Origin of the sequence: Allorhizobium borbori (assembly GCF_014196535.1) — a bacterium.
Classification (GTDB): Bacteria; Pseudomonadota; Alphaproteobacteria; order Rhizobiales; family Rhizobiaceae; genus Ectorhizobium; species Ectorhizobium borbori.
In genome coordinates, this window is sequence record NZ_JACIDU010000005.1 from 80,225 (window position 1) to 191,356 (window position 111,132).

At 59.2% G+C, this 111,132-nt stretch carries 109 protein-coding genes and 6 pseudogenes (1 of these 115 running past the window's edge); 48 read left to right on the forward strand and 67 right to left on the reverse strand.

Annotated elements, in window-relative coordinates; genetic code table 11:
• Nucleotides 1-456 precede the first annotated feature (456 nt).
• Together GGQ66_RS07685 and GGQ66_RS07690 are read left to right on the forward strand one after the other, a co-directional pair.
• The gene (locus GGQ66_RS07685; protein WP_183791116.1) at nucleotides 457-1,140 is read left to right on the forward strand and encodes a nucleotide-binding protein; all 684 of its coding nucleotides are present in this window, start codon (nucleotides 457-459) and stop codon (nucleotides 1,138-1,140) included.
• Nucleotides 1,137-1,487, forward strand: a complete 351-nt coding sequence (locus GGQ66_RS07690) for a hypothetical protein (RefSeq protein ID WP_183791118.1) — start codon at nucleotides 1,137-1,139, stop codon at nucleotides 1,485-1,487. The genes GGQ66_RS07685 and GGQ66_RS07690 overlap by 4 nt, the downstream gene beginning before the upstream one ends.
• A gap of 69 nt (nucleotides 1,488-1,556) precedes the next feature.
• On the opposite strand, the gene GGQ66_RS07695 is transcribed toward GGQ66_RS07690, so the two are convergent.
• The gene (locus GGQ66_RS07695) at nucleotides 1,557-2,393 is read right to left on the reverse strand and encodes a hypothetical protein (RefSeq protein ID WP_183791120.1); all 837 of its coding nucleotides are present in this window, start codon (nucleotides 2,391-2,393) and stop codon (nucleotides 1,557-1,559) included.
• Between the two features lie 603 nt (nucleotides 2,394-2,996).
• Here GGQ66_RS07695 and GGQ66_RS07700 point away from each other — a divergent pair.
• The gene (locus GGQ66_RS07700) at nucleotides 2,997-3,194 is read left to right on the forward strand and encodes a dehydrogenase (RefSeq protein ID WP_183791122.1); all 198 of its coding nucleotides are present in this window, start codon (nucleotides 2,997-2,999) and stop codon (nucleotides 3,192-3,194) included.
• A gap of 591 nt (nucleotides 3,195-3,785) precedes the next feature.
• Here the strand turns inward: GGQ66_RS07700 and GGQ66_RS07705 are convergent.
• The 12 genes from GGQ66_RS07705 to GGQ66_RS07755 form a co-directional block, all read right to left on the reverse strand.
• Complete coding sequence (locus GGQ66_RS07705) at nucleotides 3,786-4,952, reverse strand: SGNH/GDSL hydrolase family protein (RefSeq protein ID WP_183791124.1); 1,167 nt, start codon at nucleotides 4,950-4,952, stop codon at nucleotides 3,786-3,788.
• 152 nt (nucleotides 4,953-5,104) lie between these two features.
• On the reverse strand, nucleotides 5,105-5,374 hold the full coding sequence (locus GGQ66_RS07710) for a hypothetical protein (protein WP_183791126.1): 270 nt from the start codon (nucleotides 5,372-5,374) through the stop codon (nucleotides 5,105-5,107).
• Entirely contained in the window at nucleotides 5,361-5,699 is a 339-nt protein-coding gene (locus GGQ66_RS07715; RefSeq protein ID WP_183791128.1) for a phage holin family protein, read from the reverse strand. Before GGQ66_RS07715 ends, GGQ66_RS07710 begins: the two co-directional genes overlap by 14 nt.
• Nucleotides 5,699-5,938 carry a hypothetical protein gene (locus GGQ66_RS23050; RefSeq protein ID WP_237358817.1) on the reverse strand — a complete coding sequence of 80 codons (240 nt, stop codon included), beginning with the start codon at nucleotides 5,936-5,938 and terminating at the stop codon, nucleotides 5,699-5,701. The genes GGQ66_RS07715 and GGQ66_RS23050 overlap by 1 nt, the downstream gene beginning before the upstream one ends.
• Nucleotides 5,823-6,062 (reverse strand): hypothetical protein, encoded by a 240-nt coding sequence (locus GGQ66_RS07720; RefSeq protein WP_183791130.1) that lies wholly within the window; start codon nucleotides 6,060-6,062, stop codon nucleotides 5,823-5,825. Before GGQ66_RS07720 ends, GGQ66_RS23050 begins: the two co-directional genes overlap by 116 nt.
• Entirely contained in the window at nucleotides 6,059-6,910 is an 852-nt protein-coding gene (locus GGQ66_RS07725) for a glycoside hydrolase family 19 protein (RefSeq protein WP_183791132.1), read from the reverse strand. The genes GGQ66_RS07720 and GGQ66_RS07725 overlap by 4 nt, the downstream gene beginning before the upstream one ends.
• A 48-nt stretch (nucleotides 6,911-6,958) precedes the next feature.
• The gene (locus GGQ66_RS07730; protein ID WP_183791134.1) at nucleotides 6,959-9,475 is read right to left on the reverse strand and encodes an SGNH/GDSL hydrolase family protein; all 2,517 of its coding nucleotides are present in this window, start codon (nucleotides 9,473-9,475) and stop codon (nucleotides 6,959-6,961) included.
• 14 nt (nucleotides 9,476-9,489) lie between these two features.
• The gene (locus GGQ66_RS07735; protein WP_183791136.1) at nucleotides 9,490-11,610 is read right to left on the reverse strand and encodes a phage tail protein; all 2,121 of its coding nucleotides are present in this window, start codon (nucleotides 11,608-11,610) and stop codon (nucleotides 9,490-9,492) included.
• A complete protein-coding gene (locus GGQ66_RS07740; RefSeq protein ID WP_183791137.1) occupies nucleotides 11,607-12,017 on the reverse strand; it encodes a DUF6950 family protein in 411 nt (136 codons plus the stop codon). Before GGQ66_RS07740 ends, GGQ66_RS07735 begins: the two co-directional genes overlap by 4 nt.
• The gene (locus tag GGQ66_RS07745; RefSeq protein ID WP_183791139.1) at nucleotides 12,004-12,591 is read right to left on the reverse strand and encodes a hypothetical protein; all 588 of its coding nucleotides are present in this window, start codon (nucleotides 12,589-12,591) and stop codon (nucleotides 12,004-12,006) included. Before GGQ66_RS07745 ends, GGQ66_RS07740 begins: the two co-directional genes overlap by 14 nt.
• A complete protein-coding gene (locus GGQ66_RS07750; RefSeq protein ID WP_183791141.1) occupies nucleotides 12,591-13,304 on the reverse strand; it encodes a hypothetical protein in 714 nt (237 codons plus the stop codon). Before GGQ66_RS07750 ends, GGQ66_RS07745 begins: the two co-directional genes overlap by 1 nt.
• A complete protein-coding gene (locus tag GGQ66_RS07755; protein ID WP_183791143.1) occupies nucleotides 13,301-16,519 on the reverse strand; it encodes a tape measure protein in 3,219 nt (1,072 codons plus the stop codon). Before GGQ66_RS07755 ends, GGQ66_RS07750 begins: the two co-directional genes overlap by 4 nt.
• A gap of 50 nt (nucleotides 16,520-16,569) precedes the next feature.
• Here GGQ66_RS07755 and GGQ66_RS07760 point away from each other — a divergent pair, with 50 nt between their 5' ends.
• Complete coding sequence (locus GGQ66_RS07760) at nucleotides 16,570-17,154, forward strand: hypothetical protein (protein ID WP_183791145.1); 585 nt, start codon at nucleotides 16,570-16,572, stop codon at nucleotides 17,152-17,154.
• On the opposite strand, the gene GGQ66_RS07765 is transcribed toward GGQ66_RS07760, so the two are convergent.
• From GGQ66_RS07765 to GGQ66_RS07885, 25 genes are all read right to left on the reverse strand, one after another.
• Nucleotides 17,151-17,312, reverse strand: a complete 162-nt coding sequence (locus GGQ66_RS07765) for a hypothetical protein (protein WP_183791147.1) — start codon at nucleotides 17,310-17,312, stop codon at nucleotides 17,151-17,153. The genes GGQ66_RS07760 and GGQ66_RS07765 overlap by 4 nt on opposite strands.
• 32 nt (nucleotides 17,313-17,344) lie before the next feature.
• The gene (locus GGQ66_RS07770) at nucleotides 17,345-17,827 is read right to left on the reverse strand and encodes a gene transfer agent family protein (RefSeq protein ID WP_183791149.1); all 483 of its coding nucleotides are present in this window, start codon (nucleotides 17,825-17,827) and stop codon (nucleotides 17,345-17,347) included.
• Nucleotides 17,827-18,264, reverse strand: coding sequence for a phage tail tube protein (locus GGQ66_RS07775; RefSeq protein WP_183791152.1), 438 nt, complete (start codon nucleotides 18,262-18,264; stop codon nucleotides 17,827-17,829). Before GGQ66_RS07775 ends, GGQ66_RS07770 begins: the two co-directional genes overlap by 1 nt.
• 30 nt (nucleotides 18,265-18,294) lie before the next feature.
• Nucleotides 18,295-18,654, reverse strand: coding sequence for a DUF3168 domain-containing protein (locus tag GGQ66_RS07780; protein ID WP_183791154.1), 360 nt, complete (start codon nucleotides 18,652-18,654; stop codon nucleotides 18,295-18,297).
• Nucleotides 18,655-18,686: 32 nt separating this feature from the next.
• The gene (locus GGQ66_RS07785) at nucleotides 18,687-19,112 is read right to left on the reverse strand and encodes an HK97-gp10 family putative phage morphogenesis protein (protein ID WP_183791156.1); all 426 of its coding nucleotides are present in this window, start codon (nucleotides 19,110-19,112) and stop codon (nucleotides 18,687-18,689) included.
• Nucleotides 19,113-19,305: 193 nt separating this feature from the next.
• Nucleotides 19,306-19,659: a head-tail adaptor protein gene (locus GGQ66_RS07790; RefSeq protein WP_183791158.1), complete on the reverse strand. Its 354-nt coding sequence runs from the start codon at nucleotides 19,657-19,659 to the stop codon at nucleotides 19,306-19,308.
• Between the two features lies 1 nt (nucleotide 19,660).
• Entirely contained in the window at nucleotides 19,661-20,215 is a 555-nt protein-coding gene (locus GGQ66_RS07795; RefSeq protein ID WP_183791160.1) for a head-tail connector protein, read from the reverse strand.
• A complete protein-coding gene (locus GGQ66_RS07800) occupies nucleotides 20,215-20,682 on the reverse strand; it encodes a hypothetical protein (RefSeq protein ID WP_183791162.1) in 468 nt (155 codons plus the stop codon). Before GGQ66_RS07800 ends, GGQ66_RS07795 begins: the two co-directional genes overlap by 1 nt.
• Before the next feature lie 77 nt (nucleotides 20,683-20,759).
• A complete protein-coding gene (locus GGQ66_RS07805) occupies nucleotides 20,760-22,031 on the reverse strand; it encodes a phage major capsid protein (protein ID WP_183791164.1) in 1,272 nt (423 codons plus the stop codon).
• A gap of 38 nt (nucleotides 22,032-22,069) precedes the next feature.
• Nucleotides 22,070-22,660: an HK97 family phage prohead protease gene (locus GGQ66_RS07810; RefSeq protein ID WP_183791167.1), complete on the reverse strand. Its 591-nt coding sequence runs from the start codon at nucleotides 22,658-22,660 to the stop codon at nucleotides 22,070-22,072.
• The gene (locus tag GGQ66_RS07815; protein WP_183791169.1) at nucleotides 22,644-23,903 is read right to left on the reverse strand and encodes a phage portal protein; all 1,260 of its coding nucleotides are present in this window, start codon (nucleotides 23,901-23,903) and stop codon (nucleotides 22,644-22,646) included. The genes GGQ66_RS07810 and GGQ66_RS07815 overlap by 17 nt, the downstream gene beginning before the upstream one ends.
• Nucleotides 23,903-25,744 carry a terminase large subunit gene (locus GGQ66_RS07820; protein ID WP_237358819.1) on the reverse strand — a complete coding sequence of 614 codons (1,842 nt, stop codon included), beginning with the start codon at nucleotides 25,742-25,744 and terminating at the stop codon, nucleotides 23,903-23,905. The genes GGQ66_RS07815 and GGQ66_RS07820 overlap by 1 nt, the downstream gene beginning before the upstream one ends.
• Nucleotides 25,707-26,174, reverse strand: coding sequence for a P27 family phage terminase small subunit (locus tag GGQ66_RS07825; RefSeq protein WP_183791171.1), 468 nt, complete (start codon nucleotides 26,172-26,174; stop codon nucleotides 25,707-25,709). Before GGQ66_RS07825 ends, GGQ66_RS07820 begins: the two co-directional genes overlap by 38 nt.
• 146 nt (nucleotides 26,175-26,320) lie before the next feature.
• On the reverse strand, nucleotides 26,321-26,677 hold the full coding sequence (locus tag GGQ66_RS07830; RefSeq protein WP_183791173.1) for an HNH endonuclease: 357 nt from the start codon (nucleotides 26,675-26,677) through the stop codon (nucleotides 26,321-26,323).
• A gap of 176 nt (nucleotides 26,678-26,853) precedes the next feature.
• Entirely contained in the window at nucleotides 26,854-27,465 is a 612-nt protein-coding gene (gene nusG, locus GGQ66_RS07835) for a transcription termination/antitermination protein NusG (RefSeq protein ID WP_183791175.1), read from the reverse strand.
• Nucleotides 27,452-28,603, reverse strand: coding sequence for a helix-turn-helix domain-containing protein (locus tag GGQ66_RS07840; RefSeq protein ID WP_183791177.1), 1,152 nt, complete (start codon nucleotides 28,601-28,603; stop codon nucleotides 27,452-27,454). Before GGQ66_RS07840 ends, nusG begins: the two co-directional genes overlap by 14 nt.
• On the reverse strand, nucleotides 28,600-28,902 hold the full coding sequence (locus GGQ66_RS07845; protein ID WP_183791179.1) for a hypothetical protein: 303 nt from the start codon (nucleotides 28,900-28,902) through the stop codon (nucleotides 28,600-28,602). The genes GGQ66_RS07840 and GGQ66_RS07845 overlap by 4 nt, the downstream gene beginning before the upstream one ends.
• Nucleotides 28,899-30,803: a DNA cytosine methyltransferase gene (locus tag GGQ66_RS07850; RefSeq protein ID WP_183791181.1), complete on the reverse strand. Its 1,905-nt coding sequence runs from the start codon at nucleotides 30,801-30,803 to the stop codon at nucleotides 28,899-28,901. The genes GGQ66_RS07845 and GGQ66_RS07850 overlap by 4 nt, the downstream gene beginning before the upstream one ends.
• Nucleotides 30,803-31,054: a hypothetical protein gene (locus GGQ66_RS07855; RefSeq protein WP_183791183.1), complete on the reverse strand. Its 252-nt coding sequence runs from the start codon at nucleotides 31,052-31,054 to the stop codon at nucleotides 30,803-30,805. Before GGQ66_RS07855 ends, GGQ66_RS07850 begins: the two co-directional genes overlap by 1 nt.
• A complete protein-coding gene (locus GGQ66_RS07860; protein ID WP_237358820.1) occupies nucleotides 31,047-32,258 on the reverse strand; it encodes an MT-A70 family methyltransferase in 1,212 nt (403 codons plus the stop codon). Before GGQ66_RS07860 ends, GGQ66_RS07855 begins: the two co-directional genes overlap by 8 nt.
• Nucleotides 32,255-32,428 carry a hypothetical protein gene (locus GGQ66_RS07865; protein ID WP_183791185.1) on the reverse strand — a complete coding sequence of 58 codons (174 nt, stop codon included), beginning with the start codon at nucleotides 32,426-32,428 and terminating at the stop codon, nucleotides 32,255-32,257. Before GGQ66_RS07865 ends, GGQ66_RS07860 begins: the two co-directional genes overlap by 4 nt.
• Nucleotides 32,428-32,688 (reverse strand): hypothetical protein, encoded by a 261-nt coding sequence (locus GGQ66_RS07870; protein WP_183791187.1) that lies wholly within the window; start codon nucleotides 32,686-32,688, stop codon nucleotides 32,428-32,430. Before GGQ66_RS07870 ends, GGQ66_RS07865 begins: the two co-directional genes overlap by 1 nt.
• Nucleotides 32,688-33,185 carry a hypothetical protein gene (locus GGQ66_RS07875; protein ID WP_183791189.1) on the reverse strand — a complete coding sequence of 166 codons (498 nt, stop codon included), beginning with the start codon at nucleotides 33,183-33,185 and terminating at the stop codon, nucleotides 32,688-32,690. The genes GGQ66_RS07870 and GGQ66_RS07875 overlap by 1 nt, the downstream gene beginning before the upstream one ends.
• A gap of 248 nt (nucleotides 33,186-33,433) precedes the next feature.
• Nucleotides 33,434-33,580 carry a hypothetical protein gene (locus GGQ66_RS07880; protein WP_183791191.1) on the reverse strand — a complete coding sequence of 49 codons (147 nt, stop codon included), beginning with the start codon at nucleotides 33,578-33,580 and terminating at the stop codon, nucleotides 33,434-33,436.
• Complete coding sequence (locus tag GGQ66_RS07885) at nucleotides 33,577-33,870, reverse strand: hypothetical protein (RefSeq protein WP_237358821.1); 294 nt, start codon at nucleotides 33,868-33,870, stop codon at nucleotides 33,577-33,579. Before GGQ66_RS07885 ends, GGQ66_RS07880 begins: the two co-directional genes overlap by 4 nt.
• Here GGQ66_RS07885 and GGQ66_RS07890 point away from each other — a divergent pair.
• The 11 genes from GGQ66_RS07890 (at nucleotide 33,869) to GGQ66_RS07940 (ending at nucleotide 39,533) form a co-directional block, all read left to right on the forward strand.
• Entirely contained in the window at nucleotides 33,869-34,561 is a 693-nt protein-coding gene (locus tag GGQ66_RS07890) for a S24 family peptidase (protein WP_183791193.1), read from the forward strand. The genes GGQ66_RS07885 and GGQ66_RS07890 overlap by 2 nt on opposite strands.
• A 170-nt stretch (nucleotides 34,562-34,731) precedes the next feature.
• Complete coding sequence (locus GGQ66_RS07895; protein WP_183791195.1) at nucleotides 34,732-34,917, forward strand: hypothetical protein; 186 nt, start codon at nucleotides 34,732-34,734, stop codon at nucleotides 34,915-34,917.
• A 77-nt stretch (nucleotides 34,918-34,994) separates the two neighbouring features.
• Nucleotides 34,995-35,432, forward strand: coding sequence for a hypothetical protein (locus tag GGQ66_RS07900; protein WP_183791197.1), 438 nt, complete (start codon nucleotides 34,995-34,997; stop codon nucleotides 35,430-35,432).
• A 73-nt stretch (nucleotides 35,433-35,505) separates the two neighbouring features.
• Complete coding sequence (locus GGQ66_RS07905) at nucleotides 35,506-35,691, forward strand: hypothetical protein (protein ID WP_183791199.1); 186 nt, start codon at nucleotides 35,506-35,508, stop codon at nucleotides 35,689-35,691.
• A complete protein-coding gene (locus GGQ66_RS07910) occupies nucleotides 35,688-36,068 on the forward strand; it encodes a hypothetical protein (RefSeq protein WP_237358822.1) in 381 nt (126 codons plus the stop codon). The genes GGQ66_RS07905 and GGQ66_RS07910 overlap by 4 nt, the downstream gene beginning before the upstream one ends.
• Nucleotides 36,065-36,547, forward strand: a complete 483-nt coding sequence (locus GGQ66_RS07915) for a hypothetical protein (RefSeq protein WP_183791201.1) — start codon at nucleotides 36,065-36,067, stop codon at nucleotides 36,545-36,547. The genes GGQ66_RS07910 and GGQ66_RS07915 overlap by 4 nt, the downstream gene beginning before the upstream one ends.
• A 2-nt stretch (nucleotides 36,548-36,549) precedes the next feature.
• The gene (locus tag GGQ66_RS07920; protein ID WP_183791203.1) at nucleotides 36,550-36,876 is read left to right on the forward strand and encodes a hypothetical protein; all 327 of its coding nucleotides are present in this window, start codon (nucleotides 36,550-36,552) and stop codon (nucleotides 36,874-36,876) included.
• A complete protein-coding gene (locus GGQ66_RS07925; protein WP_183791205.1) occupies nucleotides 36,873-37,469 on the forward strand; it encodes a hypothetical protein in 597 nt (198 codons plus the stop codon). The genes GGQ66_RS07920 and GGQ66_RS07925 overlap by 4 nt, the downstream gene beginning before the upstream one ends.
• 2 nt (nucleotides 37,470-37,471) lie before the next feature.
• Nucleotides 37,472-38,233, forward strand: coding sequence for a hypothetical protein (locus GGQ66_RS23055; protein WP_210287205.1), 762 nt, complete (start codon nucleotides 37,472-37,474; stop codon nucleotides 38,231-38,233).
• A complete protein-coding gene (locus GGQ66_RS07935) occupies nucleotides 38,220-38,432 on the forward strand; it encodes a hypothetical protein (protein WP_183791207.1) in 213 nt (70 codons plus the stop codon). The genes GGQ66_RS23055 and GGQ66_RS07935 overlap by 14 nt, the downstream gene beginning before the upstream one ends.
• 369 nt (nucleotides 38,433-38,801) lie before the next feature.
• Nucleotides 38,802-39,533, forward strand: a complete 732-nt coding sequence (locus GGQ66_RS07940; RefSeq protein WP_183791209.1) for a helix-turn-helix domain-containing protein — start codon at nucleotides 38,802-38,804, stop codon at nucleotides 39,531-39,533.
• A gap of 96 nt (nucleotides 39,534-39,629) precedes the next feature.
• Here GGQ66_RS07940 and GGQ66_RS07945 read toward each other — a convergent pair whose 3' ends face one another.
• Both GGQ66_RS07945 and GGQ66_RS23415 read right to left on the reverse strand, forming a co-directional pair.
• Entirely contained in the window at nucleotides 39,630-42,605 is a 2,976-nt protein-coding gene (locus GGQ66_RS07945) for a Tn3 family transposase (protein ID WP_036588672.1), read from the reverse strand.
• Between the two features lie 183 nt (nucleotides 42,606-42,788).
• Nucleotides 42,789-43,495: pseudogene (locus tag GGQ66_RS23415) on the reverse strand (IS66 family transposase); the annotation flags it as partial.
• 14 nt (nucleotides 43,496-43,509) lie between these two features.
• On the opposite strand from GGQ66_RS23415, the gene GGQ66_RS07960 reads away from it, so the two are divergent.
• A complete protein-coding gene (locus tag GGQ66_RS07960; RefSeq protein WP_183791215.1) occupies nucleotides 43,510-44,655 on the forward strand; it encodes an RHE_PE00001 family protein in 1,146 nt (381 codons plus the stop codon).
• Between the two features lie 581 nt (nucleotides 44,656-45,236).
• Here GGQ66_RS07960 and GGQ66_RS07965 read toward each other — a convergent pair.
• Nucleotides 45,237-46,247, reverse strand: coding sequence for a LacI family DNA-binding transcriptional regulator (locus GGQ66_RS07965; RefSeq protein WP_183791217.1), 1,011 nt, complete (start codon nucleotides 46,245-46,247; stop codon nucleotides 45,237-45,239).
• A 405-nt stretch (nucleotides 46,248-46,652) separates the two neighbouring features.
• On the opposite strand from GGQ66_RS07965, the gene GGQ66_RS07970 reads away from it, so the two are divergent.
• The 12 genes from GGQ66_RS07970 to GGQ66_RS23060 all read left to right on the forward strand — a co-directional run bounded on the left by GGQ66_RS07970 (nucleotide 46,653) and on the right by GGQ66_RS23060 (nucleotide 59,088).
• Complete coding sequence (locus GGQ66_RS07970; RefSeq protein ID WP_183791433.1) at nucleotides 46,653-47,351, forward strand: 6-phosphogluconolactonase; 699 nt, start codon at nucleotides 46,653-46,655, stop codon at nucleotides 47,349-47,351.
• Nucleotides 47,344-48,123, forward strand: a complete 780-nt coding sequence (locus GGQ66_RS07975) for a sugar isomerase domain-containing protein (RefSeq protein ID WP_183791219.1) — start codon at nucleotides 47,344-47,346, stop codon at nucleotides 48,121-48,123. The genes GGQ66_RS07970 and GGQ66_RS07975 overlap by 8 nt, the downstream gene beginning before the upstream one ends.
• A gap of 41 nt (nucleotides 48,124-48,164) precedes the next feature.
• Entirely contained in the window at nucleotides 48,165-49,262 is a 1,098-nt protein-coding gene (locus tag GGQ66_RS07980; protein ID WP_237358823.1) for an N-acetylglucosamine-6-phosphate deacetylase, read from the forward strand.
• A complete protein-coding gene (locus GGQ66_RS07985; RefSeq protein ID WP_183791224.1) occupies nucleotides 49,259-50,521 on the forward strand; it encodes a neutral/alkaline non-lysosomal ceramidase N-terminal domain-containing protein in 1,263 nt (420 codons plus the stop codon). Before GGQ66_RS07980 ends, GGQ66_RS07985 begins: the two co-directional genes overlap by 4 nt.
• Before the next feature lie 82 nt (nucleotides 50,522-50,603).
• Nucleotides 50,604-51,905 carry an extracellular solute-binding protein gene (locus GGQ66_RS07990; protein ID WP_370686314.1) on the forward strand — a complete coding sequence of 434 codons (1,302 nt, stop codon included), beginning with the start codon at nucleotides 50,604-50,606 and terminating at the stop codon, nucleotides 51,903-51,905.
• Between the two features lie 67 nt (nucleotides 51,906-51,972).
• Nucleotides 51,973-52,860 carry a carbohydrate ABC transporter permease gene (locus GGQ66_RS07995; protein WP_183791228.1) on the forward strand — a complete coding sequence of 296 codons (888 nt, stop codon included), beginning with the start codon at nucleotides 51,973-51,975 and terminating at the stop codon, nucleotides 52,858-52,860.
• A complete protein-coding gene (locus tag GGQ66_RS08000; RefSeq protein ID WP_183791230.1) occupies nucleotides 52,860-53,741 on the forward strand; it encodes a carbohydrate ABC transporter permease in 882 nt (293 codons plus the stop codon). Before GGQ66_RS07995 ends, GGQ66_RS08000 begins: the two co-directional genes overlap by 1 nt.
• A gap of 3 nt (nucleotides 53,742-53,744) precedes the next feature.
• Entirely contained in the window at nucleotides 53,745-55,001 is a 1,257-nt protein-coding gene (locus GGQ66_RS08005; protein WP_183791232.1) for an AGE family epimerase/isomerase, read from the forward strand.
• Complete coding sequence (locus GGQ66_RS08010) at nucleotides 54,988-56,055, forward strand: ABC transporter ATP-binding protein (RefSeq protein ID WP_183791233.1); 1,068 nt, start codon at nucleotides 54,988-54,990, stop codon at nucleotides 56,053-56,055. The genes GGQ66_RS08005 and GGQ66_RS08010 overlap by 14 nt, the downstream gene beginning before the upstream one ends.
• Before the next feature lie 16 nt (nucleotides 56,056-56,071).
• Nucleotides 56,072-57,544 (forward strand): mannitol dehydrogenase family protein, encoded by a 1,473-nt coding sequence (locus GGQ66_RS08015; protein ID WP_183791235.1) that lies wholly within the window; start codon nucleotides 56,072-56,074, stop codon nucleotides 57,542-57,544.
• Entirely contained in the window at nucleotides 57,541-58,770 is a 1,230-nt protein-coding gene (uxuA, locus tag GGQ66_RS08020; RefSeq protein ID WP_183791237.1) for a mannonate dehydratase, read from the forward strand. Before GGQ66_RS08015 ends, uxuA begins: the two co-directional genes overlap by 4 nt.
• 12 nt (nucleotides 58,771-58,782) lie before the next feature.
• The gene (locus tag GGQ66_RS23060; protein WP_237358824.1) at nucleotides 58,783-59,088 is read left to right on the forward strand and encodes a hypothetical protein; all 306 of its coding nucleotides are present in this window, start codon (nucleotides 58,783-58,785) and stop codon (nucleotides 59,086-59,088) included.
• Nucleotides 59,089-59,296: 208 nt separating this feature from the next.
• Here GGQ66_RS23060 and GGQ66_RS08035 read toward each other — a convergent pair whose 3' ends face one another.
• Nucleotides 59,297-59,998: an IS6 family transposase gene (locus GGQ66_RS08035; protein WP_183791241.1), complete on the reverse strand. Its 702-nt coding sequence runs from the start codon at nucleotides 59,996-59,998 to the stop codon at nucleotides 59,297-59,299.
• A gap of 202 nt (nucleotides 59,999-60,200) precedes the next feature.
• Here GGQ66_RS08035 and GGQ66_RS08040 point away from each other — a divergent pair, with 202 nt between their 5' ends.
• A complete protein-coding gene (locus GGQ66_RS08040) occupies nucleotides 60,201-61,490 on the forward strand; it encodes a hypothetical protein (RefSeq protein WP_183791244.1) in 1,290 nt (429 codons plus the stop codon).
• 10 nt (nucleotides 61,491-61,500) lie between these two features.
• On the opposite strand, the pseudogene GGQ66_RS23420 reads toward GGQ66_RS08040, so the two are convergent.
• The 6 genes and pseudogenes from GGQ66_RS23420 to GGQ66_RS08065 form a co-directional block, all read right to left on the reverse strand.
• A pseudogene (locus GGQ66_RS23420) lies at nucleotides 61,501-61,653 on the reverse strand (AAA family ATPase); the annotation flags it as partial.
• 90 nt (nucleotides 61,654-61,743) lie between these two features.
• Nucleotides 61,744-62,445 (reverse strand): L,D-transpeptidase, encoded by a 702-nt coding sequence (locus GGQ66_RS08045; protein ID WP_183791246.1) that lies wholly within the window; start codon nucleotides 62,443-62,445, stop codon nucleotides 61,744-61,746.
• The gene (locus tag GGQ66_RS08050) at nucleotides 62,442-64,115 is read right to left on the reverse strand and encodes a phosphoethanolamine transferase (protein WP_370686311.1); all 1,674 of its coding nucleotides are present in this window, start codon (nucleotides 64,113-64,115) and stop codon (nucleotides 62,442-62,444) included. The genes GGQ66_RS08045 and GGQ66_RS08050 overlap by 4 nt, the downstream gene beginning before the upstream one ends.
• 73 nt (nucleotides 64,116-64,188) lie before the next feature.
• Nucleotides 64,189-65,187, reverse strand: coding sequence for a L,D-transpeptidase family protein (locus GGQ66_RS08055; RefSeq protein ID WP_237358838.1), 999 nt, complete (start codon nucleotides 65,185-65,187; stop codon nucleotides 64,189-64,191).
• Between the two features lie 90 nt (nucleotides 65,188-65,277).
• A complete protein-coding gene (locus tag GGQ66_RS08060) occupies nucleotides 65,278-66,144 on the reverse strand; it encodes a peptidyl-prolyl cis-trans isomerase (RefSeq protein WP_183791250.1) in 867 nt (288 codons plus the stop codon).
• On the reverse strand, nucleotides 66,141-66,776 hold the full coding sequence (locus GGQ66_RS08065) for a DsbA family protein (protein WP_183791252.1): 636 nt from the start codon (nucleotides 66,774-66,776) through the stop codon (nucleotides 66,141-66,143). Before GGQ66_RS08065 ends, GGQ66_RS08060 begins: the two co-directional genes overlap by 4 nt.
• 161 nt (nucleotides 66,777-66,937) lie before the next feature.
• On the opposite strand from GGQ66_RS08065, the gene GGQ66_RS08070 reads away from it, so the two are divergent.
• Nucleotides 66,938-67,144, forward strand: coding sequence for a hypothetical protein (locus GGQ66_RS08070; protein WP_183791254.1), 207 nt, complete (start codon nucleotides 66,938-66,940; stop codon nucleotides 67,142-67,144).
• Here the strand turns inward: GGQ66_RS08070 and GGQ66_RS08075 are convergent.
• Nucleotides 67,141-67,716 (reverse strand): hypothetical protein, encoded by a 576-nt coding sequence (locus tag GGQ66_RS08075; RefSeq protein ID WP_183791256.1) that lies wholly within the window; start codon nucleotides 67,714-67,716, stop codon nucleotides 67,141-67,143. The genes GGQ66_RS08070 and GGQ66_RS08075 overlap by 4 nt on opposite strands.
• A 738-nt stretch (nucleotides 67,717-68,454) precedes the next feature.
• Nucleotides 68,455-69,163, reverse strand: a pseudogene (locus GGQ66_RS23065) (peptidoglycan L,D-endopeptidase MepK); the annotation flags it as partial.
• Nucleotides 69,164-69,442: 279 nt separating this feature from the next.
• On the opposite strand from GGQ66_RS23065, the gene GGQ66_RS08085 reads away from it, so the two are divergent.
• From GGQ66_RS08085 to GGQ66_RS08100, 4 genes are all read left to right on the forward strand, one after another.
• Nucleotides 69,443-72,142 (forward strand): heavy metal translocating P-type ATPase, encoded by a 2,700-nt coding sequence (locus GGQ66_RS08085; protein ID WP_183791260.1) that lies wholly within the window; start codon nucleotides 69,443-69,445, stop codon nucleotides 72,140-72,142.
• Nucleotides 72,139-72,279 (forward strand): hypothetical protein, encoded by a 141-nt coding sequence (locus GGQ66_RS08090; protein WP_183791455.1) that lies wholly within the window; start codon nucleotides 72,139-72,141, stop codon nucleotides 72,277-72,279. Before GGQ66_RS08085 ends, GGQ66_RS08090 begins: the two co-directional genes overlap by 4 nt.
• Before the next feature lie 77 nt (nucleotides 72,280-72,356).
• Nucleotides 72,357-72,815, forward strand: a complete 459-nt coding sequence (gene lspA, locus GGQ66_RS08095) for a signal peptidase II (RefSeq protein WP_237358825.1) — start codon at nucleotides 72,357-72,359, stop codon at nucleotides 72,813-72,815.
• A gap of 67 nt (nucleotides 72,816-72,882) precedes the next feature.
• A protein-coding gene (locus GGQ66_RS08100; RefSeq protein WP_183791437.1) for an IS3 family transposase occupies nucleotides 72,883-74,233 on the forward strand; the annotation gives its coding sequence in 2 pieces (ribosomal slippage) (nucleotides 72,883-73,220 and nucleotides 73,219-74,233; 1,353 coding nt in all).
• A gap of 321 nt (nucleotides 74,234-74,554) precedes the next feature.
• Here the strand turns inward: GGQ66_RS08100 and GGQ66_RS08105 are convergent.
• From GGQ66_RS08105 to GGQ66_RS08165, 13 genes and pseudogenes are all read right to left on the reverse strand, one after another.
• Nucleotides 74,555-75,234, reverse strand: a pseudogene (locus GGQ66_RS08105) (IS6 family transposase).
• 79 nt (nucleotides 75,235-75,313) lie between these two features.
• On the reverse strand, nucleotides 75,314-76,108 hold the full coding sequence (locus GGQ66_RS08110; RefSeq protein ID WP_183791264.1) for an ABC transporter ATP-binding protein: 795 nt from the start codon (nucleotides 76,106-76,108) through the stop codon (nucleotides 75,314-75,316).
• Nucleotides 76,109-76,110: 2 nt separating this feature from the next.
• Complete coding sequence (locus GGQ66_RS08115; protein WP_183791266.1) at nucleotides 76,111-77,175, reverse strand: FecCD family ABC transporter permease; 1,065 nt, start codon at nucleotides 77,173-77,175, stop codon at nucleotides 76,111-76,113.
• Nucleotides 77,172-78,275, reverse strand: coding sequence for an ABC transporter substrate-binding protein (locus tag GGQ66_RS08120; RefSeq protein ID WP_183791268.1), 1,104 nt, complete (start codon nucleotides 78,273-78,275; stop codon nucleotides 77,172-77,174). Before GGQ66_RS08120 ends, GGQ66_RS08115 begins: the two co-directional genes overlap by 4 nt.
• A 211-nt stretch (nucleotides 78,276-78,486) precedes the next feature.
• Nucleotides 78,487-78,861, reverse strand: a complete 375-nt coding sequence (locus tag GGQ66_RS08125; RefSeq protein WP_370686312.1) for a hypothetical protein — start codon at nucleotides 78,859-78,861, stop codon at nucleotides 78,487-78,489.
• Between the two features lie 132 nt (nucleotides 78,862-78,993).
• A complete protein-coding gene (locus GGQ66_RS08130; protein ID WP_237358826.1) occupies nucleotides 78,994-79,692 on the reverse strand; it encodes a DJ-1/PfpI family protein in 699 nt (232 codons plus the stop codon).
• Nucleotides 79,693-79,910: 218 nt separating this feature from the next.
• Complete coding sequence (locus GGQ66_RS08135; RefSeq protein WP_183791274.1) at nucleotides 79,911-80,420, reverse strand: copper chaperone PCu(A)C; 510 nt, start codon at nucleotides 80,418-80,420, stop codon at nucleotides 79,911-79,913.
• A gap of 81 nt (nucleotides 80,421-80,501) precedes the next feature.
• Complete coding sequence (locus GGQ66_RS08140; RefSeq protein ID WP_183791277.1) at nucleotides 80,502-81,326, reverse strand: DJ-1/PfpI family protein; 825 nt, start codon at nucleotides 81,324-81,326, stop codon at nucleotides 80,502-80,504.
• 21 nt (nucleotides 81,327-81,347) lie between these two features.
• Complete coding sequence (locus GGQ66_RS08145; RefSeq protein ID WP_183791279.1) at nucleotides 81,348-83,516, reverse strand: TonB-dependent receptor; 2,169 nt, start codon at nucleotides 83,514-83,516, stop codon at nucleotides 81,348-81,350.
• Between the two features lie 38 nt (nucleotides 83,517-83,554).
• Nucleotides 83,555-83,935 carry a c-type cytochrome gene (locus tag GGQ66_RS08150; RefSeq protein WP_183791281.1) on the reverse strand — a complete coding sequence of 127 codons (381 nt, stop codon included), beginning with the start codon at nucleotides 83,933-83,935 and terminating at the stop codon, nucleotides 83,555-83,557.
• A gap of 43 nt (nucleotides 83,936-83,978) precedes the next feature.
• The gene (locus tag GGQ66_RS08155; protein WP_237358827.1) at nucleotides 83,979-84,581 is read right to left on the reverse strand and encodes an SCO family protein; all 603 of its coding nucleotides are present in this window, start codon (nucleotides 84,579-84,581) and stop codon (nucleotides 83,979-83,981) included.
• A 60-nt stretch (nucleotides 84,582-84,641) separates the two neighbouring features.
• A complete protein-coding gene (locus tag GGQ66_RS08160) occupies nucleotides 84,642-86,057 on the reverse strand; it encodes a PepSY-associated TM helix domain-containing protein (RefSeq protein ID WP_183791283.1) in 1,416 nt (471 codons plus the stop codon).
• Nucleotides 86,054-86,761 (reverse strand): helix-turn-helix domain-containing protein, encoded by a 708-nt coding sequence (locus GGQ66_RS08165; RefSeq protein ID WP_183791285.1) that lies wholly within the window; start codon nucleotides 86,759-86,761, stop codon nucleotides 86,054-86,056. Before GGQ66_RS08165 ends, GGQ66_RS08160 begins: the two co-directional genes overlap by 4 nt.
• A gap of 1,123 nt (nucleotides 86,762-87,884) precedes the next feature.
• Here GGQ66_RS08165 and GGQ66_RS08170 point away from each other — a divergent pair.
• Nucleotides 87,885-89,258 (forward strand): ISNCY family transposase, encoded by a 1,374-nt coding sequence (locus GGQ66_RS08170; protein ID WP_183791287.1) that lies wholly within the window; start codon nucleotides 87,885-87,887, stop codon nucleotides 89,256-89,258.
• Between the two features lie 482 nt (nucleotides 89,259-89,740).
• Nucleotides 89,741-89,908, forward strand: coding sequence for a hypothetical protein (locus GGQ66_RS08175; RefSeq protein WP_183791289.1), 168 nt, complete (start codon nucleotides 89,741-89,743; stop codon nucleotides 89,906-89,908).
• A 67-nt stretch (nucleotides 89,909-89,975) separates the two neighbouring features.
• Here GGQ66_RS08175 and GGQ66_RS08180 read toward each other — a convergent pair whose 3' ends face one another.
• The 3 genes from GGQ66_RS08180 to GGQ66_RS08190 are packed head-to-tail and all read right to left on the reverse strand — an operon-like array spanning nucleotide 89,976 to nucleotide 93,164.
• Complete coding sequence (locus GGQ66_RS08180; RefSeq protein WP_183791291.1) at nucleotides 89,976-90,980, reverse strand: tyrosine-type recombinase/integrase; 1,005 nt, start codon at nucleotides 90,978-90,980, stop codon at nucleotides 89,976-89,978.
• Nucleotides 90,973-91,935, reverse strand: coding sequence for a tyrosine-type recombinase/integrase (locus GGQ66_RS08185; protein ID WP_183791293.1), 963 nt, complete (start codon nucleotides 91,933-91,935; stop codon nucleotides 90,973-90,975). Before GGQ66_RS08185 ends, GGQ66_RS08180 begins: the two co-directional genes overlap by 8 nt.
• A complete protein-coding gene (locus GGQ66_RS08190) occupies nucleotides 91,932-93,164 on the reverse strand; it encodes a tyrosine-type recombinase/integrase (protein WP_183791295.1) in 1,233 nt (410 codons plus the stop codon). The genes GGQ66_RS08185 and GGQ66_RS08190 overlap by 4 nt, the downstream gene beginning before the upstream one ends.
• Before the next feature lie 412 nt (nucleotides 93,165-93,576).
• Here GGQ66_RS08190 and GGQ66_RS08195 point away from each other — a divergent pair, with 412 nt between their 5' ends.
• The 5 genes from GGQ66_RS08195 to GGQ66_RS08215 all read left to right on the forward strand — a co-directional run bounded on the left by GGQ66_RS08195 (nucleotide 93,577) and on the right by GGQ66_RS08215 (nucleotide 103,653).
• Nucleotides 93,577-94,605 (forward strand): DUF3991 and toprim domain-containing protein, encoded by a 1,029-nt coding sequence (locus tag GGQ66_RS08195; protein ID WP_183791441.1) that lies wholly within the window; start codon nucleotides 93,577-93,579, stop codon nucleotides 94,603-94,605.
• A gap of 73 nt (nucleotides 94,606-94,678) precedes the next feature.
• On the forward strand, nucleotides 94,679-95,284 hold the full coding sequence (locus GGQ66_RS08200; protein ID WP_183791297.1) for a DUF1419 domain-containing protein: 606 nt from the start codon (nucleotides 94,679-94,681) through the stop codon (nucleotides 95,282-95,284).
• A 90-nt stretch (nucleotides 95,285-95,374) separates the two neighbouring features.
• The gene (locus tag GGQ66_RS08205) at nucleotides 95,375-100,465 is read left to right on the forward strand and encodes a helicase-like domain-containing protein (protein WP_183791299.1); all 5,091 of its coding nucleotides are present in this window, start codon (nucleotides 95,375-95,377) and stop codon (nucleotides 100,463-100,465) included.
• A gap of 540 nt (nucleotides 100,466-101,005) precedes the next feature.
• Complete coding sequence (locus GGQ66_RS08210) at nucleotides 101,006-102,763, forward strand: ParB/RepB/Spo0J family partition protein (protein WP_183791301.1); 1,758 nt, start codon at nucleotides 101,006-101,008, stop codon at nucleotides 102,761-102,763.
• Nucleotides 102,760-103,653 carry a DUF7007 domain-containing protein gene (locus GGQ66_RS08215; protein ID WP_183791302.1) on the forward strand — a complete coding sequence of 298 codons (894 nt, stop codon included), beginning with the start codon at nucleotides 102,760-102,762 and terminating at the stop codon, nucleotides 103,651-103,653. Before GGQ66_RS08210 ends, GGQ66_RS08215 begins: the two co-directional genes overlap by 4 nt.
• Here the strand turns inward: GGQ66_RS08215 and GGQ66_RS08220 are convergent.
• Complete coding sequence (locus GGQ66_RS08220) at nucleotides 103,602-103,925, reverse strand: hypothetical protein (RefSeq protein ID WP_183791303.1); 324 nt, start codon at nucleotides 103,923-103,925, stop codon at nucleotides 103,602-103,604. The two genes, GGQ66_RS08215 and GGQ66_RS08220, sit on opposite strands and share 52 nt — an antisense overlap.
• A gap of 425 nt (nucleotides 103,926-104,350) precedes the next feature.
• On the opposite strand from GGQ66_RS08220, the gene GGQ66_RS08225 reads away from it, so the two are divergent.
• From GGQ66_RS08225 to GGQ66_RS08255, 7 genes and pseudogenes are all read left to right on the forward strand, one after another.
• Complete coding sequence (locus GGQ66_RS08225; RefSeq protein ID WP_183791304.1) at nucleotides 104,351-104,938, forward strand: hypothetical protein; 588 nt, start codon at nucleotides 104,351-104,353, stop codon at nucleotides 104,936-104,938.
• A 279-nt stretch (nucleotides 104,939-105,217) separates the two neighbouring features.
• Nucleotides 105,218-105,610, forward strand: a pseudogene (locus GGQ66_RS08230) (ArdC-like ssDNA-binding domain-containing protein); the annotation flags it as partial.
• Nucleotides 105,611-106,321: 711 nt separating this feature from the next.
• Complete coding sequence (ltrA, locus tag GGQ66_RS08235) at nucleotides 106,322-108,151, forward strand: group II intron reverse transcriptase/maturase (RefSeq protein ID WP_210287206.1); 1,830 nt, start codon at nucleotides 106,322-106,324, stop codon at nucleotides 108,149-108,151.
• 20 nt (nucleotides 108,152-108,171) lie between these two features.
• Nucleotides 108,172-108,408: pseudogene (locus GGQ66_RS08240) on the forward strand (zincin-like metallopeptidase domain-containing protein); the annotation flags it as partial.
• Nucleotides 108,409-108,524: 116 nt separating this feature from the next.
• Entirely contained in the window at nucleotides 108,525-109,733 is a 1,209-nt protein-coding gene (locus GGQ66_RS08245; RefSeq protein ID WP_183791306.1) for a tyrosine-type recombinase/integrase, read from the forward strand.
• The gene (locus tag GGQ66_RS08250; RefSeq protein ID WP_183791307.1) at nucleotides 109,733-110,674 is read left to right on the forward strand and encodes a tyrosine-type recombinase/integrase; all 942 of its coding nucleotides are present in this window, start codon (nucleotides 109,733-109,735) and stop codon (nucleotides 110,672-110,674) included. Before GGQ66_RS08245 ends, GGQ66_RS08250 begins: the two co-directional genes overlap by 1 nt.
• On the forward strand, nucleotides 110,671-111,132 hold the 5' portion of the coding sequence (locus GGQ66_RS08255) for a tyrosine-type recombinase/integrase (protein ID WP_183791308.1). Its footprint extends 528 nt past the window's final position; only the first 462 of its 990 coding nucleotides appear in the window; its start codon is at nucleotides 110,671-110,673; its stop codon lies beyond the right edge, outside the window. Before GGQ66_RS08250 ends, GGQ66_RS08255 begins: the two co-directional genes overlap by 4 nt.

Sequence of the window (111,132 nt, forward strand, 5' to 3'; positions counted from 1 at the left end):
TCCACAGAGATCGGATGTTGCACATCGGATCTACGGCATCGTTCCGGTTTCGTTCGACCTTAGCGTACGATTTCGGACTGCTCTTGTTCCGACCCCCCTGCGGCGGTTCCGAACCGCGCTTAACGTGCGGTTCGGCGGCATCGCCGTGCCATCTATCACCGCATCCATACGCGGAAATGGTGCTTTGGCTCTTGAGAGGGAGCAAGCGGAAATGGCTCGGATAAACATTTAACGTTTCTAATATGTGTTCTGACTATGTGGTGACAACACGGTGACGGCGTGGTTGGTATGATGCACAAACAATCCGGCAATGATGTTGCCGTGATCGCGGTACGCTGTTAGCATGATCCAGCAAGAATGAAGCCACGATGATGGCGAGAATTCAGCTTGTGGTTACGATATGGTAACTGCCTTGCGGTAATGATGGATGAAAGAACCGGAAAGGAAGACGCATCCATGCCAGTTATTGTTTTGTGCTCAACAAAGGGCGGCGTCGGAAAATCGACCACGGCGCTGGTCTTGTCGCAGTTTTTCAGCGCCGCCGACCGTGCCGTGACGCTGATCGACGCCGACCCGAACCAGCCACTCGCCACCTGGGCGAAGCGATCCGGAGAAAGAGTGCCGGCGAACTTGACCGTGATCGGCGGCATCACCGAGGAAACAATCATCGACGCGATTGATGATGCGGCGACCAGGACAGCTTATGTGATTGTCGATCTCGAAGGATCGGCAAACCTGACGGCGGCTTCCGCCATCAGCCGCGCCGATCTTGTCCTGATACCGATGCGCGGCAAGCAACTCGATGCGGACCAGGTGGGGAAGGTGGTCGCGCTGGTAGACCGTGCCGCGAAGCTTTCGCGCCGGGCGATCGATTACCGCGTCGTCTTCTCGATGGCCACGGCGCTGAACACCAAAGAGCAGCGCCATATTTTCCAGACGCTCGAAGCGAAGGGAATTCCCGTTCTGCCGGCGCGCTTGATGGAAAAGGCCGCATTCTCGGCCATGTTCCAGATCGGCGGGACCATCTTCGACTTGACGGATGAGGATGTTTCAAACCCGAAATCGGCAATCGCCAACGCAAAAGAATTGGCTGTTGCCGTCGCTAACGTTCTGACAGGGAAGGGGAGGGAAGCCGCATGAGCCGAGAACGCGCAGGACTTGAAGGCCTCGACATTGAAATTCCGGATTTCGAACCACGCCCAGCGCCGCCAGCCCCAGCGCGCGCCGTCATCGAGCAGGCTGGAAAGCAACTCGGCTTCACAGCCAGACACGCACCGGAACCAAAGGCATCAGCCCCGCAGCAAGAAGCACCACGCTTTGATGCCCGTAGCCTACGCCGCACCAACCGAACAGCGAAAATCAACATCGCCACGACGGAAGAAACGCGGACCCGCTTCTGGATGCTCGCCCAGCGCATCGGAACGACATCAGGCGAGGACGCACTGGCCGCGATGATGGACGCCCTTGAGCGCGCACTTGAACATTAACAGCACTTAGGTATGGATATGGTGAAATCGTAATCTTTTCTATTAATACAAATAGCTTGCGTCATACGTCTATTTTTTGTTTAATTTCCTGCTGTATTTTTGTGATAACATAATAAATTCTTTTGACGTTAAACTAACTGATGAGAAGAATCTGCTGTTTATTAAAACGTTTGCAGTTTTATAATCTATATTTTCTTCTGCTGATTTTAATTTTACATCAATTATAGTGTTTCTTGCCACGTCTCTGACTTCTATAAAATAGTCTATGACATTTTTACTATTAAATCCGCCAAAAGGCTCACCCCCTTCTCTGCTTTTAAGAAGAAAGTATCTTGTATGATTTGCCGCAGGAATTCCAAGATAAGTCCAAATCAATAATATTGTGAAATTTTCAAACCTTACAATTCGCGAGTTAGCATATTTTATTTTTCTATTAAAAAGAATATTTTTGGGCCCGACGAATACGGAAAAAAACAGCGTAAATAAATCTGAATATTGACCCAAATTTATTATTCTGCCTGTTCCGCTCTTTAGGTCGTATGAATGGTGCTTCATACTGCTAAACAATCGAGCGTGGAGAGGGACAAACCTTTTTTCCTTTTTTATCGCCGTAGTTACAGTAACGCCCTTTCTATATTCATCGCCCTCAAGTGTACGATGATTGTTGATTATGTTAATTCCATTTTCGCTTTTAGCGCTTGTGTGAACTGTGTATCTCCATTCTTTGACCTCTTGTCCAAGATCATTGCTACCATCATCAAATGGTTTTGGGTTAGTGCCATCATACTGCTTTGCATAAAGGTTAACGATGAGATCACCACTAGGCTGTTCTGCAATTGACATTAGGCATCTCAGATTTCCATTGTCATTTATTACAATTCTTGTGGAGTTAGACTTTTTAGCCATAAAGCATCTCATTTGCTCAAGACGTGGAGCATTCAAAAATCATCTGGACTCTTGAACATCTAGAAAAGCGTACATGGGTGCGACCAATAATTGCAATAATGTTGGAGGCTCTCTGATTGGGACAAGGTGCTCGGATTGTATCCTACAATCAAAAAAGACCACGTATGCGATTTAGTCGGACGGCTGGAAACGAGGGTGCAAGAGACTCTCTGGATCGCTCCAAAGGGCCGTTTTCTCTTTCCAATGAACCGAACAAAGCCACGTTTTTTGTTTTCATTTCTAACCATCGATAAGGGGTACTTATCGATAGCAAGACCCGACGCCGGCCACCATATGCCGCGACGGAAGCAAACGCCGGATTAGCTACCGCAACGCACCTGACCGTCAGCAATGACAAACGCTTGCGGTTCACCATCCATCCCTAAAAGAGACTGCTGGATTGCTCCAGCGGGCTTTTCGTTTGCACGGTTCATCCTGATCGAAAGACCTCACTTGCCCCCTATTGACTCCCCGCCTAACCGGAACATAATTAGAACACTGGTGCTGGCGGGCACCAATTGCCAACAACATGCGGCTGACAAACACTCTGAAAGCGAGAGAACAATGACGCATGCCATCAAACAGGAACCCGAAGCCGATCCGGTCGAGCACGCGCTCGCTTGGCACGATGGCGACGCCCGCGCAGCGATCCGTACCTTGCTGGATGATTGCGCGCACTTGCGCCAGCAGCTCGCGATTGCCAAAGCCGCCATGGGCCACGGCTATACCCGTGGATGGCTGCCGAGCGAGGAGCGCGAGTGAGATGCGCCACCGTCGCGGCATTGACCTGACGGCAGCCAACACCAATCTGGACCCGAGGCCCAGCGGCCTGCATGTCCACGTCCCCGCCCGTCACCACTCGGCGGCGCTGGCCGACCTGCCGGCGTGGTATCGGCTAGGGGCCAAGTGTCCCGTGTGCCGGCACATGGGCTGGCTCGATCGATGGGACATAGCCAGGCGCTACGGGCGGCTACGTCCGGTTATATCGCTGGAACCATTTTTGCGTTGCACCGGATGCGGCAACCGCGCCGCCAATGACTTTGTTGTCGGGAAGCTTGCGCGATGACGAAGCAATATCCGTACTCGCCATCCACATTCGGAGATCTTGCAGACGACGGCTATCAGCTCACGGTCTACTGCGGACCCTGCCAGCGTCAAGTCGCGATGGACCTCGCAAAGTTCCCGAGAGATCAGAGCTACCTCAACCGCCGTTACACCTGCGCGCAATGCGGAAGGGCGGGCCAAGGCGTGCTGTCACCCGGCAACTGTGTCGAGTACAGGAGATAGAAAGCACCAAACGCAAAAAGCCCGCCGGATTGCTCCAGCGGGCTTTTTGTCGGTTGCACCCCGCCATCAGGCAGCAGCGAAATATGCTTTCGCCACATCCCGAACGGCTGACGCAGCGAGGCCGGCCATCAGCGCATAAGCGCCGCCATTGTAATGCAAGCGGTCAGCCGGGTTCGTAAAGCCGTCAAGCGCTGCCCGATCATGTGACCCAAAAATGAGATCGGTGCGAATAACAGGGCAACCATTTGCAGCCCCAAGCGCGACATAGAGCGCAACGAGCTGCGCATAGGTGTAGCTACCCTCTTCTTCCACTGCTGGCGGCGGCGGAATGACAAGGATCACCTTGCCGCCCCCGGACGTCGCCTTTGTGATGATCGCTTGCAGATTGGCCTGCGAGGTGGCTAGCGGCAGAAGCGGCCCCGCTGCACGCAGATCATTGATACCGAGCGAGATCAGGCAAACATCCGGCGCATAAGCTGTGATCGCACTGAACGGACGCCACGGAAAAGATGCGTCTGTCCAGTCCGCCGAGGTCGATCCACGAATGCCCATGTTCATGATGATGAATTGCTTGACGGCGCTGTCATAGGCAACCATCGGCGCGGCTTGAATCGTACCGCCTACCCAATTGAGCTTGGCCGTGTGAAGGCCACGCGCCACATTAACAACCCGCTTCGTCAGAGCGGCAGCGCCAGCCGCCGAAAAGGCCGTTGCGGCACCATCGTCAACCGCGTAACTACCACTGCCCCCTGACGAGTTTGTCACATGGTAGAATTCAATCGTGTCGATGGCCGTCGAAGACGCAAAGGCGAGGGCGGCGCCGGCAGCCGTGGCTTGCAGGAGATAACCGCCCGGGCCAGCACCCGCCCCCACTGTCCAGCCACCAAGCGAAACACGCGGATCGTATTCGGCCAGCGTGCCCCCCGTGTTTTTTGCCTCGCCCCAGCTTTCAGCGCTGGCTGGAAAACCCATGCCGATAAGCGCAGTCTTGAGCAGCGTCGGCCACGACATAGCACGCGCGCCACCCATCTGTACTGGACCGAAGCCGCTTCCGCGTCCAGCCACGAGGCTATCGCCGATGACCAGAATGCGGACGATCCGCGACAGTACAAAGGGCAGGGCACCGAGGTAGCCGTATTTCGAGAGCAGGCGGAAGAGAGACGCAGCCGCAACCGCTTCTTCAGCAGCTGTCGGCAAGGCGGGCGCAGATGGCCCCAGATCGATTTTAGCCATTGTTTGAAACCGCTACATAAGCCGAGTTGATCGCAATCGGCTGGCCGTTGATCAGAATGGTGAAGGCCGGAACCAGGACGGCAGAGGCCAAAGAGGAGGGAGCGGCAGCCCGTTGAATGGGAGGCTCAAGAACACCCCGGATTATAGGAGGCTTAAGCACGGAACACCCCGCAAGCCCCGCCTTCAGCGCGCGAAAAGCGATAGGTACCGGGTCCGGAGATCGTCACGACATTGCCGCCACCGATCTGTTCCAGGCGACCCACGTTCTGATATGCACCGGCATCATCTTTGAGACCGATATAGACAAGCGCCCCGAAGGCTGCGCCCTTGAGCGCGACGGTAATCGGCTCACCGGCCACAACCGTTACATCACCCGAATTTACCGCCGTATCCGCGACGGGAAGAATTTCAGTTGCAGCCATTGCCGCCCCCATATTTTCGGTCAAACCATTTGGTGAAAAGCACTTCCGCACCGCGCGGGCCGAGATAGGCGAGGCCGGCGACGAGCGCGGTCGAGGAAGGCGAAGGGAGGCCGATCCATGCGGCGACGCTTTCGCCAAAGATCGCCATCCCGAAGGCGATGGGCAGTTCATAGACCAGCTCAGGCCCGAAGAACCGCCGCTCACCCTTGCGCACGCGACCGACATGCCACATCAGCCGTGCGAAGAGGACGCCGAGGCCGTTCAACAACGCCCCGCCGCCCCATGCCTCGATTGCAGCGGAAAGGGTCTGGTATTTGTCGGACATCACCGCCCCCCGCCATGCTGGCCGCATTCCTGCCGCGTCCAGACGCCGCCGGCGCAAAGCCCGACCGCCGTCCTGTCGATCCGCCGCTGATCTTCCGCCGTCGCCCCGCGTGCGCCAATCAGGTCAGTCCCGACGATCCGCCGCAGCGCTGCGGCACTGCCCGGCCCCGAAGTCCCACATCCCGACAGGGCAAGCATCAAACCGCCCGCGAGCATCATCCGCATTTTCCGCCGCTGCATTGTCGCGCGCCCTCACATCATCGAGCGCCCTTTTCGTCGCCCGCCAGTCCACGAGAAAGATGACGGCGGCAATCAGCGCCACCGCCGCAAGCGCCATCACAGCGCCGCCAGAAACCCTGATCATGCCGCCCCCCGATTGATCGACCAGCGACCGCTGGCGAACATGCCGACGACGACACCGCCGATGGTCAGCAGCGCCAGGCCGAACAGAAGCGAATAGAGATTGTCCATGCCGCCCAGCAGCGGCGCGATCACACCGGATGCAATCGTGCCACCGCCAGCGAGATAGGCGCTCACGCTCTGGCCTGCCGGCTTGTCGTCAGGCATGGCAAGCGCGGGCAGCGCATCAACGGGCGCGGCATCCTGCGAAGCCGCCTTCAGCGCGCCGAGAATGGCTGCGTAGTGCGAGGCAATAAGCTTTGCCTTGTCGGTCCCATTGATGATGCGGCGCGCGCCCTCCGGATCGTCATCCATGACGTTGAAAAAGTCGTCGAGTTTGCGCCCGGTAAACAGCCCGGCAATCATACCCTCGACCAGGATGCGCGCGGCAATCTCGATATCCATAGCCAGCGCCGGGGCGGCGACCAGATCGACGCCGACCAGGCGCGAAGCCCGCTCATAATTCTTTCGGTGCGTGAGCTGGACGAAGCCGCGCCCCAGCCAGCTTTTTCCGTCCTTGTCGAGACGCCAGTAAGGCGACTTCACCTGCGGCAACCGACCAGCAGCATAGGCGCGGTCGAGGATCGCAATCGCCTTTGCATCGGTCGGGGCCAGCGTCTCGCGCACCGGCAGCATCGTGGCGGCGGTTTCATGGAAGGCCGTCGCCAGAATGTAGGCGAGAAAGCGCAGGTCCGTGAGGCCGGTTGCCTCCCAGACCTTCAGAATGATTTCGACGCCGCGCACCTGCGCAGTGGTCAAGCGACCACCAAAGGGCGAGCGCCGCAGATACGCAAACAGCGTCGTGCGGTTCATGGATAACTCCAGATTTTGGAATGAAAGAATTTGGCCAGAGGCCTGGCATCACTCGCGGGCGTAAGTCGCCCGGATGTTGAGTACCGAACAAGCGGCACTGGACGTTGCGACAATCGTGCCGTCGGTATTGATGATGACACGAACGAGACTGGTCGTATTGCCAGCATCACCGAGCAGGATGATAGTCTGCGCAGGCTTCAGCGATGCAGGCAATGTCGCAATGGCCGTGCCAGACAGGGTCTGGGATGTGAAGGTGGCACCCAAAGCCAGCGTGATCTGGCCCTGAGAGTCTGACGAGAAGGAGGACGTGTTAGCCAGCGTCATACCCGCCGCCGCAATACTGGACGGGAGCAGCGTGCGCCCTGCCTTTTTGGTGGTTTCAGGTGCCAGCGCATCCAGAGCCGCACGGGCCATCGCATAAGCGTCGAGGTGGTATCCGCCATCGGTCTGGTGGATGTTGTCGCGCAATATCTGATCGTAAGCCAGCGGATCGCTACCCTTGTAGCTCCCCAGGACATGGCCCATCGAAGAGATGTTATCTGCCTCAAAGACCAGCCCGGAGGATGCATATTTGGCGGCGATTGACTGCTGCAATGCAGCTCTGTAAGCCGCACCGAAATAATAGTTCGATGTGGCTTGCCCCGATCCACCACCGAGAGCCTGGCTGTAGAACATGGCAGGAACCGCCACGACAACCGGGACACCAGCCGCGATGAAGATATCCATGATAGCCTCCATGTTGCTGATGTAAGTCAGCCGACTGGTTGCGGCCTGGATATCGTTAGCGCCGACACGAATAAACGCGCAGGTTGGCAGATTGCCATTGCTATCGTTGATGCCATTGGTTTGCAGATCGCTCAGCACATCCGCCGAACTCCAACCGCCGACAGCCCTGTTTGTCAGCCTCTCAACGCGGATCCCCATCGATCCCTCGATTAGCTGCCGTAGCATCCATGGCCAACCACCATAAATATCAGCAACAGTGCTATCACCATGGCACAACAGACGTTGCTGGCCGACACCGAACAGGCTCTTGCTCTTGAGTAGACGCCAGCCGAGCAAAGTAGGCGTGGTCGTCGTATTATAGACACCAAAGCCGATATGCGTGATTGGCGCGATCGTTTGCACGACCTTGACGCGTACGCCGTTGATAAGGACGGCAAAGGCAAACGGGTTGATTGCCTGTATGCCCCACAATGCCCATTGCGGCTTCTGACTGTCGTGGGTCGCAGCGCCAGGGATTGTCACGGCGCTGGTGACAGCCGCCACGCCGGTCGCCTTGTAACCGATGTTGAGAGCATTTGTTTCCCGATCTGCCCAGAACACGTAGTGACCGCCCGTTGTCCTGATGGCCGCCGCGCGGAGGTAAGCATCCGCATCGCCACTGAACGAGACATCAACCTGCTCAGCCCATCGCGTCTCGCGGAACGAGATGCGGAAGCGGTTAAGCGCCTCCACAGGCCATTGCACCGTGCCGGCTGTCGTGGTCGGCGTAGCCGCAGCCCACGTATCGCCAGCAGGCCACGCGATGTATTGATGGACGAGATCAGAGGCAGGATTGAGCAAAACCGAGCGTGGGCGGGAAAGATTACCTTCTCCGAGGAAAAACGGTTTCTGGCCGAGGGGGAGCAGGTATTCCGGATTAAGCCACATCTCGACATCGGTACCAGTCGAAGTGTCAATTACGCGCGTGCGGCGGATCACCTTGGGGTGATTGACGGCACCGGGATTTTCTCCCGGAGACTGCGGGCGCGAGAACGCGCCTTTGAGTGTGACGCCGGGCTCAACATCCAGATAGAGTCCATTGACCGGGAGAATGCCGCCGGTGAAGAGGTAGACCCCCGTCGCACTGACGCGCGGGAACACGATACGCCCACCGGCAGGAATGAGGGATGCCGCCGCCTGCATGGCGCTGGTATTATTGGTGGCATTGTCATCCTTGCCACCGAGGGCGGCCATGTTGACCTCGTCGGAGACTTCCCACCATGCACCATCGGCCGACTGAGTGCGGCCGCTGGTTGCCGGACCTGCGCCGACCTTCTTCAGAAACGCCCGGCCGCCATCGCCAACGGCGGCCCGGCCATTGACAATAATTCCAGAAATCCCGCCGGGGATAGTCAGGCCGGAAATCCCGCCAAACGTGCCGTAGATCGGAACGTTACCCTGGCTGACGGCATCGGAGGCATAACCTTCAGCAATATCGCGCGCGGCTTCCGCCGCATTCTTGGCCGACTCTGCCGCATCGGCATAATCCTGCGCTGCAGCTTCAGGAAGTTCTCGATTGAACACCCATGCCGACCCGTTATGGATATAGATGCCCGCATCGACCCCGGCATAGACGATGCCGACATCGCCAGATGCCCCGTGCACGGCCTCGAGGGCCGCCTTCGTCGCTTTTGCCGCAACCGCTCCCGCCGCGACAACGATTGCATCGATCGCAGCCGCCACGGCATCCGTGAATGGAAAAATGTCCACCGTATCAGGCTTATAAAAGCCAGATCCAGAAGCGCCATCAATATTGTATTTGCGCCAGGCCATACGACCAAGCTGCCGAACACTCGCCATGATAAACTCCAATGTCAGGAAACGATTGCGCCGTCAGGGCCGCTGAGGGGGCCGGCAATACCGGAAATATTCAGGGGGCAGGCATAGATATCGAAAGAGCCCGCCACAGATGTGATTGGGAGGGCGTATGAAATTCCCGTAGCCACCGCGAATCTGCCAACTTCATGAATGGCAGGATCGAGCGCTTCTCCAGAGGGAGCCCTGAAGATAGCGACGGTAGCAAGATGCGCATCATTTACAGATCCGAAGGCGGCAACGAACTGCCCGGATCCACCAGAAGCGGAAAATGATGCGAGCGCCTGCGGCGCGACCGTATCAACAACAACAGTTACGGGGACTGTCGAATATTGCCAGTCGAAGGTTTTCCCGCTGGCAACATTGCGGATGCGCCAATCATAAGACCCGCCGTCAGCCACGGGCGAAAATTTGGCAGTGTCAGCCGATTGCGTCACTACCGCAGCACTCCACTCCGCCGCATCGGCTGGTGAAACCTCGACATCGTGCGAGTAGCTGTCTGGCACCGTTGCGCCACCCGTTCCCACCCATGAAAATTTCAGGAAGGGCGCCGAGTTGGCCTGCAATTCGACCGATACAGTTACGGCCAAACCAACATCATCCACGTAGGAAGGCAGCTCGGGCGGAACGACGATATCAGCCTGTTCATCTGTTGATGCGATCCAGTCTTCCGCACCATCCCTGAAGATCACGAAAGGTGCCGAAACCGTCATGGACTCGCCATCATAGTCAATAGAGCCATTGACGCACGCCACCCGCTCGAACGTCTCTTCCGGCGACAGATCAAGCGTGAAGACATAGTCTTCCATCAGGTCAAGCGCCTGCGGCCCCGCCGTCAACGACCCCGAAAATTCCGGATTCATTTCGTAGACCCGCAGTTTGCCCAGGCGCTGCGCCTGCGAGGAAGACGGGCACAGCAGCACCTCAAGGGGCGTCGAATATTCAACGCCATCCTCCTCGATAAGATCGAAGTGACGCCAGATGACTTCGTTCGCCTTCCAGTTCAGCGCCGGATCAACGTATGTCACCTTGATCATGTTCGAGAGCTTTTGCAGGCCTCGCCCACCCTCGATCTGCACGGTCAAATGGTCACCATTGCGCGCCCGCAGCGCAATGCCGGGAACCGATCGCATCTTGCGTTGCACGGTCATACGGCCCTGTCGGTCCATGAACACATCGGCATTGCATACATCTGCAATGGCCTTGATCCGCCCTTCGTTTTCGCCATCGAGCGAAATCAGTCCGGCACAGCGATAGCGCCGCTCTGTTCCGCCAGCCTTGAGCGCCACCAGCTCATCGCAATGCACTGCAAATTCGGAAAACGATGACAAGGACAATTCGTCAACGTCAGAAGGTGTCAGGCCGTAAACGTCCATCACTTCCGTTAACAGGCAGCATCCGGCATTGTCGGAAAATCCGGTGATCCCGGCTCTCGGATCATAGACTTCCGCAAAGCCGTCGATCACGACTTGCAGGCCGGGTAGGTTGTTCGGATACACATCCTGCAATTTTTCCTGCGGCACCTGCTCCACGATCTGCAAGACCATCGCGCAATTGCGATGGCGGAAAGGCGTAAGCGGCGTGTTCAGCTCCGGAAAGGCCGTCAGAAGAGCTGCGAATGGCCCGTCCGTTGATGTTCCAAGCGTCGTTAGGATCTGGACACGCGAGCGACCGCCAACCTGATATTGCGCTTCCTGCACAAAGCCGCTGGCATCGAGCGTGACCGGCTTCTTGTCCAGCCGAAACGAGACATAGCCGGCAATCGGACCTTCGCAGATATAGTGCAGGACGTAGCTTTTCTCGCCGCGTCGAAAACCGAATACGATCACCGATCCCGTCAGATATCGCCCGTAGATTTTGCGCCGTGGCGAAATTTCCTGCTTGATATTGGACTGCACATCGGAAGGCTTTGGCGTTGCGGGCTTAGGCATCAAAGCCATTTGCAGGCCAATCGCCGCAGCCGCGACAAGACCATAACCGATGGCCAGACCCAACGCGTTTGCAATTACTACAGATACGCCTGCATTGATAAGCGCCCCGGCTATAACAACGCCAATCGCCTGCGGCGATCGGTAGACTTGCGGACCCAGAGGCCATTCGAAGAAAAAGCGCGGCTTCATGAAAAACCAACATCCCAAACGATGATTTCAGTTCGAGGGCGCACAAACCGGATACCGCCCTCACCCGCCCGGATGACCCACATGGTCCCCGTGCAGATCATTCCCAGATGCCAGCCATCAACCGCCATCTGTCCCACATCACCACGCCGCGCCGCACTCCCCATGCGCGGCGGGCCGAGAAGATCGCACCAGGCCGAAACAGCACCGCCGCGCTCGCCGAGAAGGATGCGCGCCTCATTTTCGTTGCTGTAGCGATTGCGCCAGGGCAGGCCCGCGCCGGGCCAGCCAATCCGTTCCACCCAGCCAGCCAAAAAAAGCTGGCAATCACCATTGCGACGGCTGGACCATTCAAAGGGGTGATTGCGCTCTTCCGAAAGATAGTCGTCGAGAGCGTCAGTTTCGCGCATCATAGAGGTTCAAGGTCTGATCGACCATCTTCTGAACATAGATGAAGCCGGTATTTCCGGGGTCACGCGTCTGTTGATCGCTATGCGTAACCATCAGATTGGCCGAGCGGCGGCGGCGGGAAAAGCGGTCTTCAAGAAGCAGTGTGATCTTGCGGGAGGTCGCCCCCTCTTTCACCATCCGCAGCCGGTCACCTATGCCGGTATAGATGTGAAACCGACTGTCGAGCGGGCGAAGCCCTTCATAGAACTGCCCCCAGAAGCGGAATTTCCGCCCCTTGATCTGGCGCTGTTCCTCTTCGAAGAAATATTCACGAATCGTGGCATCATCGGCCACCAACGCACAGGATACCTGCCGCGAAGCCCCGATCCGCGAAGCGCCGAGGCCGGAAACCGTCGCCATGCCTTGCAGCCCAAGCCACTTGATGCCCTCAAGAGCACCCGCCGCAGACCGCGAATAAAGAACGCCGCCGCCATTGTGGACATACATGGTTCCGCTCAAAAACTGCATTTCAAGCAAAACGGCGCAATGCACGACATGACCGCGCGCATTGGCCTTGATCACTTCGGAAAACATCAATCGAAATCCTTGGCGAGACGCGTCAAATCCTCTTCGAATTCGAGCGTGAATGTCCCGTGCTTGGCATTCCGAAAAACACCATCCCCCGGAATGTCTGTCGTGCAGACGCCGACGAAAACCGGCGCAAGTGAAACAACCGTGCCCGCTGGCGCATCCAGCCGCAGCCCCGGTGAAAGCTTCAGGCGGTTGACGCCGCCTTCGAGCCATGAACCGGCGATCATGTAGCAAAATTCGTCAATGCTGATGACGACGCCGGCCGGCAGTTCTTGCGATGACGCCACGAATATATGGTTTTCCGTGGCCGTCACGCTGGAAACTGTCACGACTTCCAGCGTCGGAACGGCATGGCCGACACCCGTCGCATACATTGCATCCGTGGCAAACGGCACACCGTCAGGCCATGCTTTTCGCGCCGCTTTCGTTGCCATGGCCAACGGCCCGTCGAGGCCATAAAGGTCAGGAATCCGAATGCGGATCAGGTTGCGGTCACCCTCAAGATTGGCAATCAGTGCCCGCAGTGTCCGCACCTTGTCGAGATCGTGCGAGATGCGAATGCCATCCATCACCACCTTGAACGCCGCCCCGGAAAACCCGAGCGATCGCCGCATGCCGTTGGTGGCGTCATGCGGCGATCGATTGCGGTAAAGCGGCACAACGCCCACATTTGAAGGCGTCAGAACCCGCAATGGGTATTCGAGCAATACCGTCATCTGCCGCGTTCCGATGCTTCATTCATGCGGTTGTAGAAGCTGTTCGTCAGAACAACGTCATACTGACCGACAGTGTTTCTGGCCTGCCGCTGCGATACGCTTTCAACGAACGGCATGAGATTGCCGTTATTGTCAGCGGAAACACCCACGGTCACATCGACCGCCTGTCCGGCGCTGCGGCTGGCAGGTGTCGGGATTTCGCGCAGGCTGCGCAACGGGATTTGCGGGATAGACGCGCCGGTTACATAGCCGCCGGATGAAAACCCTTTCAGGTTTTTCCGCACGGCATCGAGAGCCGAAGGCCCACCGGCAGCTTTCACGGATGCCTGATCGAAGACATATTCGCCCTTGTGCACGACACCGGCAGGCGCATATTTCCCGCCGTCGCCCGTATAGCCGCCCCCGGAAAACTTGAGGCCGAACAAGCCACCGAAGGCAGAAAGAATTCCACCCCCTGACGTGCCGACCCCGAAAAGCGAATTGAGGCTCATATCCAGCATCTTGTCGCCAATCTTTCCGAGTGCGTTCGACAAAGCTTCCGCCGCCGATTTCCCGCTTCGCAGGTCAGAAATAAACCCGGACGTGATATCCTTGGCCGAGTTCTTGAAGTCAGCAACGGAATTGACAAGCTTGTCCTGCCCTTCCGTCAGCTTGGCCCGCTCGACTTCCGCATTCGCATAGCCTGCCGCAAGTTCATCGATCTTGGCCGCAAGTTCCGGCGTGACGACGATTCCGGCTTGCTGGACAGCGTTCAGAATGTCCTGCTTTTCGGAGGCGAAGGCAGCGGCGTAGCCGTAATCATTGACCAGAGGATTGAGGCCGGAAAGCGCTTCCGTTTCCGCTTTCATCATGGCAATGCGCTGGCCGCGCTGATCAAGATCGGCCTGCACATCAACACCGGCCTGCGCAGCCGGCGGCGCGTCGGAAATGTAAAGCGCAGCTTCACTGTTCCGGCGAACCCGGTTTATCCCGCCATTATCCCCACCAAGACCCTTGATCGCGGCGTAGACCTGCTCCTGACTGCCGCTCTTGATCGCCGCAACAATCCTGTCAGGGAGCGAACCGTAATTGTAAGCGATGGAAGTCAGGACGGCCTGTTGATTGGTCGACATGCTGTCAAAGGTGCTGCCGCCGATTTTCGAACGGACACCAGCCTGAAACTCACTAACCCGCCGCGCCAGATCGCGGTTTGCGTCAGCAACAGAGACGGTAATGCCCTGCGTGACCTTCTGGACAGACCCGTCATCGAGCGTGACCGTATCCGAGCCATAGCCGACGCGGTACGCATTCACATCCCAATATGGCTTGGCCCTGAAGCCTTCATATTGCTTGATGAGGTCAGACGCGCTACCCACCGAGGCGGAATTCGCCTGCGCTACTTCCCGATCATTTATGTTTGCGATGGCCTGAAGCCTCGCCGCCGCCTCACTTAGCGCAGTGCCGGCCTTTTGCGCACGCTCCATGACCGCAGCCGTTTCAGTGTCAATCTTCTTTTGCGCTTCCGACTTTCGGGCGTCAGCCGTTTCCTTGTCGAGAAAGGTCTGTATGTCCCGCTGCGTCTTGGCCGCATCCGTGCGCGTCGTCGCAAAGCGGTCCATTGGGTTTGTGGACGGACCCACCGCCCCTGCTTTCTGGATATCTTCCGCGTAGCGCTTCAGGTCTCGCATTTGCGGGAGGATTTCCCGAAGAAGCTTGAGGTATTTGTCCATCCCTCCCGAAGCGTCGATCTTGGATATTTCGTCCAGACGATTTCCAATCTCTTCGAGAGATATCTTTCCAGCCTCGGCTTGCGCAATCAGGTCAGTGAGTTCACTGGCGGCCTGCTTTGTCGATGACTTTGCCGAGCTGCGCGGACCATTGATTGCGGAAAGCGCCGACTTCACATCACCGAGGCTACTCGTCCCGCCGAAGATACTTCCCCAGGACCTTTCCTGCATGTGGTCCAGTTCGTCATTGATTTCCTTCAACTTGGCGCGCACTTCATCAGCAGCCAGCTTTTTGATGGATTCCGACGTTTTGTCGATCGTCGAAGACAACGTTCCGGATGAAATCCCAAGTTCGTCCATTTCGCCCCGCAGACGCGCGGTACGCTCTGACGCGTCGACGGCCTGCTGCCCGAAATACATTGCAGCACCAGCAGCAGCCGTGCCGAGCAAAGCGCCAACCGGACCAAGGGCCGCGCCAAGACCACCAAAAGCTTGCACGAGACCAACCGACTTAACCTTCCTGAAGGCGGCGATCAGATCGAGAACACCCTTCGCGCCGAGGCCAAGTTGGGTAATCATGCCCGTCAAGGACCGGCCAAGCATGCCGCCGGCAAGCAGGCCGGCAAATAGCAAGGTAGCGTCGGCAACCTGATCAAAATTGTCTGCTAGAGCATTAAGGCCAGCCACCAGGCGCTGCGACGCACCAAGGCTGGAATCCGTCTCACCGATATATTTGGTCAGCGCATTGCGGACTTTCGTGATCCCTTGATCAATGGTCTGTGTTGAACCAGCCGCCATGGCTGCAACAGCGGGCATACCCTTGAGAAACGCCTGAAAGAACTGCTGTCCGGAAACCTTCCCGTCATTTACAAGCTGCTTGAGCTTGTTGACGGAACCGCCTGCCTCGTCCAGCCCGTTCGCAACGGCGATCAGGATCGGTCGTGCGCCTTCATTGACAGAATTGAACTCTTCAGCCTGTACGCGGGCAGAACCCAGAAGCTGCCCGAGCTGCGTCAGCGCACCACTGGCGGATTCAGCCGATGCGCCCGCTACGCGCAGCGCAATACCGACACCATCCGAGAATTTCAGCAGGTCTGACTGACTGGCGCCGAGATTGTCGGATGCCTGCGCAGCTTTGCCAAACAGATCGGCCATCGCGCCAATCGGCGCGGCATTGCGTTGCGCAGACTGGTAAAGCTGATCGAGAACGGCAGCCTGCTGTTTCCCGGTGACGCCAGCGACAGCTAGGCTATTTTTCGCGCTTGTCCAGGCATCCGCATAGGCCAGCACCTCACGCGTTGCAAGCGCGGCACCAATGCCTGCCAGTGGCGCTGTGATATTACGGGCCATGCTGGCACCAAGGCGATTGAGGCCGGCATTCGTAGCCATCCACGATGCCTCAACCTTTCGCGCTGCGGCGGCATTGGCCCCATAGAGCTTTTGCAGATCCTTGTTGTACGACCCAAGTTCCATGCGCATGACAGTGCGCAGTTCATCAATGGTTGCCATTTTTACGGGTATCCTGATAGTAGGCTTCCAGATGAAGCGGGGTGACTTGGATGGCTACAAGGCGATTGACGATTCTATGGGTAGCAGCATGGGCGGTACTTTCTACGCAGACATCCGATGCACAAACGCCATCAACTGAAGACCAGGTAGCAACCTGCGAAGCCATCCTTCATGGACGACAAGAAAGCACTGAGTGCGCAAGGATTTTTCCCAAGAAAGGCCGATGCTGCATCCAATATGATGCCGAGCGCCTAGCGAAAATATGCGAAAAAATGCCTACAGTGGCAGGCGCTCTTAATTGCTTCCTAGAAATCAACGAGGCTGGTTTCAGAAAATCTGATTTGCTCCCTGAAAGCCAACCGGGCCTTGCTGATCAATATGCGAAACAATGGAAGATAAATTCACTTCGCATCTGCTCAGAAGAAAAAAGCGCCAAATCAGCGATTGCATGCGCCAATCTTCAGAAGAGCGGGATAAGGACTGTTTTTGAGCAGAAGAATACTACCATCAATGGCAGCGCAGTTATCGCTGACCCAATAGTCAGTTTTTGCCGAAAGGCATTTGGAGATTATTGGGAGGGTGTCGAACAGTGCGTGAGGGATCAGAGGGCAGCAAAGCGAAGAATGGGGCTTTAACCAGCGCCACCCTTCACCTTCCGCACCATAGCAAGGTGCTCTTCCCAGCTTGGCGGCTCTGCCTCCTCCTCTGCGCCGTTCGCTTTCCTCCAGCCATCCTGACAGGCCGAAAACTCGAACAGCGACATGGCATCGACAATGACCGGGGCGAAGCCCATGGCTGCGCCCCAGCCATAAATAGCCGAAAAGACTAGCCGCCCGTCGCTGTCTCCGTCATCTTCCCGGCTTCGTCTTTTTTTGACGGTTCTTCCTCGTCGCCGTTGAGCGCATGCCAAAGCACCTGTGCTGCAACAGCGATATGCGGTTTCCAGTCGCCGCCCTCATCGACTACCTTCATCAGATGGAAGTAGGCTTCCGCCTGCGGCATGCCGCCGCCGATGAGGCCGAGGCGTATGACCTCGCGCACCTCATCAACGCGCCAGTCCCCGCCGATCTGCCGCACGAGCGCAAACAGGTTAAGCGCAGACTGGTAATCAGGATCGGCCTCGCCAAGCTCGAAATCGGTCGGGCGTGGACGCCGCAAGAATTCGGCCTGCGGCTGGAAAGACATGAGGCGGGCCAGAATGGTGGCCGGCCCCGCCTTGCAGGCGTCCTGCAATTCGCGCAGCTCGCCAATCGCGAGGCGAAACTTGCGCTTCACCCCGCCAAACGGAAGTTCGATGAACTTGGACATTACGCCGCCGGCACCCACGTCACTTCACCGTCACTCTGAAGTGCGACGGTAGCGGTGACATAGCCCTTGCCTTCCTTGGCAATACCGAGCGAAGTCATGACGTAATTGCCCGCGAAGTAGCCGCCACCCAGTACAGCAGTCAGGCCAGCGAGATTGACGCGCACCGGAAACGACTCGCCGGCCAACATCTTTTCGCGCAGGACACCGTAGGACACCGGGTCCATCGTACCGGCCCCGTTGATGCCGGCCGAAAGCGTATCGACCGAACGCAGGACCCAGTTCGGCTTTTCCGGATTGGCGCAGTCAGGTGCAGACCCATCATTCGTCGTCGCCTCAATCGTGAAATCGCGCGACGAATTGATGGTGCAGTTGTGCGACCAGGTCGCGGGCTCTTCCCCATCCGAAAACTGGATAAGCATCTGTTTCGTAACAGGCATTGTCGCTTCCTCTTTTTGGAGATTTGCCGTTTACGCCGGCTGCGTTTCGACCACGATGGAAAGCCGCGCGCGATAGTGCGGCGGACCTGCCGTGTAATTGATCGTTTCGACGCGGATGCGGTCGACGACATGACCGTCAACCGTCAAGGCCGCGTCATTTTCATGCAGGAAATCGCGGATCGCTTTCGCGGTTTCCTTGGCCTTGATGTAGGCCTGTGCATCCGCCCAGATATCCACCTGCAAGGTGCTTTCTGTCCGGTCGGAACAGTCTTCATCAATGGGTACTTCGTACCCTTCCCATACCTGCCCATAGGGATAGGCCGCATTATCCGGAATTTTGCTGTAAAACCGATCTTCCGCCGCCGTATCGAGCGCGCGAAAGGTAGCCACAAGCGCTTTCTGTAATGCCAGATTGGGACTTGTCATTTTGCCCCCGTCGCCTGCTTGAGCGCCCGCCGGACACCTGCCCTTACACGCTTGCGCACCGCACCTTTCTTGGCCTTGTATCCCGGCCAGAAAAACGGCTCCGGGGCGGTGTCTGACGTGCCAAGCTCGACGCCTAGGGCATAGTCGTAGTCGCCCGCATTGCCCTTTTCAGACTTGCGGACGGCCTTCGTTGTCAGAGGCCCACCGGCCTTGATTTCAACGCCAATCGTTCCGTCTTCCAGCGCTTCCGTGCGGATTGTTTCCCGCAGCCTGCCGCTATCGACAGGGCAAAGCGCACGCTGGAGCATGTTGACCTCGCGTCCCGCAAGCATGAGATCGGCCTGCGCACGCTTTTTGACAGCCTCCGGAATGCGGGAAAGCCTGCGCTTCAGCCGCTCAAGACCAATCACTTTCGACTTCATGGCGCAGCCTTTCCATCGACAGACAAGGCCTTCCGTGGGCTGGCGCATGAAACGGCCTTGCCCTTTGCCTTTGCACTCTCAGCGCATCGCCGCGTGACGTTGAGCGTCATTCCGGCCTTATAGGCAATCGTCACCTGCGGCGACGGCCACCAATCGAAATCTTCCGTGAATTTGACCCACGCCATGGTTCACCTCACGCCGGAACGCCGGTTTGCACGATGAGATAGACCCAAGCCGGATCGGCCAAGGCATCGACGGAGAGGATTGCAAAGACACCGGCAGCATCGCGCGCGTTGCGCATTCGCCAATCCGTCTTGATAGCGCGAGCCGCAGCACAAGACCGGATGGCAACCTTGTAGCTTTCGCGGCCTTGCAGCCTTGCCGCTACAACTGCCTCGCTTCCGCCCGCGTAGATAAAAGCTGCACGGCAGGAATACTGTTCCTGCCATCCATTTTCTGTGCCGCCATACCCGTCGTCGGACACAATCGGCGCATCAAAGGCAACACGCTCGCGCAGGTCACCGGCACTTCGTTCGCGTTTTGCCATGTCATGCACCCCGCCGGAAATTGACCAGCATCGAATCCATTTCCGACCAGCCATCAACCGCCAAGTTTTCAGGGTTCCGGTAGCGGGTGACGACACGCAACAGGATGGCGTCCCGCAGATCGGCGGGAAGCACCTCATAACCGGCCAGCATGGTGACGGTAATCAGCTCACCGAACTTGCTACGCGGGAAGGCCGTTCCATGCACCGGAACAATGGCACTCTCCAGACCGTTGACCCGCAGGCTGTAGCGCGCAGGGTCAAGCGTCTGATCATCGCCCGACGTGTCGAAATAGCTAATCGACTGAATAGCACCGGCAGAAAGCGGGCCATCTGGAAGGCGAACAAAGTCTGCAAAACTATTGCAGCGGCACGTCAGAACCTGCCGCCGCAAACGGATATTGCAATAGCGCTCGACATGCGCTGTTGCCTCTTCGATCATGCTGGAAAGCACAGCATCATCGTCTTCGAAATCGATCCGAAGCCGCGACTTGGCGACCGAAAGAGCAACGGGCAAGGCCGAACCGTCAACAGGAACAGCCGTCGCCGCGTACCACATCAGGACGCCGCCTTTTTGCTGGCCTTTGCGGAAGCGTTAACGGCTTCATCTTCCGTGGTAGCGATAGCCTCGAACTTGCCAATAGAACCGCCCGCCGCGATCACGGCAACCTGATCCGTCAGAGCCTTCATCACGTCCTTGAGTGCCGAGGACTCTTCAGCCTTGGCGCGCAGACCGGAAATCTCGTCATTGGCAGCGGCAAGAGCCTTTTCAAGAGCATCCACCTTTATGCGCAGATCGGAAACATCATCACCGACGCCATCGACCGCCGTGCCAAGCATTTCGACGCGCTCAGCCAGTTCGATGCGACCGGTTTCCAGATTGTCCAGCGCCTCAACCGAGGCAGCAGCCTTGAACGGCTCAGCCAGTTTGGCTTCAATCAGGCGATCGGCTTCCCCTTCGGAAAAACGTTCAGTCACCTCACCGGCAACAAGCGAAAACGTTGCGCCGGCCATGCTGGTAAGCATTTTGATTTTCATGAGTTTAAAGCCCCATTGGAAAGGGACCGGCGCACAAGCGCCGGCCATGCTCATCAGGCCGGAAATCAGGCGGCGGTTTTCATGGCCTTGATCGCGTTGGCGTCACCGATTTCGCCATCGAAGCGGATCAAGCCGGCAATGCCGACCTGCGGCCAGAAGCGTTCCCGCAGCACGCCGACGACGGGCGCACCGACCTTGCGGACGAAATACTTGGAGAAATCACCGAACAGCATGATGCGCTTGTTGGCGGCAATCGTGTCCATGTGCTGGTTGATGGCGTAGCGCCGCCCGTTGATCGTGTCCGGCTTGCCGTTGATCACATCGCCCTTCTGCCAAAGGAAATTCCCGTCGCCGTCCTTCAGCTTGCGGGCCACCGCAACCGTGTTGTCATGCAGCATGTACATGCAGCGCGGCGAGGCGCGGTAAGCCGGATCGACGGAATGTTCCAGCTCGATGATGTTTTCCCAGGTGAAAGCCGCCTGCGCTGCCGTCGTCACGCCGAGGCCCGCAGCCGTGGCAACACCGTTCGGCGTATCAACGCCACTGCCAACGGTCAGGCGGCGGTTGGCGATGCGGCCAAGGCGTTCCCCGATAAGCTGGCCCAGCAGCGATTCCATGTTGAAAATGGAGTCAGCGTCGAGTTCGAACGACCACTTGATGAAGGGCGTAGCGAAGGAATAGGCCGCCAGAAGCTTCTGGCCGAATTCCACGTCACCGCTGCCATCGTTCAGAAGGTCATCGCCTTCCGCGTGGCTGGCGGCCTCTTCACCGGTATCATCGACGGTAGGAACCGTCATCGGATTGCCCGAAGCCGTCGAAAGCACCGTGCAGATGTTTTCGTCGTACATCGGCCCCCACATCTTCATCGCAATGATGATCTGGTTGGCAAGTTCGGTCGGCACGGTGTAGCCGCCGGCTGCGGCAACGCTTGCCATCTGGGTGCGCGTTTCGAACTTGGCCGCACCGCTACGCAGAACCGCCCGTTCTTCCGCCGAAAGGTCATTCGGCGAAACGCCGCAAACGACCTTGGCGAAAACCGAGCGGTATTCGATGCTGCCGCCGGTCGGATCATCGACACCGGGAGCCGCCGGCGTATCGCGCAGCGGACGCTGTTTCGCGCGCTGTTCTTCCTGCCTCTTTTCGAGTTCGATCAGATTTTCTTCCCGCTCGATAAGGGCTTGCAGTCGGTCATGCTCAGCCATGGCCGCATCATGTGCGGCCTCAAGCTCCTTGGCGCGCGTTTCGTCGGTCGTGGCGGCGATACCGTCCAGACGCTCACGCGCTTCTGTAACCAGACGCATCTGTTTTTCCCGCAGTTCCCGCAGTTTCTGGGACATGCAACAATCTCCAATTTTTGAGTGTGAAAAGCGCAGCGTTATTTGCGCAGCGCGAGGTCAAGACCCACCTTCATGCGCAGCCTTATGGCGGGCACAAAGTGGCGATGCTCGATTTCCGCGCGGGCGCTTTCGAGCGACCGCAGGGCAATCGATGTGCCCGCATAGGCGGGAGCGGAAACGACGGAAACCTCAACAAGATCAACGTCGATGATTGTTCGAAGCGGCGGCTCCACCGAGAAATCCCATTCCTCGTGGACGATGTTGAAACCGAACGACATCCCGGAAATGTCGCCGCGCGCGATCAATGTCAGCACGTCGCGTCCGTCCGTCGTGTCGGGCAGGTCGATTTCAACGGACAGCCCCTTCGCGTCTTCCGCCAGTCGCAGCGTGCCGGAAGTTGTGCGCCCCAGAAGCCGCCCCGAGTCATGGCCGAAAAGCGCCAGCACATCATCCGTGCGCAGGGACCGCGAGAACGCACCGCGCGCAATGACTTCCCGGTAAATTCCGGCAATATCGGCAACTTCACCGAAGATGGCGGCATACCCAGCCACCGTCATGCGCTCGCCATCCGCCCGCGTCTCGACCTTGCGAACGAGCGAACGAATTTGCTTTTCAGACCTGTTCGGCATCGCTTGAACCACTTTCGTCTGTGAGAGGGGGCCCGCCATTATGGCCGATGGGAGCAGCATGCGTGCCAATCGGCTGCGTACCGCTTTGCATGTGCAGGCGATCCGCCGCAGGATCGTCATTGCGCGCCCGGCCTTCGATTTCGCGGCCTTCGTTGGGCGTCAGAAGTGCGGCGTTGATACCGGCAGCAAGACCTTGAATTCGGCTTAGGAAGTCGCCGCGCATCAACCCGTCGAGATTGTGGCTGACATACCGGCCAGCATCGAAGCGCCCGAACACTTTCAGGCTCATTTCGCCTTCGAAGGCCGTGGCCCATTGCGAAATGAGGTGCTTGACCAGGTAAAGGTCATTTTGCTCGACGTTGGAGAACGTCGCCCGCGACAGGTCTTGCAGGAAGTTCGGCGGAATCTGGTAGGCGCGTGCGATTTCCTGAACTTGATACAGCCGCGCTTCCGTCATCTGACCCTTGGCAGGGTCATAGCCGATCTGGGAAAGCTTGTAGCCCGGTGGAAGCTGGATCAATGGCAAGTTATCGTCACGCGCCGCATCGATCGAACGCTTGACGTCATCGCGCGCCCGCTTCATCGCCTCGCCGCCAACAGGAAGCGGCCCTTCCAGCGCCAGCGGTGGAACGCCACCGCCGGCAAAGAAATTCGACGCATAGTCATTCATCGCCAGCGAAAGCTGGATGGCCTTTTCCGCCATGGCGATAGGGCCACGATGCTGAACCATGTTGCGTTTCAGCATGAATGGAATGTCGATCACATCCGAAGACGGATATTCACGGCCTTCCCACGAATAGAAGAGCCGGCCACCACGCCGCCGAACCGAACAGGAACCGGGATCAATAGGCCAAAGGCCGACAACATCAGAGCCGCCCCGCTCGATCCACGCCAGGCCGCGCCCGCCGGTAAACACCTGTTCCCAGAAGTAGCGACGAAACTTCGATGTATCCATTTCGTCATTGGGATACTTCTCGATTGTCTGCGCCGTTTTACCCTTCATGCGGACAGGGCTTCCCTTCCGCGTGGCATAGGCATGCAGCGGCAGACTTGCCAGCGTTCGGCTCAGAAACAAGACAGCCGCTTGCACGGCAGGAACGCGAAGGGCAGATTCCGGCGTGACAGACGGAAGACTTCCGCCGCCAACCCCGAAAAACTGAAGGAAGTTCTCAGCGGAAACCGGAACCCGCTCGCTCTCAAGGGAGGCCGAGCGCGTTTCCCGCGTTTTTGCTTTGGAAGCCATTATCCACCCATTGAAAAGTTTGGGTCATCCCAGGGCGACGCGATCCGCACCCGCTCGCGGCAAAGGGCAATGCCCACCGACATGGCCTGTGACACCATGCCGTCGATGCGCCCGAAGGCGTTTTCCTTGTCGAACATGCGATGGCCGGTGCGGTTTTCAGCGTAGACAACGCTGGCCGCGCAGTGATCAAGCATCGGATTGTTCAGGATCTGCAACCGCTCTTCGTAGATCGCGTTTTCGAGCATGTTGATGCTGTGAGGCATCCACAGATAGATTTCCTGTTCGCCTTCCGGCGCGTCAGGAAGCTTGTCGATCACACGTTTCTGGAAGCCCTGCGGATGGATCGTCATCCGTGACGAAATGTCGGAATCGGGCAAATGCTCTTGCAACTGCTCAAGTCCGTATTGGTCACAACCGATTTCAAGCGGCGCATATTTGGCGCAGATCGATGCAATGGCATCGGCAAGCCATGAATATCGCAGCCGTTCGCCGGGCACCGCCTCGATGTGACCGGCATCGCGCCAAAGATCATAGGGCGCTTGGTCCGTTTTTGCGCGCTCCAGCAGCGTATCGGCAGGAGTCCAGAACCATGTTTTTGACGCCAGACGCTCAGCATCCTTTGTCCGGTCGAGAACCCATGTCAGCGTGAAGGCCGTGAAATCGCGGGTGCGTGACAGGTCAAGGCCACCGTAACAGCCGACGCCAGAGGAAAGCAGCGCATCCAGATCGATTTTAGACTGGCAGGCCGTCCACTTTTCGCGCTTGATCGCCGCCCGAACCGATTGCGTCCATTCGCAAAAGTGCAAACGTGCAATGCCGTTGCGCTTTCCCGGCATCAAGCGAGCCTGATCGACAACGCCTTTAAGATACTTATGCGTTACCGTGACACCTAAAAGCGGGTTCGCCTTCACCCAACAAGACGGATCGTTTTCCCAATCGTCGCCATCATCGAGTGAGCAGACAAAAGCGAACGTCGTATCATCCTGCTTGATCCCCGCCGCAACCTCGATTGCATGCTTATGCTCTTCCCAGCAGACAGACTGCCTGTCGGAACCGGAGTTTGTTGCCATGACAAGTAACGGCTGCTCACGAAACTTGAAGCCGCGTTCCAGCATGTCGATGGTGTCGCGGTTCGGGTGTTCATGAACCTCATCGCACAGTGCACCGTGTGGCCGAGGGCCAGACTGCGCCTTGTCCGACGAGATCGGCTTGAAAATCCGCTTGTCGGTACGATTCTTCCGGCTGCGATAGGTCAACTGCCATACCGGGTTCTTGCCGGATTGAGAAATGCGAGAGGAGAGCTGCGGCGACTGATCGACCATCGACACCGCATCGCTAAACAGGACTTGCGCCTGTTCCTTTTTGGCAGCGGCGGCATAGATTTCAGCCCCCGGCTCACCATCCGCGACCATCATCATGAGGCCGATACCGCCCAGCAGCGGCGACTTTCCGTTACCCTTGCCCTCTTCATCATAGAAGCGCCGGAACCGACGAAGGCCAGTTTCCGCCCACTTCCACCCGAACAGTGATCCGATGCGAAACTTTTGACTTGGATGAAGCTGAAACGGCACCCCCTGAAACTGCCCGCCGTTCAGAAACAGCTTTGTCTCAAACCAGTCGATGCGCTTTTTCGCTTCCGCCAGATCGAAGACCAGGCCACGCGCTGGACCGTCGCGAAGGTCGAGAAGATGGCGACGGCAGGCATTGCGGACATGCGGCCCAGCAACAATGTCGCCCCGAACCACATCCGCCGCCCAGGCTGTCACCGGGTCCGAATCGTAATCGCTGGCCGGCACTTCAACATCAGTCGAAGCCGTCGCCATCGGCAAAATCGAATCCAAGCTGGCCGCCCCCCTGCAAACCACGTTCGGCGGATGGCGTCATTCCGAAGTCGCTTGCAAGCGCCCTGATCTGCCGCCATGTCTCGTTAAGTTGGCTCACTTCCGGCCTGCTCTTGAGCTGCTTCCCGTTGCGGGTCATTGTCTCGTAGGTTTCGCCACCCTCGCGCACATCGAGGCGCAACCGTTCGTGTCGGTCGATGGTGTGGCAAAGCAGTTCGAACATATAAACGTTCGTATCGTTCAGCCTGTTTTTCCGTGGATCACAGAGCGCCGGCGCAAGGCGATCCCAGATCGCCCGAACGGTAAACGGCATGTCATCGGGCCGAAGCTCGACAGAACGGGCCAGCGCCCGCGCCTCAAAATTCGATCCGCCACCGTCTTCCGGCTTGAGCGGAACAACGTTTTCACTCGAAGGTTTCCGCCCTTTCATAGCTAAATACCTCTAATCATGTGGCTTTTTGTCTCTAATTTCCCAATTCCACACAGAAATGACAGACGCCGGTGCGCGAGGTGGATGGGTCTAGAGATCGAACCCACCCCCCCATGGGGAGGAGGGCGGATGGCCGAGGCATCGGTTCAGCGGTTCGCGGGGTGCGATGGATCGATGGGCCAACCGTCTTCGCCAACCGCCGTCGAGAAGCCGCGAAGTTCTTCCGCCTGCTTCGTCGCGTCGTGGTGTGGTTTGCAAAGGCTTTGGAAAGGCCCGTTCCAAAACTTGTCTGGATCGCCGTTATGCCGCTCAACGTGGTCGCACACTTCCGCCACTTCGATCTTGCCTTGCAAGCGGCAGTAACGGCACAGCGGCTCAATGGCGAGTTGGTGCTTGCGGATGGCCTTCCATCGGGCGAGGCCATACCAGCCACGCCAGGCGCGCGCCTCTTCCGACCGTCGATCAAATTTCCCCATACTCTTTAAACGAAAAAAGCCGACCATCTGGCCGGCTCATCAATCATCTAGGCATAGCTTGCGCACTGGCCTTGAAACGCTTTCCCGTGGTTCTGGGAGCGCAAGGCGGGGCCGGGGGAGAACAATCCACATCGGGCATCAAGCGCCCCGGTCAACCCATTATGCGGCAAAGAATCGATATGCCGCTCTCAATGTCCGATTCGTTACTTCCCAATGCGGATTGAGTCAATATCCAGCTCGACGGGCGTTGCCCGACCGAATATCTCAACGTCAACCTTCACCTTGTCGCCCTTGCCGACCAGCGCGCGCACCACAGCCTTGAACGAAGCGAACGGCCCGTGCGTCACAGTCACATGGCAGTCACGCCACCATGAACCGTCATCATCGCCTTGATCTTTCAGCCGTTTCGCCACGCTCAGCCGCAACCGTTCCATGATCCTTTCAGGCATGAGCGTGGGCACGCCGTCATGGCCCATCAGCCCCGAAAGGCGAGACGCTGACAGCAGTCCAACGAAGGCTTCATTCGTCGGGATAACCCGCACAAACAGATAACCGCGAAATAGAGGCGTGTGGATAACTTGCGCCTTAAGCCCGCGCCGAGGTGGTCGCCGCTTCTTTTCCATCGGGCACCAGCACTCAATCCCCAGCGCTGAAAGATCGTCATAAATGCGGGCTTCCGTGCCCGGACGGCAGACGGCAACAATCCAGCGGGCCATTTTTTCGAAGCCCGGAACATCCTTGCACGCCATCCCCACAAGCCCCATCCGCGCACGCCGCTCCGCATCCGCCATCATCCGCCCATTACGTCCGTTCATGGAAAACCCCCGCTGCCTGCACTTCGAAAGCGGCAAGAGCTGCCGCCACGGCCTCATCAAGATCGCCGTCCAGACTGGCGACACGCGGGAAAAACAGCCCTTTCCCGATAGGCGATGGAAGCGGCCAGTCCCGCGCTTCCGCAAGCCGCGCCCATGCTGCGAAAAGCAGGCTTTCGGTCGCCACCCAGACGAAGAGATCGCCAAGCGGCTCGACATGGGCAGGGCAGAAGAACGAACGTTTTTCATGCCACAACGAAACCATGCGATTGGCGGCAGGCCACCCGAACTTGCGGCGCTTCTCGCGCACAAGCTGTTCGCGGGTCCGCGACCCGTCCGCAATCATCTTTTCCTCAAGGCCGGTAAAGGTCACGGCGCTGACAGCCGGTTGCAGCAATCGCCAGAAATAGCAGGCCATCCAGAGCGGCCCCTTAAACGCCGCCTTCACCTGCACGCCGTCGCTTTCCCAAATCCGCCGCCTCAGCGCCGTTTCAGGCCCGCAAAGTTTGGTCTTGTCTCGCACCGTCCGCAAGTATCTAGGCGTCAGCACAAGCGCTGCCTCGCGCTGCGCATCCGTCAGGCCCCGCCACAGCCGCAAAGCCGCAATGCCGTCTTTCTTCCGTGATCTTCGCGGCCACAGCGCGGCCCACTTGCGAAACTGGCCGTCGATTTTCCGCCTGTCCGGTTCGGCAATCTCGCGCACGCCTGCGCGCGCAGATGGAGAGATTCTTGGAGTGGTATTATCTTGGGTCAATGGCTGACCCACCTTTGCACTGTCAATTGACCCACCTTCGACCATGGTTTCGGCCTCCGTCGTTTCGAGGGGATAAGCGTGAGATTGTTCGTCGGGCCAGCGCGCATAATAGGATTTGCGCCGCCATTTTTGCCCGTGCAGACCAGCCGAGCCGATGGGCAGGACGGAAACCCATCCCGCCGCCGCTGCAAGCTCCAGATGATGACGAACTGTGTTCTTGGAAAGCGACGTGGCTTCGCAAAGGTCTTTGATGGATGGAAAGCAGGAATCGCCATCCTCATCCATAAAATAGCTCAGCTTTGAAAGGACGTGCTTTGTCGAAGCTGAAAACGCGGAATTGGCAACCGCACGCCGCCATTTCCACACGCGGGAAACCGGCTTTTTCATTCGCTACCATCCCGTTCCGGAACATAGGCCTTCTGCCGCAGCATTGCCCGGCATTCCTCAAGGAGTTCAATATGATGCGACTTCAATTCGCCGCGATCATCCCGAACGGCATTCAGTGCGGAATGACGCACGTCGAGACAGTCAAGACCAAGCCGAAAACGTGCCGACAGCAGAACTGCCCGAATGGCCGAGTAATCGCGCGCAATCATCCCGTCAGAGGCATCGAGAAGCCAAAGCGCCCGGTCCTGATCCCGGTCAAAGTCTGCAAGAATATCGACGGTTGGGAGAAATCCGCTCATGCCGCCCGCCTTTCATCCCGCGCCAGATGGCCAGCATTCGCCGCCACAAGCGCCCGCGCAACCGGTGGCGAAACGCTGTTGCCAACGCAGGAAACCTGAACCGATTTCGAGAAGGGAACCCACACCGGCCCACCATCCGGGCCAGTGCAGGAATGGTCGTAATGCCCATCAATGCGGTAATCGCGCGGAAAGCCCTGCATGCTGTAAAGCTCACGCGGCGTGAGCATCCGCATGCCGATATCGACCACGACAAAGGTCACGCCGTTGACTTCCAACGTCACAAACTCGCGATCATCCCAGAAGCCGTAAGACCGAAGGAACGCAGCCACGGCACGCGCCCGCTCTTCCTGCGCCGCCGTGAAGGGCGGAACGTCAATCGTCGCCTCGATGTGGCCGAAGCGATCACGCGTCGTCAGCGTCCGTCCCGGCTCATCCTCACGCGATCCATCGCCCGTGCCATAGTATGACTGGAGATAAGGCGTCACGAGCTGCGACTTGCCGCCGCCATCCGCCATCACTGTCCGGCCCGGTCCATCCAGCGCGTGGCCAGTCCCCGTGCCAAACTGCCGGGCGATATAGGCCGAGACAACGCTTTGATGGGAACCGGTTTGCGTGATAGTCGAAAGCGGCGCGGTCACTTCCCGCCCCGGATTAACACCACCCTCACGCCGGGAATCGTTGTTCTGTTGCGCCATATGCGCAAAGAAAACAGAGTTCTGATCCTTTCGGCTGGCCGTGACCGTATGAAGCGGCCCGTCAGCAGCGCGGCACGAACCGCCATGCTGCGCGGCGGTCAGAACGGGAGCAATCAATCCATGCCTGTTCTCTGTCGTGATGACCCGCACAGGTTCATCAATGGGTGCCGCCCGCGTTTGACCACCCTGCCCCGGACCATAGAACGCGGAAAGATGGGGCGAAACCAATGCCTTTTCCCCGCGATGCGCGCCGGTAATCGTATTGATCGGGCAATCCAGCGGCTCGATCCGCCCGCCATGTGTCAGGTTGACGAGGAACGGCCTATCCGCCCGCAGCACATAACGGTCGAAGCCGCGCGCAATGCGATGCATGGTGTTGTCAGCCAAAGGCCGTAGCGCCCGCAGCCCCCACTTGGCGAAAATTTCGTCAGCACTGTCGAAGATCGACGGGCACGGAATGGACCAGTCGATAGAATTGGCACACCATTCATAGGGCAGCTTGCGGCCCGCGATCACATCCGGATCGTCCGGCTTGCCGTGCGTCGGTTTCGGCCAGACGATCTTTTTGCCATCGAAACGCATGATGACAAAAAGCCGCTTGCGGATCGTCTCCGCACCATAATCGCAGGCCCGCAGTTCACGGCTTTCGATCTTCGCGCCGAGACTGCGCAGCTTGCGACACCATTTCTGATAGGTTTCGCCCTTGCGTTCAGGATCGGGCATCAGGCCCTTTTCCGTCATCTTGAGCGGCCCGTAATCCTTGAACTCCTCGACATTCTCCATGATGACGAGATCGACCTTGCCGCCGGATTTCTGGATACGCTCGATCCAGCCGGGAATGATCCAGCAGAGGTCGCGGATATTGCGCTCGACGGGTTTGCCGCCCTTGGCCTTCGAGAAATGCTTGCAATCCGGCGAGAACCACGCCAGCCCGATGTGCTTTCCCGCCAGATAGTCGAGCGGATCAACCTTGTAGACGTTTTCCGAAAGATGCAGCGTCTCAGGATGATTGACGGCATGCAGCGCCAACGCCGCTGCATTGTGGTTGATGGCAATGTCTGGCGAACGGCCCAGCGCCATTTCGATCCCAGTCGAAGCGCCGCCGCCGCCTGCGAAACTGTCGATAATGATCGGTTCCCCCTGCGGGACATTCGGTGCGGAGAGGCCAGCCAGGAGCGTACCGGCGAGAAGGGTTTCACGAAACATCACGCCGCACCCCGCGAAAATTCCCGCTCCAGCGCCGACGCCGCCACCCGGCTAGGGGCCGGGCATTGGTCGCGGTTGCTCACCTCAATTTCAGCATCGCCAAACGTCGAAAAAACAGCGCTGCATTCAAACCGCACACGCGCCGATTTCTCTTCCGTGCCCCAGCGCGTGAAATCCGCCTTAGCAGACCCACACACCGGGCAGTTGCTCAAAAGGGCCAGCACATCGGCCCGCAGCATTGGTTCAGCCATGGGCCACCTCTTCTTTCCCGTTCTCGGCGGCCTCAAAGCCCCAGAATTCCCAATCGCCATTCAGCCGCACGTCGCCAGCCGCAAGGCTTTCGCGCCGGTTGAATAGCTCCAGTTTCTTGAGGCCCTTGAACTGCCGTTCGATCTGTTCGGCAAACCACACCGGCTTGCGGCTGTGTTCGGTCTTGCGTTCGGAATAGAGGCTTGGCGGGTTCTCGCCGGGCACGGGCGCAATCGAGATCGGCCCGCGCTTGCCAATCAAAAGCAGCTCGTGGCAATCGCGCACATGCCGCCCCATGCCGGGGTCAACCTTGTCCCAGACCATGCAGGTCACATAGGTAAAGCCCCATGCCTCAAGCACTTCGATCCCGTGATGCACGCGGTTCGCAGGCACCCAAAGGAAGCATTCCGCCGAGGCCGTCGCGGGACTTTTGTCGCCCGCGCACAGCGCCTTGATTTCATCGAGCGACATGGCCGGATATTTCAGGCCCTTGTCCTGCCCCGTTTCATCGCTCCAGGCTTCCTGTTGCCACGGCGGATCGGCATAAATCACAGGGAAGGCCGCACGCGGCATTTCACCGGCCACGCGTCGCCCGTGGGCGGAAATGGCAGCGAGCAGACCCACGCGCGTTTCCCGGCTCACCCGCATCTGTTCCGTGCGGATCGCCTTTGCCACCTTTTTCAGTTCCGGCACATCGCGGGTCGGCGGCATGAACATTGTCCGCATGGAACGCGACCGACCATCGCGCCCCACGGTTTTTTCCAACTGGGGAATTTCCCCAGTTGAAGCCATGTCCTTGCGCACCGCCGAAACGGTCTTGTGATCGACACCCACCGCCGAGGCAATCGCCCGGCTCGACTTGGCAGGCGAAGCCTTAAGCCAAGCCTGAACGGCCTTTTTCTTTTCCGCCTGCGAAAGCTGGCGACGGTTGACGTTCAGCGAAAGGGCGTGCGCCCGCTTTTCATCCTCGCTCAACCCCTTGCGGATAAAGCGCGGCGGATCGGTAATGCCGAGTTCTTGGCAAATCGCGGCCCGGTGATGACCATCGAGAACAGCGCCCTTTTCGTCGTACTCGATAGGAACCAGAACGCCACGGACGGCAATGTCCGCTTTCAGCGCGGCATAATCCTCGTCGGAAAGTGGCGGCATGACCTGATAAGGCCCATCAACGGAAGGCCGCGCGGCGATAACCTCCACCGCCGTCATTCCACACCCCCAATCCCGCACAAATGCCGGTCCACAATCGCAATCGCGGTCACAACCCGCTCCACCGGCAACCGGCGCAACAGGCGGGCAGCAACCAGCGGAGAAACCCCGGAATGGCTGTCGGCCAGCGCCGAGCGAACATCTTTCGGAAGGCTGTCGAAAACGCCCATCACTCGCACCTCGCAAGCCGGTCGAGATAGGCATTGCCCCGGTCGGTCAGCTCCAGGCGCTTGTTGCTGCCCCCCGCCGCCATCCGCACAAACCCACGGCAGCGCAAAAGCGCGCCGAGCCGGGCCGTATAATTGCGGCTCATGTCGCGGCGAAGGTAAAGCCGCCCACCGCGCGCCCGCAGTTCCCACATCAGCCGCCGCGCTTCCGGTATGAGCGGACGAAAATCGAACCCGAAAAGCTCGGAAGAAAGAGGAGCCATCACGCACCCCCGTCGCGGTCAGCCGCCGCCTTGGCAAGCGCGCCGTCACAGGCCGCAATGCCCTTTTCCGCCATGTCCTTCACATCGACGAACTCGCGGCGAATGGACTGGAGTTCCGCAGGCGTGCGCGTGCCGTCCGCATCGGCATCGACAAAGGCCATGGTCAGGTGCGAAAGCTCGACCATAAGCCCGGCCTTTGCGGTATCGAGGCAACCGCCGACCAACAGGCCACCCTCGCCCGAAACCATGTCAGCCCCGATATTGGCAGCAGCAGCGCGGGAAACCACGGCCCGCTCAACATCGGTTTCCAGCACCATCACGGCCCAAAGCGGCATCAGCGCACCGTCTTCAAGATTGAACCATGTGCCGACAAGCGAGGGTGAAACCTCCAGCACCATAGCCGTGCGCTGAATACCGCCCGCCCGCTTGATAAGATCGCGCTGCGCGCCCTTGACCGCGAAAAACCACGGCTGCTTTTTGATGTCTTCTTTCTTCATGGCCCAAACTCCAGATGTGCGGAAACGCAACTGGAAATTTCAGAGAAATTTCCAATCGTAACCAAAAGTGGAAAAACGTATGAAGGGCGGGAGTCCGCTAAATCACGGAGGCCCGCATGAACTGCAAAAGAGAACAGCGCCGGAGTGCATCGGTTGACACCGAACCGACCCCGTTGCACCCCGGCGCACAGCGGGCGGCAGGGAGGAGACCGCGCCCGGCTGGAACTGAAACAGGAAACGCGCCACCATCAGCGGCACCTCAGAATGCGCCGCGAGCGCGTGCCGCGACGAAGCCGCAGGGCCAGCAGAGCGAAAAGCACCATGCCGCCCACGATGGCGAACACGAAATACGCAATGATCAACAGGAGAGCCGCGGCAACGAGGTTTGCAGTCATTCCGAAATTGCCCTTTCCAGGTTCTCGAACATGGCATCAAACCGCTCGGCGGTAAGCGGACGCATCACCCCTTCCGGCCACTCACAACCATCCGGCCAATGTTCATCCAGCCACAGAATGGCGCGCTCCAAACGTCGCGCGCCTACATCCTTGCCCGCCCGCAGCGCTTTCAAGCGCTTCCCATCACTGAATAACTGACTGGATAGCGTTGCTTCTGCGATGCCGACATGGCCGCAGTAGGTATCCACCAGAGCAAAGAGAGCGTTCAACGTGTTCATGGTCGGTAACATGAGGGATATTTCCCTCATTGACAAGGGAAATGTCCCTCTCGCGGTCAGAAACCAGCCAAGGGATAATTCCCGTATGGAAAAATCCGCTACCGCTGCAATCTTGTCGCGCATCGAAAAACGCCGGAAAGCCCTGAAACTTTCCGCGAGGAAGATTTCCATTGCCGCAGGTTATGGGCCTGATCTGATTCGCGACTGGCGCGGGCCGAAGTCACCGCAACCCCGCCTAGATTCATTGGAAGCCGTCGCTCGCGTTCTCGGCGTGACGGCTGGATGGCTTGCATTTGGGGAGGACGGTGAAGCGCCTGAAGCGAAAACAGTTCCCGTCATCTCATGGGTTGCTGCTGGTAGCTTCACAGACGCTTTTCCGTATGGCGACGTTGAAGATGCTCGCCGAATTCCGACAGATATCGACCACTCAGACCACTGTTTTGCCCTTGAAGTTCATGGCGACAGCATGGACTTGATCGCGCCGGATCGCTCAATCATCATCGTTGATCCGACCAGTCGGGAACTCCTTTCGAAGAAATATTATGTGTTCCGCCAGGGCGATGAAGTGACGTTCAAGCAGTTCCTTTCGAACCCGGATCGGCTGCACCCGTTCTCATCGAACCGCGATCATGAAGCCATGCCGGTAACGGAAGAAACATCCGTAGTGGGCCGGGTTATCCGCGTGATAGTGGACGTTTCATAACTCCAAAAAATTACCATTGATTGCGCGAGCAATTTGGTAATGCACGAATCATTCGTGCATACCGGCTGACCTCGTCAGATACGCGATGCGGGAAATATCCCTTTATTGGCGTTGACAAGGGATATTTCCCGCATAATGATGGCGACGCATCCAACCCGGAGAACGTCACCATGCACAAGACCAACCAGAAAGCCGACGACAAGATCATTCGCGACATGGCCGATACCATGCGCCGCTATGGCGAAGGCATGCCGCGCGAAACGCTGCTGCTGCACTTCACCCAGGAAGAGGTTTCCCGCTTCGAAACGAAGGCCCGCGATCTGGCCATGCAGCTCTCCAGCCGCGCCGCCGCCTGATCCGCTTCCGTGTCTGGCCCGCCTGCAAGGGGCCAGCATCGGAAACGGATGATCGTTTCACGAAGAAAGGACACCCCATGACAACCACCATCACCGTCAAGGCAAATCACGGCTGGCCCGTGCTTGTCTCGCTCCTGAACCCCGAAACTGGCGACCCCTACCAGCCCGCCACGCGCATCGAGCCGGACCAGGAGCGTATTTATCACGCCACCGGCACGACGGACGTGCACATTCATGAAGTGCAGCCCGACGAATGCGTCCATAGCCGCCCCTATTTTGAATATTCGTTGGGTGAAATCGTTAAGTTCGATGGCTCTAGCCGTCGTGGTCGCGTCATTGGCCGCACTGAAATGATCGGCAGCGCCGCCAGCTATTACGTTCGCCACTTCAACACCTTCGGCGATATCCAGAAGGACTGGTTTTCCGCCCACGATCTGGCCCACGTTGATGGCAAAGACTCGCGCGATACCGTCGATATGACGGAGAAGGTTTCAACCTTTCCCGACGCTGCCTGATCCGCGATCCGTTCCGGCTTCTGCCCTGACCGCATGCGGGGCAGTTGCCCGAACGGATGAAGGAACACCGAACATGACCAGCACCAACGCGGGCCACCGGGAAAACCGGAACGCCGCCACCAATTATCGCGTCCATTTTGTAGGCGGGGCCACCGTCACCCTCAAGGCGGCCAATCATCTTAAGGCCGAACAGGACGCCATTCGCCTGCATGCTGGCATGGTGCGCAAGGTCGTATTTCTGGGAAAGGCCGGACAATGAACGACGAACCGAAATCAACAGGCGCACGCCGTCGCCGCGCGGCCTATCGCCTAGGCGTCGAGGCAGGCCGTCGCACCGGCCAGATCGAGGCCATCAACAAGCTGGCCGAGGTTGCAAGCGCCGTCGCCTTTCAGGCCGGAGAACCCGCAAACGAAATCGCAGGCCTGATCCTGTCCGGCATCGCCACCAAACCCGCGCTGATAGAGCGCTTCATGGCCGAGGGTTCGGAACTCATCATAGACGGCACGCTCATCCCGACCTTCGCCGGCATTCAGGGCACCCTCACCTATCGCGCCCTGAACGGCGAAATCGTCCATCCGGATGAACGTCGAAACCGCCTGCCCCGCGCGGCAACAAAATCGGAAGCCAGCAAATGACCAGCGCCGTCACCAAATATCTGCCATCCGCTTGGCTGGACGAAATGAACCCGGAACCGCAGGCCGACCCGACCGCCTTCCTGAATAAATGTGCAGAGCCGGGATACTACCTCATGGAACCGGTTGACGACCCCGAAGATTGGGACAGCACCGCCTACCATGTACAACTCCAGCCCGGCCAGGTCGTGCCCTTTCTCGCGCACCGGCAATACGGAATGCACATCATGACCGTGGCCGAGGATGGCAGCGCCGACGCGCCAACCGTGCCCGCTGACGCCAATTGCTTTTGCATCGGACTGGATTGGGAAGACACGTTTTCCGAGAGCATTGCAGAACTCGCCAAACACTGCACAGAAGACGACTTAGGTCAGGATGGCGTTGCCATTCAGGCATGGTTCTGGAGCGACACCGAAACCCATTTCCGCCTTGTCGAACAGGATGGAAATGCAGTTTTCGAACCATGCGCGGGGCCGAACTGACCATGACGAAAAAAACGAAAGACGAATGGAAGTTCGGGATTGTCTATGCCGGCATCGAAATCGATTGCCAGCGCGGCTTTGCCAGACAGCACGTCAAGAGCATTGGGTTTGCCGCATTTTGCAAAACCGAAGACGACTTTGCTGCCGCGATAACGACAGCGGTCAATGAGTTTAGCAGCGCAACTGTCATCGATCTGACCGACCCCAAGAAAGTTGCGGCAATGCTCCAGGCCGGCTGGATGGCTGCGAGCCGCTCTATTCCATCCTCACCGCCGCAAATAGATGCCCCGTGCCGCGATTTGATAGAAATAAAGGAACAAGGCGAATGACCATCACCCTTTGGAAGCCTGAACCGAACACCATCACGCACCAGGCGCTTGGCAAGCTGGCCGAGGAAGCCGCCGAACTGGCAAAGACCTGCATTCGCGCGCTCATTCAGGGGCTGGACGAAACCAACCCGGCCACCGGCAAGACCAACCGCGAAGAGATCGCGGACGAGATTGCGGATGTAACCGCCGCAACCATCTTTGTCTATGATGTCACCGGCATTGACTACGATACCAACCGCGCCCGCGCAAAGCTGGAAGGCTTCAGGGAATGGACCGCCTTGCTGCATGCGGATGCGGAGGCAATCGCCGCGAATAGCTTCGATAAGGCTGACTGGTTTTATCGTGCTATGGACCCCGACGACAGCGGACAGACGCCGCACGAAGCCATTTCGAAATCATGCTTCGGGCACTTCACCGTTTGCGAAATTGCCAGCTCATTCACTGGCCCGACGCGATACGGCTTCACTGCCCCCATTCCCGAAAGCGACGAAGACGAGTTCCTGCATTTCGAAACCGAGGCCGAGGCCATCGCCGCCGCCAAAGAGCGCGCCGAGCTGCTGGACCAGATCGCCGCAAGTGAGGCCGAGGACTGACCATGACCACCAACCCGCTAGACCCTCACACCCTTGACCGCCTTGTTTCATGGCTGGAGCCTTGGGGCGAGAACACGCCCCACAAGGAAGCCGCTGACGCCATCAAGGCACTACGCGAGCGCGTTGCACAGCTTGAGCACACGGCCCATTACCAGACCCTCAAACTGACGCTTGACACCAGCGCCCTGAAACTACCGACCACCGAACAGCTTGTGGCCCAGCTCCAGACCGACCGCACGACACACAGCGTCCCCATGTTCGGCCCCTACGGCTACCTTTGCGGTCACGTCTGCCTTGACGAAGAACACCACAGTTACGAGCAAGACCCCATCACCCCGACCGATGAATATTGGTCGATCCCGCTTTTTACCATGGCCCCGCCACCGGCACCAGGCCGCTACCCTGCCCCGACCGCCAACATGGCCGTGGCACTTGCCGCAATAGCTGCCGAGCGCCGCCGCCAGATCGAGGAAGAAGGCTTCACCGCCGAGCATGATGACAAGTACACGAGCGGCGCACTCTCACTTGCTGCCGCCTGCTATTGCTTGGATGCTGACATGGCGGATGACGGCCCTGAAATCCGCTTTGCCGCCGCTGATATCTGGCCGTGGCCCGATCATTGGTGGAAGCCAAGCGCCGACCCCCGCGTCAACCTTATCAAAGCCGGAGCGCTGATCGTGGCCGAGCTGGAGCGCCTCGCAAGAGCCGAGGCCGTCGAGCTGTTTGCATGGTGCAAGGAGGCCGCAAAGGATGCGAGTTCTTGAGAAATCCAGAGGCTATTTTAGGGGAACCCACAAGGGCGCGACCATCGAGATAGAGCGCACCACTCTCTTCCTACCCCATCGATTTTACATCACCGTGACATGGAAGGATGGCGGAAAACTCTATGATGGCTTCGCGCCTCCGGAAATAACAACGATGCGCGAAGCCAAACGCGACGCCATTCGCGGGGCCTGCCTGTGATGAAGATCGCATAAACGGCCTTATGACTCAGACCGATCGCGCCCAGGGCACGCCAAAGCCGCGCGGTTATGGTCAACAGAAAGTAAATGCGTTGCCTTGCAGAATCGGACAAGAGTCCCGCAAACTTCACAAGACCCGACTCATTTGCATCCACAACGAGGTTTTTGACCACCAAAGGGCACGAACGAAAAAACCCCGCCGGTTGGCGCCGGCAGGGTTTTGGACTTAGCAGCGCTGTCTTCGACAACACCCTGAGAAAGTGATTCGAAGATAGTCCACAGATTTTCAATCCGCAAGAGTCAACCTCTTGCGGGAACGATGATTTTTTGCCTGCGAGTCCCTGCCCGTCCAACAGAAGGACGAAGGACAATGTTTTCCATTGGTGCACTGGCACTCAAGGCGACGGGCAAGCGCACGGGCGCACCCATCCACCGCTATTCAAAGCCGCTTGGAAAATGCGAAGCGGGCTTCTGGAGGCGCGTGGATAAGCGCGAAGTCTGGAAGATCGTAGACGCCGCCGAGGCCTACGACCTCGCCAACAAGGCCCCCGGCGCACGCAAAGGCCCGCTTGGCAGCATCGCAATCAAGGTGCTGAAGGCACTGGCCCGCTTTGTCGATTACCGCACGGGCCGCCTCGATCCGTCGCTCGATACGATCATGCACCATGCGCGTTGCTCGCGTGACAGCGCCGTGCGCGCGCTCGACGCCTTGCGCCGTCACGGCTTCGTGGATTGGCTTCGCCGCTTTGTGCCGGCCGAGACAGCGCCGGGCGAGAAAGGCCCGCAGGTGAAGCAGGCAAGCAACGCCTACCGCCTTTCCTTGCCCGCCCGCGCTATGGCGCTGCTGACCCGCCACAAGCGCGCCCCTGCCCCCGTCCCGGTGGACGAGGAAGAGCGCCAGGCCGAGAAGGCACGGCAGGAGGAGGACTTTACCGGCCTCTCAGGCAAGACGGACGCGGAGCTGCTCCAGATGACGCACAGCATCGACCAGGTTGCCGCCGCATCGGCCCGCACTGAAATCAGGCTTCGCAGTCTTCGGAAGAAACGCGAGTCTGATTATCAAACTGAATCCGCCCCCAATCTTATTTATTATATGGAATGAGAAGCGGACGCCGCTGTTCGGGCCTCTGACGAGGCCCTGCGGGGTCAGAACAAGAGCAGTCCGAAATCGTACGCTAAGGACGAACGGAATGAGAACTTACGCGGCGTTCCTTAGCCTAGCCGGAAAGCGGAGCGATCGAAATCCGTTCGGCATCTGATGTTCGGCATCCCATGTGTAGATGCCGGTAAGGTTGATATGTTCCCAACTGAGCGGCGATATGTGTTTCAATAGAGTATTAGGAATGTCTCGCCCCGCTCGTTTCAGCTGTGTGACCGCGCGATCAAGATAAACCGTATTCCAGTGCACGATCGCACTGACGACGAGATTGAGCCCCGAGGCGCGGAAAGCTTGGCTTTCGAACGACCGGTCACGGATCTCGCCTCGCTCGTGGAAGAACACAGCGCGTTTCAGCTTATGGGCGGCCTCTCCCCTGTTGAGACCGGCTTGGCATCTCCGCCGCAATGCCGGACTTGAGTACCATTCGATCATGAAGAGCGACCTTTCGATACGGCCGAGTTCGCGGAGCGCCCTCGCGAGATGGCTTTGCTTCGGAGATGCGGACAGCTTCTTCAGGATCGTAGACGGTACCACGGACCGCGTCGTGATCGACGCCGCGAGATGCAGCAGATCGTCCCAATGGTCGAGAATCAGGGCGGTGTTGATCGGCGCCCCGATATGGTTCGACAGGGTTGGATATGCATCGCTCCTCTCGAACGTGTGGAACTTCCGGTCTTTGAGATTGCGCAGTCGCGGTGAGAACCGCTTTCCGATCAAGGCGAACAGCCCGAAGATATGATCACTGGCACCGCCCGTGTCGGTAAAGTGTTCCTGAATGTCGAGCACCGTGTCCTGGTCGAAGAGCCCATCGAGCACATAGGCCGCCTCGCTTTCGGTCGGACTGATGGGCAAAATGCCGAAGTAGCCGTACTGATCTGATAGATGGCTATAGAATTTCGTCCCGGGTTCGCTGCCGTAGTGCAAATTGATGTCGCCGCGCTTTGCGGCTCGGTCACTCGCACGAAAAAATTGGCCATCTGACGATGACGTTGTGCCATTGCCCCAAAGGCGGGAATGCGGATGCTGGGTGTGGACATCGGTGATGCACGCTTGCGCCGCGCGGTAGGTCTCCGATCGGGCATGGAATGTGCGCATCCACCCAATCTGGTGAGCGCTGATCCCCTTGGATGCGCCCGCCATTCGCTTTGGGCCGAGGTTCGTCGCATCGGCCAGTACACCAGCGAGCATGGCAGAGACATTTTTCGGGATGTCGCCGGTACGAACATGCGTGAAGTGATCCGCAAAGCCGGTCCATTCATGCACTTCCCTTAACAAGTCGGGAACCTCGACCAACGGATACATATCGCTGATCTCGGCATTCAGTTCCTCTGCTGCCACGGGGACTTCGCCGACGGTTGGTGTGACGATCAACGTTCCGGCCTCAAGACGAACTCCTTCGAGCTTTCCGGATCGTGCTCTGTGCGCAAGACGCTGCAGGTTGAACTCGAGCATCTGGCACGCTTCAGCAAGCCACTGCGCGCCGTCGCCTTGGACCCCCAAACCGAGACGATCTTCTTCCTTCATCGTGATGAATGTCGACCGCGGCATCAGATGCTCGTCAATCGGCCGGAAAGATCGGCTGCCGTCGACCCAAATGTCCGCAGATCTAAGCCGGTCTCGCAAAGCCGCTAGCGTGGCGATCTCGTAGAGACGGCGATCAGGTTTCCCTTGTTCGAAGATAAGCCGTCGATCAGTTTGGCTGAGATGGGTGAGCGGCACGCGATCAGGGAGTGTCCGCCGCTTCTCGGCATAAAGCCGTTTCAGCAGCGCAATTGCCGCCAGAAGCGGGTCGTGGCGATGCGCCGAGCGAAACGTGAAGGCCTGAAGAAATGCACCAATGTATTTGTGGACGGTCGCGTATTGTTCGGCTGCCACGGTCAACGGCGGTGCCTCGTTGTCGTCGACCATCGACTCAAGCTCAGGCTTCATCCGAAGCAACCGGTCCCAACCGACTTTTTGGTCGAGAACATCCAATGCGTTCCGACCATGGTCGTTGGCGGACTGTAGTGCGGTGATCGTATCTAGAAACATGCGCAGCGCTTTGGCGGTATTCGCCCTGCAGTCCATCTGTCGCTGCTTCTTTCGATTGTTGGCTTGCGAGAACAATTTACCCATCAGCTTGATGAACATCGTCACCGCATCGTCCGTGAGCTTCTGGCAAAGCTTGATGACTTGGGCCACGATCAGAGCGTGGCGACGGCTGGCGTTGAAGTCGTTGGCAAGCCAAGCCGGCGTTGCGTTGCCCTCCCGGATCATCTGGTCCCACCGTCCGGATGACACGCGCGCCTGCAGTTCCGGATCGATCTCCAGCCGCCGCAGAAAGGCTATCCGCTCGGTCAGCCCGACGAGGTTCGACGCGGCCGGCGCTTCTGGTGCCGAACGCAGCCAATGAAAGCGGGTCTGGCCGATCGACGGGTCAACCTCTAACAGCCTATCCAGTGATTGAAGCCTATCGAGTGGGATGTCTTCAATCAGGGTTCTTTCTGCTCGCCGCCGGGCTATGGCACGGCCGGCAAGGCCGATGCGTTCGATCGTGTCGATCGCCGGCAGAAGAGCGCCGCGTTCGCGAAACGCGGCGACAGTCGAACTGGCTATCGCAGCACCGTCGTCGGACAAGGTCGCCGCTTGAATTGCCGCCAATAGCGCGGCGCGGCGATCTTGCAGCGTCGCGCTTCTCGTATCCAGATACACCATTAGCCGCGCCATATGATCCCGACGGGTTTCTTCGCGGCGTGCATAGAGGGCAAATTCGTCTGGAGCGGCGCCGATCTGATCAGCAACATACTTCAGCATGGCGCGAGGCGGAGTTTCTTCTGCTCCAAGCACTCGACCCGGGTATCGCATTAGACATAGCTGGATGGCGAAGCCGAGCCGATTGTGATTACGTCTCCGCAGTTCAATCTCCAGGCGATCCGCCAATGACAACGAATAGTGTCGGATTAGGTTATCCTCGTCGACTGGTATGTCGACAAGCTTCCGGCGATCTTGATCTTTAAGAAGCTTGCGCTTTGCCATCGCCCGACTCCATTGATGAGCAATCTGCTCGAAGCGTTGTCGAGTCGGGCCGGACAGAGAAATCAAAATTGGCGCATGTCGGTGGCAATCCACAGAGATCGGATGTTGCACATCGGATCTACGGCATCGTTCCGGTTTCGTTCGACCTTAGCGTACGATTTCGGACTGCTCTTGTTCCGACCCCAGCACGGCTGCATCCTCGGCATGAAAGCCATCCAACCTCTCTGTCAGGAACCGGACCACCTGGCGTTTGGAGATCGCGACACCAACGTCGTTCAGAAACGTCGTCATTCGCCGCGTCGTGACCTGCCCATGCACATGCAGCATCAGACAAAACCGCCGCAGATTGGGCCCAAACCCGCCTCGTATCCCCGCAGGCAGCGGCGCGATGATGGTGTCTCCCTCCGGCGTCCCCCAGCATTCCCGCCGGTAACGAACCACCTCGACCCTGAGCACCAGATCCCGGACAAAACAGTCCTTGTAGCCCTTGAAGCGCGATCCCGGCGGTACACTGACAGGCAGCACCTCTTCACGCGTTACCCGCTTTGTATCGTTCTTCGGCCCGCGCGGCCGGGGTGCCGGATCCTGGCCGGTGAGCATCTTGTCACCCGTTGCCTTTTCCATCCCCGACGGTCTGAAGGGTGGGCGCGGCGGCAGGTTTTTCAGCCGCGCAATCTCGTCACGCAGAGTTGGTTGTCGACCTTCAGTCGGGTGTTTTCCAGCCTGAGCTGATCGTTCTCATCCGCAAGCCTCTGGTTTTCGGTCTCGAGCTTTTCAATCCGGGCGTCTGCCCGATCAGCGCGCTCCACCAGACCGGTCACGAGCTCTCGCAACGCTTTCAGCGAAAGCGTGTCGGCATGCTCAACCATGGGAAGGCGCCGCTTCGTCATGAAAGAAGAATCTCATGATTTGCAGAAAACAGGAATCCCTCCTGCCACCGGATTTGCTCCAGGTACTGATGCGGCCAGCTTTCGACGCTGGCACCGCGCTCACCCATCTCGACGAGCGCATCGCCCGTTCACCGGTCGGCGCAGGCTTCCTGGAGCGCTCCCACTTTGTCGACGCCTGTGCGTCGCTGTGGATCGATGGCGAACTCGTCCATCTCGAGGACCTCGTCCTCCACGACGCGTTTCGCGATATCCGCACCCCGACCCACGAACTGACCATCGCCCGCGACGTTCTTCGCACCCGCCGGCGGATGTCCGGGCAGTCGCCGGACTGGGCACTTTCGGCCGAGGGTATTCGCACGTTGCGGCAAACCGCAGAAATCACGCCGGTCGGGCCTGATGAGGCGGAGGCGGTCGGCACCATCAGGCGCGTGGTCGCGACCGAACAGGAAGGGGAGGGGGAGGATGACGACGACGTCGGAAATCTCCCCGGTATCGATTACGCCGCCATCGATGCGGTGCTCGCCCGATCGGAGGCTGCTATCGAAAGTGCCAAACGACCTGGCCGTGGCAGCATTCAAGATAAAGATCCGATGATTTACGATCTCGACTGGGACGAGGATGCCCGGCTCGACGAATGGCGCGGCGTGCTGCGGCAGGCGGAACACCTGCCGGCAGTACTTCAGGCTATCGTTGCCCTCGATGCCTGGAACGAGCTTTCCGTCCTGCAGCATGCGCCCTGGCTTGGTCGGCTGCTTGCTGCATCAATCCTACGGGAAGCTGGCATCACCACCGGCGCGCATCTCGCCGCCATCAATCTTGGCCTGAAAACCATTCCCGTCGATCGGCGCCGGCATCGCGACCGGGAAACCCGGCTGCTTGCCATCGCCCACGGCTTCTTGGCGGCCGCAGAGATCGGCATGAAAGAGCATGACCGCCTGGCGTTGGCTCGTCAGATGATGGAACGCAAACTGGCGGGAAGACGAACGTCGTCAAAGCTGCCGGAACTGGTCGAGCTGGTCATGGCGAAGCCGTTGGTGTCGGCCGGGATGGTGGCGAAAACGCTCGACATGACGCCGCAGGCGGCGCGGCGGATCGTTTTGGAACTGGGCCTACGCGAGATGACCGGGAGGGGGAGGTTTCGGGCGTGGGGGATATTGTGAATGCCGCGCACGCACTGCGGCATCCGTGTCCCGCGCTTACTAGGCGCACAACTACCACCATGGAACGGTCAAGCCGCGTTTACCGCTGCGACAAATTGGTCAGGGAACGGGGCGGTCCTGATAGCGTGTCACCTGTGCCGTGACATACTCGGCTTTGTGAAGCATCTGATTAAGATTCGGAATGCCGCCGGAATTGAAATCGACGGTGCTAGGCAGCGTTCCAGCATCGTCGCCCAAAACCCACCCCCCCTGGTGTCCACCCCATTCTCGCTTTCCTTAAGGCGCTCTGATTCTGCCGAACTGTCGCATGGCCGAAAGCAGGCGCGACAGCCGCCAAATTCGACCATGCGGCATAATCCCGCTTACGGCATGATGAGGAATTTCGTGTACGGACGTGCGATTGAACATTGTCGTCTGCGCCTTTGCAGCCTGTTGCCGCGACGTAAAGTCGTGAAGGCGGGTAGGTATTTACGAAGTGGCGCCTTCAGAGATTGAGGATGAGGCTTTCAGGCGCTTTAACCCGCCTCAGGAGCAGGCGTGTTGCCGGTCATCATGGTCGTGGTCAGGTTTCCTTGTCTGGTTTACCCTGACGTCACCGCGCTATGTGGTTCTCTCGTCGTATTTCTGACGACGAGATGCGTTGCAATCATGTGTCGCAGATCGGCGTGTTTGCTGGTTTGCAGCATTTCGAGCAGCAGGGCTATCGCGGCTTGTCCGGCCTCGGAAGACTGGCTTGAAATAGAGGTCAACGCTGGATAGGTGACTGAGCCGAGCACATCGTCACAGCCGATCAGGCTGAAGTCGGCTGGAACCGAAATTCCCCGTTCAGCCAGCCCGGTCAACACGCCCTGGGCTGTGAGATCGTCAAAGGCGATTCCGGCTGTTGCGCCGGTTGCCAACATGGCTTCGACCGCCTTGCGGCCCGATTCAAAATCCGGGCGCAGTGTGGGAACCGTTGCGGTTTCAACGCCGAGGGCAAGAGCGGTTTTATCGAATGCTTCCTGTCTCTGGCGGTTGGACCATGAAACCGGTGGGCCGCTGATATAGACCATCTTGCGGTGATGCAGTTTCGCAAGATGCGTGACGGCTTCCGCAACGCCCACCGAACTGTCGATAAGCACGCTGGAGATGCCGGGAATATCACGATTGATCAGGACGAGGGGCAGTTTCTCGGCATGGGCCCAGATACGCTCATCGGAGAGACGGGGAGAGGCGAGTATAAGCCCCTCGACCTGGCCTGTGAAACGACCGATGAGCTGATCCTCCTTCTCTCCGTTTTCTTCGGTGTTGCCGAGAAAGATACAGAAATTGGCACTATCCGCCTGCATCTGCGCAGCCCGGATCATGGGCGGGAAGAACGGATTGGCAATATCGGGCACTATGAGGGCGATGTTGCCATACCGCCCCGTGCTGAGTGCGCGGGCGGTATGGTTGGGGCGATAGCCGAGTTGATCGGCCGCCGCCATGATTCGGTTGACTGTTTCGGGACTGAGCATTTCGGGCCGGGTGAACGCACGAGAAACGCTTGATCTGGCCACGCCGGCGGCGTCCGCCACCTGGCTGATCGTTACGCCTTTGATGTGTTTGCTCATGCAGCTTCGTTCGCTTTCCCGATCGGCGAGGAGCGCCGGATACATCTTGCTGTCATCGTCTGCCGCAACAGGTCAGAGGACATACGGGCATGGCCCGCTTTCTCCTGAAGCAGAGGAACAGTTCCGCCTGTACCCACATTACGGCTTTGATTTTATCGCCTAGCACAAATCTCACATATTCATCAATTCCGGTAAAATGCAGTTTTGATACTTGACATGCAACCGGTTGCATGAAAACTTTTTGCCATGAAAGGCCCGAGCGGACAAGCGGCTTCCGAAGTCGTCGGGTTTTAAACCTTGCAGTGGAGAAAAGCCTTGACGTCCCAAGATCCCAGCCGTCCCGAACCGGTTGCCTGCCGCACCTTTGGCCGGCTTTCTGTCGAAGCTTTTGCAACACGAGCTCAGATGGGAGCCGCTGCCGCGGGCGACGTGGCGGGTGCTTTGATCGAGCGTCTGAAAGAGCGCGGTGCTGTGCGGATGATTTTCGCGGCAGCACCCAGCCAGTCCGAGATGCTGTCTTGTCTTTGCGCCACGCCGGGTATCGACTGGTCGCGTGTGACTGCGTTTCACATGGACGAATATATTGGTCTTCCCCCCGCATCTCCTGCTCGTTTTTCCAATTGGCTGGAGCAGAACCTCTTTGCCAAAGTGGGTTTTGCTGCCGTTCATAAATTGCAGCCGGATGCTGACGCTGCGGCGGAAGCCGTTCGCTACACGACCCTTTTGAACGAGGCGCCGATCGATTTCGTATGCTTCGGCATCGGCGAAAACGGCCATGTTGCTTTTAATGATCCGCCCGTCGCCGATTTCGATGACCCGGAGGACGTCAAGATTGTCGAGCTTGACGAGGTTTGCCGCACGCAGCAGGTGAATGACGGGTGTTTTCCCGATTTCGATGCGGTGCCGTCACGGGCGCTGACGTTGACTGTTCCACGTTTGTTGCGGGCAGATCGCATGTTCTGCGTCGTGCCTGGCTCCACCAAGCGTGCAGCCGTGCGTGACACGCTTTATGGCCCCGTCGATACGGCTTGCCCGGCCAGCATCCTGAGAGAGCGTGGCACTTGCACGCTTTATATTGACAAGGATTCCAACCCCGATGTCTGACACGATCCGGATTGACGCCGACGCTTTGTGCGAAGGCTATTTTGCTTCGACGCAGGATTTGATGCGCCGGGTTCTTGCTGAAGAGGCGTCCGCACTCGATGCAGCCGCTGCGAAACTGGCTGATCAGGTTGCCGGCGACAGGTTGATTCACATTTTCGGGCCGGGCGGGCATTCCAATCTTGCTTCGCAGGAAGTGTTCTTCCGCGCAGGTGGCCTGATGCATGTCAGCGCCATTCTTGACGAGGGAACCCTGCTCTCTAACGGAGCCTTGCGCTCCATGGCCATAGAGCGCCTGCCTGGATACGGGAAGATTGTCATCGCCGACCAGCGCCTTGACGAGCACTCGCTTCTTATTCTGGTCAATGCCTATGGTATCAATGCGGCCCTGATCGATGCCGCGCTGGAAGCGCGGCGGCGTGGCGCCTTTATTATTGGTGTCAGTTCCCGCCAGCATGCCGCAGGAACCGCGCCGGATCATCCGGCACGTCACCCAACGCGCCAGAACCTGCATGACATCGTGGATATCGCCATCGACACCAAGGTGCCGATCGGCGATGCGGTGGTGCAGATGCCGGGAATGACTGAGAATATTTCAGCGATTTCCACCTTTGCCAACGCCTTTACGCTCAATTGTCTCGTTATCCGCACCGTTGCCAAACTCGTGGAACGCGGTATCGAGCCGCCGGTGTGGCGCAGCGGAAATGCTCCGGGTGGCGATGAAGCCAATGGCCGCTTCATCTCGCGCTTTCAGGGGCGGGTAAAGGCGCTCTGACCATGAGGATCGAAGGCAGAGACCCGCAGACAGGAAAGGGCATGGCGGTCGAAATCGCCAACGGGCTGATTGTGTCCGTTGAGGCGCACGGCACGGCAGCGCCCCATTACCTCGCTTCCGGCCTGATTGACCTTCAGGTCAATGGCTTTCGCGGTATTGACCTGAATGATGGTGCGTTGACGCCCGATGCCGTTCTGAAGCTGTGCAGGGAACTGGCAAGCGTCGGCGTTACGACCTGGCAACCGACGCTTATCACTGCAGCCGAAAGCTCCATCGTTGCCGCACTTGCGGCGATTGCCGGCGCCCGCGACCAGTATGCGCTGGCAAGCGAGATGATTGCAGGCGTTCATGTTGAAGGTCCATCTATCTCGCTGATGGATGGACCGCGCGGTGCGCACCCAGTCGAGCATGTCCGCGGCCCGGAAATTGCCGAATTCGAGCGGTGGCAGCTGGCTTCCGGCGATCTGGTGACGATGGTTACGCTTGCACCGGAGCATTCAGGCAGCACCGATTATATCCGTGCCCTTTCCGAGCGTGGCGTTCATGTGGCCATCGGCCACACGGCGGCGACGCCGGAGGAAATTCATGCGGCTGCTTCAGCGGGAGCATGCGTTTCGACCCATCTCGGCAACGGAGCGGCGGCGCTGTTGCCACGCCATCCGAACTTCATATGGGCGCAGATGGCCGATGACCGGTTGACCGCCGGGCTGATTGCCGATGGCTGGCATCTGCCAGCCGATACATTCAAGGCGATGTTGTGCGCCAAGGGTGAGGAGCGGGTTGTACTTGTGTCCGACACCGTGGCGTTGGCGGGAATGCCTGCAGGCCGTTACGACCAGCCGGTTGGCGGTGCCGTGGAGGTTTCGCCTGAAGGACGTATCAGCGTGGCTGGAACGCCTTATCTTGCTGGCGCGAGCCTGCCCCTCTGCGCCAACGTGGCCATTGCCGCGCAAATGGCTTCCCTGCCGCTGGGCCGGGCGTTGAAGCTCGCAACGGTCAACCCCGGCCGGTTTGTGGGCGGGCGCGGCGTTCTTGAAGCAGGAGCAAGGGCAGACCTTATCCTGTTCGACTGGAACGAAGGCGATGCTGCGCTCATCGTTCAGGAAACGCTGGTGGCCGGAGAAAGGGTGTTCCCATGATCGACGCAGGCGCAGCCATCGTGGATATCACGCCGCCACCGGGCATGGTCATGGCGGGCTTTGCCGCCCGGAGCGATACCGCGCGCGGGTTTCATGACCGGTTGACTGCGCGCGCCGTGGTCATCGGCGATACGGCGGTCGTTGTGGCCGACGTGATCGGCATCGATGCGGCCATGAGCCTGCGGATTCGCGAGCGCTGTGCGCTTTCGGCCGAACGTGTCGTGGTGTCGGCGCTTCATACGCATGGCGGACCGGCTTCCATGGCCGGCCGGCTTGGCGGGGCCGCAGATCCGGCCTATCTTGAGCGCCTTGAGGACGCTTGCGTTGCGGCTATCGATAAAGCCGCGTGTGAACGCCGCCCGGCAATGCTTTCGGCAGGCTATGGTTCTGATCCCGATATAGCGCGAAACAGACGCCATTCGGGGGGTATCGTCGATCGGTCCCTGCCCGTTCTGCACCTCACGGACATGCAGGGTGCGACGATTGCGGTTCTGGTTTCCTACGCATGCCACCCGGTTGTTCTCGGAGCCGACAATCTCCTGTGGACCGCGGATTACCCGCACTTCACGCGTGAGGCACTCGAAAGAGCCTTTCCCGGATCGGTTGCCGTGTTCATGACGGGATGCGTCGGGGATGCCAATACCGGGCACTCCGCACATGCGTCAATCTCGCTTGCGGCCAATCCGGAGCGGACCTTCGCTGCTGCCGAACGGATTGGCGAAAAGATCGCCGCTGCGGCGCTTGCCGCACCTGCCCGGCAGATTGCAGGGGGAGTGTCCGTTCACAATGGTGCGGTGACGCTCGGGTTTGAGCGGCGGGAGACGGAGCCGCTACCGGTCCTTGCCAGCCGGTGGGAAGGGGAGGCCGTTACTGCCGATCCGGCCCGGCGGAGTCTCCTGCTTTATTGGGCTGACTGGGCGCGTCGCGTCGGGCCGCTTGCCGCTGACGGATTGACCACACGCGTTACCGTTTTCGAATGGGGCGGTGTTCTTCTGGTTGCCTTGCCTGGCGAGATATTCGCGGAAACTGCGCTCGCCATTCGTGCTGCTGCTGGCGATGCACCGGTCTTCACGATTGCCTTTGCCGACGACAATCCCGGCTACATCCCACCCGCCAGCGAATATGCGTTCGGCGGCTACGAAGTGGATGAGGCGCACCGCTACTACGGCATGCCGATGAGCTTTGCCGCAGGCTCCGCCGAGACACTTTGCGAGAAGGCCACGACCCTGATCCGAGAGGGCTCCGCGACGAATTCCTAAACGGCTGGACCTCGGGAACCCAGCCGTCACTCCTGCCCGAACCATGGACGAAAAGCAAAAGAAGGGAACGCACATAATGAACATGCAATCCAGCAGAACCAAAGCTCCAGCCCGCGCAACGCTCATCGCAGGCGTATGCGGCGCCTTTTTCATGTCGGCCATGGCTTCGGCATCGGCCGAGACGCTGACGGTGTGGAGCGGTTATCCGGAAATGGCGCCGTTTTACGAGCATGTTGCCGAGGGCCTGAAAAAGAAGCATCCAGACCTGCAGGTGAAGGTCGAGGCCATTGCCCTGCGCGAGCATGAAAAGCGCGTTGCGCTGGGCCTGTCGTCCGGCGGCAGCGACATCACGGTGATCGAGCTTGCCGGCTCAACGGCTACTCGTTACCTCGAAAACGAGCTTCTGCCAAAAGCTCCGGACGATGTGGCCTCCTTTGTGAAGGATCCGCAGAATTTCGGCACATTCTTCTCCGATACCGCAAGTTATGATGGCACCGTTTACGGCATGCCGCTGTTCCGCGGGCAGGGCGCGCTCTATTACAATACCGAGATGTTTGCCGCAGCCGGTCTGACTGAACCTCCGAAAACGATGGATGAATATTCGGAATATGCCTCCAAGCTCGTGCAGCGCGATGCTTCAGGCAAGGCAACGGTCTCCGGCTGGAGCATGCGCCTTTCCGGTGGTGGTCAGGGTATTGCCGAAAAATTCTGGGTCAACCTGCATCAGTATGGCGGTGCGCTGCTTGAAACGGATGGCCACGGCAAGTGGAAAGCCGGGTTTGCCAACGAAGCTGGCCGGAAGACGCTGAAACAGTATCTCGACAACATTTTCGTTGCCAAGACCGTTTCGCCGGAAATGCCGGCAGACGCGGATGCCTTCGAACGCGGCCAGACCGCCATGTTCATCCGGGAATCCTGGGTTATCGGCGATATCGCCAAGAAGGCCCCGAACCTGAAATATGCGACGGCTCCTCTGCCCAAGGGTTCGATCGGCTTGCCGACGAACCTTTATGTCGCGGGTGAAGAAGGCAAGACACAGATCGGTTGGGAATTCGCCAAGGCTACGAACGAGCCCGAAAATCTTGTCTGGCTGCTGAAGAATGTCGGCTGGCTGCCGAACCGTTCGAACGTCGATTATTCGAGCGTTACGAAGGAACAGCCGGCCTTTGCCGCATTCGTGGACTACCCGAAGGACTACAGCTTCTTCACCCTGCCGTCGATTGGCCCGGTTGAAGAGATTCTGACGCGCGTAGCTGCCCAGCTCGTCATCGCTTTCGGCGATGCCTCGCTTGCCGGTGACGATGCAAAGATCGATGCTTTCCTTGCGAAGACCGCTGACGAGGTGAATACCATCCTCACCCGCGAAGGCCTTCTGGCGAAATAATTGCGGTTCCGCATCAACCGTATCGCCCGCAATCTGAAGGTTGCGGGCGTCTTCCGGGGAAGGTGATATGCTGAAGAGAAAAAGATGGACATTCGCGATGATGGCCATACTGCCGACGTTGGCGATCTTCGCCTATGTCCGGCTTTATCCTATCGTCGACACGTTGCGTCTCAGCTTTTATAAATGGGACATCCTTTCCAAAAGGAAGCCCTTCATCGGGCTTGAGAATTTCAGGGAATTGATGGGTGATCATCTTTTCCAGTCCGCGCTCATAAACACCACGATCATCGCCTTCGGCGTGCTCATCATAACGATCCCGGCTGCGCTGGTGATCGCGGCGCTGATCTTTTATCGTACCCGGTCGCGGCTTTCCGGCTTTTATGAAACGGCAGTCTTCATTCCCCATGTCGTTTCACTCGTACCGGCAGCAATGGCCTGGAAATGGATATTTGATGCCCGGCTTGGCCCGCTCAATGCAGCCCTGTCCTTTTTCGGCGTTGAACCGCAGGCATGGCTTTTCGATCCTGTTCTCTCGGTGATCTGCATCATCGTGCTCTGCTCCTGGCAAGCGCTCGGATATGCCGTTCTCATTTATCTCGTCGGTTTCAAGAACCTGCCGGTTTCGCTGTATGAGGCAGCCAGGCTGGACGGCGCATCCGGTCCGCAGAGCTTCTGGCATCTGTCGGTTCCCATGCTCAAGCCGATCACGCTTTATGTTTCGGTCGTAACGCTCATTTCCGGCTTCAACGTCTATGCCCAGGCCTTCATTCTTGCTTCGGATGCGCAGGGCGCTCCGGGCAGGCAGGTCCGGGTTCTGGTTCTCGATATGCTCGAAAACAGTTTCCGCAATTATCGCGTCGGCTATGCGGCGTCCGAGGCTGTCGTGCTCCTGGCCATCGTTCTGCTCCTGACGCTTGTCCAGTTCGGTCTGCTCCGGGAAAAAGGAAAAGCGTGATGACCATATCCTCCGACCACAATGCAGCCGAACACGGCGAAGGCCGCAGCCTTCGCCGCAAGAAACAGATTGTCGATGTCTCGATCGATGTGTTTCTGTTCGTCGTCTCCATTCTCATGCTTCTGCCGCTTGTCTTTCTTGTCGCAAACGCCTTCAAGACACCGGCCGAAATGCTGGCATGGCCGCCCACGATCATTCCGCGCGACCCGACGCTGGAAAATTTCTCCGCCGTTCTCGGTGAAACTCCGTTGCTGCGGTGGATTGGTAACAGTCTGTCATTTGCAGTTATGTCTATGATCGCAATCGTCGCGACCTCGGCAATCGCAGGGTATATCTTCGGGAAGTTCCGCTTCCGGTCGATGAATGTGATCTTTGCACTGTTTCTGGCTACAGCCGTCGTGCCGTTCGAAGTCTATATGATCCCGCTCTATTTTCAGGTGAAGGCGCTTGGCCTGCTGAACTCCACATGGGGGCTGCTGATCGGTTATCTGGTCATGAGCTTTGGTATATTCCTGATCCGCCAGAACGTGATCCATGCGGTTCCCGATGAACTGCTGGAAGCTGCGCGGATCGATGGCGCCGGTGAATTCTGGATTTTCCTTCATATCGTTCTACCGCTTCTGCGCGGGCCGCTCGGCGCGCTCAGCGTGCTGGCCTTCTTTCAGGCATGGACGGCCTTTGCCTGGCCGATGATCATCGCCACGACCCAGTCGAGTTATACGATCGAAGTGGGGCTGGCGCTTTTCCAGACCGGCTTTACCGTCGATCTCGGTCGCCTGAGCGCGGCGTCCGCGACAGTTCTCATTCCATCCATTCTCCTGTTTGTCATCCTCCGCCGCAACTTTGTGCAGGGCGTGGCCAGCACAGGCATGAAGGAGTAACCGATGGCCACGGATTTCTACACGCAGAAGCGAACCGGCTATGCTGCCGTCAACGCGGGAACGCTGTACTGGATGTTGCAGCGGCCATCGCTGGCCGGGGGATTTCTCAATACCAAGACGAACAGCCTGACGCTTGCCGATTACGATGCAAAGGACGGGGTACGCGGACCGGACTACACTTACGGGTGGATTCAGGGACGCGGGCTCGAGGCGCTGGTGGCGCATGCGGCCTTTTTTCAGGATGAATTGCCGCCGTTTGCCAGGAAACTCGATGATTCCGCCAAGCGGCTATATGTCCTGCTCAGCGCACTTCAGCGACACGATGGGCACGCCTATTTCTGCTATGATGCTGCTTTCCAGCCCGTTTATGCCGACCAGAATGGTGTGATTGCCGGGCAGGTCCGGCCTGCCGAGGTTTACACCTACACGGATGCATTCGTTGCAAAGGGACTTGTGGCTGCCGCAAGCCGGTTCGGTTTTCCGGATCTGGATGCTCACCTTGGTTATTTCGATGCAGTGATTGCCGCTATTGAAGATGGGCGCTTCCAGATGGACGAACGCCGTCCGCTCGGCGCTCAGGCACTGTCGGAGCAAGCGGACGATTTCGGACCACGCATGATCCTGCTCGGAGCCGCCGCTATGCTCAAGCGGGCCGGTCACCATGCCCATCTGGCCTTTGCCGATCGCTTCATAGACTACGTTCTGGACCGATATTTCGATGAGGGTGAGGGGCTGCTGCGCAATGTGCCTGGCGGCGATTCCTGCAATCTCGGTCACGGTATCGAGTTTGTCGGCTTTGCCCTCGACTATCTCGATAAAGATGCCGACCCGGCGCTCATCGCCAGGCTTGAACGCATTCTGGTTTGCTCATTTCACAAGGGCTTTGTCGGGCCGGGAATTGCCCTCAATATTTCCATTGCATCCGGCCAGCCGCTCAGCCCGTTCTGTCCGTGGTGGTCGCTGCCCGAAACAATCAGGGCGGCGGCGCTTGCGTATGAGCGGACGGGAAGCGTGGCAAGCCTTGACGTGTGGAAGGCGGCTGATGCGGCTTTCTTCGAAACCTATTGGCGCGGTACGCCACCTGTTGCCTACCAGACCATGACAAAAGACGGGCCTGTGGATTTCGTACCGGCCACGCCGGACCTCGATCCGGCCTATCATACCGGGGTCAGCCTGCTGGCGGCCATCGGCGTGGCAGAGAGACTGTCGCGCAATCCTTTTTCTGTCGAACAATCGGGACAAGTCCATGGCATCCGTTGAAATCCAGAATGTCCGCAAGGCTTACGGCGACGTCGAGACCATCAAAGGCGTTTCGATCGATGTACCGGATGGCTCATTCGTTGCCCTCGTTGGCCCGTCCGGCTGCGGCAAATCCACTCTTCTGAGAATGATAGCCGGGCTTGAGGAGATCAGCGGCGGTACCATCCGGATCGATAGCCGGGTGGTAAACGACGTGGAACCCAAGCATCGCGATATCGCGATGGTGTTTCAGAATTACGCCCTTTATCCGCATATGACGATTGCGGAAAACATGGGCTTTTCCCTGCGTCTCGCCAAGCGCCCGAAACCGGAAATTGCTGAACGTGTAGCCGACGCTGCCCGTATTCTTGGCCTTGCGGATTATCTTGACCGTTATCCCAAGCAGCTTTCCGGCGGGCAGCGGCAGCGCGTTGCCATGGGGCGTGCCATCGTGCGCAATCCCAAGGTATTTCTGTTTGATGAACCGCTGTCGAACCTGGATGCCCAGTTGCGCGTCCAGATGCGGGCGGAGTTGAAGGACATCCACGCACGCATCCGAACGACGACGGTTTATGTCACCCACGACCAGATCGAGGCCATGACAATGGCCGACCGGATTGTCGTCATGCGTGCGGGTGTCATCGAACAGATCGGTGCGCCTCTAGATCTTTACGACCGCCCCGCCAACACCTTCGTTGCCGGGTTCATCGGTTCTCCGTCCATGAACTTTCTTAACGGTGTCATTTCAGATGACCGCCAATCTGTCGTGACTGGGGATGGTGTGGTGTTGCCGCTTGCATCTCCGGCTGCCGCAGAGGCCGGTCGTCCGGTGGTCTACGGAATTCGGCCGGAACATCTTTCCGCGGGAAGCGCAGATGCGCCGCTTTCCCTGGCGATCACGACGGTCGAACCGACCGGCTCCGAAACCTTCCTGCTTGGAAGCATCGGTGAGCAGAAAGTGTCGGCACAATTGCGCGAACGTATCGTTACGAAGCCGGGCGATCAGTTGCCGCTGACGCTTATGCCTTCGAATGCGCATCTGTTCGACGCAAAAACGGGTCTCAGGATCGAGTAACTCCCGGAGAATAATGATGAACATCGTGCGTCTCGGACCGGAAGCGCTGGCCACGCTTCCGGCGGATGTCCTTCGTCCGACCTATGATCGCCGTGGTGTGACGGCGGGGATCGTGCATCTCGGAGCAGGTGCCTTTCACCGGGCGCACCAGGCCGTGTTCATCGACGATTGTATTGCTGCAGGTGATGCCGGATGGGGCATTGTTGCTGCCTCCCTGCGAAGCCCCGATACGGGTGATGCGCTGAAGCCGCAGCGGGGCCTCTACACCGTTGCCGAACGTGATGGAGCCAACGAGATGCTGCGCGTGGTCGGCTCGGTTCTCGATGTCCTGACCGCGTCGCAGGCGCCCGATGCGCTTCTTGCCCGCATGGTTGACCCGCGGACACGTCTCGTGACATTGACGATTACCGAAAAAGCCTATTTGCGCGATGCGAACGGTGATCTCGACACGGCGCATCCCGATATTCTGTCGGATGTGGCGACGCCGGGCAGGCCACGAACTGCGCATGGTTTTCTGGTAGAAGCGCTTGCGCGGCGGTGGAAATCAGGGATCGCACCATTCACCGTCCTCAGTTGCGATAACCTGCCGGCCAACGGCCGCGTGCTGCACCGGCTCCTCATTGAGTTCGCCCGGCTGCGCTCGGTAGACCTGGCGGATTACATCGAAAAAGATGTTGCGTGCCCCTCCTGCATGGTTGACCGCATCGTGCCCGCAACGACCGATGCGGATCGCGCAAGGATTTCCGCGCGTCTTGGCGTTGCCGACGCCTGGCCGCTGGTCACCGAACTCTTCCGGCAGTGGGTCATCGAGGACCATTTTCCGCTTGGGCGTCCCGATTGGGAGCGTTTCGGCGTGACCATGGTCGATGACGTCGCTCCCTACGAAACCATGAAGCTGCGTTTGCTTAATGGCGCACATTCCGCGATTGCCTATCTCGGTCTTCTGTGCGGCAAGGCGACGGTTGCGGATGCATTCGCCGATCCGTCGATTCAAGGCTTCATTCAAGGGCTCTGGACTGATCTTGTGCCGACACTTGAAAGCGCCGACGCACTGGGGCCTGAAGATTACACCCGCAAGCTCGCCGCGCGTTTCGCCAACACCGCTTTGAAACACCGGACCGCGCAGATCGCGAACGACGGATCGCAGAAATTGCCGCAGCGGATTGTCGCGGCCACCTTGCAGAGGCTGGCAGCCGGCAAGGTATGCGGGCGTTTGGCGCTTGTACTTGCCGCATGGGTCGAGGCGCTCGGCTCAAGTGACGTTGAGGGCTTTACCGACCCTCTGGACGGGCGGTTCCGCAGGGAAAGCCTGAGCGAAATGCCACCGCAGGCGGCTGTGGAGCTTGTGTTCGACGCTGCCGGCATTGCCCGTGGTGCGGCTGAGAAGGGGCACCTCATCGATATGGTTGCCTGCACCTTGCAGCAATTGCGTGCGGAGGGTGTTTACGCGCTTCTCCTGCGCCTCAATAACGAGGATCAAGGAAAATGAAACAGACATGGCGCTGGTTCGGGCCGGTCGACACGGTGACATTGAACCATGTGAAGCAGGCTGGTGCGACTGGTGTGGTTACCGCGCTTCATCATCTGAACGATGGCCGTGCATGGCCGTTGGATGAGGTTCTGAAAAGAAAGGCCGTCGTCGAGGCGGCGGGCCTTGAATGGTCTGTTGTCGAAAGCATTATAGTGCATGAGGACATCAAGACGCGCACTGGCCGGTTCCGCGAATTGATCGATAACTACAAGGCTTCCATTCGCGCCGTCGCCAAAGCCGGAATACGAACGGTCTGCTATAATTTCATGGCGATTACCGACTGGACCCGGACGGATCTAGAATATCCTATGCCCCATGGCGGCACAGCGCTGCGTTTCGATGTGGTGGAGTTCTGCGCCTATGATGTTTTCCTTCTCAAGCGTCCGGGCGCCGAAGCCGATCATCCTGCCGAGAGGGTGGAGCGCGCACGGGTACGATTGGCGCAGATGGGCGAAAGCGATCTGGCCAGGCTGGAACGCAATCTTATCGAGTGGGTGCCGGCCCGTGAGTTTGTTTATGATCGGCAAAGCCTGAACCATATGCTCGATATCTATCGGGAACTGTCTGAAGATGGCTTCCGGAGCAACCTCGTGGCCTTCCTCAAGGAAATCGTGCCCGTGGCCGAAGAGCATGGCGTCAAGCTCGCCATTCATCCCGATGACCCGCCGTTCCCGCTATTTGGCTTGCCGCGTGTCGTCTGCAACGCCGATGATTTCCGGCATGTGCTGAATGCGGCCAAATCCCCATCGAATGGTGTGACGCTCTGCACCGGGTCGCTTGGCGCCAATCCGCAGAACGACCTTGTTGCAATGGCCAAGGAATTTGCCGCCGATATCCATTTTGCTCATCTGCGCAACGTGACAAGGGAAGGTGATGGTTCCTTCCACGAGGCAGAACACCTTGCCGGCAATACGGATATGGTGCGGGTTACGCAGGCGTTGATGGAGGAAGAACGGCGGCGCACCGCGCAGGGGCGATCGGATCACGAAATTCCCATGCGTCCCGATCATGGCCATGCCATCGTGGATGACATCGGCAAGCAGGTTAATCCGGGCTATTCCTGCATTGGCCGGTTGAAAGGGCTAGCCGAGTTGCGTGGCATCATGACGACGATAGACACGCTTTTGCCTGTAACTGGAGCAAATCTTGTGGCAGGAGAGGTTCCTGTTTTCTGCAAATCATGAAATTCTTCCTTCATGGCGAAGCTCCGCCTGCCCATGGCTGAGGATGCCGACGCGCTTTCGCTGAAGGCGTTGCGAGAGCTTGTGACTGGTCTGGTGGAGCGGGCTGACATCTGGATCGGAAAGCTGGAGGCCGAAAACCAAAAGCTCCGCGATGAACATGATCAACTCAGGACCGAGAACATCCGGATGAAGGTCGACAAACGGCGATGTCACGTTAACCTGAGTTCCGATGCACGGGAGACGCTCTGCCTTCGGGATTGTCTTCAGGCCACGCCGCGAGCGGCAGCCTTCCATTCTGCGATCGCCAGGATGCGTTAGCTCGACTTTGGAATGCGGAGCGTTGTGAGCGGGGTGGGACAAAGAGGTTACGGACAGCGGAGAAAACGGAGACGAAGCGTTGAAGACCTCCCGTAGATCGGAAGCCTTGCATCATCCGCTCCCGTTTTCGCAGCGGCACATGAAAATTCTCGGCATCGTAAAGTTAACGACCGAGAAGCCAAGTCGTGACGCCTGCCGTATACACCGCTCATGCCCGAGCGATCATCGCCCACAGGTTCATAACCGCTGCGCGCAGTTGGCGATGATGGCTGGATGGGATGTCGTGGCGCGGGATGTGGAATAGGTTGGCAATCTGATCATGGATGGAAACGAAGCGTTGCAAATGCCGCTTTGACTTGAAGCGCTTTATGATCCGCTCTCGCCGTCGGACTGGCTGGTGGGAATTCTCGGCCCGATTGTTCAGACCTTTGTGGGAGCGGTGCTCGACACTGGGCATGACCTCTCGTTTTGCGGCGTCATAAGATCGGAGCTTGTCGGTGATCATCACGCGCGGCGCACGGCCTTGTCCCTTCAACAGCTTGCGCATCAGGCGCTTGGCAGCCTTGGCGTCGCGACGGCTTTGCACCAGAACCTCCAGGACGAAACCGTCCTGATCCACGGCACGCCATAGCCAATGCTTCTTGCCCATGATCAAAATAACGACCTCATCAAGGTGCCACTTGTCACCGAGCCGGCCGGATGAGCGGCGGCGGATCTCGTTAGCAAAGGTACGACCAAATTTCTCTGCCCATAGTCGGACAGTTTGATGGGAGACAATGATGCCGCGCGCCGCCAACAAATCCTCGACCATCCGTAAGCTCAGCGGAAAGCGGAAATAGAGCCACACCGCGTGGGCAATGACCTCAGCGGGAAAACGGTGGCGGTGGTAGAGCGGATCACGGTCGGTCATGCCCATTCATCGCATATACAATTCCAAGTCCGGTTAACTTTACGATGCCGCTGAAACGTAATTTGTCTCGGCCCTGAGATCGAGATCTGTTACCGAGGCTCGTGTCGAAGGCGTCCTTGGGAATGAGGCATATCGGAGAGGTCGACAGTGCCGGTGATCGTGATCGGAAATAAATTCTCCAACCAATGGGATCCGGACTGCATTGAGCGATTTTAAAAGTTTCTTGGCGAGCGACGCAGGCGCGTCCGCCCGATATCAAGCACGACGCGGGCGGCGGATCCACATCAGCATCGATGATATCGAGCCTCAGTCGAAAAAGATGTCATTCGCCGACCGAGCGGCTTTTCAGACGGCAGTTGCCGAAGATCTCACGTCGATCAAACGCAGCACGTTCCGGGGCGACATAGCGCTCAAGCTGGACCTTGCAACCGCCGGCAAGACTCCACCGCATGCACATACGATCGCCAAAAACTTCCTGGACCTTCTTGGCACCCGAATGGCCGGCGTCAAATGGCCGAAAAAGAGCCTCCTCTATGCCGATGATAGCCAGATCCAGGCGCTATCAGTCTCGTGTCGTCACGGCGAGGACAACCCCAGCATTCGTATCGAGGCAAGGCCTTTTGCGGCGATGCTCGACGATCTGGAACTCGCGGGCAAGGCTCTCCAATCCACAGAAAGCATGGAGTCCTACTATGAGCGGGATCGCGAAAGTGAGTGGATAGAGACGTTTCGCGATCTCGTTCATGACGAGAAAGCCCAACGCAAATCCCTCGGCGACAAAATGTACGAGGCATATCGGGATATGGTGCGTTGGAGCGCCCAGCGTGCGCTACTCCGACGGAGCGGCGTAGACATCCCAGTCTTAGGGTGGATGTATGGCCTCCCGCGGGGGATACCGACGGGGTTCGACAATACGATGTGGGCCGGGCTGGTTGGCGATTCCAAACTCCGGCTTCAGGTCGGCGAATTGCCAATTACCAGCGGCGGCTCAACGGTGTTCAAACAAAGCGTGTCGGCCGAGATCGCCACCTTCAAGAACCGCTGGGATTGGATAATCAATCCGCTCGTAGTCGCTGTGGCACTCGAAGTCGTTGTGAGACCGAACCCCAAGACGCCGCCAACAGTCCTCCATGACCTCGACAACATAGTGCGGGATTATCTCATCCCCGGAATCGTCCCCGCCTTTGGCACGGTGTCCGACCAGCGATGGACGATCGACTTTGCAGCGCTACGGGAACGCGACCCAAAGCTTGCCAATGCTTGGGGACCAAACCCGACACCGCCAGTTGGAACGAAGAACGGCGTGACACGCTACGAGGTCTGGCGCTTACCGCCCGTCGCTGGCGAGCCGGGTTTCGTCAGCGTCGCCCTTGTCTCCGACATCGACGCCGAGGGCGACCTGATGCAGCAAATGGACGACCACATCAGCAAATGGCAAGACAGTTTGTCTGACGATGGCCGGTATCCCTGGCAGAGGCGGAGACGCTGGTAGATCACCACACCTAGCGCTCCAGACTTACGCGCAGTCTTCGCGCGCGCTCCTGGAACGCGCTTTCGCCGCCTTCCAGGATGTCGCATACCGCTTTCCTGATAGAGGCGTTTTCCAAGCCTCCCGACGTGTATGTGATCGGCGGCAAAGCGCCGTGCGGATGCGGAATCACGCAATAAAGACAATTGTTTGATCAGGTCCTCACCGTAGAGCATTTCCGGCGATCCCTGTTCACCGGAAATGCTCTAGATCCTGGTTACTGTTTGACGACGATACGTGCCTTGTAGGGGACGCGCTGGTAAAGGTCGATCACATCCTGGTTGATTAGGCGCACACAACCGGAAGACACGGCTTTACCGATGGAGGACCATTCCTTCGTGCCGTGCAAACGGTAAAGCGTGTCCTGGCCATCCTTGAAGATATAAAGCGCGCGGGCGCCAAGGGGGTTGGACGGGCCGGGCTCCTGGCCGCCGTTCTCGACCGAATACTTTGCAAGTTCCGGCTGGCGGGCGATCATTTCCGCTGGCGGCTTCCAGCGCGGCCATTTCTGACGCCATTGGATCACACCTTCGCCTTCCCAGGCAAAGCCGGCGCGGCCGAGGCCCACGCCGTAGCGCATGGCCGTGCCGCCCGGTTCGATGACGTAGAGGAACTTGGAGGGTGTATCAACGACGATGGTCCCAGCAGGCTCGCCTGTCGTGTTTTCGACTCGCTGCCGGTAGAACTTGGGATCGATCTGCTTGAAGGGAACGGCTGGCAGCTGATGGCCCTCGTCCTCCAGCGCGGCATAGCGCAAGGCCATTTCGGCTTCGCTCGGCGGACCGAGCGGGCGGCGGGCGACCAGAGGCGTTGGCGCGTTTTGGCTCGCCGTCGTGGTACATCCTGCCAGCGCCGCCGTCAGGGACACGGCCCCGATCAGCAGGCCGCGGCGACCGATGTGAGTTTGTTCAAGCTTCATGTTTTGTCCCCGTCATTGGCACTGTCGACTGATTTAGGAATAGGTTTTGGGCCGCTCCGGCAGGCGGCGAACATGTCCAGCCCGGCGTTATAAACGCTCGTCGAAACGTTCATCATGCCGAGCAGGCTGGAAAAAAGGTTATCGTGGGACAGTTCTTTCGAACGTTCCTGCCGCAGACAGGCGGTATCGACGCCCATGCCGCTGGCGAAATCCGGATCGAGCCAGGTGAGCATCGGAACACGGGTCTGTTCATCCGGCGCCATGAAATACGGCGTTCCATGGAGATAAAGACCGTTTTCGCCGAGCGATTCACCGTGGTCGGAAACGTAGAGCATGCCCGTGGCCAGCCTGTCGCGCTTTGCCTTCAGGCGATCGATGATCCCGGAGAGGATGTAATCCGTATAAAGAATGGCATTGTCGTAGGCGTTGACGATTTCCTGATCCTGACATTTCGAAAGCTCTGTCGTCGTGCATTCGGGCAGGAACTTGCGGAATTGCGCGGGGTATCGCTTGTAATAGGCCGGCCCGTGATTGCCGAGTTGGTGAAAGACCAGAACGCTGTCTTCCTTCACGGAGTTCAGCCATTCATCGATCTTTTCAAAGGCGATTTCATCGTCACAGGTGCCGTCTTCGCAAAAGCGCGGATCGGTGGAATTGTAGATGTCGATGAAGCGCACCCGGTCCGCGACGCCCTTGCTGCCGGTGTTGTTCTCCAGCCACGTCACGTCAAGTCCTGCCCGCTGGAGCACATCGACGACGGTTTCACGCGCCATTCCCGCCTCGCGGGTATAGCCCGAGCGCTTGAGATCGGAAAACATGCAGGGCAGGGAGACAACGGTTGCCGTACCGCAACTGGAAACATTCGGAAAATAGATGACGTCCTGTTGTTTCAAGAGCGGATTGGTTTCCCGTGCGTAGCCGCCAAGCGAGAAGCTCGCGCCTCTGGCGGTCTCGCCGACGACGATGATCGCGACGCGCGGTTTGGTTTGCCCGTTTGCGGCTGTGCTCACGCTCGCATCGGTGCCCAACGGTTTGGCGACGATACGGGCTTCATTGCCGCTTGCGAGCGCGACCTTGATCGTGCTCACCAACGGCGTGACGGGGTTGAGCGTCTTCACCAGATCGCGGTTGTTGCGCACGATGGCCGAAAACGGCTTGTAGTAGATCCCCGCGACAAGAACGGCCGTCACGAGGCAGCCGAACACAATCCCCGCGTTCCAGGCCGCCGTCCGGCGTGCCGAGGGGAAGCGAACGCGAAGCCGGGCGATCAGGAGGCATGGCAGCAGCACGCCGAGCACAATCCGCCACACGAACCCCGCCGTCAGCAGATCGCCTGCCTCGTCGGGGGTCGTTTCGATCACGTTTCGCACCATTTCGGTGTCGATCAGGACGCCGAGCGAGTCGATGAACCAGGAGGCTCCTCCCGCAATGGCGATCAGAAGGAAAAGCACGGGCTTGAAGACCGGCCTGAACGCGGCGATGGACGTTATGGCCGTGAGAAGGGCCAGAACGCCGAGCGCGAGCGCGATCAGCGGACCGGGCGCGCCGGAAAGGTAAAGGCTGGCTTTGGTCCAGAAGGTCTTGTTCGCAAAGACAAGCAGATAAAGCGCCGTAAGGAACGACAGCAACCGCCAATCGATTTGCCATCGGGGCATCGCCTTAAACAGCACGCATCGCTCCCCTGTCGCCGGGCACCGGGACGTCATCGGTTGTTATGGAGGGCTTCATCATTCGTGACCCGTTTCAGTCTTTGACGGCTTCTCTGGGTTTCCAGTTCCGGGGCGCGCTGTAGGGATCCGCCAGCGCGGCCTCGGGCCGGCTGACCGGATAGGAAATGCCTGAAACGCTCTTGGCCATCTTCGTCGCGCCCTGATTCTTCAAGATGGAGCGAAAGCTCGGGTGCATGCCGCCATCCACGTAGGACAAGGCCGCCACGGACCGGCTTTCGGACGACGCCTCGTCCACTTTCCGTCGCTCCGCCTCAAGCTGCGCAACGAGGGCGGGTGCGTTCTGGGTCGTGCCCGGTGGGCAGGCCGCCAGCGGGCTCGCCGGTTCGTTTCCCTGAAAATCCATGTTGAAGACATAACGACGGCCGCAGGCGGAGACCTTCGGCTGGCGGCGGGTCAGCGCGAAAAGATCATAGCCTTCCTTGAGCGTGCGCCAGAACGGCATATTGGGATCGTCCCGATGCTGGGCCATGTTTTTCGCGGTCATGCGAAAGGGAAAAGCCTGCACCTGAAAGCGTTCCTGTCCCCCTTTGAGGGCCGCCTGAACGATCGCGTAGATCTCGCCAACCCCCTGGTCGGTCATCGCATAGCAGCCCGAGGACGAGCAGGCGCCGTGCACCATCAGCGCATCGCCCGTGTAGCCGAGCGCGGATTCCAGCCGGTTGGGATAGCCGAGATTGAAGGAGACATAATATTGCGACTTCGGATTCAGCATGCCCGCCGAGACATGGTAGAAACCTTCGGGCGCCTGACGGTCGCCGTCGCTGGTTTTCGGCCCGAGCTTCCCGGACCAGCGGCACATCGGATAGGTCTTGAACAGAGCGTAGTTGCCGGTTTTGTCCACTTTCCAGACTTCCAGCTCGCTTTCCTGCTTGAATATGCGCACAAGCACCGGCGCGTCCGGTGTCATCGCTTTTTTCGCCATCTCCGCCGTGACAGCCGACGAAAGCTTGGGAGGCTCGCTGGACACGTCTGACAGCATCATGTCGCTGGCCACGCACCCTGTCAGCAGCATGCAGACGGCCATGGTCATCACCGGCGCAAGAAGCCGGCGCACCCGAAGAGACTGTCTGTTCAAAAAGGACGACGCGATCATGCGACCTGCTTATTCCTGGCCATTGCCATCGTGGTTGTGGCCGTCGCCGCTATCGGCTGGCATCGGCACATCCGGCACGAGCTTTTCGATTTTCGCCGAGGTGCGAAGGCGGGCAACAATGCTTTGAATCGCAGCCGATTCGAGCGACTGTCTGATCCGCGGCGCCAGTTCCTCGAACGACGGAGGCGGGGCGTTGCGGACTTCATCCAGGCGAACGACATGGAAGCCGAACGGCGTCTGGATCGGCGCCTTGGCCACTTCGCCCGGTTTCATGCCCGCAACGGCGGATGCTATTTCCGCCGGCAATGCCTCTTTCTTGAGAAAACTAAGGCTGCCGCCTTCGCGCCCCGAGACGGTATCGGCCGAGGACTCCTTCGCCAGTGTTTCGAAAGCCTGGCCGGACGCCAGGGCGGTGCTCACCTTGTCAGCCTCTTCGCGGGTTTTCAGGAGGATATGGCTCAGCCGGATTTCCTGGACGGGCGCGATGGCCTTGACCTGCTTGTCGTAGAAGGCGCGAACGCTTTCATCCGTAACGGCCTTGTCGACCTCCTGGGAAAGATACGCCGACCGCAGGGCCTGCTCGGCCAGAAAATTCAGTTGCCGCTGATAGTCCGCCTGTTTCTCGATGCCTTGGCGGCGCGCTTCGGCAGCGAGGAGCTTGATGTCGATCATGGCATCGACCATCGCCGAGGTCCGTGCTGCGGTGGGGGCGTCGGGCGAAGGGTTGCCGAAGAAGGCTGCCGCGAAGGCCACGTCGGAGGTGGTGATCTCGACGCCGTTTACCCGGGCAGCAATTGGGCCTGCCGCCTCCTGAGCAGATGCCGCGGTTGCTGCGATGCAGATGACCCCAACGCTGAAGAGTGCCTTGCTGATCATTTTCCGGCCTCCGCCAGAAGGGGTGCCAGAATGGATCGGAATTTTTCCAGAGGGATGACACCCTCGTACTTGACGCCATTCACGAAGAAGGTCGGCGTCGAACTGACACCCAGTTCACGGCCCGTCGCCGCAACCTTGTTGATCTTGTCCAGAAGCGCCTGATCAGAAAGACAGGTTTCCATGGTCGCCTTGTCGAGGCCGGTCAGGGAGAGCGCGGAGAGGAAGCCCTGGGTTCCATCCGCCGCGCGCGCCCAAACGGACTGGCTGCGAAACAGAAGGTCCACTGTTGCATACCACTTGTCGTCACCCATGCACCGGGCCAGCATGAAGGCCGCTGTCGCACGCGGGTCGAACGGGAATTCGCGAATGATGAAGCGGACCTTGCCGGTATCGACGAACTCCTTCTTGACGTCCGGCCAGACATTCAGATGAAAATTCGCGCAGTGGCCGCAGGTCATCGAGGCGTATTCAACCACCGTCACCGGAGCGTCGGCCGCACCGAAGACCTGTTCGGTCAGTGGTCCCGGATTTGTCAGGGCAGGGGGAATCTCGGCAGCCTTGGCCGGCCCGCCCAGAATCCACAATGCGCCAATACCCGTGGCGGCTCCCATTACGATCTGTCTGCGCTGCATAGTCTCTCCTGCCTGCAAATCGCGGCGACCTTAAAAGCTCTAGCCACTTGAGCTGCAAGAGAGGTGGCGCGAAAAAAAATCACATTGCGTTGAACGCCCTACAATAAATCTTGTGTTCCTTTTTTGACTCGCGATGACATAACGTCGGAGCAGGAGGTGCCATGTTTTCTTTTTTCAAAAAGATCCTTGCCTTCGGTTTTTTCTCATTTAGTGGCGGTAGCTTCGTATGGCTTATATTTGTCGGGCTGTGTTGGGTTGTTGGCCATAGCGATCTGGAGGCTCTCACAATGCCCGTTGCTACGCTTGTTCTGGGCATTGCCATTGGCGCAGAAGGTGTTTTTTCTTTTTTCCCGTCGAGGCGCCGTTAACCCGGCTCTTTCTGTTTGGGACCGCTAGTCATAAAGTCCCCTATTCCATGATGATGTGGAATTGGCGCAAGATCAGGTGTTGTTTTATTTAAGGGCACCTTAATTGTGACGTCGTTGCTGAATTGAATATTAGCGACTGTCTTGCTGGCAGGGGAGTCGGTGCTAGCGCGCAGAAAAAAGGTGTCTGGCCCCATAAATAGTTCGGTGCGTTTCGGAATTCCGATGTACGCTTGTTGCAACGCCATTGCCTGGTAGCCTGAAAAGTCGGCGGTTCGGCGAATAACAGTCATGTCCCGATATCCGGGAATGACTACGTTTTTGATGCGTGCGTCGTTTGCGAGCGCATTGTAGATCGTCAGGTAAATATCGACTTGGTTCTTCCCTGCAACTGGGACGAATTGAGCGTGTTCGACGGTGATGCCCTGCGGATCTGGGGCGTGGCTTGCGTTGTTCGCCTTTGCTTGACCAGAAACAAGAAGCAGGACGAGGCCAAGCGTCGCCGTTGTCGAGTGTCGAGCCGGCGCTTCCATGGCGGCCCGGTTAACCGTCTTTTTGTGGCAGTTCATTTTCATGCGGATCTCCTTGAAACTGCCCGCTTTTACCACGCCACCCATTTGTGTCGGTTCATATGCCCGTGAAGAAAGACAGGAAAGTGGTCCACTTCGCAGGATGTTTGCCTGAAGATTGGCGCATGTGGCCAGATTAGTTCAGAAGCCTGATGCTGGCAGGGCTACGCGTTTCACCCTCAGCAGATAGAGAGAGCTTCGCCGCTACAGGTCGGGTGAAATTCTTTGCCAGCACATGGACTGTTTTGTGGGTGTTCAAAAATCGGCCCGTGTCCTCGATCTGGTCCTGCCGGTTGAACGCCCATTCGGTGCTGCCCTCCTCAAGGGCAGGGGAATTTACGAAGCCAGGCCCGTTGCCATCATCGATCTCACTAGAGGCTGTTCCTTGCGCAGTGGCGCTTTCGCCTGATGGAAGGGCTATTCTGCCTCCTGATTGTGCGCCAGTCGATGCGGGATGTGGCGAAAGAAATACATCCGATGTCGAGCCGATGGCCTTAGCAGGCGTAAGCAAGGCAACATCGACAGGCGCTTGCCTGCCTTCATCGAATTGTGCCCTCGACAAGAGCCGAGGGACTGGGATTGTCGCAAGAACGGCCGGTTTCTCAGTCGAGGGGCGTGTCGCATCGCTTGTAAGGATGGTCGAGATCGCTTGCTCCGCTGGCTTTTCGGTTTTTGGCAACATCGCCGTCAGAACGGGCGAAGCCTCTCGTTCCGCGCTACCCTTGGCGGAGAATTTTCCAGCGATCAGCGTTCCTCCGGGGGCGATGCGCTGACGGTATTCTGCAACCGCCTGTTCATAGCCGGGCAAGGGTCTGCCATCGGCGGGAATGTGAAGCGTTTTGCCATCGGGGAAAAGCCGGACGAGTTCCTGACGGCTCATGCGCGGCCAGGCCCGAACGCGCGCCACGTCGAGATGAACGAACGGCGAGCCTGAGGTTGGGTAGTAACCCACTCCGCCAACCTGAAACTTCATCGCCGTTTCGCGAAGCGTCTTCAGCGGAACACCCGGGATGAAGAAGTCCATGGCTTTGCCAAGTCGGTGCTGGCTGGTCTTGGCCACGCCCCGTGTCGTGCTGCGCAGCATTTCGTTCGTTTCGGGCGATCGGTAGGCGGACACGACGTTGATGTAGCCTGTTGCGCCCACGCTTCTGTAGACCTCCCATACGAGATCAAAAAGCATGGGGTCTATCTCTGTCGGTTCGTTGCGACGCCAGTCCCGCAATACGCGGTTCAACGATTGCAAACCCTTCGGGTCATAGCGACCGTTTCGCTTGAATACGATTTCCGCCTTTTCGCCCGTATGAATGAACTGGATTTTCAGGCTGCGTGTGTCCGGGGAGGCTGCTGTTGCAAGAGTGCTAAGTGATAGAAAACCCAGACAAAGCGCTGCCGCGTGAACGAGCCTGTGCTTGATGCGCAACGGCTTGGATCCTGTTTTGTCTGAAGACGACATACGCAAACTCTTGAAATCCGTGGGTTCAACATCCTGCCGACGTGACGTTTGGGAAGCTAAGTAAGGCTATCACGCGGTCCGTAACGGTGCTTCGGGAACCGATAGAAGCGCCGTTATGATTAACGAACTCTAAGCAAGCATCGTTTCCAGATGATTAACTGCGCGGGATCGGTACCGCTGCATTGCGCACTTTTACCTGCAAGCCCATCTCCAAATTTTCTGCTTGCACCTCTAGTGACTGGAGGTTCTAGGGTGGCGCTAATTGATAAGGATCACGTCATGAGTTCATCATTTAAAAGCAAATTCCGGGTCGATGGTATGGATTGCGCATCCTGCGCTGCCAAAATCGATACTGCCGTGCGCCGACTGCCGGGTGTGGAGGACGTGTCTGTGTCCGTCACCGCCGGTACGATGACCGTCATACATGACGAGACGAGTGACCTCGATGCCATCGGTATAAAGGTCGGAAAGTTGGGGTACAGCGTTTCGCGGATCGCTCCGAAGAGCAATCCGCAATCCGAACGGCCGCATAGTCACCGGCCGTCTTGTAATCATGACCACAAGCATGAACACGGTCATGACCATGACCATGACCATGACCATGACCATGACCATGAAGGTGGCGCGAAGGCCGCTGCGCACGATGGCGATCCATGCGATTGCGGCGTGGATCATCATCATAATGACAGCCACGATCATCTCGCGCATGAGCACCATCACGGTGGTGCGGGTACGGGTGCTCACGACCACGCGCATGAGGTTGCTGCGACGTCGGATGAAACGGCGCTGTATGGCGATGGTTCGAACAGGACGCGTTTTCTTGTCGGCGGCATGGATTGCGCGTCCTGTGCCTCGAAGATCGATACCGCCGTTCGTCGCGTGCCGGGCGTGGAGGACGTTTCCGTTTCGGTGACGGCCGGCACGATGACCGTCCGGCACAACGCTTCCGTTTCCTTGGCCGACGTGCAAAAAAAGGTCTCGGGTCTCGGCTACAGCATTTCGCAGGCGGCTCCTCGCGGCGATACGCCGGCTCAAGCATCTGGAAACACTGATGGAAAAGGCTCCGATGCCACGGGTGAGATCGAAGGTCTGCATGGCCACGATATCGGTCCGGCACAGGGGGCCTGGTGGAAAAGCAAAAAGGGGCGTCTGACCATCCTGGCGGGGGCAGCCCTTGTGGCGGCCTATGCGGTGGGGCATCTGATGCCTGAAATTTCGCTTTATGCGTTTGCCGCCGCCATGCTTGTCGGACTTGTACCGATCGCACGGCGGGCTGTCATGGCTGCGGTGTCAGGCACGCCGTTTTCAATTGAAATGTTGATGACGATCGCCGCAATCGGCGCTCTGGTCATCAATGCGACGGAAGAAGCCGCCGCCGTCGTTTTCCTCTTCCTCGTCGGCGAACTGCTCGAAGGCGTTGCCGCAGGCAAGGCGCGCGACAGCATCAAGGCGCTTGCCGCGTTGGTTCCCAAGGTTGCGCTGCTGGAAGAAGCGGGCAAGATCAGGGAAGTTCCGGCTGAATCCCTTCAGGTCGGATCGACGATCCTTGTGCGGCCGGGCGACCGGATCTCCGCCGATGGTCTGATCGTCGAGGGCGAAAGCGCGATTGACGAAGCCCCTGTTACGGGCGAGAGCGTTCCCGTGCGCAAGGCGGTGGGAGACACCGTCTTCGCGGGCACAGTCAATGGCGATGCAGCGCTGAGGGTCGAGGTCACCGCAGCCGCCGAGGACAACACCATTGCGCGCGTCGTAAGACTTGTGGAGGAGGCGCAGGAATCGAAGGCGCCGACGGAGCGCTTCATCGATCGTTTCTCGAAATATTACACGCCGGGTGTGGTCGTCGTCGCCGCGCTGGTTGCGCTTCTGCCGCCGCTTCTGGCCGGCGGTGATTGGTCCGAGTGGGTTTACAAGGGACTGGCTATCCTTCTCATCGGTTGCCCCTGTGCACTGGTGATCTCGACGCCTGCCGCCATTGCCGCATCGCTTTCGGCCGGGGCGCGTCGCGGCCTGCTGATGAAGGGCGGCGCTGTTCTGGAGGGCCTCGGCAAGCTGACGGCGGTCGCCTTTGACAAGACCGGAACGCTCACCGAAGGTAAGCCCAAAGTGACGGACATCGTCTCTTTCGGGCGCTCCGAGGAAGAGCTCCTGCGGCTGGCGGCGGCCCTCGAAACGGGGTCAAGCCATCCTCTGGCCATTGCCATTCTGACGGCGGCCAAATCCGAGAGCATCGACATTCCCGCAGCAACGGACGCCAAGGCTCTGGGCGGCAAAGGAGTGACCGCGACTGTCGAGGAGAAGCGTCTGTTCCTCGGCTCTCCCAAGGCCGCTGCCGAACAGGCGCCCCTACCGGGAGAGGCGCTCAACACCATCGCCGCGCTCAATGATCGGGGAAAGACGGTTTCCGTTCTCATCGTGGACGGGGTTGCTGCCGGCGCCATTGCCATGCGCGATGAACCTCGTGCCGATGCGCAAGCTGGCCTCAAGGCACTTTCGGATGCTGGCGTGAAGATCGTCATGCTGACGGGCGACAACAGCCGGACGGCGACGGCGATCGGCGCTCAGTTGGGCATCGAAGTTCGTGCGGAACTCATGCCGCAGGACAAGCAGCGCATCGTGGGCGAGCTGAAGTCCAAAGGCTTTGTCGTGGGCAAGGTCGGCGACGGGATCAACGATGCGCCGGCCCTGGCCGCTGCCGATGTCGGTATCGCGATGGGCGGCGGCACTGATGTGGCATTGGAAACGGCGGACGCCGCTGTTCTCCATGGACGCGTTAGCGACGTGGCGGCAATGATCGCGCTCTCGAAGAGGACAATGCGCAACATCTTGCAGAACATCGCCATGTCCCTCGGTCTAAAGGCCGTGTTTCTGGTGACAACGATTCTGGGTATTACCGGATTGTGGCCTGCGATCCTCGCTGATACGGGCGCTACCGTTCTTGTGACCATGAACGCGCTGCGTCTGCTGAGGACGACAAAATGAGCGAACACAGAATGCTCCGTCGTATTGTCTTCGGAACAGTCATGCTCCTGGTCGCTTTATCTGTTGTTTTCGGGATGATCGGAGCTATCAGTATTTTGAACATGCCAGCGAAACCCGCAGTTGAAGGCGTTGGTTGAAAATTTTAGCCGGGTGAAGCCTTGTTATTTACTGGAGTAAATTTGTGTCTGTCCGACGCCGAAATATGAGCTTGGCCATGGCCGTATTGTTGGCTGCATTGGTGGTAGACCAGGCAACCAAGTGGATCATCATAAACTGGGTCATGGTTCCGCCTCGCGTTATCCCGATCACCGGTTTCTTCAATCTGGTTTTGGGGTGGAACACGGGCGTTAGCTTTGGCATGTTCAGTACGAGTTCCGTTTGGGCGCTGGTTTTTTTGTCGGCGGTGATCATGGTCGCACTCTTCATGTGGCTGACCAGGGCGCAGTCGACACTCCAAGCGGCGGCAATTGGTCTTATATTGGGCGGAGCGACAGGGAATGTCATCGATCGTCTGATCATCGGCGGCGTAACGGACTTTCTGGACTTTTACGTCGGCGATTGGCATTGGCCATCGTTCAACACAGCCGATATATTTATCGTTTGTGGTGCCGCTTTATTGCTTCTGGTCGACTTTCGATCATCGGCAAAGCCTGTCCGACATCAGCGCCCATGAGACAGAATTGGTTTAATTGAGAAGAGAGGATTTTCGGCTCATCGTAGCTCACTCAAAGGAAGCGAAGATGAGACAGAAAACCGGGCCGCAGACATCGTCGGCCGAGAAGACGATCAAGGATATCCGCCGTGCCACGCGCAAGCACCATTCAGCCGAGGATAAAATCCGCATAGTGCTTGAAGGGCTGCGTGGCGAAGACAGCATCGCTGCGATCTGCCGCCGTGAGGGGATCGCCGAGAGCTTGTATTATAGCTGGTCAAAGGAATTCCTCGAAGCGGGCAAGAAGCGGCTCGCAGGCGATACCGCTCGCTCTGCGACCAGTGACGAGGTCAAGGCGCTGCGCCGTGAAAGCCGCGACCTGAAAGAGGCGCTGGCTGATCTTACCCTGGAAAACCGCCTGCTCAAAAAAGCATGATCGCGGATGGGGCCGACGACGAATGAGATATCCCGCCACCGAAAAGCTTGAGATCATCCGGTTGGTCGAGCAGTCGCACTTGTCGGTCAGGCAAACCCTCGACCGGCTCGGCATTCCAAGGCCAACCTTCTACCGCTGGTATGATCGTTTCCTTACCCACGGCGTAGAAGGCCTTGAGGACCGGACGTCTGCGCCATCACGGGTGTGGAACCGCATTCCCGACGATATCAGGGATCGCATTATCGAAATGGCGCTGGACCACGCCGATCTGTCACCGCGCGAGCTGGCGGTGAAGTTCACCGACACGGAAAGCTATTTCGTATCAGAGGCTTCGGTCTACCGTCTGCTCAAGGCTCATGACCTGATCACCTCGCCAGCCTATATCGTCATCAAGGCCAATGACGAGTTCAAGGACAAAACCACCCGCCCGAACGAGATGTGGCAAACCGACTTCACCTACCTGAAGGTCATCGGCTGGGGATGGTTTTACCTATCGACCATCCTCGACGACTTCTCGCGTTACATCATCGCGTGGAAATTATGCACCAGCATGAAAGTCGATGACGTCACCGACACGCTCGACCTGGCACTGGCCGCCTCAGGCTGCGACAAGGTCAAGGTCGAACATCGGCCGCGCCTGCTGTCCGACAACGGTCCGTGTTACGTCGCCTCCGATCTCGGCGAATGGCTGGAGAAGTACAAGATCGATCAGGTCCACGGCGCTCCCGGACACCCGCAAACCCAGGGTAAGATCGAGCGTTGGCACCAGGCGCTCAAGAACCGCATCCTGCTGGAAAACTACTTCTTCCAGGAAGACCTGGAAGCCCAGATCGCGGCCTTCGTCGAGCATTACAATCATCGCCGATACCACGAGAGCCTCGATAATCTCACCCCGGCCGACGTCTACTTCGGACGCAGCCAGACCATCCTGCTCGAGCGCGAAAGGATCAAACGAGACACGATCAAACAGCGCCGCTTGAACCACCAGGCCAAAGCGGCTTAAATCAAAACGCAAACCGAGCCGGACACTCCATTCTTCCAAAGCCCAAAAAGTCTCAAATCATTCGACGACGGACAGGCAAAGCCGTCCTGAGCCGACGGGGCTGCCACGGGTTCCTGCGTCGGTCACGTCTCCACGTTGGCGAACCCGGATATTATTTTCAGCAGGTGGTTTGGTCGTAAGTGCGCGGAGCTTCGAGAGCCGCATCCATATTGCGTTCGGCCAACACCGTCCTGACTGGTCGTTCGCGGGCTGTCGGATGTTGCAAGCGGGAGTTGTCACGTTATCGAGCGGTGATCAAACTATGGCCATGGCTCTCTGAGATCAGGCAACCGCGCCCGTCACGGCCTTCCAATGCGCTATTGCGCGGATACGGTGAAGGTGAGTGGCCAGGGCGGATCGATTGTGACGCGGGGTGACGAAGAGATTTCGGAGCGCCGAGAAGATCGAGATGAACCGCTGCAAGCTGCCGGCTGATCGGAAACCCTGCATCGTGCGTTCCCGTTTTCGCAGCGGCAGATGAGAATTTTCCGCTCGATTGTTGAGACCCTTGTGGGACCTGTGCTCGACAGCCGGCAAGAGCGGAGCTTGTCGGTGATGATCCGTTTGGGCGGCATGCCTGTTTTCTTCAGTAGCCTGATCAGGAATCGTCTCGCGGCTTTCGTATCGCGCCGGCTTTGAACGATCTCATCGAGAACATAGCCGTCCTGGTCAACCGCACGCCAAAGCCAGTGTTTGCGGCCAGCGATGGTAACCACCACCTCGTCCAAATGCCAGATGTCCCGGCGCGACGGTCGCCGGCGACGGATTCGCTTCGCGTAGGCCGGTCCGAATTTCCGGCCCCATCGGCGGATCGTTTCATAGGAGACGACGATCCCGCGCTCCAGCAGCAATTCCTCGACCAGGCGCAGGCTCAGCGGAAACCGAAAGTACAACCAGACCGCATAGGCAATGATCTGTTGCGGGAAACGGTGACGCTTATAACTGATGGCGGAATTCTTCATCCCGCCATCTCTACGCCCCACTCACTGACAGCAGGTTTATGTGACAACACCGGTCGTTCTTATCATTGGAATGGCCCCATTAGTTGAGCTGGACATCGTGTATTCCGTTGGAAGTCGGCCCCGTTGATCCGTAGGCGGTGACGGGGAGAATGACGGTGTGGCCGGTGCTGGCTCTCAGGAGTTCGGCTTCGATGCCGTAGACGTCGCGAAGGGCCTGTTCATGGATGACCTCCGCGAACGAGCCGGAACCGGCAACCTGCCCCTGGTCGAGCAGCATGATCGTGTCGGCATGACGAGCGGCAAGGTTGAGATCGTGAATGGCAATAACGACCAGCGCACCGCTACGCCCCACATACGCTCGTAACCGGTCGAACACCTGTAACTGGTGACGAATGTCGAGCGCGCTCGTTGCCTCGTCGAGCAAGACTAGCTTTGGCTCGCGCAGAAGACGCTGGGTCAGAAGCACGAGTTGCTGTTGACCACCCGAAAGTGATTGCATGTTGCGTCGCGCAAGATGAGCGATACCAAAATCTTCTAGGATACCAAGTGCCTGGTCCAGATGCGTGGTTGCGACCCGCCAGCCAAGCTGTTCGTGGCGACCGAGCAGCACGGTTTCGATGACGCTGAGGTCAGCGCGTACCTGAGCCTGCTGGGGCATGTAGCCGATCTCGCGAAGGCGGATTGGCAGCCCCTGCCATCGGATCGTGCCTGAAAAGGGGATCAGTGTTGCGATGGCGTTGATGAGCGTGGACTTGCCGGCGCCGTTCGGACCGACCAGCCCGACGATCTGGCCACGACCCAGCCGAACATTGATATCGCGCAGGATGGAGGTGCCGCTCCGGGTGACTCTGACGGTATCGAGCCTGAGGACCATGGTTACACCGCACCTTTCCCGCCACGACGGATGATGATGGCAAAGAGGATCGGCACGCCGGCGACGGCAGTGATGATGCCGACCGGGATGACCGCACCGGGCGAGATGAACTTGCCGAAGACCGAAGCGCCGATCAGAATGATGGCGCCGGTCAAGGCCGATAGCGGCAGGGCGAAACGGTGATCCTCGCCCACAAGCGTTCGGGCCGCATGTGGAGCGATAAGGCCGATGAAACCGATCGTCCCGACGAAGGCGACGGCTGCTGCCGTCAGCAACGCCACCAGCAGGAAGGTACGCCGTCGCAAGGCCTCGACCGACAAACCGAGGCTGAGCGCATTGGCGTCACCGAGTCTCAGCGTCGTCAACGCCCAGGTGTCGCGCAGAACGAAAGGCAGGCAGGCGAAAAGGATTGTTCCCGTCACCGCAACGCTGGTCCAGGTGGATTTCAGCAGGCTGCCGAACAGCCAGAACACGATCTGTTGCAGCACCTCCGGCGAGGCGAGAAATTGCAGCAGCGATTGCACGGACTGGAAGAAGAACAGAACAGCGATACCACCGAGCACTAGAATTTCAGGCGTTGCGCTGCGAAGCCGGGCGATGAGATAGACAAGCCCACAGGCGACCAGCGTCATGGAAAAAGCCATGATGGGCACCACGAGGTAGCCGGGCAGGGGAATGAGGCCGCCAAACATGATCGCGAGAGCAGCTCCGAAACCGGCGGCCGCCGAAAAGCCGAGTGTGAAGGGGCTGGCCAGCGGATTGCCCAGAATGGTCTGCATCTGCAGGCCGGCAAGACCGAGACATGCACCGACCAAGACACCCATCAGCGTTTGCGGCATGCGCAATTGCCACAGAATGGTCGCAACCGCCCGGTCCGCACCGTTCGGCCCGGCCACAAGCCCGTGCCAGACATCCGCGAGTGGCATGCCGGATGGTCCCGTTGTGAGATCCAGGGTCATCAGAAGAAGAAGGCAAAGGCCAGCGGCGAGGATTGCTCCTAACCGCCGGGCAGATGCGCGACGATAACCGTCGCGCATCGCGTCTGCCGAAACAGCCGTGTCTGTCATTGTGCCTCGGCCTTGTAGGGCAGCACGAAGACGCCTTCAGCCTTGATCGGCAGCCAGGTGTCATAATAGTCACGGATGTTCTTTGCCGGGTCGACGTCCTTGAAGGCTGCGGGATAGAGCTGCTTGGCAATGTACTGCGCGTAGACATAATCCGACAGCGTTCGTGCGCCACCATGATAGAGGGCATGGACACCGCCATCCTTGACGGCGGGCAGGTCGCTCCAGCCGGGACGGGCGACATAGGCGCTCATGCGTTCACGGGCCAGCGCCGGATCAGCGCCAAAGCCGACGATGACGGCCTGCGGCTTGTTCAGCCACTCGGAGCCGGCGAGTAAGATCAGGTCAGGCTTCTGGGCCAGCACATATTCGGGGCTGAGTGGCCCCCAGTTGCCGATCTGGCCCTTGGCAATGTTCTGGCCGCCGAGCTTGTCGATCAAAGCGCCCCACATGCTCGAACCATAGGAGTTGCCGACTTCGGTCGCACCCTTTTGGGCGAGCTCGACATAGACCTTTCGGGTGGTCGGACCTGCCGTCTTGATGCGGGCGTCGATATCCTCGAAGGCGTGCTTGTAGTTGTCGGCGAGTTTTTCTGCCCGCGCCTCGGTCCCGAGAAGCTTGCCGAGCGCAAGCGTCGAGGCGATATGCTTTTCAACGGTCTGGGCGTTGTAATCGAGGGTAACAATCGGAATGCCGGCGGCTTCGATCTGCTTGATGCCTTCGCCGAGCGCATCGTAGTTCCAGGCGGCGAGGATCAACAGATCCGGCTTGGCGGCAATGACCTTCTCAATGGAAAATGTGTTGTCTTCCGTATTGCCGACATCCGGGATCGAGGCGAGCTTCGGCAGCGCTTTTTCGTAGGCCGCGAACTGGTTCGGGCGCCAGTCCTTCCACGTGGAAAGCGACAGCGCCACGACCTTGTCGAGCGCGCCGGGGCCGCCGATGGCAAGATAATCTTCGTAATAGAAGCCGAGCACGATGCGTTCCGGCACCTTGGGGACGGTTACCGTCCGGCCCTTTACATCGGTAACGGTGATATCGGCGAAGGCCTGCGCGGCAAGCGAAAGCAGACCGAAAGCCGTGGCGAGAAGTAGTTTCTTCATGGTGATTCCTCAGGATTCGCGAGCCTATTCAGCTCGGCATCGTGTTTTTGAAAAAGGAGAGGGCGCATGGCCGCGATGATCCGCTGTTGTGCGGAGGCGTTACGCGACGGAAGGCGGTGTGTTGTCCGGTCGTGCGGTTAAGATGACGCGGGCCTCAAGGCACGGCGTTACACGCAAGCACACGCAGACCAGCCTCAGAGCGAAGACCGGTTCAAGCGGTGTAGCTGGAAAAGGGTGGCGCACGGGGTGCGCTGTTCGGCGGAAAAAGCTGCCGGTACGTCGCTTCATGGCGAAGAGGCACGACGTGAGCCAGCGGTGTCGCGATGCGCTCGCCGGTGGTTGCCGGCGGTGGCGGCAGCAGGATCGATGCGCTGAGCCGGCAGGCCTCGCAGCCAGAACCTGGCGCGAAATCATGCGAATGCGCTTTGCCGTCATCATCTTGGCCAGGAAGGCAAAGAACGGGAAGTGTCCCATCCGGCAGGATGTATTCAGCGACGTCACCAGCGGGAACGGAGGCCGCAAAAACGACGGGAGGTTTGTGAGCCAAGCCAATGCAAAGCAGGGCAATCGCGCAAAGCACGCGCACCCAAGCCTCCCATGTCCTTAGCCGTCTTGCCATCCGTCACCTCTCGTGACGTTGACAGATAAAGGCGAAAACATGGCGGCACAAGCCGTCGGGAGAGATGAAGCCGTTTTGCCGCATGCTTGTCTGGGCAGCCTACCCCCGCCAGGAAGCAGCGAGGTCTTCTGCCTTTCGCCTGAAATCAGCGGCCATGTCGATCATAGCTTGTTTCACATCAACCGGTGCGGTCTCCATCGAGCCGGCGTTAAACGGGGGATCTGGGTCGTACTCTCCCATAAGCTGGGTGCATTCGGCGTAGATCTGGCCACGCAGTTCAGCGACCATCGACAGCCCGAAATCCAGCCCCGCAGTGACGCCGGCCCCGGTAATTCGGTTCCGATCCCGCACGACACGGGCATCCGTCGGGATTGCGCCAAAGCCGGCCAAGGCATCCCGGCATGACCAGTGCGAGGTCGCCTTGTAGCCATTGAGCAAACCGGCAGCACCGAGGATAAGCGAGCCTGAGCAGACACTGGTGACGTATTGCGCTCTCTTCCCCCGGTCTGACATGAAGGCAAGCGTTTCTGGGTCTCTTGCCGCTGAAAGTGTGCCCTCTGTGCCGCCCGGCGCGAACACCACGGTCAGATCGCGCGGGCAAGTTTCGAACGTTGCATCGGGCACGATGGTCAGCCCCGCGTCGCTGGTCACAGGCTCAAGTGACTTGGCGACGATATGAATTTTGGCTCCCATCAGAGAACCGAACATGCAATGCGGCCCGATGAGATCCATGACGGTCATGCCTGGATAGACCAGCATTGCGATCTCTTCATTTTCCATCCAGGGAACCTTGCTCATGTCGCGGTCCGTACCCCGGCCACTGTCGGGGAGCGGATGCTCCGCTGTTTGAGCCGCAGCCATACTAGGTGCAAAGGGTGCGAGCAGCGTGAGAAGGGAGGCCGTGCGGCGGGTTATGCCAGCCATGAACTGTTCCTTTCTGATAAAAATCCATAATCCCGGACAGTGTGCTTTTGAACGGGAACGGAAGCCGCCAATACGGGCGGCTCCCTTCGTGTTCAGTCCTTCTTCTGCATGGCGCCGTGATCATGCTTCATCGGCGCATCGCCGCCCTTGGCGGGGCCGGCGGGCGGGCCGACGGTGAACTCGACTTCAACCGGGCCGGCCTTTTCGAAGACGAGGGTGGCCTTGACCTTGTCGCCCTCCTTGAAGGGGTCCGCGACCTTCATGAACATGACGTGCAGCCCGCCGGGTTTCAGTTCCACGGTGGCACCGGCGGGCACGGCTATACCGCCGGGGAGTTCGCGCATCTTCATGACGTCGTTCTCGATCGCCATTTCATGCAGCTGGATGATGCCGGCACGGTCGGACGTTGCGGAAACCAGGCGGTCGTCGGTCTTGCCGTGGTTGATGATTTTCAGGAAACCGCCGCCGACCTGTGCGCCGGGCACCATGGCGCGCGAGTTGGGATGGACGATCTCCAGATCGCCGACCTTGAACTCGTGTGCCAGGAGCGGTGAGGCCATAAGCGCGAAGCCGAAGGCGATTGCATTGATCAGTTTTCTCATCATTTTCCTCCATGGGGCTGGTTGGTGAGGTTAAAGGGTCGGTCGGCAGCCCATGACCGGCCGGTAAACAGGTCGTGCGGATCAGAGGCCGAGCCTTGCGGCGGCTGTCTCAGCCGCCGCCTTTGCCGCGGCATCCATGCCTTTGCGGCGTTCGCGAGCTGCGACGGTGCGCTCCGGCCCGGCCTGCTGCGGCGTGCCGTTGGCAAAGGGCGGTTCGGGCGCATATTCGATGGTGAGCTGCACGGCGCGGGCGGCTTCCTCGCCGCCGATTTCAGCGGCAAGCGCCAGCGCGAAGTCGATGCCCGCTGTGACGCCGCCGCCGGTCATGCGGTTGCGGTCGCGTATCACGCGCCCCTCGACATGATGCGCGCCCATCAGCGGCAGCAGATCGGCGACGGTCCAGTGGGAGGTCGCGTCATACCCCTTCAGCAATCCGGCGGCGGCAAGCGCCAGTGTGCCGGTGCAGACGCCCGTTACCCATTTTGCGCGCGATCCGCGATCGGCAAGAAAGGCGCGGACCTGCGCATCGTTCATGCAGTCGATCGTTCCCATGATGCCACCGGGTACGAAGAGAACGTCGAGGTCCGCCGGGCATTCCGCGAAGGTCTGCGTGGCGGCGAGGGGAATGCCGACATCCGTCGAGACCGGGTTCCTGTCTTTCCAGACGAGTTGCACGTCGAAGCGCATGATGCGGAAAACGGTCATGGGGCCGATCAGGTCGAGCGCGACCATTTTCGGATAGATCAGCATGGCGATCTTCGGCGCATCCGGTGGAATGGCCATCATGCCCTTGCGTGGGGCCTCGGATGGCGCGGTGGCGTTGTCTGCAAGGGCGGGCAGGCTTCCGGTCGCCGCCAGCAGCGTGGTGAGCGTCAGGAGCGAACGTCGGTCGATATCCTGTGGCATGGAAACATCCTTTCTCGTGGATCAGAATTCGAATGTCGTGGAAACGAGGAAGGTGCGTGGGGCGCCGCGCGCTATGCCTGAGGCCTGTCCTGAGGCGGCAGACGCCCAGTAATCGCGATCGAACAGGTTTTCGACACCGGCGCGCAGCGTGATTGGCTTGCCGTTGTCGCGTTCATGGACGTAGCGTGCGCCCACATCGACCCGAGTCCAGCCGTCGATTTCCTGCGTGTTGGTCGCATTGACGAACTGCCTGCCGGTGTTGATGACGCGCGCCGAAAGCGTCAGCTTCTCGATGAAGGGTGTGTCCCATTCCAGTCCGGCATTGATCTGGTAATCAGGAACACCGATTGCCTTGCGATCATCGTTGGCGCCGTTTTGGGTCTTTGTCTGGCGACCGTCGATCAGCATGATGCCGCCAAGAATGCGAACGCCGTCGATGGGCTCACCGGAAACGTTGAATTCAACGCTCTGGTTGCGCTGTTCCCCGTCATAGGAAAAAACGTTGCTCACGGGATCGGTCAGGCTGTTCGGTTGGGTGATGCGAAATGCGCCGAGCGATGCGGTCCATGGGCCGAGATCGAGTTTCACGCCGGCTTCGATCTGGCGCGCCACGACCGGCGCGAAGACTTCCCCGGCATTGGCCGCTGTCGAAGGGGCGGTCGAGCCTTGCTGGAGGGCCTCCACGTAATTGGCATAGAGGCTGACATTCTCGAATGGCTTTATGACCAGGCCCGCGGCGGGCGAAATTTTCTGGTCGTCATAGGCGGAGGTGACGAGGCCGGTTGCTGCGGCATAATTGGTGTTCTCCACCTTCTGCCATCGTGCGCCGAGGGTCAGGAGAACCCGGTCGTCGGCCATGCTCATCGTATCGGCCAGCGCCAGGCTGGTGTAACGATGCGCGGCCGTCCGGTGGATGTCGTCGAGGTCGACAATTCCGGCAAGGCTCGGGGTGGCGACAGTCACCGGGTTGAAGATGTTCGAACTGAAGGATCCGAGCGTCGTGCGCGTGGCCTTCAGGTTCTGGTTCCAGCGGGCGAGCGCCAGCGTCAGATTATGTTCGACCGGCCCTGTTTCAGCCCTGCCGCGTATCCCGGCCTGTGCGGAATAGTGGATGCCATTCGATGGAAACGAATAGGCATTGCCGGTGTAGTCGCCATTGGTCTTCAGATTGGTCGGCTGGACGTAGATGCCGGTCGTTTCCGTGCCGCTGATACCGAAGGCGCCGAAAACCGTCCAGTCGTCGGCCAGGTCGTATTCGGCGCGGATCGTACCATAGGCATCTTTCGTTCTTACCCAGCTCCACGGCTGGGTAAGGCTGACCGTGGAAGAGGGCCGGGGAATGTCGGTTACACCGTTGGCGAGCGTCGCACTCCAGTCGGGAGAATCGATCTTCTGGCTTTGCAGTCCAAAGTCGCCGTAAAGACGAAAGCCTTCCCCCTCGTAATCGAGACTGAGGGCGGCGGCTCCCAACCGTTCCGACACGTCGTCCACGGCAAGGTCGCCGCCCCGAACGAGGCCGTTGAACCGCATGCCGAATTCCTTGTTGTCTCCGTAGCGGCGGCTGTAATCGAGATGCGTTGCGAATTCCCCGTCAGATACATAGCTTGTCGTGATCGAGGTCACCGGTTCGTTACCGGCGCGCTTTGGCACGATATTGATCGCACCTCCGATGGAACCGCCCAGCGATATGCCGTTCACAAAGGTGTCCGGCCCTTTCAGGATTTCGACGCGTTCGGCGAATTCCGCCGGATAGCGCTGCTTGGGCGCGATGCCGTAAAGCCCGTCAAAGCCCATATTATAGGAAAAGAGGTTAAAGCCGCGGATGGAATAGACGTCGCGATAACTGGAGCGTGGAAAGATCGCGCGAACGGAGGGATCGCTGGCGGCGACATCGGCGATGCTGCGCGCCTGCGTGTCGGCGATCAGCCTGGCGGTATAGGCGGTGACGTTGAAGGGTGTGCTCATGGCGTCGCGGTTGCCGAGCACGCCGAGCCCGCTCCCGGTTGCGACCTGTCCGCCCGGTGCGGCGGGCAGCAGGCGGCTTGTCTTGTTCGGAGCGGGTACGCCTGCCTGTCCTGACTGGACGACAATGGTTTCGAGCGTTGTGTCTGCCGTGTCTTCGGCAAGAGCCGGGGCGGTTGCCATCAACAGCGGCAGGGTGGTGAACGCCTTGAAGCGTGTGCGGATCATGATTGTTCCTGTGCTTATCGAGTGCGAAAGCTTGATGCTCATGGTGCCGGGTTTTTGAGATAGGCGATCAGGTCTGCGATCTCTTCCGGGCTCTTGAGGCCGGCAAAGGCCATGCGTGTGCCTTTGACAAGATCCTTGGGCTTGGGAAGGTACTGGCCGAGCAGAGCCTCGTCCCAGACCTTGCCGGCGGCCCCAAACTCAATCATTCCCGGCGAATATTTGAAGCCGTCTACGGTCGCGACATTGCGACCGATGAGGTTATGGAGGCTTGGGCCAACCTTGTTCTTGTCTTCGGTCGCCGTGTGGCAGGCGGAACATTGCTTCTTGAACACAGCAGCACCCTCTACCGCATCGCCATCGGCAAGCGCGGGCATGGAAAAAGCGGTGGTGACGGCAAGAGCGATCAGCGGAATGCGCATGGTTTCGGTTCCTTTCGGTTGTCGGTGAGATCGAAGGGGGCGATCACGCCCCGTCTTCCCTGATGAGCTTGCGGATTTTCTCGACGGCCGAGGCGGCATCCTCGCGATAGGCAATAGTGCCGCGAAACCGGCCCTGCGAGTCGAGCAGCAGGACGGAGGCGGTGTGGTCCATCGTGTAGTCACCGTCGTCCGTCGGCACCTTGGCGAAATAGATCCGCCAGCTTTTGGCAACCTTGGACATTTCGGCGAGATCGCCGGTGATACCGGTGACCCTGTCCGTGAAGGCCGCGGCATAGCTGTGCATCAGTTCCGGGCTGTCGCGCTCCGGATCGACCGAGAAGAAGAAAGCTTTGACGTTTTTCGCCTCAGGACCCAGCGTTTCGAACCAGCCCGCCATTTCGTAGAGCGTCGTCGGGCAAACTTCGGGGCAGCGGGTAAATCCGAAATACACAAGCGAGGGATGGCCTTCGAGTGCCTTTTCGGTGATTGGCTGACCGAGGTCGTCGGTTAGCGAGAATGGCGTGCCGTAGCTCACCACCATTTCCGGTCTGGTCTGCCACATATAGACGATCAGGCCCGTCAGCAGAGCCATGACGAGGACGAGACTGGCGATGACGATCCGCATCGGGTTTGCTTTTTGCGCCATGAACACATCTCCTTCATTGCGTCGGGATAGCCGGGGGACAGATACGTCCCCCGGCCGGTTTCAGCTGAGCGCCCGCTTCAGCGGCGGAACGCGCCGAAAGAGGACAAGATCGAGGAGGAGAACGGTGACAAGGACGGCGCCGGTCAGCGGGAAAAGCAAGGAGACGCCGACCATGATGAGCGCGCCGGTCTTCCAGAGCGGTCCGGGTTCGGAAACGACCGGTGCGAATAGTCTGACTGTTGCGCCTTTTGGACGCCGCTTCCACCACATTACGATGCCGCTGACCGACAGGAAGATGACCGACAGACAGAATGCCGTGACCAGCGTGACATTCCACCAGCCCATGTCGCCCTCGTGGAAGGCGATCCCAACGGCCATCGCTTTGCCGGCTGCGCCATAGTCGCTGAAGCCGACGTCCGCGAGAACCTTGCCGGTGTAGCGGTCGAGATGAACGGTGCGGTCCGACGTCGGATCGGCAGCATCATTGCTCATCGTATCCCGCGCAATGGTCCAGACACCTGTTTCTCCGGCCGGAAAGCCCAACTGGAAGCGCCCGTCGAAGCCGATCGAACGGGCGAAGCCCACGACACTGTCCAGATCGACCGGCGTGCCGGCGGTAATGCCTGCCTGACCGGCGGCAGAGCCGGAGGCCGGCATCGGCGTCTGTTCGAGGGTCCAGGGAACTTCCTTGATGCCACCGTGGTTCATGCTTGCATGGGTGGTGTCGGAAAGTGGCACGTTATCCCACTTTTCCGCCGGAAAGGTGCTCCAGGCCTGGGTGAATTTGTCGCCCCAGATTCCGGCCCAGCTCAGACCGGACAGCAGGAAGGCAAGAAGGATGAGCGAGGCATAAAAACCCACCGTCAGATGCAGGGATTTCCACAACTGTCGGCCCTTGTGGGCGAACTGCGGCACAAGCACGCTTGAAAAGCTGGCGCCATCGCGCGGCCACCAGAGATAAAGTCCGGTTATGATGAGGACGATCCCGAAGCCTGCGGCAATCTCGATCAAGCGGTCTCCGAGATCGCCGATCAGCAGGGTGCCGTGGATCTTGTTGGCGAGGTCGTAAAGCGCATTGCGCCGCTCCCAGCTTCCGAGAACCGCGCCGTTGAAAGGATCGACTGCCACCATCGTTGACTGGTCGTTGTGATTGACGCGGAAGATCGCTGGTTGATCGGACGAGCGCGGGGCGATGTATTGCTTCAGCGTCCCGTCGGCAATGGTCGCCAGGGCGGCATTTGCTTGTTGCGAGACGGCAATCTCCGTCTGGCCCGGCGTGACAGCATAATACTTTTCGCCATCGCGGCCGACGAGAACGGATGACCAGAGCATGATCAGGCCGGTAACAGCCAGCATGACAAGGAAGGGCGCGACATAAAGACCGGCGTAGAAATGCCAGCGCCAGGCAGTGAAATAAAACCGGCGGGAGAGCGCGGACGCTGGCTTCGTGGTCGAAGCGTCAGTGACGATAGTCATCGGCGTGAACCTTTGGGAGAGCTGTAATTGCTTCCTGAATGTTCCTGTCCGGCAGCAAGTGCCGAGAGGCCATTCGGGTCGGTGATGGAAACCAGTTCGGGTGAGCGGAAATCGATCAGGCCCGATCGCTTGAACCGGTTCAGGCAGCGGCTGACGGTTTCGAGTGTAAGGCCCAGCCAGTCGGCAAGGTCGGCGCGCGTCAGATAGAGGATGAAGCCGATGGCGCGCGTTGGCCTGATCGACGGCTTTGCGAATTGCGCAGCAAGATCGAGAAGCGCGGTCGCGACGCGTTCCCGCGCCGTCTTGCGGCCAAGAAGTATGGCATGGTCCATAGACCGTTGCAGCATGATGCGGATTTCGGCCGCGATGCGATCCGCATTTCGCCAATCCGCTGTGACCGGTTCAAGGCGTGTATGCGTGATCGTAATCGATGAGCACGCATGGGCATCCGCGATCCCCGGTCCGAGGATGCGTCCGGGGCCGAGAATGTCGAGAATCTGGCGGCGGCCGTCTGAAAGTGATCGGTAGAGAGCAACGCAACCCTCCACGATTTCGAGGAATGACGGACCGCTGGCGTGCGAAAGGCCGGCACGCGGCGTGAGCGAAACCGACTTAGCATAAAAAGTCCCGGGCTTACCGAATTGTGCGGAAATACCCTTCGGTATATCCGTTGTCGGCAACCCCGCAAAGGGTACGGAAAGCATGGTGAATTATCCGGCGGAACGCCGGACAGGGATCGCTTTCACGTTCCTGTTCCGGCGCAGGCTAAAAAACAGTTACGCCGGAGCGCAACTGCGGTTCAGGCAATCAGGCCGGAAAGTGGTGGGCCGCGAGGGCTGGCATTGGGAGGAAAAAGCTGGCGATAGAACGCCTCGATACGCGGCGGGAGCAGAACGGCAAGCGTGGAGCGTATCCGCTCGCCCGCTGTCTCGGGCGGGGAAGGCAGGATGGTAGAAGCGCTGAGCCGGCATGCTTCACAACCCGATCCCAGGCCATGTGAATGGGATTTTCCGTCGTCAGCCTGACCAGGAAGGCAGAGAACGGGGAACGTTCCATCAGGCAGTATGTATTGTGAAAGGTCCTCGGCAGGGATCGCAGGAGCTGCAAGGACTGGCGGTTTATGGGCAAATCCTACGCAAAAGAGCGCCACTGCGCACAAAATACGCAGCCAAGCCCCCCAGTCCGCCGGTTTGCCCCAAATCCTCATCGCCAATGGATAACCCTGAATTCCGGTTGGCGCAATGTGGTCGGCTTTCGCTATCGTGGATACGTGATTGAGAAGATCTTAGCTGCCGTCGAAAAGTTCCAATGGTTGCCAAGTTCAACTGCCCGCGACGAGCATCAGTCAACCCAATGGTCGCCAAGAGCGTCCATTCCCATGACTTTGCACCCAAAAACCTCCAATCCGTTCATTGCCTGCCCTCGCGGGGTGATCCGTTTGGAATGTTAGTGCATGCTCGGTCTGCTGGCCACGGCCGGTGTGAAGCCGGTCCGTTCTGTCGCTGCGTCAGGTGCTTTTGGCCTATAGCTCAGCTATGAATGAGGATGATCTGACGGCGGTTGAGGTTCCGCAATGGATCTGCCAAATTGAACGTCATCAAGCGCGCGTTCCAGAGCTTCGATGCAAACAGGATCCAAGGCCGATCGCTGCGATAATCTGGTTTCAGAGCCTTGTTCCTACGCGGGCACTTTCCGGCAATAATTCCAAAAAGTTCCATAATTCATATTACGTCATATTCTCTTGTAGCCGCAAAGTTAAAGTGTCCTGTTTCTGCAAAGTTGGAATGTCACACTTCCCAGGTCTGAATGACGTCTGGGAGATTGCAGATGGGATTGATAGCGATGAGCGAGCGCGATCTGCAGCGGATCGAGATTTTATCGAAGGTGGTCGCCGGCCGGATGACGTTGGTGTCGGCGGCGCATGTGCTTGATCTGAGCGAGCGCCAGGTGCGTCGACTGCTGGAGCGAATACGGACTGGCGGCGCGGCGTCGATGCGGCACAAGGCGATTGGGCGACCATCGAACAATCGGATTAGCGACGGCGTTCGGGATTATGCGATGACGCTGGTTCGCGAACGTTATGCGGATTTTGGTCCGACGTTGGCGACGGAGAAGCTTACCGAGCGCGATGGTCTGTGTGTGTCGCGCGAGACGGTGCGCGGTTGGATGTCGGAGGCCGGGCTATGGTTGTCACGCAAGCAGCGGCGGACGTTTCATCAGCCTCGGTTGCGACGTGAGGCTTATGGCGAACTGGTGCAGATCGATGGGTCGGAGCACCGCTGGTTCGAGGATCGCGGACCGCCCTGCTCGCTGCTGGTGTTTGTCGATGATGCGACCGGTAGGCTGATGCAGCTTCGCTTTGTACGCTCGGAAAGTGCCTTCACCTATTTCGAGGCGCTGGAGCTCTATCTCAATCGTCATGGCGCACCGATAGCCTTCTATTCCGACAAACATTCGGTGTTTCGGGTGGCGAAAAAGGATGCCAGGGGTGGCCAGGGCATGACCCAGTTCGGGCGTGCGCTTTGCGAGTTAAATATCGAGATTCTTTGTGCAAACTCGAGCCAAGCCAAAGGTCGAGTTGAGCGGATGAACCGGACGCTGCAGGATCGGTTGGTCAAGGAACTGCGGCTGGCAGGGATCGCCACCATGGAGGCGGGCAATGCATTTCTGCCTGGCTTCATCGATGACTACAATGCGCGCTTTGCGGTCACCCCTGCCCGTTCGGAAGACCTGCACCGGCCGCTGAATCTGGCGCCGGATCGGCTATCCGAGATCCTGTGCAAGCGTGAGCAGCGTTATGTGGGATCGCAACTGACGTTCTCGTTCGAGCGCCAGCGGATCATGCTGGAGGAGAGCGACGTAACGCGTGGCCTGGTCGGCCGTTATGTCGAGACTTATGCCTATGCGGATGGCCGGCTGGACGTACGTTGGAAAGGCCATTGCCTGCCCTATCAGGTGTTCGACAAGGACCAGCGGGTGACGCATGCGGCGATCACCGAGAACAAGCGGCTGGGGGATATTTTGGCTTATATCAAGGAGCGCCAGGATCAGCAGGAAAAGCCGGTCGTGAAGAGCAACAGCGACAAAAACGGCTACAAGCCACGCGGACGCAAGCCAGGTCCACGAAGAGATTACATGAATGATCCGGCCGTCATTGCTCGGCGGGAAAAAGCGCTGTCACGGCAGCAGGCTGCGGAATGAGGTGTCTCAAGGCTAAAGCCGAAGGGACGTATCTACCACCCGCGCCCGACCACGCTTGCAACCCCGACCAGCCGCATGCTCGGGCGCTGATCAGCGTGCGGTTGATGGGCCTGTGACATTCTAACTTTGCACAGCCGCGGACATTCCAACTCATCCGCCACATCTCTAAAGCGTTGTAATAGCAGTAGAATTCACCAGTTTTGACGTGGTCTGTCGTCATCTTAGCACAAGTCTCAGCCAGCAGCTTGTCAACCTCCAGACCGAAGAACGTGTGCTGTCAGATTGGGGCACCAGAAGCATTCCAATCCCGCTTCTTGTGACGGCGTCCTGGATCAGGTCCGGATCTCCGTCGATCAACCCGTAAAGGGTCGGCTGGCAAGCTGCCGCCGCTCCGTCTTCGTCTCCGCGGTGATCGCGACCGTCCCTGTTCCTTTGAGGAGCCATCAGCGGGAATTGGCCCGCTTCCGATGGAGCACCTTAAAATGGCACACGATCTTTCCCTCGCCCAGTCTCACGCCTTCCACCTCTGCAATAACCTGATGGTCCCCATCACTCTGTTCAAATCCGGCGACGAATTCGGCGTCCTTCCGTCCGACGAACTCGATGACGAAGACGATCTTGAGATCGTGCATGAATATGCGCCGTTCTAGATTATGCTCAGCTCGCGAGCAGCCGCCCGGACGAGCGGGCGGCTGCCGGCAGACAAGCATCACATAATCAGAGCGATTGCAGGAAGTGCATGAGTTTGTCAGGCGGCCGATAGCGTACGCCAGTCGCGGTGACCGGCTGAAGTCGGCTGAGTGCCACCTCCTTCATTGCAAGATCGGCCTCCATATAGATATGCGTTGTGCTTGTATCCTCGTGCCCGAGCCAAAGCGCGATCACGGTGAGGTCGACGCCGGACTGCAGCAGGTGCATTGCGGTCGTATGCCGGAAGGTATGTGGCGATATCGCTTTCGCCATGACCGACGGGACTTCCTGGCCCGCAGCTTCAACGGCGAAGTCGAGGCGTTGCCTTACGCTGGAGCGAGATAGCCGACCGCCAGAACTATTGGGAAAGAGATACGCGTCCGGCCGACGATCACGGAGATCTTGCATCCATCGCTTCAGCGAACGTGCGGTTTCAGTCCAAAGCGGCACGCTTCGGCGCTTCCGCCCTTTTCCATGCAGGTGAACGACCGGTGCGGTCTCCAGAATGACACTGCCGACCTGAAGGTCGATGGCCTCGGACACGCGCGCGCCGGTGTTGTAGAGAAACGCGAACAGCGCCCGGTCCCGGCGACCGGCCCAGGTTTTTGGATCAGGTGCATTGATGATCGCGTGAACTTCGGGCCGGGTGAGATAGCCGAGCACAGGCTTATCGTGCCGCTTCTGTGGGACGGCGAGGCTGCGCTCAATCACCGCCAAGGCGGTTAGATCCTCGTGTGCGGCATATTTGAGGAATACGCGGATGGCGGAGAGGCGGGCGTTTCTGCTCCTGACGCTATTGGCCCGTTCACGCTCAAGGTGGTCCAAGAAGGCCAGGATTAGGTCGGCGTTGAGGTCGGGCAAGGTCACGTCAGTCGGGGATTTCCCGATCCGCTTCTCCGCGAAGGCCAGCAGTAGCTTGAACGTATCCCGATAGGCCGCGACCGTGCAGGGGCTCACCGCTCGTTGCTGGCGCAGATGATCCACGAAGAAGCGCTGCAGCAGGGTTGGAAAGGAAGGTGTTATATCAGTCATCGAGGTCGCCTCCGACGGTAGCCGCATCTTCGAAGCGGTTGCCGGCAATCGCCATGAGCTCGGGCACACTCTCGATATACCAATAGGTATCGCGCAAATTGACGTGCCCGACATAAGTGGACAACATCATCATCGCGGCATCGATCTCGGCTCCACTCTGCTGCCAGAGGATAAGCCGGCGACATATGAAGCTGTGGCGAAGGTCATGGATGCGCACGAACGGATGGCCACCGCGCGGCCGGATCCCCAATCTCTGGGTAATCCGGAACCAGGCATGCCAGGCGTTCATGTAGGTCAGCATCTTGCCGGACAGTTCGCTCAAGAAGACCGGATCGGTCGGGCTGGATGGGAACATCGCGTTTCGTCGATCAAGAAAGTTTTCGAGCGCGGCAACAGAGGTCGGGTGGAGGGCGACAAGGCGCTGACGACCATATTTCGCTTCGCGGACTAAAATCTGCGCCGCTTCAAGATCCAGATCGCGGAGCAGGAGACTGAGCGCCTCTGATATCCGCAGCCCGGTCGCGGCCAGCAGCCCGACCAGGGCGGGCATCATGAGCGTCCCAGCGGCCTGAACGCGGCGGATATGATGCGCCTCGGCGATGATGGCCGTGATCTCTTCGATAGTGAAGATATGCGGGGCAAGCCGACGTTTCGTCCGACCGAAGGGATTGGTGGCTGGGAAAGTGGTTTCGCCATACTCCGCCGCGAGAAAGTTGGCGAATGGCCTCAACACCTCCAGGCGTTTTGCCCAGGTGAAGGGGTCGGCAATGGTCGCGTTGGCCTTCGCCCAGCGGAGCGCGATATCGGAAGAGAGGGTGCCTTCGTGTCCTTTGTCGTCGGCATACCGGGCAAAGGAGATGATCTGCCTCCCCGAAGTTTTCAGCTTAAAGCCAAGGCTTCGGCGATATGCGAGGTAGGTCTCGGCGCGAGAGAGCATAGTGACTGATCTGATCATGCGCACGCTCCCGGCCAAGGAAGGGCCACGGCCGCCAACCTGTTTTGATCCACGCGAGCATAGCCCGCCGTCGTCACCACGCTCCTGTGCCGCATCACGTCCGCAACCTGCTTCATCGGCACGGCGCCGTTGACCAGGCGGCTCGCAATCGTGTGGCGGAAGATATGGATTCGTGTGCAGTCCCAGCCCAATCGCTCGTAAACTGCATAAACCGATCGCTGCACCGCGCGCGGGGTGATCGGCTCTCCGATAGGCGCTACATGCCGGACGAAGATCTCCCTGCGTTGCGTGGCTTGCCTCTCGCGGACGAGATAGTCGGCGATCGCTTCACCGGTCGCGAATGGGAGCGGCATAGGGTCAGACCGGCGTGACTTGGTGGATGGCACCCGGATCAGCCCTTTCTCCCAGTCGATGTCATCGAGCGTCAGGCGAGTTATCTCAATTGACCGCATTCCCAGGTCGGCCAGACATCTTACGATGGCATGAACTCTTTTTCGGGTTTGGCCGATTTCCGCCGAGACCTCCAACAATTGCTCCAACTCCGCAGGGCTGAAGCCTGTTTGAAGTTTGGTCGGGCTTCTCATCGCCGGCGCTGGTATGGCTCTCTTCAGGCGACGAACGTCATCGCCCATCAGCGTTCGATATCGCAGATAGCATCTGACCGAGCCCGCATAGCTACGAATGGTGGCAGGCTTCCATCTGCTCTCGCCGAGCACGAACTGTCGGATGTGCAAGGGGGTCAGGTCGGCCATATCGGCACGGCCGTCTCTTATACTGCCAACGAGAAGTCGCCGGACGATATTGATATGCTTGCGGCGTGAAGCCTCGGACAAACCCCAAACTCCGGCTAGCATGGCGTCGAATGCCAGGACTTCGCGAGCAATCGCCGACAGGTTCGCGGGTGGGATCAGGCGCAGCGCCCTCATTTTCACCGCGAGGTTCAAAGCGTATCGCATCGCCTTCACCCCCGTGCGCATTTTCCAGAAGCAGGAGCAGCCATTCTGGTGCTCAGCAAGGAACGCCTCGATGTGATCGGTGCTAAAGCGGCCCATGGCGACATCACGGGCGGCCAGCCAATAGCCAAAGTGGAGGACGACGGCGGTATATTGGCGCCGGCGCGCGGCCTCATAATCATGGCGCTCACAATGGTCTTGGACCATCCGGGCGAGCGGCGACAGAATGTTTCCGGGGTCTTCGGTTCGAAGACGGAGGTGTAGTGGGGTCGGCAATTGCGTTCTCCTGTTCTGTTGAGAGTTGCAATTGCCAGGTTGCCTTCGTTTCGCTGCCCGACGCTGAGGACTGCGGCTCAGCGAGCCGATTATGTGCAGTTGAAAAGCGGAAATGCCCTGCCAGACAGGGCGTTTGAGCATGAGGTGACCATAAGTCACCACGGCGCATATTCGTGCTTATGCGGAGGTGAGCATAAGCACGAGTATTTCCCGCACGGCTCTCATTGAGAGCCGCCTTTCTCTGCCGCTGGCGACCTGTCGGCCGCAAGGGAAGCTGCGCCGCAGCGCTCTGCTGCAACTTTTGTCAGTTGCGCATTGCGCCCTTGCCCCCTCCGCTCGTCGCGGCGGGACAGAGGTGGCCCGCAGATTGCGGGAATGAAGAAGGGGCGGCTGCGAGGCGGCCGTGGAAAATATGAAACGAGAAGAATTAGAGGCGCTGCGCGCTAGGGTCAGTTGCGAAGCCCTACTGGAGCAGGCTGGATACGAAGTCGATCTGAAAGAAAGCACGCGTCGTGCCGTCAAATACCGGCATGGTGGCGACATCATTATTGTGACCCATGACGGACGAGGCTGGTTCAATCCGCTGGGTGACGAGAAGGGTGACGTCTTTCGTCTCGCGATGTTTCTGGAAAAGGCCACGTTCCCAGCTGCCGCGGAAGCTGTCGCAGCGCTTGTCGGGTTTCACCTCTCCCGCCCGCAATGGAACCCGGCGCAGCCTATGATGTCAGGTGAGGTCATTGGTGATCGTTGGCGACGCCGGCGGGCGCCTTGGTCTGGGTCGGGCGCGTGGCGCTATCTGTGCTGGGCACGTTGGATCCCGGCGACAATTGTGCGGCAGGCAATTCAGGAGGGTGTCCTCCGCGAAGGACCCTTTGGGAGCATGTGGGCGGCCCATGTCGATAGCAAGGGCTGCCTCGTCGGTTGGGAAGAGCGTGGATCCGACTGGCGGGGATTTTCTACCGGCGGCTCGAAGGTTCTTTTCCGCTTCGGTCCAGACGATGCTTCCCGCCTTTGCGTTACCGAGGCAGCGATCGACGCGATGAGCCTCGCAGCGCTCGAGGGTTCGCGCGAGGGCACACTCTATCTCAGCACCGGCGGCGGGTGGTCTTCGGCAACAGATGCCGCGCTCTGCGAACTCGCCGTGCGGCTGGGACTGACCCTGGTGGCTGCGACGGATGCCAATCCCCAAGGAGACATCTACGCAGAGCGATTGCGTGCGCTCGCCGAGGCGTCCGGCTGCGACTGGCAGAGGCTACGTCCGCCCGCGGACGACTGGAACGAGGTTCTGAAAGCCAAGGAAAAGGAGAGACGGGAAAAGAGAATGGAGACGAAGATGAGGCCTGCCGCATGCGCGCCGGCCGCATCAAGGGAGGCTTCGCCCGGCAAGAGCCGGCCCTTGACGAGCCCGGACGCGAGGCCGGCTGCTCGGCAGGGGTCATGAAGGACTGAAGAGGATGGTGAGGTCGAAACGACAGTGCTGCCTTCGGTCCCCAAACCCCGAAAGGATCAAGCCGATGACCTCGATATCCCTCCCCCGCAAAGTGTTTCAGGGTGTGGCCAAACGTGCCGACATGTTCCGGATGTTCGACCGGCACGCCAAGCACCCAGATCGTTTTAAAAGTGCTCAGTCCGCCACCTATGCCGGCGAATGGTTCGAGATCGACGAGATCTCCTACGGCTATATGTTCGACATCCTTCCACCCCTCTGGATGCGTGGACCGATATTTGCGATGCGTGAGTTCATGACGGGTTCCGTGACCTCGGTCTTCTATGCGATCCGGATCGATGACGCCGTCCGCTATTTCCACACGTACTGCGACCTGTCAGATCCGAACGCGGTCGAGGCCATGCGCTCCTCGATCCTTGATCGCGAAACCCGACCCGTTCGAGCGATGAGCCGAGAGGAACGGCTCGAGCACATCTGGAGCACCACCGCGGACGACTATCGCGGTTATGCCGGCCCCCGCTGGCCGAAGCCGGTGCAAGGCCATCGCACGGTCATGCTCTATGGCGGCAAGGAAGGGACGTTCCTGAAGCTGCTCGATACGCTCAGTGACGACGAAATCGCGGCCAAGCTGCCGGTGCATCTGCGCCACCTCCCCACGGTCTTGGCGGCCTAAGCCAGAACCAATCCCCACAATCCGAGCGCTTCAGCCGGTCGAATCCTCGACCGGACGATTACGCACGGACGCTTTTAGAAGGAACTTTTCATGAGCAATGATCCCTTTACCTTCGACATGTTCGGCAGCTCTGCCCTGTCCTCCGGGCTCAGGCTTGGTGTGACCGCGTTTGGCGGTTTCTCTCCCGATGCTGCCAATGATGATGACCCGGATCCCACTCCGCCTGCACCAGCCCCTGCCCTCCCCGTCATTGCCGCGCCTGCTCGGCGAGCAGGGTCTCAAGCAAACTTCTATCTTGACGATGACCGCAAGTTGGGTGCCACCTGGAAGGATCGCGCCCGCGCGAATGTCGCGGCGATCCTCGTCGCCGACGGCATTGCCAAGCAGGACCGGCCGGCAACACTCACGGAACAGGCGCAGCTGATCCGCTTCACCGGCTTCGGCGCCGGCGATCTGGCCAGTGGTATGTTCCGCCGGCCTGGCGAGGTCGATTTCCGGGAGGGTTGGGATGAGCTCGGCTCTTCGCTCGAAACCGCGGTCTCTGAGGCTGACTATGCGTCGCTCGCCCGCTGCACTCAGTATGCGCATTTCACGCCCGAGTTCATCATCAGGGCGATCTGGACGGGGATCCAGAAACTCGGCTGGCGCGGCGGCCGGGTGCTGGAGCCCGGAATTGGGACTGGCCTGTTTCCGGCTCTTATGCCGGAGCGCTATCGTGACGCCGCCTATGTTACCGGTGTAGAGCTCGATCCGGTCACTGCCCGCGTCGTCCGTCTCCTTCAGCCAAAGGCCCGGATCATCAATGGCGACTTCGCCCGCACCGATCTGGCGCCGATCTACGATCTCGCCATCGGCAACCCGCCCTTCTCCGATCGCACAGTCCGTTCGGATCGCGCCTACCGATCGCTTGGGCTGCGCCTGCACGATTACTTCATCGTCCGGTCGATCGATCTCCTGAAGCCCGGCGCCCTTGCCGCCTTCGTGACTTCACACGGCACGATGGACAAGGTCGATACGACGGCCCGTAAGCATATCGCCAGATCGGCCAACTTGATCGCGGCGCTCCGGTTGCCCGAGGGCAGCTTTCGCCGCGACGCCGGCACGGATGTCGTCGTCGATATCCTTTTCTTCCGCAAGCGCAAGCTCGGTGAACCGGAGGGCGACCAGCTGTGGCTGGATGTCGACGACGTTCGGCCAGCGAGCGACGACGAAGGAGCAATCCGCATCAACGGGTGGTTTGCTAGCTATCCGGATTTCGTGCTCGGCACCCACGCGCTGACGTCAGGACCGTTCGGCGAAACCTATACATGCCGGCCACACGGCGGCGAGGATCTCGAAACCGCCCTTTCCGCTGCTATCGATCTCCTGCCCACCGATCTCTACGACGGCGAGCCGACACCCATAGATATCGATCTGGAGGACGAGCTTGGCGAGATCGTCGATCTGCAGTCGAAAGGAGGCCCCGTTCGCGAGGGCAGCTTCTTCCTCGATCAGTCGAACGGCCTGATGCAGATGCTCGATGGATCGGCCGTGCCTGTCACGGTCCGAAAGGGGCGTACTGGTGATGGGATCTCGGAAAAGCATATCCGGATCATTTCGAAGTTGATCCCGATCCGTGATGCCGTGCGCGAGGTGTTGAAGGCGCAGGAGACCGCTCGGCCCTGGCGTGACCTTCAGGTGCGGCTCCGTATCGCCTGGTCGAGCTTCGTCCGCGATTTCGGACCGGTCAACCATACGACCGTTTCCATTCAGGAAGACGCGGAGACCGGCGAGATCAAGGAAACCCACCGCCAGCCGAACCTGGCACCTTTCCGCGACGATCCGGATTGCTGGCTGGTCGCCTCGATCGAGGAATACGATCTGGAGACCGACACGGCGAAGCCCGGTCCGATTTTTTCCGAACGGGTGATCGCGCCGCCGTCTGCGCCGACGATCACCTCCCCTGCAGATTCGCTTGCGGTCGTGCTGAATGAACGCGGCCATGTCGATATCGACCATATCGCCGAGCTGCTCCACAGCGATCCCGCTGATGTGGTCGACGAATTGGGCGAGGCCATCTTCCGCGACCCGGCCGATGGATCATGGCAGACAGCGGACGGATATCTCTCGGGTGCGGTTCGCACCAAGCTCGCGGCAGCGCAGGCTGCAGCCGAGCTCGATCCGACCTATGAGCGTAATGTCCGCGCATTGACCGATGTCCAGCCGGCCGATCTTCGCCCCTCCGACATCACCGCGCGTCTCGGCGCGCCATGGATCCCGGGCGCCGATGTCGTCGCCTTCGTGAAGGAGAAGATGGACGCCGATATCCGCATCCATCATATGCCGGAGCTCGGCTCCTGGACGGTGGAGGCGCGGCAACTCGGCTATAGTGCCGCCGGGACATCGGAATGGGGCACCAGCCGCCGCCATGCCGGCGATCTGCTTGCCGATGCGCTGAACAGCCGGGTGCCGCAGATCTTTGACGTCTTCAAGGGTGTCGATGGCGAGCGCCGCGTGCTCAATGTCGTTGATACCGAGGCCGCCCGCGACAAGCTGCAGAGGATCAAGCAGGCGTTTCAGGACTGGGTCTGGACCGATCCCGATCGCACCGATCGGCTGGCCCGCGACTACAACGACCGCTTCAACAACATCGCGCCGCGCAAATTCGACGGTTCCCATCTTAAACTTCCCGGCGCCTCAGGCGCCTTCGTTCTTTATGGGCATCAGAAACGCGGCATCTGGCGGATCATCGCCGATGGCTCGACCTACCTCGCCCATGCCGTCGGCGCCGGCAAGACGATGACCATGGCCGCCGCCATCATGGAACAGCGCCGGCTCGGCCTGATCGCCAAGGCGATGCTCGTCGTGCCCGGCCATTGCCTGGCGCAGGCGGCCCGCGAATTCCTCGCCCTCTATCCCAATGCCCGCATTCTCGTCGCCGACGAGACCAACTTCACAAAGGATAAGCGCGCCCGTTTCCTGTCACGCGCTGCGACGGCGACCTGGGATGCGATCATCATCACGCATTCGGCCTTCCGGTTTATCGCCGTGCCGTCTGCCTTCGAACAGGAGATGATCCAGGACGAGCTTCAGCTCTATGAGGACCTGCTGACCAAGGTCGATAGCGAGGACCGCGTCTCGCGCAAGCGCCTCGAGCGGCTGAAAGAAGGTCTGCAGGAGCGCCTCGAAGGCCTCGCCACACGCAAGGATGACCTGCTGACAATGTCGGAGATTGGTGTCGATCAGATCGTCGTCGACGAGGCGCAGGAGTTCCGAAAGCTGTCCTTCGCCACCAACATGTCGACGCTGAAGGGTATCGATCCCAACGGTTCGCAACGCGCCTGGGATCTCTATGTGAAATCCCGCTATATCGAGACGCGGAACCCGGGCCGTGCGCTGGTCCTCGCGTCCGGCACGCCGATCACCAACACGCTCGGAGAAATGTTCTCGATCCAGCGCCTGCTCGGCCGCGAGGCACTTGCGGAACGTGGATTGCATGAGTTCGACGCCTGGGCGTCGTGCTTCGGCGACACGACGACCGAGCTCGAGATCCAGCCGTCCGGCAAGTACAAGCCCGTCAGCCGCTTCGCGAGCTTCGTCAACGTGCCCGAGCTCATCGCCATGTTCCGGACCTTTGCCGACGTCGTCATGCCGGACGATCTTCGCCAATATGTGAAGGTGCCAAACATCTCGACTGGCCGGCGTCAGATCCTGACGGCCAAGCCGACGGCGCTCTTCAAAACCTATCAGCAGATGCTCGATGGCCGTATAAAGGCGATCGAAAGGCGCGAAGGGCCGGCCAAGCCCGGCGACGACATCCTGCTGTCGGTCATCACCGATGGCCGCCATGCGGCAATCGACCTGCGCTTCGTCATGCCGGCGGCCGAGAACGAGGCGGACAACAAGCTCAGTCTGCTTGTGCGCAATGCTCATCGGATCTGGATGGAGACCAGTGAGGCCATCTATCGCCGCCCTGATGGCAAGGATTTCGACCTGCCCGGCGCCGCTCAGATGATCTTTTCCGATCTCGGCACGGTCAATGTGGAAAAGTCCCGAGGCTTTTCCGCCTATCGCTTTATTCGAGACGAGCTGGTCCGGCTCGGTGTGCCGCCATCACAGATCGCCTTCATGCAGGATTTTAAGAAGACCGAGGCCAAGCAGAGGTTGTTTGGCGATGTACGAGCTGGAAAAGTCCGCTTCCTGATTGGCTCCTCGGAGACGATGGGTACTGGCGTCAACGCCCAGCTTCGGCTGAAGGCGCTCCACCATCTCGATGTCCCGTGGCTGCCATCGCAGATCGAACAGCGGGAGGGTCGGATCGTCCGTCAGGGTAATCAGCACGACGAGGTCGATATTTTCGCCTATGCCACGGAGGGTTCACTCGATGCCAGCATGTGGCAGAACAACGAGCGGAAAGCCCGGTTCATATCAGCTGCGCTTTCCGGCGATACGTCGATCCGGCGCCTGGAAGACGTCGGAGAAGGGGCAGCCAACCAGTTTGCCATGGCCAAGGCCATTGCCTCAGGCGACGAACGTTTGATGCAAAAGGCCGGACTGGAGGCCGATATCGCCCGGCTCGAACGACTGCGCGCAGCCCACGAGGATGACCAATATGCCGTGCGCCGGCAGATGCGCGAAGCCGAGCGCGAGATCGAGGTCTCGACCCGGCGCATCGAGGAGATAGGCCAGGACATTGTACGCCTCCGACCAACCGGTGGCGACGCCTTCACCATGACGGTGCTCGGCCAGGACCATACCGAACGCAAGGAGGCCGGCCGCGCGCTGATGAAGGAGATCCTCACGCTTCTGCAGCTGCAGCAAGAGGGCGAGGTGCATCTGGCGACGATGGGTGGCTTCGATCTCGTCTACGAGGGTGAGCGCTTCGGCAAAAGCGATGGTTATCGCTACCAGACGCTGCTTCAGCGGACCGGCGCGGAGTACGAGATCGATCTGGCGATCACGGTCACGCCGCTCGGTGCCATATCCCGACTTGAGCATGGCCTCGACGGTTTCGAAGAGGAACTGCACCAGTATCGTCGGCGTCTCGAAGAGGCTGAGCGCCGTCTGCGTTCTTATCAGTCGCGCATCGGCGGTGCATTCCAGTTTGGCGATGAGCTCGGCGCTAAAAAGAAGCAACTTCGCGACGTCGAGGAGCAACTGGCGGCCTCCGCTATCGCTGATGCAGAAACGATTGCTGCATAAGAAGGCAAGCCCAGCCTGGCCCAGCGGCCGGGCTCCAGTCCCGTCGCTGCAATGATGGGGTCGAGACTTGTAATTTCTCGACCTCATCCATATCTGACAATTACTTCCCGTTCAGATGATGTCCTGCACATGGCGCTTGGCCATGGCTTTCGGCGTCGTCCGGGTTAGACAAAGGGCGCTCCCCTCGCGGGTCGAGCGCCCTTTTTGCGTTTTCGCTTCTTGGAAAGGTCCCGGGGCGCCATTCGCGCCGCAGTCTGCGCGGACCGGTCTTTCCATAGAGTAACGAAGGAGAAGAAGGAGGAAATGAACCGATCGCTGATCGGTCCTCCTGCCGACGCGGTTGCTCAACCGCCACCTGCGCCATCCCGGCCACTCGCCCTTCGCAGGGCTGTCAGCCCCGCTTGTTCCTCGCAGCAGGGATGCTCGGTTGCAGTTGCGTCAGTCCGGCCGATCGGCGGTCCGGGAGATGTCTTCGAGAAAAATGAAGACAGGAAGGGCTGGCAAGGCGCCGGTCCGCAACTCCCACGGAAGGATAACACCATGCAAATCATCAAAGTTGACCCACGCGCCCTGAAAGAAAACCCAGACCGGATGCGCCAGTCGAAGTCTTCGCTACAAGCCGATGCGCTGATGCTGGCGACGATCAAGGCCGTCGGCATCGTGCAGCCGCCGGTGGTCGCGCCTGAAGCGGATGGCGGTAACGGCTACATCATCGACGCCGGGCACCGTAGGGTGCGCCTCGCGATTGCCGCCGGCCTGGAAGAAATCGAAATTCTCGTGGCAGACGCCGCGAACGATAACGGCGCGATGCGCTCGATGGTCGAAAACAGCGTCCGCGAACCGCTCAATCCTGTCGATCAGTGGCGCGGCATCGAGCGTCTCGTAGCGCTCGGTTGGACCGAGGAAGCGATCGCGGTCGCGCTCGCCCTTCCTGTTCGCCAGATCCGCAAGCTGCGCCTCCTTGCAAATGTCCTGCCGGCCATGCTCGAGCAAATGGCGCTGGGGGACATGCCAAACGAGCAGCAGCTGCGTGTGATCGCGGCCGCCGGCCAGGTCGACCAGAAGGAAGTCTGGAAGGCGCATAGGCCGAAGAAGGGAGACACCGCGCCTTGGTGGCAGATCGCCAACGCCCTGACCAAGAGGCGCATGTACGCCAAGGATGCAAGCTTTGGCGACGATCTGGCTCAGGCCTACGGGATCGAGTGGGTGGAGGATCTCTTCGCACCAGCCGATCAGGATGGCCGCTACACCATGAATGTCGAGGGCTTCCTCGGCGCCCAGCATGAATGGATGACCGGCAATCTGCCGAAGCGCGGTGGGATCGTCGAGGTCAATAGCTGGGGCCAGCCGGAATTGCCGAAGAAGGCGAGCCAGGTATACGGCAAGCCGTCCAAATCCGACCACGCGGCGCTCTATCTCGATCGCGACGGCAAGGTGCAGACGGTACACTACCGATTGCCGGAGGCCGCTAAGCCAAAGGGGCCCGACGGCGATGGCTCTATCGGCGGGACTGACGATGGCGACGTTACCGCCACCCCGAAGGTTCGGCCCGACGTCACCCAGAAGGGCCATGACATGATCGGCGATTTCCGCACCGATGCCCTGCACGACGCGCTCGGCCGCGCGCCGATCGAAGATGACATGCTGATGGCGCTGATGGTGCTGGCGTTTGCTGGCCAGAATGTACGCGTCGACTCTGGCGCGGACGGGACCTTCTACGGCGGGAAACGCTTTTCGCGCCACGTCGTGGGCTTGTTTGACGAGCATGGCAAGCTCGCCTTCGATCAGGATACGCTTCGGGTTGCCGTCCGCTCCGTGTTGGTCGACGTACTTTCGTGCCGCCGCGGCATGTCGAACAGCGGTATGATTGCGCGCATCGCCGGCGATGCGATCGGCGCCGACGAGTTCCTTCCGAACATGGGTTCGGAGGATTTTCTCTTGTGCTTGTCGCGCCAGGCGCTGGAAGCGTCTTGCGCCGAGGCATCTGTTCAGCCGCGGCAGAAGGTGCGCGAAACCCGTGCAGCACTCATCGAGCACTTCGCAACTCAGCACTTCGTCCATCCCGCCGGCCGCTTCGCCCCGCCGGCCGACGAGCTGCTCGACTGGATCCGCGCAGGTGCTGCCACGGACGTCATCGGCTCGAGCGGGCACGAGGATGACGACGGTCACGGCGAGGACATCGGTGAGGAGCAGGAAGGCCACACCGACGTAGAAGGGCATCACGACGATCCGCAGGGCACCGATCTGGGCTCGGAGGACGAGCACGATCAGGATTTTGATCAGAGGGCGGCAGCATGACCGTCGCCCTCCAGTCGAACATTGCAGCACCCACCCCCGATCTTTCGGGGGTGGAGCTTGCCACCAGCGCGGACGGCTTGCCCGTCGCCCGCATCGATGACCTGGTCCTCGCCATGGTCACGGCGCCGAGCGGCTTTGCCTTCCTTGCGAGCGCAGTCTTCGTTCGCCGGCCGCTCTCCGAGCTGACCCGCGCCGACTTCATCGGGCATGATGGCCGAGTGGCCGGCGAGGCCGAGTTCCGGGCGCGTGTCGCCGAGACGGCCGGTCATAAATGTGATCTGGCGAAGTTGAACCGCGTCCAGACCCGCATGTCGGCAAGCACGCCCTGGGGTGGCTCGCAGATGGCGGTCATTTATGCCGACGGTGTCGTCGCCCACAGTACGGCCGGCCACGGAGGCCTCCATCTTTCTCCCGCTCGCAATGCCAAAGTCCATCCGCTGCTGCGGAAGGACAGCCCTTGGTACGAGGAAGATTGCGAATGGGCGATCGTGGCGCTCAGCTTTCCGGAGCTGTTCACCGGCTACGAGCGGTCCACTGCCGAAAAGACCATCCGCAATACATGGCCGGATGAATGGGAGGCGATCCACGGCTCCAAGCTGGCCGACGGTGAAAGTTGGGCCAGGGATCGTCGGACCTTCGATGAACGTCATTCTGCTGACCACGTCGTCGTATCGGCGATCTTCTCCGATCAGCACCCGGAGATGACCGAGGTCGTAGCGGTCGTCGGCGGTGACAGGAGATCTGGCGACGATGGGCGTAGGTTCCTGGTCCCGAGCATCGAGTATGCCGGGCGCGGCCGGTTCGGATTCGTCATCGATCCCGTCCGCCATGCTGAGTATCATGGGCCATCCTCCTTCATCGGCTGGCGAAAGCGGGGGGATGGGTCATGATCGACGTCTTCGTTCCAAAACTTCTGGCGCAGGCAATCGGCGCTCGGCGTGAGACCCAGCGGCATCTTGATTGTCTGAACCGGCAGATTGCGGCGCGCGCCGGACGGCAGGCGATTACGATGAAGGTCCGGAGCCGGGGGCGACGCCGAAGCGGTCCACGGCACTACCATCGGGAGCTTGTCGAGCGGCTTGTCTTCGAAAGGTGGGGCGAACTCGACGGACTTGACCGCAGGCTGGCGGCGCAAGAGCAAGTTACCGACGAAATCGAGCATTGCGATCACCCGCTCGCGCAATAGTCACCATGACGGTCGGTCCCAGTGTGGAGGCTGGCGGGTGTCAAACTACCGTGCCGCAATGATGTGTGTCGGTGTGGCGGGCTTGGCGATGTCGTCCCATTACGGCTTGCTCCTGATGTCGGCCCCGTGCCGGACTGCCCTTCTTTTCGCTGCGGTCTGAACCGGCGTCCGGTCGTTTCAAGGCCGCTTTCGCGCCGCGGGGCGGCCGACCCAGCCTCTCTGCGCGAGGGCAGGCTCGCGGTCTGCTCAGGTCAAGACCTGCTGGCCTGCAACCCTGCCCTGCTGGTTCAGCCGGATCGGACCTGTGAAGCCGCCCGTCCCTTGCCGGTTCTGGTCGTCCGCATCGAAGGGCAGACCGGCACGGGGCCGGAACCGCTTCGGAAGCCACGGAAGGAACAGACATGGCCAAGCCCTCAACCCCCAACCGCTCCAATCCTCGGTCGACGCAATCCCGCCGCGGCACCACCCTCGAAATGGTCCGCCTCTCCTGCCCTGACGCCACGCAGGCGCAGAAGATCGCCGAGAGCTTCGGCACGGCAGTCGTCGACAGCGATGGCATTCGCAGCCTCCACGAGCGGCTGATCGTCGAGACCGCCGAAAGCCTTTCCGAGGGCCTTGGCGAAAAAGCGATGCAGATCCACCTCCAGCGCATCGTCGGAGCATTCGTCGGATCCGCGCATGGCGCCGGACAGTTCTACTCCCGCGCCGTCACGGAGGCGCGTGATGCTACCGCCAAGGCATCGAATGATCTCCGCGACGAGGATCTCGACGGTCCGGTCGGCTATGACAGCGGCGCCCAGCGCAAGCGGGAGTTCGCCGCCGACATGGGTGTCCAGTCCCACGCGCTGCGCATGGCGGCCGAAGGGGCTGTGGCCGCCTACGAACAGGTGGTCGGTGAGAGCTGGAAGCCGTTCGACCGGCCGGTCGAGAACCCCGGCGCGTCGCTCGACCGCAAGGCGGCCGAAGCACAGATGGCTGCTCTCGGATGACACCATCGGCGGGGGCAACGCCCCGCCCACTCTCTCTTACCCGAAAGGCCGGGCCTGCAGGCTCCGGCCTTTTCTTGTGTCGAAAATGAAGGCTGAAGACGTGCCTGTCGCGGCCCGTCCCGCTCGGCGGTCCTGCAGGAGCCGGGCGCCCTTGCAACGGCTTCGCCGTCCTCCACGCTGTTGCGGCCGTTCCGGTGCATGGGCGCACCATCGGCCCCTGACCTCGGACCTCCGTGACGGGCCGCGATAGGCGCGGTCCTGAGAAAAGGAGAAGAAGGCATGACAAAAAAAGCGGAATCTGAGCGTGTCGACATCTACACGCGGATCACAGATCGGATCGTCGAGGATCTCGAACAGGGCGTGCGTCCCTGGATGAAACCATGGAGCGCCGCCAATACCGATGGGCGGATCACCCGGCCGGTGAGACACAGCGGCCTGCCCTATTCGGGCATGAACGTGCTGCTCCTCTGGTCGGAGCAGATGTCTCGCGGCTTCTCTTCCTCGATGTGGATGACCTTCAAGCACGCCCTGGAACTGGGCGGGTCCGTGCGGAAAGGCGAAACGGGCTCGACGGTCGTCTTCGCCAGCCGCTTCACCAAGTCGGTGGCCGACGGAAACGGCAATGATGTCGATCGGGAAATCCCGTTCCTGAAGGCATATTCGGTGTTCAATAGTGCGCCGTAACGGCGAAAGTATGGGAGTGTCACGATGAGTGAATGAGCTTGCTGGGATAGCTCATGCCTGCCGAACTCACCTCGATCGGCAACGATTGTGACTCCGAAAGGAGCGGGGAACAATAGCATGTTCGGAAAAGGCCCAAAGCATCAAAGTCGTTTGCGATGCGGCGGGTCAGGGCAAGATGTGTATGGTGAAAGCTGTATTGCCTGAACCCTAGTTTGCAGCGGCCTACAACCGGAGCGGTGTCGTAGAACGACTGACACGGCACACCGAATGGACAGAGGACAGGGTGTTGAGGTCCTCCAACCCCGATATCGGGAAAGCCAGCCCATTCGGCGCATCCTCCATCGGAGGGGTAAGTGAACGAACGGGGCACCTAACCACATCGTATCTCCCGCTTTCGTAATTACGGGATGCCCTAAGCAGGCATCGGCTCTGCTGATGACCTGTATGGGTACGGAGCCGTCATAGTACTCAAATGCCCGGAGTAATGACCGGGACAGCCGAAATCATCGGATGGTCGAGAATATAAGCTCAGGGCAACTTGGGCGAAAATTCTGCGGATCAGGGGAAGGACGGCAGCGACTACGATCCAAAACCTTGCGAAGAGGTGTGCTAATGCTGCCAGATACTATCAAAAGGGCTGTTGGATCGCTCCCGATCATTGTTAGGTCGGGTCGGCGGGTCAATGGGCTCTATCGCCTTATGAAGGCTCCGCTCCTTTGGGAGCAAGCCTACCATAAAATCGCACAGAACAAGGGTGCGATGACGCCGGGCGTTGACGGACAGACCTTTGACGGCTTCACGTCGGAAAAGATACGTTCGATCATCGAGCGGCTGGCGAACGGGACCTATCGTCCGCAACCAGTACGTCGGGTGTACATTCCCAAAGCCAACGGCAAGAAAAGGCCGCTTGGCGTGCCGACGACGGAAGACCGCTTGGTCCAGGAGGTTGTTCGAATTCTTCTGGAGCAAATCTATGAGCCGCTGTTCTCGCAGCACTCTCATGGATTCAGACCGAACCGATCCTGTCATACTGCGCTGGAGAACATCCGTGCGGTGTGGACAGGGGTGAAATGGCTGGTCGATGTCGATGTGGTCGGATACTTCGACAACATTGATCACGACGTCCTCATTGGCTTGCTTGAAAAACGTATCCACGACAGCCGATTCATCGGCTTGATCCGTGGAATGTTGAAAGCGGGCTATATGGAGGATTGGGTTTATCACCGAACCTACAGCGGCACCCCACAGGGCGGTATTGTCTCCCCTATACTGGCAAACATCTACCTCCATGAACTCGACGAGTACATGGAATCGAAGGTCACAGCCTACCATAGGGGCGGGAAACGTGTTCCATCGGTCGAAGGCCGACGGATCATGAATCGTCTGACGCGGCTTCGTAAGCAAGTGGATCAGCTTCGTCTTGATCGAGGCGATGATGATGCAGAGATCAAATCCAAATTGGAGGAGATCAGTCGGCTGAAGGCGGAACGTTTGACTGTGCCCGCCACCGACGCATTCGATCCGAATTACAAGCGGCTCCGCTACTGCCGTTATGCTGATGACTTCTTGATCGGCATAATTGGCAGCAAAGACGATGCGCGACAGATCATGGAAGAGGTGAGGACATTCCTCTCCAAAAACCTGAAACTGAGCGTATCGGATGAGAAGAGCGGCATCCGCAAGGCTTCGGACGGAGCGCGTTTCCTTGGATACGATGTCAGGACATCGACCAACCGCAATCCGCACAAGGCGACCTTTTATGGTCGTCCAGCACTGCGGCGAGGGTTGGCAGATCGTTTGAAGCTGAATGTCCCAAGGGAAAAGGTGGTCCGGTTTGTCAATGGCAAAGGATGGGGCGACTACGATGCCTTTCGTCCTCGCCACCGTCCCGCTTTGACATTGGCGAGTGACGTCGAAATTGTCATGGCCTACAACGCTGAATGGAGAGGCTTCGCAAATTACTATGCGCTTGCCGATGATGTGAAACGCAAGCTCAATAAGGGCGGGTACTTTGCCCTGATGAGCTGCGTCAAAACCATCGCAGCAAAGCACAAAACGTCTGCGAGGGAAATCTTCTCCAAGATGCGCCGAGGGCAAGACTTCTTCGTTCGCTTCCAAGTCGGAGAGGAACCCCGAGAGATCAAGATCTGGCAGCTGAAGGACCTGAAGTGCGAACCGCGAAAATGGGGTGACATTGATCGCCCACAATCATCAAAGTTCGTGTTCAGCAGGACAGAAATGGTCGAACGCCTCAACGCGCAGAAATGTACCAGATGCGGTCGAACAGATCTTCCATGTGAAATCCATCATGTCAGAAAGATCGCGGAAATGGAGAAAGCAGGGCTTGCCCGGTACATGCCGGCGGCACGATTACGCAAGCGCATTGTGCTTTGCCAGCCCTGCCATCGCTCCGTCCATGCTGCTGGCCAAGTTGACCAACGACGAGATGGAACACGTAGTCGTGGAGAGCCGGATGCGCTGAAAGGTGCAAGTCCGGTTCGGAGGGGGGCTGAGCCGCGTCCTCATTGAGGCGCCGCCAGCCTACCCTACTCGAGCAGATCGATGGTTTGCCTGACACCTATTATGCCCCGCCAGCAAAGGTACGGGATCCTGTCGAGCGCATCGAGAGCGCCGATCGCTTCTTCAAAGCGACGGGCGCAGTCATCCGCCACGGCGGCAACCAGGCCTACTACTCGCCGGTCATGGACTATATCCAGATGCCGCCCTTCGAGGCGTTTCGCGATGCTGCCGGATACGCGGCCGTCCTCAGCCATGAGGCGACACATAATGCCGTGATCCGTATTATGCCGCATCTCTTTGAGAACCCGCGGCCTGCAAGGTGATCGCGTCAATCGCGTTCGGCATAATCTTCGTGGCTCCAACAACAAGGAGCACACGAAAGATGCCTGCAATTCTGAACACCTGCATCGAGCCCTACCTGGACTCGTTTACCCAGCGTCTCGTCGCCGCCGATTATAAGGCGCCGACCATCAAAGAGTACCGGTCGATCATTCGAAGGCTTGGCCAGGTGATGGATGCGGAAGGGGTAAAGCCTTCAAAACTCACGCTAGACACGGCCGATCGGCTAGGACGGACTTTGCCGCGTAGGTATTACCAGAGTGTCCGCCCTCACAAACTCGCACATCGGTTTGCCCAGCATCTGATCGACATCGGAGTGGTAGAGGCCACGGCGCCAACCCAAGCGCAGATCGCGCGGGCCGACTTGTTGGCAAGGTTCGAAACCTATCTCGTCAAACAACGAGGTCTCAGCCAGCGGACGATCTATCACTCGCTGCGCTTTGCCAACCGTTTCCTCGACTACCGCTTCGGAGAAACGACGATCGATATCGGTTGCTTGCGTCCCGCCGATGCGATCGGGTTCGTGGAGCATGCCCTGGCAAGTGCGCGCCGCGACAAAACGATTGGAACGCATGTTCGGACTTTCCTCCAATATCTGTTTGCATGTGGAGCCACGTCGACCAATCTGGCGCTGAGCGTGCCGAAAACGGCAAAGTCGTGGAGCCCGCGACTGCCAAGACATCTGTCGCCAGATGGTGTTGAAGCGGTCCTGGCCAATGTGCGCAACAATCCAAGGCACGGCGCACGGGACTATGCGATGCTGCTGCTGATGGCCCGGCTCGGGTTGAGAGCAGTCGAGGTCATGGCAATCCAACTCGACGACATCGATTGGCGCGCGGGCGAACTTATGGTGCGCGGCAAGGGCAAGCTGCACGACCGGTTACCGATCTCGATGGAGGTCGGCGATGCGCTCAGCCGCTACCTTCGCGAAGAGAGAGGCCCGGCGACATGCCGCGCGATGTTTGTCACCCATCGCGCGCCGCATCGACCGTTCAGAGATAGCCAGATCGTCAACAACGTCCTCAAAGAGGCATTGAGGGCAACCGGCCAGAAGCCGGTGACACCCTATGTGGGATCGCACCTGCTCCGCCATAGTCTTGCGACCCAATTGGTGAACACGGGGGCTTCGCTGGATGAAATCGGCGACGTGTTGCGACACCGATCACGAACATCGACGATGATCTATGCACGCCTCGACATTGAAGGCTTGCGATCGATCGCACAGCCTTGGCCAGTGGCGGGATGTGTGTGATGAGCCTCACCATCCAACTCGACCGCTATCTGAGTGTCAGGCGCAGCCTGGGCTATGATCTTGGCACCGCTGCTCGCATCCTTCGTCGCTTCACCCGGTTCGCTGACCGCGAGGGCGCCACACATGTCGACACGGCGTTGTTCCTGCGTTGGCACGCCACCCTGGCTGAGGCCTGTTCCTCGACCAGAGGAGCGAGGCTGACTGCTGTACGTCTGTTTGCACAGTGGCTCAGCAGCTTCGATCCAGCTCATGAGGTGCCCAGCAGAGGACTGTTACCAAGCTCGATCCGACGGTCGCGTCCACACATTTACAGCGACGATGAAATCAGAACAATCATCGCTGCCGCCAAAGAACTGCCGTCGGTCTACGGTCTGCGAGGCCTGACCTGCTCCACTCTGTTCGGGCTCATCGCGGTTACTGGTCTTCGTATCAGCGAGGCGTTGGCGCTTGACCGGGATGACATCGACACATTGAACGGTGTGCTGCGGGTACGGCAGGGCAAGCTTGGCAAAGAGCGCTTGCTACCGCTCCATCTCAGCGTCGTCACGCACCTGATCGATTATCTTGTCGAACGGGACCGGCTAATAGGCCATCCTGTCGCGCCGCTGTTCGTCACCGACAAAGCTTCACGGCTCACCGACTGCGGGGCCCGATACAGCTTTGCGCGGGCATGTCAGGACGCCGGGCTCAGAACCCATCAACCACACTGCAAACATGGACGGGGACCGCGCGTTCACGATCTTCGCCACAGCTTCGCGGTGAAGACGATGGTCCAGTGGTACCGTACCGGCAAAGACCCGGCACGCGAGATGATCCGGCTGACTACCTATCTCGGTCACGGCAGTCCTGCCAACACGTATTGGTATCTGGAAGCAGTGCCAGAATTGCTCGGTCTGGCAATGGCGCGAGCGACATCCGGCGATGGGGAGACACGTCGATGAGTGTTACCACCTTGCCTTCTCTAATCCAGCGCTTCTTCACTGACCGGCTACGCATCCAGTTGGAAGCGAGCCCCCATACGATTGCCGGTTACCGGGATACGTTCCGACTTTTGTTGCGGTACGCAAGTGCACGACACGGCAAGCCGCCGGTCAAGTTGTTGATCGAGGATATTGACGCCGATCTGGTTGCCGACTTCCTCGTCTATACGGAGACCGCCCGAGGCAACAGCGCACGCAGCAGGAACACCAGGCTCGCCGCGATCAGATCCTTCTTCCGCTATGTCGCGATAATCGACCCGACTTGGCTGCTGCAATGCCAGCGCATCCTCGCCATGCCGAACAAGCGCTATGTGCGGCGGGAGGTGACGTTCCTCGACACCAATGAAATCGCTGCCTTGCTGGCAGCGCCTGACCGGAAGACATGGGCGGGGCGACGCGACCATGCCCTGTTGTTACTC

What these genes read in the sequence shown, in the direction of transcription:
- GGQ66_RS07790 (WP_183791158.1), bottom strand. Translation starts at nt 19,659, where the DNA reads ATGGCAAAACGCGAACGAAGTGCCGGTGACCTGCGCGAGCGTGTTGCC.
- GGQ66_RS07845 (WP_183791179.1), bottom strand. Translation starts at nt 28,902, where the DNA reads ATGAGCGGATTTCTCCCAACCGTCGATATTCTTGCAGACTTTGACCGG.
- GGQ66_RS08065 (WP_183791252.1), bottom strand. Translation starts at nt 66,776, where the DNA reads ATGCAGCGCAGACAGATCGTAATGGGAGCCGCCACGGGTATTGGCGCA.
- GGQ66_RS08110 (WP_183791264.1), bottom strand. Translation starts at nt 76,108, where the DNA reads ATGGTCCTCAGGCTCGATACCGTCAGAGTCACCCGGAGCGGCACCTCC.
- GGQ66_RS08115 (WP_183791266.1), bottom strand. Translation starts at nt 77,175, where the DNA reads ATGACAGACACGGCTGTTTCGGCAGACGCGATGCGCGACGGTTATCGT.
- GGQ66_RS07865 (WP_183791185.1), bottom strand. Translation starts at nt 32,428, where the DNA reads ATGGGCGTTTTCGACAGCCTTCCGAAAGATGTTCGCTCGGCGCTGGCC.
- GGQ66_RS08160 (WP_183791283.1), bottom strand. Translation starts at nt 86,057, where the DNA reads ATGACTATCGTCACTGACGCTTCGACCACGAAGCCAGCGTCCGCGCTC.
- GGQ66_RS07870 (WP_183791187.1), bottom strand. Translation starts at nt 32,688, where the DNA reads ATGGCTCCTCTTTCTTCCGAGCTTTTCGGGTTCGATTTTCGTCCGCTC.
- GGQ66_RS07840 (WP_183791177.1), bottom strand. Translation starts at nt 28,603, where the DNA reads ATGAAAAAGCCGGTTTCCCGCGTGTGGAAATGGCGGCGTGCGGTTGCC.
- GGQ66_RS07710 (WP_183791126.1), bottom strand. Translation starts at nt 5,374, where the DNA reads ATGGCTGCAACTGAAATTCTTCCCGTCGCGGATACGGCGGTAAATTCG.
- GGQ66_RS07875 (WP_183791189.1), bottom strand. Translation starts at nt 33,185, where the DNA reads ATGAAGAAAGAAGACATCAAAAAGCAGCCGTGGTTTTTCGCGGTCAAG.
- GGQ66_RS08145 (WP_183791279.1), bottom strand. Translation starts at nt 83,516, where the DNA reads ATGATCCGCACACGCTTCAAGGCGTTCACCACCCTGCCGCTGTTGATG.
- GGQ66_RS08220 (WP_183791303.1), bottom strand. Translation starts at nt 103,925, where the DNA reads ATGCTCGATTTCGTCGGTAACTTGCTCTTGCGCCGCCAGCCTGCGGTC.
- GGQ66_RS07935 (WP_183791207.1), top strand. Translation starts at nt 38,220, where the DNA reads ATGCGAGTTCTTGAGAAATCCAGAGGCTATTTTAGGGGAACCCACAAG.
- GGQ66_RS07700 (WP_183791122.1), top strand. Translation starts at nt 2,997, where the DNA reads ATGACGCATGCCATCAAACAGGAACCCGAAGCCGATCCGGTCGAGCAC.
- GGQ66_RS07815 (WP_183791169.1), bottom strand. Translation starts at nt 23,903, where the DNA reads ATGGCTTCCAAAGCAAAAACGCGGGAAACGCGCTCGGCCTCCCTTGAG.
- GGQ66_RS07830 (WP_183791173.1), bottom strand. Translation starts at nt 26,677, where the DNA reads ATGGTCGGCTTTTTTCGTTTAAAGAGTATGGGGAAATTTGATCGACGG.
- GGQ66_RS08215 (WP_183791302.1), top strand. Translation starts at nt 102,760, where the DNA reads ATGACCGTCGCCCTCCAGTCGAACATTGCAGCACCCACCCCCGATCTT.
- GGQ66_RS07895 (WP_183791195.1), top strand. Translation starts at nt 34,732, where the DNA reads ATGCACAAGACCAACCAGAAAGCCGACGACAAGATCATTCGCGACATG.
- GGQ66_RS08150 (WP_183791281.1), bottom strand. Translation starts at nt 83,935, where the DNA reads ATGCGCATTCCGCTGATCGCTCTTGCCGTCACCACCGCTTTTTCCATG.
- GGQ66_RS07905 (WP_183791199.1), top strand. Translation starts at nt 35,506, where the DNA reads ATGACCAGCACCAACGCGGGCCACCGGGAAAACCGGAACGCCGCCACC.
- GGQ66_RS07685 (WP_183791116.1), top strand. Translation starts at nt 457, where the DNA reads ATGCCAGTTATTGTTTTGTGCTCAACAAAGGGCGGCGTCGGAAAATCG.
- GGQ66_RS07885 (WP_237358821.1), bottom strand. Translation starts at nt 33,870, where the DNA reads ATGTTACCGACCATGAACACGTTGAACGCTCTCTTTGCTCTGGTGGAT.
- GGQ66_RS07725 (WP_183791132.1), bottom strand. Translation starts at nt 6,910, where the DNA reads ATGAACCGCACGACGCTGTTTGCGTATCTGCGGCGCTCGCCCTTTGGT.
- GGQ66_RS08185 (WP_183791293.1), bottom strand. Translation starts at nt 91,935, where the DNA reads ATGATCAGATCAGTCACTATGCTCTCTCGCGCCGAGACCTACCTCGCA.
- GGQ66_RS07740 (WP_183791137.1), bottom strand. Translation starts at nt 12,017, where the DNA reads ATGCGCGAAACTGACGCTCTCGACGACTATCTTTCGGAAGAGCGCAAT.
- GGQ66_RS07775 (WP_183791152.1), bottom strand. Translation starts at nt 18,264, where the DNA reads ATGCCTGTTACGAAACAGATGCTTATCCAGTTTTCGGATGGGGAAGAG.
- GGQ66_RS07760 (WP_183791145.1), top strand. Translation starts at nt 16,570, where the DNA reads ATGGCTACAAGGCGATTGACGATTCTATGGGTAGCAGCATGGGCGGTA.
- GGQ66_RS07990 (WP_370686314.1), top strand. Translation starts at nt 50,604, where the DNA reads ATGCAATCCAGCAGAACCAAAGCTCCAGCCCGCGCAACGCTCATCGCA.
- GGQ66_RS07690 (WP_183791118.1), top strand. Translation starts at nt 1,137, where the DNA reads ATGAGCCGAGAACGCGCAGGACTTGAAGGCCTCGACATTGAAATTCCG.
- GGQ66_RS07755 (WP_183791143.1), bottom strand. Translation starts at nt 16,519, where the DNA reads ATGGCAACCATTGATGAACTGCGCACTGTCATGCGCATGGAACTTGGG.
- GGQ66_RS08045 (WP_183791246.1), bottom strand. Translation starts at nt 62,445, where the DNA reads ATGAAGCTTGAACAAACTCACATCGGTCGCCGCGGCCTGCTGATCGGG.
- GGQ66_RS08155 (WP_237358827.1), bottom strand. Translation starts at nt 84,581, where the DNA reads ATGGCGCAAAAAGCAAACCCGATGCGGATCGTCATCGCCAGTCTCGTC.
- GGQ66_RS08060 (WP_183791250.1), bottom strand. Translation starts at nt 66,144, where the DNA reads ATGATCAGCAAGGCACTCTTCAGCGTTGGGGTCATCTGCATCGCAGCA.
- GGQ66_RS08005 (WP_183791232.1), top strand. Translation starts at nt 53,745, where the DNA reads ATGGCCACGGATTTCTACACGCAGAAGCGAACCGGCTATGCTGCCGTC.
- nusG (WP_183791175.1), bottom strand. Translation starts at nt 27,465, where the DNA reads ATGAACGGACGTAATGGGCGGATGATGGCGGATGCGGAGCGGCGTGCG.
- GGQ66_RS08250 (WP_183791307.1), top strand. Translation starts at nt 109,733, where the DNA reads ATGAGCCTCACCATCCAACTCGACCGCTATCTGAGTGTCAGGCGCAGC.
- GGQ66_RS08070 (WP_183791254.1), top strand. Translation starts at nt 66,938, where the DNA reads ATGTTTTCTTTTTTCAAAAAGATCCTTGCCTTCGGTTTTTTCTCATTT.
- GGQ66_RS23060 (WP_237358824.1), top strand. Translation starts at nt 58,783, where the DNA reads ATGGCGAAGCTCCGCCTGCCCATGGCTGAGGATGCCGACGCGCTTTCG.
- GGQ66_RS08000 (WP_183791230.1), top strand. Translation starts at nt 52,860, where the DNA reads ATGACCATATCCTCCGACCACAATGCAGCCGAACACGGCGAAGGCCGC.
- GGQ66_RS07915 (WP_183791201.1), top strand. Translation starts at nt 36,065, where the DNA reads ATGACCAGCGCCGTCACCAAATATCTGCCATCCGCTTGGCTGGACGAA.
- GGQ66_RS07890 (WP_183791193.1), top strand. Translation starts at nt 33,869, where the DNA reads ATGAGGGATATTTCCCTCATTGACAAGGGAAATGTCCCTCTCGCGGTC.
- GGQ66_RS08015 (WP_183791235.1), top strand. Translation starts at nt 56,072, where the DNA reads ATGAACATCGTGCGTCTCGGACCGGAAGCGCTGGCCACGCTTCCGGCG.
- lspA (WP_237358825.1), top strand. Translation starts at nt 72,357, where the DNA reads ATGGCCGTATTGTTGGCTGCATTGGTGGTAGACCAGGCAACCAAGTGG.
- GGQ66_RS08010 (WP_183791233.1), top strand. Translation starts at nt 54,988, where the DNA reads ATGGCATCCGTTGAAATCCAGAATGTCCGCAAGGCTTACGGCGACGTC.
- GGQ66_RS07750 (WP_183791141.1), bottom strand. Translation starts at nt 13,304, where the DNA reads ATGACGGTATTGCTCGAATACCCATTGCGGGTTCTGACGCCTTCAAAT.
- GGQ66_RS07805 (WP_183791164.1), bottom strand. Translation starts at nt 22,031, where the DNA reads ATGTCCCAGAAACTGCGGGAACTGCGGGAAAAACAGATGCGTCTGGTT.
- ltrA (WP_210287206.1), top strand. Translation starts at nt 106,322, where the DNA reads ATGAAGGCTCCGCTCCTTTGGGAGCAAGCCTACCATAAAATCGCACAG.
- GGQ66_RS08090 (WP_183791455.1), top strand. Translation starts at nt 72,139, where the DNA reads ATGAGCGAACACAGAATGCTCCGTCGTATTGTCTTCGGAACAGTCATG.
- GGQ66_RS07800 (WP_183791162.1), bottom strand. Translation starts at nt 20,682, where the DNA reads ATGCTTACCAGCATGGCCGGCGCAACGTTTTCGCTTGTTGCCGGTGAG.
- GGQ66_RS07785 (WP_183791156.1), bottom strand. Translation starts at nt 19,112, where the DNA reads ATGAAGTCGAAAGTGATTGGTCTTGAGCGGCTGAAGCGCAGGCTTTCC.
- GGQ66_RS08210 (WP_183791301.1), top strand. Translation starts at nt 101,006, where the DNA reads ATGCAAATCATCAAAGTTGACCCACGCGCCCTGAAAGAAAACCCAGAC.
- GGQ66_RS08135 (WP_183791274.1), bottom strand. Translation starts at nt 80,420, where the DNA reads ATGAGAAAACTGATCAATGCAATCGCCTTCGGCTTCGCGCTTATGGCC.
- GGQ66_RS07770 (WP_183791149.1), bottom strand. Translation starts at nt 17,827, where the DNA reads ATGTCCAAGTTCATCGAACTTCCGTTTGGCGGGGTGAAGCGCAAGTTT.
- GGQ66_RS07985 (WP_183791224.1), top strand. Translation starts at nt 49,259, where the DNA reads ATGATCGACGCAGGCGCAGCCATCGTGGATATCACGCCGCCACCGGGC.
- GGQ66_RS07765 (WP_183791147.1), bottom strand. Translation starts at nt 17,312, where the DNA reads ATGGGCTTCGCCCCGGTCATTGTCGATGCCATGTCGCTGTTCGAGTTT.
- GGQ66_RS07825 (WP_183791171.1), bottom strand. Translation starts at nt 26,174, where the DNA reads ATGAAAGGGCGGAAACCTTCGAGTGAAAACGTTGTTCCGCTCAAGCCG.
- GGQ66_RS08225 (WP_183791304.1), top strand. Translation starts at nt 104,351, where the DNA reads ATGGCCAAGCCCTCAACCCCCAACCGCTCCAATCCTCGGTCGACGCAA.
- GGQ66_RS07735 (WP_183791136.1), bottom strand. Translation starts at nt 11,610, where the DNA reads ATGAAGCCGCGCTTTTTCTTCGAATGGCCTCTGGGTCCGCAAGTCTAC.
- GGQ66_RS08120 (WP_183791268.1), bottom strand. Translation starts at nt 78,275, where the DNA reads ATGAAGAAACTACTTCTCGCCACGGCTTTCGGTCTGCTTTCGCTTGCC.
- GGQ66_RS08035 (WP_183791241.1), bottom strand. Translation starts at nt 59,998, where the DNA reads ATGACCGACCGTGATCCGCTCTACCACCGCCACCGTTTTCCCGCTGAG.
- GGQ66_RS07910 (WP_237358822.1), top strand. Translation starts at nt 35,688, where the DNA reads ATGAACGACGAACCGAAATCAACAGGCGCACGCCGTCGCCGCGCGGCC.
- GGQ66_RS08140 (WP_183791277.1), bottom strand. Translation starts at nt 81,326, where the DNA reads ATGCCACAGGATATCGACCGACGTTCGCTCCTGACGCTCACCACGCTG.
- GGQ66_RS07975 (WP_183791219.1), top strand. Translation starts at nt 47,344, where the DNA reads ATGTCTGACACGATCCGGATTGACGCCGACGCTTTGTGCGAAGGCTAT.
- GGQ66_RS07860 (WP_237358820.1), bottom strand. Translation starts at nt 32,258, where the DNA reads ATGACGGCGGTGGAGGTTATCGCCGCGCGGCCTTCCGTTGATGGGCCT.
- GGQ66_RS07880 (WP_183791191.1), bottom strand. Translation starts at nt 33,580, where the DNA reads ATGACTGCAAACCTCGTTGCCGCGGCTCTCCTGTTGATCATTGCGTAT.
- GGQ66_RS07960 (WP_183791215.1), top strand. Translation starts at nt 43,510, where the DNA reads ATGATTTGCAGAAAACAGGAATCCCTCCTGCCACCGGATTTGCTCCAG.
- GGQ66_RS08130 (WP_237358826.1), bottom strand. Translation starts at nt 79,692, where the DNA reads ATGAGCAAGGTTCCCTGGATGGAAAATGAAGAGATCGCAATGCTGGTC.
- GGQ66_RS07855 (WP_183791183.1), bottom strand. Translation starts at nt 31,054, where the DNA reads ATGGCTGAACCAATGCTGCGGGCCGATGTGCTGGCCCTTTTGAGCAAC.
- GGQ66_RS07705 (WP_183791124.1), bottom strand. Translation starts at nt 4,952, where the DNA reads ATGGCTAAAATCGATCTGGGGCCATCTGCGCCCGCCTTGCCGACAGCT.
- GGQ66_RS07965 (WP_183791217.1), bottom strand. Translation starts at nt 46,247, where the DNA reads ATGAGCAAACACATCAAAGGCGTAACGATCAGCCAGGTGGCGGACGCC.
- GGQ66_RS07945 (WP_036588672.1), bottom strand. Translation starts at nt 42,605, where the DNA reads ATGGCAAAGCGCAAGCTTCTTAAAGATCAAGATCGCCGGAAGCTTGTC.
- GGQ66_RS08195 (WP_183791441.1), top strand. Translation starts at nt 93,577, where the DNA reads ATGAAACGAGAAGAATTAGAGGCGCTGCGCGCTAGGGTCAGTTGCGAA.
- GGQ66_RS08085 (WP_183791260.1), top strand. Translation starts at nt 69,443, where the DNA reads ATGAGTTCATCATTTAAAAGCAAATTCCGGGTCGATGGTATGGATTGC.
- GGQ66_RS07995 (WP_183791228.1), top strand. Translation starts at nt 51,973, where the DNA reads ATGCTGAAGAGAAAAAGATGGACATTCGCGATGATGGCCATACTGCCG.
- GGQ66_RS08165 (WP_183791285.1), bottom strand. Translation starts at nt 86,761, where the DNA reads ATGCTTTCCGTACCCTTTGCGGGGTTGCCGACAACGGATATACCGAAG.
- GGQ66_RS07715 (WP_183791128.1), bottom strand. Translation starts at nt 5,699, where the DNA reads ATGTCCGACAAATACCAGACCCTTTCCGCTGCAATCGAGGCATGGGGC.
- GGQ66_RS08075 (WP_183791256.1), bottom strand. Translation starts at nt 67,716, where the DNA reads ATGAAAATGAACTGCCACAAAAAGACGGTTAACCGGGCCGCCATGGAA.
- GGQ66_RS23050 (WP_237358817.1), bottom strand. Translation starts at nt 5,938, where the DNA reads ATGCAGCGGCGGAAAATGCGGATGATGCTCGCGGGCGGTTTGATGCTT.
- GGQ66_RS07730 (WP_183791134.1), bottom strand. Translation starts at nt 9,475, where the DNA reads ATGGCGAGTGTTCGGCAGCTTGGTCGTATGGCCTGGCGCAAATACAAT.
- GGQ66_RS08180 (WP_183791291.1), bottom strand. Translation starts at nt 90,980, where the DNA reads ATGACTGATATAACACCTTCCTTTCCAACCCTGCTGCAGCGCTTCTTC.
- GGQ66_RS08170 (WP_183791287.1), top strand. Translation starts at nt 87,885, where the DNA reads ATGGGATTGATAGCGATGAGCGAGCGCGATCTGCAGCGGATCGAGATT.
- GGQ66_RS07980 (WP_237358823.1), top strand. Translation starts at nt 48,165, where the DNA reads ATGGCGGTCGAAATCGCCAACGGGCTGATTGTGTCCGTTGAGGCGCAC.
- GGQ66_RS08055 (WP_237358838.1), bottom strand. Translation starts at nt 65,187, where the DNA reads ATGCTGCTGACAGGGTGCGTGGCCAGCGACATGATGCTGTCAGACGTG.
- GGQ66_RS07810 (WP_183791167.1), bottom strand. Translation starts at nt 22,660, where the DNA reads ATGCCGAACAGGTCTGAAAAGCAAATTCGTTCGCTCGTTCGCAAGGTC.
- uxuA (WP_183791237.1), top strand. Translation starts at nt 57,541, where the DNA reads ATGAAACAGACATGGCGCTGGTTCGGGCCGGTCGACACGGTGACATTG.
- GGQ66_RS07940 (WP_183791209.1), top strand. Translation starts at nt 38,802, where the DNA reads ATGTTTTCCATTGGTGCACTGGCACTCAAGGCGACGGGCAAGCGCACG.
- GGQ66_RS08245 (WP_183791306.1), top strand. Translation starts at nt 108,525, where the DNA reads ATGCCTGCAATTCTGAACACCTGCATCGAGCCCTACCTGGACTCGTTT.
- GGQ66_RS08175 (WP_183791289.1), top strand. Translation starts at nt 89,741, where the DNA reads ATGGCACACGATCTTTCCCTCGCCCAGTCTCACGCCTTCCACCTCTGC.
- GGQ66_RS23055 (WP_210287205.1), top strand. Translation starts at nt 37,472, where the DNA reads ATGACCACCAACCCGCTAGACCCTCACACCCTTGACCGCCTTGTTTCA.
- GGQ66_RS07695 (WP_183791120.1), bottom strand. Translation starts at nt 2,393, where the DNA reads ATGGCTAAAAAGTCTAACTCCACAAGAATTGTAATAAATGACAATGGA.
- GGQ66_RS07925 (WP_183791205.1), top strand. Translation starts at nt 36,873, where the DNA reads ATGACCATCACCCTTTGGAAGCCTGAACCGAACACCATCACGCACCAG.
- GGQ66_RS07850 (WP_183791181.1), bottom strand. Translation starts at nt 30,803, where the DNA reads ATGTTTCGTGAAACCCTTCTCGCCGGTACGCTCCTGGCTGGCCTCTCC.
- GGQ66_RS08205 (WP_183791299.1), top strand. Translation starts at nt 95,375, where the DNA reads ATGAGCAATGATCCCTTTACCTTCGACATGTTCGGCAGCTCTGCCCTG.
- GGQ66_RS07900 (WP_183791197.1), top strand. Translation starts at nt 34,995, where the DNA reads ATGACAACCACCATCACCGTCAAGGCAAATCACGGCTGGCCCGTGCTT.
- GGQ66_RS07920 (WP_183791203.1), top strand. Translation starts at nt 36,550, where the DNA reads ATGACGAAAAAAACGAAAGACGAATGGAAGTTCGGGATTGTCTATGCC.
- GGQ66_RS07745 (WP_183791139.1), bottom strand. Translation starts at nt 12,591, where the DNA reads ATGTTTTCCGAAGTGATCAAGGCCAATGCGCGCGGTCATGTCGTGCAT.
- GGQ66_RS07795 (WP_183791160.1), bottom strand. Translation starts at nt 20,215, where the DNA reads ATGTGGTACGCGGCGACGGCTGTTCCTGTTGACGGTTCGGCCTTGCCC.
- GGQ66_RS07970 (WP_183791433.1), top strand. Translation starts at nt 46,653, where the DNA reads ATGGGAGCCGCTGCCGCGGGCGACGTGGCGGGTGCTTTGATCGAGCGT.
- GGQ66_RS07720 (WP_183791130.1), bottom strand. Translation starts at nt 6,062, where the DNA reads ATGATCAGGGTTTCTGGCGGCGCTGTGATGGCGCTTGCGGCGGTGGCG.
- GGQ66_RS08200 (WP_183791297.1), top strand. Translation starts at nt 94,679, where the DNA reads ATGACCTCGATATCCCTCCCCCGCAAAGTGTTTCAGGGTGTGGCCAAA.